This window comes from Nocardioides sp. Soil777 (assembly GCF_001428425.1).
In the GTDB taxonomy this organism is placed as follows: Bacteria; Actinomycetota; Actinomycetes; order Propionibacteriales; family Nocardioidaceae; genus Nocardioides; species Nocardioides terrigena.
Genome location: NZ_LMSN01000017.1, coordinates 279,515 through 379,864 on the forward strand (window position 1 = coordinate 279,515; position 100,350 = coordinate 379,864).

95 protein-coding genes and 1 tRNA gene (1 of these 96 running past the window's edge) are annotated in these 100,350 nt (G+C 72.2%); 37 read left to right on the forward strand and 59 right to left on the reverse strand.

Features of this window, described 5'->3' with window-relative positions; translation table 11 throughout:
* From ASG88_RS16590 to ASG88_RS16605, 4 genes are all read right to left on the reverse strand, one after another.
* A protein-coding gene (locus tag ASG88_RS16590; protein WP_056888538.1) for a hypothetical protein crosses the window boundary here: on the reverse strand, positions 1–446 show its 5' portion. It extends 205 nt beyond the left edge of the window; only the first 446 of its 651 coding nucleotides appear in the window; its start codon is at positions 444–446; its stop codon lies off the left edge, out of view.
* Between the two features lie 102 nt (positions 447–548).
* Positions 549–2,624, reverse strand: a complete 2,076-nt coding sequence (pta, locus tag ASG88_RS16595; RefSeq protein ID WP_056888539.1) for a phosphate acetyltransferase — start codon at positions 2,622–2,624, stop codon at positions 549–551.
* Positions 2,621–3,817 (reverse strand): acetate/propionate family kinase, encoded by a 1,197-nt coding sequence (locus ASG88_RS16600; RefSeq protein ID WP_056888540.1) that lies wholly within the window; start codon positions 3,815–3,817, stop codon positions 2,621–2,623. The genes pta and ASG88_RS16600 overlap by 4 nt, the downstream gene beginning before the upstream one ends.
* Positions 3,814–6,225 (reverse strand): phosphoketolase, encoded by a 2,412-nt coding sequence (locus tag ASG88_RS16605; protein ID WP_056888541.1) that lies wholly within the window; start codon positions 6,223–6,225, stop codon positions 3,814–3,816. Before ASG88_RS16605 ends, ASG88_RS16600 begins: the two co-directional genes overlap by 4 nt.
* Positions 6,226–6,397: 172 nt before the next feature.
* Here ASG88_RS16605 and ASG88_RS16610 point away from each other — a divergent pair, with 172 nt between their 5' ends.
* The 3 genes from ASG88_RS16610 to ASG88_RS16620 are packed head-to-tail and all read left to right on the forward strand — an operon-like array spanning position 6,398 to position 9,835.
* On the forward strand, positions 6,398–8,647 hold the full coding sequence (locus tag ASG88_RS16610) for a copper-transporting P-type ATPase (protein ID WP_157559791.1): 2,250 nt from the start codon (positions 6,398–6,400) through the stop codon (positions 8,645–8,647).
* 32 nt (positions 8,648–8,679) lie between these two features.
* Positions 8,680–9,135, forward strand: a complete 456-nt coding sequence (locus tag ASG88_RS16615) for a DUF6153 family protein (protein WP_157559792.1) — start codon at positions 8,680–8,682, stop codon at positions 9,133–9,135.
* Positions 9,136–9,187: 52 nt separating this feature from the next.
* Positions 9,188–9,835 (forward strand): DUF305 domain-containing protein, encoded by a 648-nt coding sequence (locus tag ASG88_RS16620; RefSeq protein WP_056888543.1) that lies wholly within the window; start codon positions 9,188–9,190, stop codon positions 9,833–9,835.
* 15 nt (positions 9,836–9,850) lie between these two features.
* Here ASG88_RS16620 and ASG88_RS16625 read toward each other — a convergent pair whose 3' ends face one another.
* Both ASG88_RS16625 and ASG88_RS16630 read right to left on the reverse strand, forming a co-directional pair.
* Positions 9,851–12,445 carry a cation-translocating P-type ATPase gene (locus tag ASG88_RS16625; RefSeq protein ID WP_056888544.1) on the reverse strand — a complete coding sequence of 865 codons (2,595 nt, stop codon included), beginning with the start codon at positions 12,443–12,445 and terminating at the stop codon, positions 9,851–9,853.
* A gap of 144 nt (positions 12,446–12,589) precedes the next feature.
* On the reverse strand, positions 12,590–13,189 hold the full coding sequence (locus tag ASG88_RS16630; protein WP_056888545.1) for a flavin reductase family protein: 600 nt from the start codon (positions 13,187–13,189) through the stop codon (positions 12,590–12,592).
* Between the two features lie 128 nt (positions 13,190–13,317).
* On the opposite strand from ASG88_RS16630, the gene ASG88_RS16635 reads away from it, so the two are divergent.
* Positions 13,318–14,880 (forward strand): DUF4389 domain-containing protein, encoded by a 1,563-nt coding sequence (locus tag ASG88_RS16635; RefSeq protein WP_056888546.1) that lies wholly within the window; start codon positions 13,318–13,320, stop codon positions 14,878–14,880.
* A gap of 74 nt (positions 14,881–14,954) precedes the next feature.
* On the opposite strand, the gene ASG88_RS16640 is transcribed toward ASG88_RS16635, so the two are convergent.
* Both ASG88_RS16640 and ASG88_RS16645 read right to left on the reverse strand, forming a co-directional pair.
* Positions 14,955–15,866: a YhjD/YihY/BrkB family envelope integrity protein gene (locus ASG88_RS16640; protein WP_056888547.1), complete on the reverse strand. Its 912-nt coding sequence runs from the start codon at positions 15,864–15,866 to the stop codon at positions 14,955–14,957.
* Between the two features lie 75 nt (positions 15,867–15,941).
* Complete coding sequence (locus ASG88_RS16645; protein WP_056888548.1) at positions 15,942–16,319, reverse strand: SHOCT domain-containing protein; 378 nt, start codon at positions 16,317–16,319, stop codon at positions 15,942–15,944.
* Between the two features lie 179 nt (positions 16,320–16,498).
* Here ASG88_RS16645 and ASG88_RS16650 point away from each other — a divergent pair, with 179 nt between their 5' ends.
* From ASG88_RS16650 to ASG88_RS16670, 5 genes are all read left to right on the forward strand, one after another.
* Positions 16,499–17,815, forward strand: coding sequence for a hypothetical protein (locus tag ASG88_RS16650; protein ID WP_056888549.1), 1,317 nt, complete (start codon positions 16,499–16,501; stop codon positions 17,813–17,815).
* Between the two features lie 131 nt (positions 17,816–17,946).
* Positions 17,947–18,375: a hypothetical protein gene (locus ASG88_RS16655; RefSeq protein ID WP_056888550.1), complete on the forward strand. Its 429-nt coding sequence runs from the start codon at positions 17,947–17,949 to the stop codon at positions 18,373–18,375.
* A 48-nt stretch (positions 18,376–18,423) separates the two neighbouring features.
* Positions 18,424–18,867, forward strand: coding sequence for a DUF6325 family protein (locus ASG88_RS16660; RefSeq protein ID WP_056888551.1), 444 nt, complete (start codon positions 18,424–18,426; stop codon positions 18,865–18,867).
* Positions 18,868–18,880: 13 nt separating this feature from the next.
* Positions 18,881–19,195, forward strand: a complete 315-nt coding sequence (locus ASG88_RS16665; protein ID WP_056888552.1) for an SHOCT domain-containing protein — start codon at positions 18,881–18,883, stop codon at positions 19,193–19,195.
* Positions 19,192–20,586, forward strand: a complete 1,395-nt coding sequence (locus ASG88_RS16670; RefSeq protein ID WP_056888553.1) for a DUF2252 domain-containing protein — start codon at positions 19,192–19,194, stop codon at positions 20,584–20,586. Before ASG88_RS16665 ends, ASG88_RS16670 begins: the two co-directional genes overlap by 4 nt.
* A gap of 14 nt (positions 20,587–20,600) precedes the next feature.
* Here ASG88_RS16670 and ASG88_RS16675 read toward each other — a convergent pair whose 3' ends face one another.
* Positions 20,601–21,113, reverse strand: coding sequence for a potassium channel family protein (locus ASG88_RS16675; protein WP_056888554.1), 513 nt, complete (start codon positions 21,111–21,113; stop codon positions 20,601–20,603).
* An 80-nt stretch (positions 21,114–21,193) separates the two neighbouring features.
* On the opposite strand from ASG88_RS16675, the gene ASG88_RS16680 reads away from it, so the two are divergent.
* Positions 21,194–22,339, forward strand: coding sequence for an AI-2E family transporter (locus tag ASG88_RS16680; protein ID WP_056888555.1), 1,146 nt, complete (start codon positions 21,194–21,196; stop codon positions 22,337–22,339).
* Here ASG88_RS16680 and ASG88_RS16685 read toward each other — a convergent pair.
* From ASG88_RS16685 to ASG88_RS16700, 4 genes are all read right to left on the reverse strand, one after another.
* A complete protein-coding gene (locus ASG88_RS16685) occupies positions 22,333–24,336 on the reverse strand; it encodes a phage holin family protein (RefSeq protein ID WP_056888556.1) in 2,004 nt (667 codons plus the stop codon). The genes ASG88_RS16680 and ASG88_RS16685 overlap by 7 nt on opposite strands.
* Positions 24,337–24,372: 36 nt before the next feature.
* Complete coding sequence (locus tag ASG88_RS16690) at positions 24,373–24,636, reverse strand: amphi-Trp domain-containing protein (RefSeq protein ID WP_056888557.1); 264 nt, start codon at positions 24,634–24,636, stop codon at positions 24,373–24,375.
* 168 nt (positions 24,637–24,804) lie between these two features.
* Positions 24,805–25,350 (reverse strand): hypothetical protein, encoded by a 546-nt coding sequence (locus ASG88_RS16695; protein WP_157559793.1) that lies wholly within the window; start codon positions 25,348–25,350, stop codon positions 24,805–24,807.
* A gap of 224 nt (positions 25,351–25,574) precedes the next feature.
* Positions 25,575–26,045, reverse strand: a complete 471-nt coding sequence (locus ASG88_RS16700; protein ID WP_056888559.1) for a DUF6325 family protein — start codon at positions 26,043–26,045, stop codon at positions 25,575–25,577.
* 145 nt (positions 26,046–26,190) lie between these two features.
* Between ASG88_RS16700 and ASG88_RS16705 the strand changes: the two genes are divergently transcribed.
* From ASG88_RS16705 to ASG88_RS16715, 3 genes are all read left to right on the forward strand, one after another.
* A complete protein-coding gene (locus tag ASG88_RS16705) occupies positions 26,191–28,461 on the forward strand; it encodes a helix-turn-helix transcriptional regulator (RefSeq protein WP_056888560.1) in 2,271 nt (756 codons plus the stop codon).
* Between the two features lie 113 nt (positions 28,462–28,574).
* Positions 28,575–29,540 (forward strand): pentapeptide repeat-containing protein, encoded by a 966-nt coding sequence (locus tag ASG88_RS16710; protein ID WP_056888561.1) that lies wholly within the window; start codon positions 28,575–28,577, stop codon positions 29,538–29,540.
* A 1-nt stretch (position 29,541) separates the two neighbouring features.
* The gene (locus ASG88_RS16715; protein ID WP_056888562.1) at positions 29,542–30,069 is read left to right on the forward strand and encodes an RDD family protein; all 528 of its coding nucleotides are present in this window, start codon (positions 29,542–29,544) and stop codon (positions 30,067–30,069) included.
* Positions 30,070–30,075: 6 nt separating this feature from the next.
* Here the strand turns inward: ASG88_RS16715 and ASG88_RS16720 are convergent, their stop codons facing one another.
* The 3 genes from ASG88_RS16720 to ASG88_RS16730 form a co-directional block, all read right to left on the reverse strand.
* Positions 30,076–30,696, reverse strand: coding sequence for an HdeD family acid-resistance protein (locus tag ASG88_RS16720; RefSeq protein ID WP_200956477.1), 621 nt, complete (start codon positions 30,694–30,696; stop codon positions 30,076–30,078).
* 69 nt (positions 30,697–30,765) lie between these two features.
* Positions 30,766–32,247 (reverse strand): cardiolipin synthase, encoded by a 1,482-nt coding sequence (gene cls / locus ASG88_RS16725; RefSeq protein WP_235534888.1) that lies wholly within the window; start codon positions 32,245–32,247, stop codon positions 30,766–30,768.
* 6 nt (positions 32,248–32,253) lie between these two features.
* Positions 32,254–32,454, reverse strand: coding sequence for a hypothetical protein (locus tag ASG88_RS16730; protein ID WP_056888563.1), 201 nt, complete (start codon positions 32,452–32,454; stop codon positions 32,254–32,256).
* 238 nt (positions 32,455–32,692) lie between these two features.
* Between ASG88_RS16730 and ASG88_RS16735 the strand changes: the two genes are divergently transcribed.
* Positions 32,693–35,419 carry a helix-turn-helix transcriptional regulator gene (locus ASG88_RS16735; protein WP_056888564.1) on the forward strand — a complete coding sequence of 909 codons (2,727 nt, stop codon included), beginning with the start codon at positions 32,693–32,695 and terminating at the stop codon, positions 35,417–35,419.
* A gap of 6 nt (positions 35,420–35,425) precedes the next feature.
* On the opposite strand, the gene ASG88_RS16740 is transcribed toward ASG88_RS16735, so the two are convergent.
* From ASG88_RS16740 to ASG88_RS16750, 3 genes are read right to left on the reverse strand one after another with little or no spacing between them, the layout of a single operon-like run.
* Positions 35,426–36,343, reverse strand: coding sequence for an HAD family hydrolase (locus ASG88_RS16740; RefSeq protein ID WP_235534889.1), 918 nt, complete (start codon positions 36,341–36,343; stop codon positions 35,426–35,428).
* Positions 36,340–37,311, reverse strand: a complete 972-nt coding sequence (locus ASG88_RS16745; RefSeq protein ID WP_082600581.1) for a formylglycine-generating enzyme family protein — start codon at positions 37,309–37,311, stop codon at positions 36,340–36,342. Before ASG88_RS16745 ends, ASG88_RS16740 begins: the two co-directional genes overlap by 4 nt.
* A gap of 6 nt (positions 37,312–37,317) precedes the next feature.
* Entirely contained in the window at positions 37,318–38,817 is a 1,500-nt protein-coding gene (locus ASG88_RS16750; protein ID WP_056888565.1) for an arylsulfatase, read from the reverse strand.
* Between the two features lie 169 nt (positions 38,818–38,986).
* On the opposite strand from ASG88_RS16750, the gene ASG88_RS16755 reads away from it, so the two are divergent.
* Positions 38,987–41,236 carry an aminotransferase class III-fold pyridoxal phosphate-dependent enzyme gene (locus ASG88_RS16755; RefSeq protein WP_056888566.1) on the forward strand — a complete coding sequence of 750 codons (2,250 nt, stop codon included), beginning with the start codon at positions 38,987–38,989 and terminating at the stop codon, positions 41,234–41,236.
* A 169-nt stretch (positions 41,237–41,405) separates the two neighbouring features.
* Positions 41,406–41,864, forward strand: a complete 459-nt coding sequence (locus ASG88_RS16760; protein WP_235534890.1) for an LURP-one-related/scramblase family protein — start codon at positions 41,406–41,408, stop codon at positions 41,862–41,864.
* 62 nt (positions 41,865–41,926) lie between these two features.
* Here ASG88_RS16760 and ASG88_RS16765 read toward each other — a convergent pair whose 3' ends face one another.
* Together ASG88_RS16765 and ASG88_RS16770 are read right to left on the reverse strand one after the other, a co-directional pair.
* Positions 41,927–42,334, reverse strand: a complete 408-nt coding sequence (locus ASG88_RS16765; protein WP_056888567.1) for a hypothetical protein — start codon at positions 42,332–42,334, stop codon at positions 41,927–41,929.
* A gap of 227 nt (positions 42,335–42,561) precedes the next feature.
* Positions 42,562–43,383: a DUF4239 domain-containing protein gene (locus tag ASG88_RS16770; protein WP_056888568.1), complete on the reverse strand. Its 822-nt coding sequence runs from the start codon at positions 43,381–43,383 to the stop codon at positions 42,562–42,564.
* Between the two features lie 463 nt (positions 43,384–43,846).
* Between ASG88_RS16770 and ASG88_RS23885 the strand changes: the two genes are divergently transcribed.
* Positions 43,847–43,996 carry a hypothetical protein gene (locus ASG88_RS23885; RefSeq protein WP_235534891.1) on the forward strand — a complete coding sequence of 50 codons (150 nt, stop codon included), beginning with the start codon at positions 43,847–43,849 and terminating at the stop codon, positions 43,994–43,996.
* Positions 43,997–44,025: 29 nt separating this feature from the next.
* On the opposite strand, the gene ASG88_RS16780 is transcribed toward ASG88_RS23885, so the two are convergent.
* Complete coding sequence (locus tag ASG88_RS16780; RefSeq protein WP_056888570.1) at positions 44,026–44,757, reverse strand: B3/4 domain-containing protein; 732 nt, start codon at positions 44,755–44,757, stop codon at positions 44,026–44,028.
* Between the two features lie 35 nt (positions 44,758–44,792).
* Positions 44,793–46,457 (reverse strand): MFS transporter, encoded by a 1,665-nt coding sequence (locus ASG88_RS16785; protein WP_056888571.1) that lies wholly within the window; start codon positions 46,455–46,457, stop codon positions 44,793–44,795.
* A gap of 187 nt (positions 46,458–46,644) precedes the next feature.
* Here ASG88_RS16785 and ASG88_RS16790 point away from each other — a divergent pair, with 187 nt between their 5' ends.
* Positions 46,645–48,135 (forward strand): DUF2252 domain-containing protein, encoded by a 1,491-nt coding sequence (locus ASG88_RS16790; RefSeq protein WP_235534892.1) that lies wholly within the window; start codon positions 46,645–46,647, stop codon positions 48,133–48,135.
* A 57-nt stretch (positions 48,136–48,192) separates the two neighbouring features.
* Here the strand turns inward: ASG88_RS16790 and ASG88_RS16795 are convergent.
* From ASG88_RS16795 to ASG88_RS16820, 6 genes are all read right to left on the reverse strand, one after another.
* Positions 48,193–48,266, reverse strand: a tRNA-Met gene (locus ASG88_RS16795).
* Between the two features lie 48 nt (positions 48,267–48,314).
* Positions 48,315–51,227, reverse strand: coding sequence for a UPF0182 family protein (locus ASG88_RS16800; RefSeq protein ID WP_056888573.1), 2,913 nt, complete (start codon positions 51,225–51,227; stop codon positions 48,315–48,317).
* Positions 51,228–51,232: 5 nt separating this feature from the next.
* Positions 51,233–51,781: a PPA1309 family protein gene (locus ASG88_RS16805; protein ID WP_056888574.1), complete on the reverse strand. Its 549-nt coding sequence runs from the start codon at positions 51,779–51,781 to the stop codon at positions 51,233–51,235.
* Positions 51,778–52,827 carry a PDZ domain-containing protein gene (locus tag ASG88_RS16810; protein WP_056888575.1) on the reverse strand — a complete coding sequence of 350 codons (1,050 nt, stop codon included), beginning with the start codon at positions 52,825–52,827 and terminating at the stop codon, positions 51,778–51,780. The genes ASG88_RS16805 and ASG88_RS16810 overlap by 4 nt, the downstream gene beginning before the upstream one ends.
* Before the next feature lie 59 nt (positions 52,828–52,886).
* Entirely contained in the window at positions 52,887–53,144 is a 258-nt protein-coding gene (locus tag ASG88_RS16815) for a hypothetical protein (RefSeq protein ID WP_056888576.1), read from the reverse strand.
* A gap of 4 nt (positions 53,145–53,148) precedes the next feature.
* Positions 53,149–53,613, reverse strand: coding sequence for a molybdenum cofactor biosynthesis protein MoaE (locus ASG88_RS16820; RefSeq protein ID WP_056888577.1), 465 nt, complete (start codon positions 53,611–53,613; stop codon positions 53,149–53,151).
* Positions 53,614–53,669: 56 nt separating this feature from the next.
* Here ASG88_RS16820 and ASG88_RS16825 point away from each other — a divergent pair, with 56 nt between their 5' ends.
* The gene (locus tag ASG88_RS16825; protein WP_056888578.1) at positions 53,670–54,998 is read left to right on the forward strand and encodes a zinc-dependent metalloprotease; all 1,329 of its coding nucleotides are present in this window, start codon (positions 53,670–53,672) and stop codon (positions 54,996–54,998) included.
* Complete coding sequence (locus ASG88_RS16830) at positions 54,995–55,540, forward strand: NUDIX hydrolase (protein ID WP_056888579.1); 546 nt, start codon at positions 54,995–54,997, stop codon at positions 55,538–55,540. The genes ASG88_RS16825 and ASG88_RS16830 overlap by 4 nt, the downstream gene beginning before the upstream one ends.
* A 14-nt stretch (positions 55,541–55,554) precedes the next feature.
* Here ASG88_RS16830 and ASG88_RS16835 read toward each other — a convergent pair whose 3' ends face one another.
* From ASG88_RS16835 to ASG88_RS16845, 3 genes are all read right to left on the reverse strand, one after another.
* A complete protein-coding gene (locus ASG88_RS16835; RefSeq protein ID WP_235534893.1) occupies positions 55,555–56,103 on the reverse strand; it encodes a M48 family metallopeptidase in 549 nt (182 codons plus the stop codon).
* A gap of 10 nt (positions 56,104–56,113) precedes the next feature.
* A complete protein-coding gene (locus ASG88_RS16840; protein ID WP_056888580.1) occupies positions 56,114–57,157 on the reverse strand; it encodes a PHP domain-containing protein in 1,044 nt (347 codons plus the stop codon).
* A gap of 349 nt (positions 57,158–57,506) precedes the next feature.
* Complete coding sequence (locus ASG88_RS16845) at positions 57,507–58,301, reverse strand: enoyl-CoA hydratase/isomerase family protein (RefSeq protein WP_056888581.1); 795 nt, start codon at positions 58,299–58,301, stop codon at positions 57,507–57,509.
* 189 nt (positions 58,302–58,490) lie between these two features.
* Here ASG88_RS16845 and ASG88_RS23580 point away from each other — a divergent pair, with 189 nt between their 5' ends.
* Both ASG88_RS23580 and ASG88_RS16850 read left to right on the forward strand, forming a co-directional pair.
* Complete coding sequence (locus tag ASG88_RS23580) at positions 58,491–58,649, forward strand: DUF5679 domain-containing protein (RefSeq protein WP_091115022.1); 159 nt, start codon at positions 58,491–58,493, stop codon at positions 58,647–58,649.
* A 162-nt stretch (positions 58,650–58,811) separates the two neighbouring features.
* Entirely contained in the window at positions 58,812–59,330 is a 519-nt protein-coding gene (locus ASG88_RS16850; RefSeq protein ID WP_056888582.1) for a hypothetical protein, read from the forward strand.
* Position 59,331: 1 nt separating this feature from the next.
* Here ASG88_RS16850 and ASG88_RS23585 read toward each other — a convergent pair whose 3' ends face one another.
* From ASG88_RS23585 to ASG88_RS16870, 5 genes are all read right to left on the reverse strand, one after another.
* Entirely contained in the window at positions 59,332–59,502 is a 171-nt protein-coding gene (locus ASG88_RS23585; protein WP_199907442.1) for a hypothetical protein, read from the reverse strand.
* 104 nt (positions 59,503–59,606) lie between these two features.
* Positions 59,607–59,771 carry a hypothetical protein gene (locus ASG88_RS16855; protein WP_199907441.1) on the reverse strand — a complete coding sequence of 55 codons (165 nt, stop codon included), beginning with the start codon at positions 59,769–59,771 and terminating at the stop codon, positions 59,607–59,609.
* 74 nt (positions 59,772–59,845) lie between these two features.
* Complete coding sequence (locus ASG88_RS16860) at positions 59,846–60,178, reverse strand: WhiB family transcriptional regulator (protein ID WP_056888584.1); 333 nt, start codon at positions 60,176–60,178, stop codon at positions 59,846–59,848.
* Positions 60,179–60,333: 155 nt separating this feature from the next.
* Positions 60,334–60,582 carry a hypothetical protein gene (locus tag ASG88_RS16865; RefSeq protein WP_056888585.1) on the reverse strand — a complete coding sequence of 83 codons (249 nt, stop codon included), beginning with the start codon at positions 60,580–60,582 and terminating at the stop codon, positions 60,334–60,336.
* 124 nt (positions 60,583–60,706) lie between these two features.
* Positions 60,707–62,755, reverse strand: a complete 2,049-nt coding sequence (locus tag ASG88_RS16870; protein WP_056888586.1) for an ATP-dependent DNA helicase UvrD2 — start codon at positions 62,753–62,755, stop codon at positions 60,707–60,709.
* A gap of 78 nt (positions 62,756–62,833) precedes the next feature.
* On the opposite strand from ASG88_RS16870, the gene ASG88_RS16875 reads away from it, so the two are divergent.
* On the forward strand, positions 62,834–63,076 hold the full coding sequence (locus tag ASG88_RS16875; RefSeq protein WP_056888587.1) for a mycoredoxin: 243 nt from the start codon (positions 62,834–62,836) through the stop codon (positions 63,074–63,076).
* Positions 63,077–63,094: 18 nt separating this feature from the next.
* Here ASG88_RS16875 and nudC read toward each other — a convergent pair whose 3' ends face one another.
* A complete protein-coding gene (nudC, locus tag ASG88_RS16880; RefSeq protein WP_056888646.1) occupies positions 63,095–64,024 on the reverse strand; it encodes an NAD(+) diphosphatase in 930 nt (309 codons plus the stop codon).
* A 57-nt stretch (positions 64,025–64,081) separates the two neighbouring features.
* On the opposite strand from nudC, the gene deoD reads away from it, so the two are divergent.
* Positions 64,082–64,792: a purine-nucleoside phosphorylase gene (gene deoD, locus ASG88_RS16885; RefSeq protein ID WP_056888588.1), complete on the forward strand. Its 711-nt coding sequence runs from the start codon at positions 64,082–64,084 to the stop codon at positions 64,790–64,792.
* A 245-nt stretch (positions 64,793–65,037) separates the two neighbouring features.
* On the opposite strand, the gene ASG88_RS16890 is transcribed toward deoD, so the two are convergent.
* The 11 genes from ASG88_RS16890 to moeZ form a co-directional block, all read right to left on the reverse strand.
* Complete coding sequence (locus ASG88_RS16890; RefSeq protein ID WP_056888589.1) at positions 65,038–65,922, reverse strand: sigma-70 family RNA polymerase sigma factor; 885 nt, start codon at positions 65,920–65,922, stop codon at positions 65,038–65,040.
* A gap of 86 nt (positions 65,923–66,008) precedes the next feature.
* Positions 66,009–69,245, reverse strand: coding sequence for an ATP-dependent helicase (locus ASG88_RS16895; RefSeq protein WP_235534894.1), 3,237 nt, complete (start codon positions 69,243–69,245; stop codon positions 66,009–66,011).
* Positions 69,242–72,499 carry an ATP-dependent helicase gene (locus tag ASG88_RS16900; RefSeq protein ID WP_235534895.1) on the reverse strand — a complete coding sequence of 1,086 codons (3,258 nt, stop codon included), beginning with the start codon at positions 72,497–72,499 and terminating at the stop codon, positions 69,242–69,244. Before ASG88_RS16900 ends, ASG88_RS16895 begins: the two co-directional genes overlap by 4 nt.
* Before the next feature lie 46 nt (positions 72,500–72,545).
* Positions 72,546–73,214 (reverse strand): lysophospholipid acyltransferase family protein, encoded by a 669-nt coding sequence (locus ASG88_RS16905; protein WP_056888649.1) that lies wholly within the window; start codon positions 73,212–73,214, stop codon positions 72,546–72,548.
* Positions 73,215–73,306: 92 nt separating this feature from the next.
* Positions 73,307–73,822, reverse strand: a complete 516-nt coding sequence (locus tag ASG88_RS16910) for a hypothetical protein (RefSeq protein ID WP_056888590.1) — start codon at positions 73,820–73,822, stop codon at positions 73,307–73,309.
* Positions 73,819–75,102 (reverse strand): DUF58 domain-containing protein, encoded by a 1,284-nt coding sequence (locus ASG88_RS16915; protein ID WP_056888591.1) that lies wholly within the window; start codon positions 75,100–75,102, stop codon positions 73,819–73,821. The genes ASG88_RS16910 and ASG88_RS16915 overlap by 4 nt, the downstream gene beginning before the upstream one ends.
* Positions 75,099–76,091 (reverse strand): AAA family ATPase, encoded by a 993-nt coding sequence (locus ASG88_RS16920; RefSeq protein WP_056888592.1) that lies wholly within the window; start codon positions 76,089–76,091, stop codon positions 75,099–75,101. The genes ASG88_RS16915 and ASG88_RS16920 overlap by 4 nt, the downstream gene beginning before the upstream one ends.
* A gap of 19 nt (positions 76,092–76,110) precedes the next feature.
* Complete coding sequence (locus tag ASG88_RS16925) at positions 76,111–76,557, reverse strand: hypothetical protein (RefSeq protein ID WP_056888593.1); 447 nt, start codon at positions 76,555–76,557, stop codon at positions 76,111–76,113.
* Positions 76,554–77,267, reverse strand: a complete 714-nt coding sequence (locus tag ASG88_RS16930; protein ID WP_056888594.1) for a DUF4129 domain-containing protein — start codon at positions 77,265–77,267, stop codon at positions 76,554–76,556. Before ASG88_RS16930 ends, ASG88_RS16925 begins: the two co-directional genes overlap by 4 nt.
* 107 nt (positions 77,268–77,374) lie before the next feature.
* Positions 77,375–78,262 carry a hypothetical protein gene (locus ASG88_RS16935; RefSeq protein WP_056888595.1) on the reverse strand — a complete coding sequence of 296 codons (888 nt, stop codon included), beginning with the start codon at positions 78,260–78,262 and terminating at the stop codon, positions 77,375–77,377.
* 70 nt (positions 78,263–78,332) lie between these two features.
* Positions 78,333–79,532 carry an adenylyltransferase/sulfurtransferase MoeZ gene (gene moeZ, locus ASG88_RS16940; protein WP_056888596.1) on the reverse strand — a complete coding sequence of 400 codons (1,200 nt, stop codon included), beginning with the start codon at positions 79,530–79,532 and terminating at the stop codon, positions 78,333–78,335.
* A gap of 292 nt (positions 79,533–79,824) precedes the next feature.
* Between moeZ and ASG88_RS16945 the strand changes: the two genes are divergently transcribed.
* From ASG88_RS16945 to ASG88_RS16960, 4 genes are all read left to right on the forward strand, one after another.
* Entirely contained in the window at positions 79,825–82,134 is a 2,310-nt protein-coding gene (locus ASG88_RS16945) for an immune inhibitor A domain-containing protein (protein ID WP_235534896.1), read from the forward strand.
* A 177-nt stretch (positions 82,135–82,311) separates the two neighbouring features.
* The gene (locus ASG88_RS16950) at positions 82,312–82,893 is read left to right on the forward strand and encodes a TetR/AcrR family transcriptional regulator (RefSeq protein WP_056888597.1); all 582 of its coding nucleotides are present in this window, start codon (positions 82,312–82,314) and stop codon (positions 82,891–82,893) included.
* An 80-nt stretch (positions 82,894–82,973) separates the two neighbouring features.
* Positions 82,974–83,192 (forward strand): DUF3107 domain-containing protein, encoded by a 219-nt coding sequence (locus ASG88_RS16955; RefSeq protein WP_056888598.1) that lies wholly within the window; start codon positions 82,974–82,976, stop codon positions 83,190–83,192.
* Positions 83,193–83,365: 173 nt separating this feature from the next.
* Positions 83,366–83,644, forward strand: coding sequence for a GlsB/YeaQ/YmgE family stress response membrane protein (locus ASG88_RS16960; protein ID WP_056888599.1), 279 nt, complete (start codon positions 83,366–83,368; stop codon positions 83,642–83,644).
* Between the two features lie 91 nt (positions 83,645–83,735).
* Here the strand turns inward: ASG88_RS16960 and ASG88_RS16965 are convergent, their stop codons facing one another.
* Positions 83,736–84,461, reverse strand: coding sequence for a ferritin-like fold-containing protein (locus ASG88_RS16965; RefSeq protein WP_056888600.1), 726 nt, complete (start codon positions 84,459–84,461; stop codon positions 83,736–83,738).
* 201 nt (positions 84,462–84,662) lie between these two features.
* Here ASG88_RS16965 and ASG88_RS16970 point away from each other — a divergent pair, with 201 nt between their 5' ends.
* Complete coding sequence (locus ASG88_RS16970) at positions 84,663–86,141, forward strand: DEAD/DEAH box helicase (protein WP_056888601.1); 1,479 nt, start codon at positions 84,663–84,665, stop codon at positions 86,139–86,141.
* A gap of 84 nt (positions 86,142–86,225) precedes the next feature.
* On the opposite strand, the gene ASG88_RS16975 is transcribed toward ASG88_RS16970, so the two are convergent.
* The 3 genes from ASG88_RS16975 to ASG88_RS16985 all read right to left on the reverse strand — a co-directional run bounded on the left by ASG88_RS16975 (position 86,226) and on the right by ASG88_RS16985 (position 88,664).
* A complete protein-coding gene (locus ASG88_RS16975) occupies positions 86,226–87,086 on the reverse strand; it encodes a hypothetical protein (RefSeq protein ID WP_056888602.1) in 861 nt (286 codons plus the stop codon).
* A gap of 62 nt (positions 87,087–87,148) precedes the next feature.
* On the reverse strand, positions 87,149–87,817 hold the full coding sequence (locus ASG88_RS16980) for a L,D-transpeptidase (protein ID WP_056888603.1): 669 nt from the start codon (positions 87,815–87,817) through the stop codon (positions 87,149–87,151).
* Between the two features lie 4 nt (positions 87,818–87,821).
* Entirely contained in the window at positions 87,822–88,664 is an 843-nt protein-coding gene (locus ASG88_RS16985; protein WP_056888604.1) for a ParA family protein, read from the reverse strand.
* Between the two features lie 60 nt (positions 88,665–88,724).
* Here ASG88_RS16985 and ASG88_RS16990 point away from each other — a divergent pair, with 60 nt between their 5' ends.
* Positions 88,725–89,534: an SDR family NAD(P)-dependent oxidoreductase gene (locus ASG88_RS16990; protein WP_082600590.1), complete on the forward strand. Its 810-nt coding sequence runs from the start codon at positions 88,725–88,727 to the stop codon at positions 89,532–89,534.
* A gap of 38 nt (positions 89,535–89,572) precedes the next feature.
* On the opposite strand, the gene ASG88_RS16995 is transcribed toward ASG88_RS16990, so the two are convergent.
* Genes ASG88_RS16995 through ASG88_RS17005 form a run of 3 tightly spaced genes read right to left on the reverse strand, consistent with a single transcriptional unit; the run spans position 89,573 to position 91,745 of the window.
* Positions 89,573–90,445, reverse strand: a complete 873-nt coding sequence (locus tag ASG88_RS16995) for a PHP domain-containing protein (protein ID WP_056888605.1) — start codon at positions 90,443–90,445, stop codon at positions 89,573–89,575.
* Between the two features lie 45 nt (positions 90,446–90,490).
* A complete protein-coding gene (locus tag ASG88_RS17000; protein ID WP_235534897.1) occupies positions 90,491–91,135 on the reverse strand; it encodes a DUF6758 family protein in 645 nt (214 codons plus the stop codon).
* Positions 91,136–91,166: 31 nt separating this feature from the next.
* On the reverse strand, positions 91,167–91,745 hold the full coding sequence (locus ASG88_RS17005; protein WP_056888606.1) for a histidine phosphatase family protein: 579 nt from the start codon (positions 91,743–91,745) through the stop codon (positions 91,167–91,169).
* Between the two features lie 46 nt (positions 91,746–91,791).
* Between ASG88_RS17005 and ASG88_RS17010 the strand changes: the two genes are divergently transcribed.
* Entirely contained in the window at positions 91,792–93,024 is a 1,233-nt protein-coding gene (locus ASG88_RS17010; RefSeq protein ID WP_082600592.1) for an MFS transporter, read from the forward strand.
* Here ASG88_RS17010 and ASG88_RS17015 read toward each other — a convergent pair.
* Both ASG88_RS17015 and ASG88_RS23355 read right to left on the reverse strand, forming a co-directional pair.
* The gene (locus tag ASG88_RS17015) at positions 93,000–94,067 is read right to left on the reverse strand and encodes a MaoC family dehydratase (RefSeq protein WP_056888607.1); all 1,068 of its coding nucleotides are present in this window, start codon (positions 94,065–94,067) and stop codon (positions 93,000–93,002) included. The genes ASG88_RS17010 and ASG88_RS17015 overlap by 25 nt on opposite strands.
* Before the next feature lie 85 nt (positions 94,068–94,152).
* The gene (locus ASG88_RS23355) at positions 94,153–94,326 is read right to left on the reverse strand and encodes a DUF5302 domain-containing protein (RefSeq protein ID WP_159083583.1); all 174 of its coding nucleotides are present in this window, start codon (positions 94,324–94,326) and stop codon (positions 94,153–94,155) included.
* Between the two features lie 131 nt (positions 94,327–94,457).
* Between ASG88_RS23355 and ASG88_RS17020 the strand changes: the two genes are divergently transcribed.
* The 4 genes from ASG88_RS17020 to ASG88_RS24235 all read left to right on the forward strand — a co-directional run bounded on the left by ASG88_RS17020 (position 94,458) and on the right by ASG88_RS24235 (position 97,347).
* Positions 94,458–95,021: a GNAT family N-acetyltransferase gene (locus ASG88_RS17020; protein ID WP_056888608.1), complete on the forward strand. Its 564-nt coding sequence runs from the start codon at positions 94,458–94,460 to the stop codon at positions 95,019–95,021.
* A 112-nt stretch (positions 95,022–95,133) separates the two neighbouring features.
* On the forward strand, positions 95,134–95,640 hold the full coding sequence (locus ASG88_RS17025) for a SigE family RNA polymerase sigma factor (RefSeq protein ID WP_056888609.1): 507 nt from the start codon (positions 95,134–95,136) through the stop codon (positions 95,638–95,640).
* A gap of 4 nt (positions 95,641–95,644) precedes the next feature.
* Complete coding sequence (locus ASG88_RS17030) at positions 95,645–96,355, forward strand: hypothetical protein (RefSeq protein WP_056888610.1); 711 nt, start codon at positions 95,645–95,647, stop codon at positions 96,353–96,355.
* 482 nt (positions 96,356–96,837) lie between these two features.
* Positions 96,838–97,347: a recombinase family protein gene (locus ASG88_RS24235; RefSeq protein WP_082600595.1), complete on the forward strand. Its 510-nt coding sequence runs from the start codon at positions 96,838–96,840 to the stop codon at positions 97,345–97,347.
* Here the strand turns inward: ASG88_RS24235 and ASG88_RS17035 are convergent.
* Positions 97,318–97,914: a hypothetical protein gene (locus ASG88_RS17035; protein ID WP_157559795.1), complete on the reverse strand. Its 597-nt coding sequence runs from the start codon at positions 97,912–97,914 to the stop codon at positions 97,318–97,320. The two genes, ASG88_RS24235 and ASG88_RS17035, sit on opposite strands and share 30 nt — an antisense overlap.
* Before the next feature lie 292 nt (positions 97,915–98,206).
* On the opposite strand from ASG88_RS17035, the gene istA reads away from it, so the two are divergent.
* Together istA and istB are read left to right on the forward strand one after the other, a co-directional pair.
* Positions 98,207–99,490 carry an IS21 family transposase gene (istA, locus tag ASG88_RS17040; RefSeq protein WP_200956480.1) on the forward strand — a complete coding sequence of 428 codons (1,284 nt, stop codon included), beginning with the start codon at positions 98,207–98,209 and terminating at the stop codon, positions 99,488–99,490.
* Complete coding sequence (istB, locus tag ASG88_RS17045; protein WP_056888612.1) at positions 99,490–100,287, forward strand: IS21-like element helper ATPase IstB; 798 nt, start codon at positions 99,490–99,492, stop codon at positions 100,285–100,287. The genes istA and istB overlap by 1 nt, the downstream gene beginning before the upstream one ends.
* Positions 100,288–100,350: the final 63 nt, after the last annotated feature.

Consider the following 100,350-nt stretch of genomic DNA (forward strand, 5'->3'; position numbering starts at 1 on the left):
GCGATCGCGGCCGTGGCGCCGAAGGCCAGGGACCGCTCGACCACGCGTCCCAGGCTGCTGTCACGCGGCAGGGTGAGCAGGATGAACGCGGCGGCCAGCAGGCCGGTGTTCATGAAGTGCATCCAGTCGTCGAACCACACGACCGTGTCGTAGAGGTCCATCCGGTTGCCGAGCACGTCGGTGAAGCAGGTGATCGTGACCAGCAGGTCGGGGATCCACGGGAACGCCATCCGCTCGCGCCACCACGTCCACCAGATGAAGGGCACGGCGAATGACGCCAGCGGGTAGCCCACCGCACGGACGCCGGCACCCTTGTCGCGCAGGTGACCGAGGTCGGGGTAGAGCAGGGCCAGCACGAGCAGCAGGACGAGTCCGGCCTTGGCCGTCACGTTGACCGTCTTGGCCACGCCGGGGGTGGCCGGCGGGGCGAGCACCACCTCGGTCACGTTCGCTCCCCACCCACTCGACGGCGCGCCGTCGGGGCGCAGGAGCCGCCATCGTCCCACCCCATCGCCCGCAGGGGTGAATCAGGAACGGCGCGGCGTCCGTCACTCCCCCGGCATCGTCTGGATCGCCGTGATGGCGATCGTGTAGACGATGTCCTCCACCAGCGCCCCCCGGGAGAGGTCGTTGACCGGCTTGGCCAGGCCCTGGAGCATCGGCCCGATCGAGATCACGTCGGCGCTGCGCTGGACGGCCTTGTACGTCGTGTTGCCGGTGTTGAGGTCCGGGAAGACGAAGACGTTGGCCCGCCCCGCGACGGGGCTGCCCGGGGCCTTGGTGCGGGCGACCGAGGCGATCGCGGCGGCGTCGTACTGGAGCGGACCGTCGACGAGCAGGTCGGGCTCGCGCTCGCGCACCAGCCGGGTCGCCTCGGTCACCTTGACGACGTCGGCCCCGGCCCCCGAGGTGCCGGTGCTGAAGCTGATCATCGCGACCCGGGGGTCGATGCCGAAGCGGCGGGCCGAGGCGGCGCTCTGGATGGCGATGTCGGCGAGCTGCTCGGCGTCGGGGTCGGGGTTGACCGCGCAGTCGCCGTAGATCACCACCTCGTCGGGCAGGCACATGAAGAAGACCGAGGACACGAGCGCGGCACCGGGGGCGGGACCGAGGAGCTGGAGCGCCGGTCGGAGGGTGGCCGCGGTGGTGTGCACGGCTCCGGCGACCATGCCGTCCACCTCGTCGAGGCGCAGCATCATCGTGCCGAGCGTGATGGTGTCGTCGAGCTGGTTGCGGGCGATGTCGGGCGTCATGCCCCTGTGGCGGCGGGCCTCGACGAGCGCGTCGACGTAGCGGTCCGCGACCGCGACCGGGTCGACCACCTCGAGCCCCGGTGGCAGCGTCAGTCCCTGCACCTCGGCCTGCGCGGCCACCTCGTCCGGCGCTCCGAGCAGCACGCACCGGGCGATGCCCATCTCGTGCGACGCCACCGCGGCCCGGATCGTGCGCGGCTCGGTGCCCTCGGGAAGCACGATCCGGCGGTCGGCCTCGCGGGCCCGGGTCGCCAGCCGACGGCGGAAGGCCGGCGGGCTCAGCCGGGGCACGTGGTCCGGTGTCGGCAGGGTGGCCAGCCAGCCCGGCTCCAGGGCGTCGGCCACGGCGGTCATCACCAGGCCCGCCCGCTCGGAGTCGTCGACGGGGACCTCGGGGTCCATGTCGTGCACGGCGGTCGCGGTCTCGTAGCTGTTGCGCTCGGTGAGCAGCACGGGCAGCCCCGTGGACGCGGCACCGCGGCACAGCTCCCAGACCCGTGGGTCCGGCTCGACCCCGAGGGTGAGCAGGAGCCCGGCGAAGCGGGTGCCGTTCATCGCGGCGAGGCAGACGCTGAGGATGATCTCGTCGCGGTCCCCCGGGACGATGAGCAGCAGTCCCTCCCGCAGCAGCGGCAGGATGCCCGGCACCGCCTGTGCGCCGACGATGACCGACTTGACCCGCCGGTCCTGGTCGCCGGCGTTGAGCACCCGGACGTCGAGGCCGCGGACGGCGTCGGAGACCCGCGGCCAGCCGAGCTCGGGGCGGTAGGGCACGGCGCCGACCAGCGCGAGGTCGCGCCGGGCCAGCAGCCCCCGGATCTCCTCGGTCCGCTCCGCCGTCAGGTCGGGGACCCGGTTGACGACCGCGCCGACGACGCGGGCGCGCTCGCCGCCCTGGTAGGTGCGGGCGGTGATCTCCATGGTCTCGGCGAGGTGCGCCAGGTCCTGGCCGTCGGGCGCACCCACGAGCAGGACGTCGGCGTCCAGCGCCTTGGCGAGCGCGACGTTGGTGCGACCGGCGTAGACGAGCCCGGACCCGGGCACCAGCCCCTCGACGACCACGACGTCGTGCTCGGCGACGAGCGGCTCGGCGGCGGCGACGACGTCCTCCAGCAGCGAGTCCAGCTCGTTGCGCGACAGGGCCTGCTCCACCCGGGTGGCGGTGATGGGCTCGGGCGGACGCAGCGTCGAGGTGAGCCGGACGAGCGCGGTGGAGCGGTCCTGGTCCGCGCCTCGGGCCCGGGGCTGGGCGAGCGGCTTGTAGAAGCCGACCGAGACGCCCTGCCGCTCGAGGGCGTGCACCAGCCCCAGGCAGGTGGCGGTCAGACCGACCCCGTGGCCGGTGGGGGCGACGAGCAGGGTGCGGGTCATCGGGCCACCTCCCCGGCCAGCTGCACGGTGTCCCGGGCGATGAGGAGCTCCTCGTCCGTGGGTACGACGATCGCCACGCGGTCGCCGGGTCGGCTCACCCGCCCGCCGGTGTGCCGTCCGTGGTCGGCGTTGGCGTCGGCGTCCTCGCCGATCCCGAGCACGCCGAGGTGCGACATGATCCCGCGCCGCACCTCGGTGGAGTGCTCGCCGATGCCTCCGGTCAGCACGACCGCGTCGAGCCCGCCGAGCGCGACGGCCAGCGACCCGACCGCCTTGGCGGCGCGGTAGCAGAAGACGTCGACGGCAAGCCGTGCCGGCGCGGAGCCGGCCACGGCGGCGTCGCACACGGTGCGCATGTCGTTGCTGAGCCCGGACAGGCCGAGCAGCCCGCTGCGGGTGTTGAGGGCGTCGACGACACCCGCGACGTCGAGGTCGAGGCGCTCGGCGACGTAGCCGAGCAGCCCCGGGTCGACGTCGCCGCTGCGAGTGCCCATGACCAGCCCCTCGAGCGGGGTGAGCCCCATGGTGGTGTCCACCGACTCGCCGCCTCGCACGGCCGCCGCGCTGCACCCGTTGCCCAGGTGCAGCACCACGAGGCGCAGCTCGGCGGCCGGACGGCCCAGCACCTCGGCCGCGCGGGCACTGACGAAGCGGTGGCTGGTGCCGTGGAAGCCGTAGCGCCGCACGTGGTGCTCGTCGTACCACTCCTGCGGGACGGCGTAGCGGTAGGCCACCGGCGGCATCGTCTGGTGGAACGCGGTGTCGAAGACCGCGACCTGAGCCAGCTCCGGCAGGGCGACGCGGGCGGTCTCGATGCCCAGCAGGTTGGCCGGCATGTGCAGCGGAGCCAGGTCGACGAGGGCGTAGAGGTCGTCCAGGGTCGCGTCGTCGACGACGACCGACGCGCTGAAGCGGTTGCCGCCGTGCACGACGCGGTGGCCGACCCCGACCAGCGTGTCGCGCTCCTCGTCGGTCAGCGATCCCATGAGGTGCGCCAGCGCGCCGCGGGCGGTCGTGTCGCCGGGCGTGGACGTCTCCTCGCGGTCGCCGCGGCGAACGTGCGCGACGGCGTCGCGGCTGCCGACGCGCTCGGCCAGCCCGGTCAGCCGCCGCTCCCCGGTCGCGGGGTCGACGAGGGCGAGCTTGACCGACGAGCTCCCGCAGTTGAGGACCAGCACGCACCCCTCGCTCACGCGGGACTCCCCTCGGCCGGGAGGACCCAGTCGCGCACCTCGGGCATGTCCTGGAGGTGCTCGACGACGTACTCCTCGTGGGCCGCCAGCCGCTCCTGGCACCAGGTCATCAGATCGCTGGCGCCGGGCGGCGTGCGCCGGGCGTTGTTGAGCGCGTCCATGACGAGGTGGTAGCGCGACACCCGGTTGCGCACGACCATGTCGAACGGCGTGGTCGTCGTCCCTTCCTCCACGAAGCCGCGCACCCGGAACCGGTCCGCGTCCGGCCGGCCGTGCACGAGCTGGTGGATGGCGCCCGGGTAGCCGTGGAACGCGAAGACGACGTCGACGTGGTCGGTGAACAGCTCGCGGAAGAGGGTCTCGTCCATCCCGTGCGGGTGGTCGCGCACCCGCAGCAGCGACATCAGGTCCACGACGTTGACCACCCGCGTCCGGAAGTGCGGCAGTCGCTCGCGCAGGATCCGGGCGGCCGCCACCGTCTCCATGGTGACGACGTCACCGGCGCAGGCCAGCACGATGTCGGGGTCGGCGGTGCCGTCGTCGGTGCCAGCCCACTCCCACACGCCGGACCCGCGGGCGCAGTGCGCGTCGGCCTCCTCGGCGGTGAGGTACTGCAGCTGGGGCTGCTTGTCGATGACGATGAGGTTGACGTACGACGTGGAGCGCAGGCAGTGGTCGGCCACGGACAGCAGGCAGTTGGCGTCCGGCGGGAGGTAGACGCGACCCACGGTCCCGCGGATGGTGATGACGTTCTGGATGAGGCCGGGACCCTGGTGGCTGAAGCCGTTGTGGTCGTTGCGCCAGGCCGTCGAGGTCAGCAGCACGTTGAGGCTCGGGACCCGCGCCCGCCACGGCAGGTCCTCGGCCTCCTGCAGCCACTTGGCGTGCTGGATCGTCTGCGACGCGCTCACCATCGCGAACGCCTCGTACGTCGCGAACATGCCGTGCCGTCCGGTGAGCGTGTAGCCCTCCAGCCAGCCGTGGCAGTTGTGCTCGGAGAGCACCTCCATCACCCGGCCGTCGCGCGAGATCCTCTCGTCGTCGTCGGTGACCCGCTCCGCGGACGCGCGGTCGGAGACCTCGAAGACGGCCCCGAGCCGGTTGCTGGTGGTCTCGTCGGGACAGAACAGCCGGAAGCGGTCGGGGTTGGCGGCGTACACGTCGCGGAGCAGCTCGCCGAGACGGCGGGTGGACTCGAGTCGCACGCTCGCGGGGGACGGTACGTCGACCGCGTAGGCGTGGTGGTCGGGCAGGTCCAGGGCGCGCATGAGCAGGCCGCCGTTGGCGTGCGGGGTCGCGCTCATCCGCAGGTCGCCCTCGGGGTTGGCACGGCGCACGAGCTCGGTCGGGGCGCCATCGGCGTCGAAGAGCTCCTCGGGGCGGTAGGACCGCAACCACTCCTCGAGGAGCCGGAGGTGGTCCGGGTTCTCCCGGACCCCTGCCAGCGGCACCTGGTGGGAGCGGAACGTGCCGAGCATCTGCACGCCGTCGACCACGTCGGGTCCCGTCCAGCCCTTGGGGCTGCGGAGCACGATCATCGGCCACCGCGGTCGGGTGCCGTCCCAGTCGCCGCCTCGGGCGGACTCCTGGATGGCCCGGATCCGCGACCACGCCTGCGCCAGCACTGCGGCGAAGCGGTGGTGCATCCCGGGAAGGTCGGCGCCCTCGACCTCGAGGACGTCGTACCCGTGGCCCTCGAGCAGCGAGCGGAACTCGGCCGGGTGCTTGCGGCCCAGCACGGTCGGTCCGGCGATCTTGGCGCCGTTGAGGTGCAGGACCGGCAGCACCGCACCGTCGCGCGCGGGGTTGAGGAAGGAGACGCCCTTCCACGAGCCCTCCAGGGGTCCGGTCTCGGCCTCGCCGTCGCCCACGACCGCCAGCGCGATCAGGTCGGGGTTGTCCATCACGGCCCCGAAGGCGTGCACCAGCACGTAGCCGAGCTCCCCGCCCTCGTGGATCGAGCCGGGCGTCGTCACGGACACGTGGCTGGGGATCCCACCGGGTGCGGAGAACTGGCGGAAGAGCCGCCTCATCCCCTCGGTGTCGCGGGTGACGTCCGGGTAGGTCTCGGTGCAGGTCCCCTCGAGGTAGCCGGCGGCGACGAGCGCGGGACCCCCGTGGCCGGGACCGGCGAGGTAGAGCACCTCCTGCCCGGTCTCGCGGACCAGCCGCGAGGCGTGCGCATAGATGAACGACAACCCCGGGCTGGTCCCCCAGTGGCCGAGCAGCCGCGGCTTGATGTGCTCGGCGGTCAGCGGCTCCCGCAGCAGCGGGTTGGCCATCAGGTAGATCTGCCCGACGGTCAGGTAGTTGTCGGCCCGCCACCAGGCGTCGAGGGCAGCCACCTCGGCATCGTCGAGCACGGCGAGCCGTGCGGTCGTCTCGTCCAGCAGAGCACGGTCCGGCATCTGGTGCGTCCTCGTCTCGGTGGCCCTCGGGGTCGTGCGAAGGGCACGGCCAACGTACCGATCCCCCGCCCCGAAAGCGACGGGTCATGGGTCCCGCGGCGGGCGGACCCTCGGCCCCCTCGCACGGTAAGGACCCCTTCCCTTCTATACCCCCCGGGGGTATGGTGGCGACATGAGCACTCACCACACCCACCACCCCGCGGGCACGTCCGGCGCCGAAGGCACGGCACCGGACGGGGACGAGGTGGAGTACACGTGCCCCATGCACCCCGAGATCCGCCAGCTGGGACCGGGTTCGTGCCCGATCTGCGGCATGGCACTCGAGCCGGTCGTCGTCACCGCCGACACGGGCCCCTCGGCGGAGCTGCGCGACATGACCCGCCGCTTCTGGATCAGCGCGGTCCTCACCGTCCCCGTCGTCCTGCTGGAGATGGGTCGACACCTCGTCGAGCCGTTGTACGACGCCATTCCCTCCGACGTCGCGACCTGGGCGCAGCTCCTCCTCGCCACGCCGGTGGTGCTGTGGGGCGGTTGGCCGTTCTTCGTCCGCGGCTGGCAGTCCGTGCGCACCCGCAACCTCAACATGTTCACGCTCATCGCGATGGGCACCGGCGTCGCCTGGACCTACTCGGTCGTGGCGACCCTGGCACCCGGCATCTTCCCGGCGGCGTTCCGCACCGACGACCCCAGCGGGATGGGTGACGGCATGGTCTCCGCGGCGGGCGCAGGCTCGGTGGACGTCTACTTCGAGGCCGCGGCCGTCATCACGGTGCTCGTCCTGCTGGGCCAGGTCCTCGAGCTGCGCGCCCGCGAGCAGACGTCCGGCGCCATCAGGGCCCTGCTCGACCTCACCCCCCGGACCGCGCGGCGCATCGCCGAGGACGGCACCGACGAGGAGGTCGCCCTCGAGGACGTCCGGCTCGGCGACCGGCTCCGGGTCCGACCCGGGGAGAAGGTGCCCGTGGACGGCACCGTCTCGGACGGCCGGTCCTCGGTCGACGAGTCGCTGGTCACCGGAGAGTCGATGCCGGTCACCCGGACCACCGGCGACAGCGTCATCGGCGGCACCCTCAACCAGTCGGGCTCCCTGGTCGTGACGGCCGAGAAGGTCGGCCGCGACACCGTGCTGGCGCGGATCGTGGCCATGGTCGCGGAGGCCCAGCGCTCCCGCGCCCCGATCCAGCGGACGGCGGACCGGGTCGCCGGGTTGTTCGTCCCGGTGGTCATCGGCATCGCCGTGGTCGCGTTCGTCGTCTGGGCCCTCGTGGGCCCCGACCCGCGGCTGGCCCACGCCCTGGTCGTCGCCGTCGCGGTGCTGATCATCGCGTGCCCCTGTGCCCTCGGCCTGGCCACTCCGATCTCGATCATGGTCGGTGTGGGGCGCGGCGCGAGCCAGGGCGTGCTCATCAAGAACGCCGAGGCCCTCGAGCGGATGGAGAAGGTCGACACCCTGGTCGTCGACAAGACCGGGACACTCACCGAGGGGCGACCGTCGGTGACCGGGATCGTCACCGCCCCCCTCCCCGCCGGCGGGAGCGGCGGGGTCACGGAGGCCGAGCTGCTGCGCCTCGCGGCGGGCGTCGAGCGCGCCTCCGAGCACCCGCTGGCGCAGGCGGTCGTCGCGGCCGCGCACGAGCGCGGGATCACCGTCCCCGAGGTCAGCGACTTCGACTCCCCCGTGGGGCGCGGCGTCCACGGCGTCGTCGAGGGACGCACGATCGCCCTGGGGTCGGCGGACCTCATGACCGGCCGTGGCCTCGACCCAGGCGCCCTGGTCGCCGAGGCCGAGCGGCTGCGGTCCACCGGAGCCACCGCGATCTTCGTCGGGGTCGACGACCGGGTCGAGGGCGTCCTCGCCATCGCCGACCCCGTCAAGGCCACCACCCCCGAGGCGCTGGCCGCCCTGCGCGCCGAGGGCGTCGAGGTCGTCATGCTCACCGGCGACAACCGGACCACCGCGGAGGCCGTCGCGCGTCGGCTGGGCATCGACCGGGTCGAGGCCGAGGTCCTGCCCGACCACAAGGCCGCCGTCGTGGCCCGGCTCAAGGCCGAGGGGCGGGTCGTCGCCATGGCCGGCGACGGGGTCAACGACGCCCCGGCCCTCGCCGTCGCGGACGTCGGGCTGGCCATGTCGTCGGGCACGGACGTCGCCCTGGAGTCCGCCGGCGTCACCCTGCTCCACGGCGACCTCACCGGGATCGTCAGGGCCCGGCGCCTGTCGGCCGCCACGATGCGCAACATCCGGCAGAACCTCCTGTTCGCGTTCGTCTACAACGCCGCCGGCATCCCCATCGCCGCGGGCGTCCTGTACCCCGTGACGGGCATGCTGCTCTCACCGATCATCGCGGCCGCCGCGATGGCGCTGTCCTCGGTGAGCGTCATCACCAACGCCCTGCGGCTGCGGACCCAGCACCTCGGCTGAGGGGCTCACCGGTGCTGCGTACGATCGGGTGCATGACTGCATCGGGAGCCAGGAGCCGGTCCCGACCGCCCCTGCTCGCCCTCGCGGTCCTCGCGGTGGCACTGGGGATCCTGGGGATGCACGGCCTCGGCGCCCACGGCGTCTCGCCGGGCGCCGGGGCCCCTGCCGCGATCACCGTCCCCGTGGCGGACCACGGGGTCGAGGACGCGTCCGTGACGTCCGGCGGGCACGCCGCGCACCGGCCCTCGCCGGCCGAGCACTCCCCGGCCGACCACGGGGACGACACGCACGGGACGTTGCTGTGGTGCGTCGCCATGCTCGCCGCCGCAGCCGTGGCCCTCCTCGCCGCCCTGGTCGCCCGGACCCGGCGCACCCGCCCGTGGGCCGTGCTGGCCCCGGCGCCCCTGCACTGGCTCCCCCGACCCTTCGTCCTGCGGGTCGGGACCGGGCCGCCCAGCGTGTGGAGCTTCTCGGTCATCAGGTGCTGACGGGTCGACGACCCGCCCACTGACGGACCCTTCACACCAGGAGAACCCACCCATGCACACCCACCGCACGAGCACGCCCGCACGCCGGACCAGCCGCCTCGTCGGGGCACTCGGCCTCGGACTCGCCCTCACCCTCTCCGCCTGCGGCAACGACGACAGCGCCGCGGACGCACCCGCGGCACTGTCCGACACCGAGCACAACGACGCCGACGTCGCCTTCGCGACCGACATGATCCAGCACCACGCCCAGGCCCTGTCGATGGTCGACCTGACCGTCACCCGGAGCCTGGACCCCGAGGTACAGCAGCTGGCCGAGGACATCCGGGCGGCCCAGGGTCCCGAGATCGAGACCATGAGCGACTGGCTCCAGGACTGGGACGAGGAGGTCCCCGCGACCATGCGCGACCACTCCAACGCCGGTCACGACATGGAGGGGATGGGCGACTCCATGGAGGGGATGGACTCCGACATGCCCGGCATGATGTCGGGCGAGGACTTCGACGAGCTGGAGAACGCATCCGACGCCGACTTCCAGGCCCTGTGGCTCGTGATGATGGTCGAGCACCACGAGGGTGCGGTGGAGATGGCCGAGGACCAGCAGGACGACGGGCGGTTCCGCCCCGCCGTCGAGCTCGCCGGGACCGTCGTCGAGACGCAGACCGCGGAGATCGAGACGATGCAGGAGCTGCTCGGTCAGTGACGGGCCGTGGTCCGGTCAGCCCACCCGGCGCCGCAGCGCCTTGTGGGCCGCGTCGACGAGCGGCAGCGCGATCACCGCGGCCAGGCACCACGCCCACCCCGCCGTGGAGGGCCAGGTGCCACCCAGCTGACGGGTGAGCCACGGCACGGTCAGGAACGCGACGAGGAGCACCGCCTCCACGGCCACGGCCGCCACCACGAACGGGTTGCGTCGCGGATCGACCAGCCAGGCGGGCCGGGTCTCGCTGCGGCACACGAAGGCGTTGGCGACCTGGCCCACGGCGATCGCGGCGAAGGCTGATCCGGACGCCGTGGCCAGGAGGGCGGCCGGGGGCTGCGCCCCCCAGCTCCAGCCACCCAGGACCAGGACGGTCAGGAAGGCGCCCATGGAGAGCAGCGCCTCGGTGGGGCCGAGGACCAGCAGCGCGCGACGCAGCAGGCGGCCGTCGACGACCTGCGTCGTCCGACGGGGGCCGGACATGGTCCGCTCGTTGGCCGGCTCGGCCCCCAGCGCCAGGGCCGGCAGCATGTCGGTGCCGATGTCGAGCGCGAGCACCTGCAGCACCCCGATGGCGAGCGGGATGTCGCTGCCCGTCATTGCCCACAGCACGAACGGGACGAGCTCGGCGACGTTGTCGGTCAGGTGGAACGTCAGGAAGCGCCGGATGTTGGCGAAGGTCCCCCGACCGAGCTGGATCGCCTGGGGGATGGTCGCGAAGCTGTCGTCGAGCAGCACCAGGTCGGCCGCCGCGCGCGCCACGTCGCTGCCGGACCGGCCCATCGCCACCCCGACGTCGGCCTCGCGCAGTGCCGCGGCGTCGTTGACCCCGTCCCCCGTCATGGCGACCACGTGCCCGTGGGTGCGCAGGGCCCGGGCGATGCGCAGCTTGTCGGCCGGGGTCACGCGCGCCACGACGGCGCCCTCGGGGCGGTCGAGCAGGTCGGCCACCTCCCGGTCGCTGTCGGGCAGGTCGGCGCCCAGGACCACGGTCCCGCCGGGGGCCAGCAGACCCACCTCGGTGGCGATCGCCGCGGCGGTGGCGGCGCTGTCCCCGGTGACCATCGCGACGCGGATGCCGGCCGTGCGGCACAGGGCCACCGCGTCGGCGACGTCCGGCCGGGGCGGGTCCTCGATACCGATGAGGGCGAGCAGCGTGAGCTCACCGGCGGTCGCCGCGGCCAGCGACGCCTCGGTCGTCCCGGCGGGTCCCGTCGCGCGGGCCATGGCGATCACCCGACGTCCCCGCCTCGACAGGTCGGCCAGCTCGGCCCACTCGGCCCCCTCGGGGCTGGTGTCGACGCAGCGCGCGAGCAGCAGCTCCGGGGCACCCATGACGTACGCCGTGCCGGCGACGAGCGCCGCGCTCGACATCGCGGCCGACGTGAAGGGGAGCCGTGCGGTGGGGACGACGCGATCCTCCGGAGCGCTGCCGAGGCTGCGGCCGAAGGCATCGAGGGCGGCGTCCATCGGGTCGCCGTCCGCGACCCAGCGGTCGTCACGACGGACCGCGCGACCCTTGATGCAGGCGCCGGAGCCCACCGCGGCCTCCCGGAGCAGCGCCAGGGCGGCGGGTGGCGCGTCCACCACCCGGTCCGGCGCGTAGCCGGCCCCGGCCACCGTGAAGGAGCCGGCCCTCGTCCAGCCCTCGACCACCGCCATCTCGTTGCGGGTGAGGGTGCCCGTCTTGTCGGTGCAGATGAACGTCGTCGCACCCAACGTCTCCACGGCGTCCAGGCGCCGTACGAGGGCGTTCTCGCCCGCCATCCGCTGGGCGCCGCGCGCCAGCGACAGCGTCACGGTCGGCAGCAGCCCCTCGGGCACCAGTGCGACCATGACGCCCACCCCCAGCAGCAGGGCGGCCGCGATCTCGGTCCCCAGCGAGATCGACACCCCGGCGAGCAGCACCCCCACCGCGACGGCGATGCCGGCGACGACGAGGACGAGGCGGTGCAGCTGGACGGCGAGCGGGCTCGACGGGCGCTCGGCCCGCTCGGTGAGCGCGGCGATCCCGGCGAGGCGGGTGGCGGTGCCGATGGCGGTCACGGTGCCGGTCGCGTCGCCCTGGACGGCGAACGTCCCGGCGAAGACGTCCGCGCCGACGGCCCGCGCCAGCGGCACGCTCTCCCCCGTCAGCATCGACTCGTCGATCGTGAGCTCGTGGGAGTCCTCGAGTCGCAGGTCGGCCGCGATCCGGTCACCTGCCTCCAGGAGCACGACGTCCCCGACGACGAGGTCGGCCACGTCGACGGTGCACCCCTCGCCGTCCCGGAGCACTCGCGCGCGCGCCGGCATCAGCGTGGTGAGCTCGGCCGCGGCCCGGTCGGCCTTGTGCTCCTGCAGGAAGGCGAACACCCCGTTGAGGACGACGATCACCGCGATGGCCACGGCGAGCGACCCGGCGCCGGAGATGAGCGCGAGGCCCGCGGCGATCCAGAGCATGCCGGCGAAGAAGTGGGTCAGCTGCGCCAGCAGCAGGCGCCAGGCCGGCGTACGACGCGGCGGCGGCACCGTGTTGGGACCGTCGCGGTCGTGGCGTCGCGCGGCCTCCTCCGACGAGAGGCCCGGCGCGAGGCGTCCGGTGGCGCTGCCGGGCGCTGTTCCCGGTCCCATGTCACCTCCCCGGCCGGAGGGTCGCCCCCTCGTGTTCCGGCACACCCCCACGCAACCAGCGGCCCGCCTCCCCGGTCAGGGGCGGGTGGCCCCGCCGGGAGTGACCATGGGCCCGACGGGTGCGACCCACCTCGGCAGGGCTCCTCAGGACGGGCGGCGTACCGACACGACCTCCGGCGGCAGCCCCCACTCGTCGCGCCCGAGCCGCGAGACGGGCTGCAGGTGCTCCATCGCCGGGTGTCCCCCGACCAGCACCTCCCTGCGGACGGTGGTCGCGACGACGTCGCCGAGCACGATCGTCGAGTCGCCGAGCTCGACCGTCGAGTGGAGCGTGCACTCGATCGAGGCGGGCGAGGCGACGACCCGGCGCGGGCGGACCAGCTCGCTGGGCTCGGTCTCGATGCCCAGCGCCTCGGCCTCGTCCACACCCGGGTCGAAGCTCGCCGACGAGTCGTTGACCAGGTCCATCAGCGGTCGGGACGCCACGTTGACCACGAACTCCCCGGTCGCCAGGACGTTGGCCAGCGTGTCCTTGTCACCGACCGAGGTGAACTGCACGATCGGGGGCCGCGCGCACGACACGGTGAAGAACGAGTGGGGCGCCAGGTTGCCGACCCCCGCCGCCGAGAGGGACGAGACCCACGCGATCGGGCGGGGCACGACCAGCGCGGTCATCAGCCGGTAGACGTTGACCTCCGGGTCGTCGGAGCGGAAGACGGTGCGGGCCTGGTCGGTTCGGTCCATGTCCCCATCCTCGCCTCCCCCGGGTCGTAGGTCCCACGAGGTGCGGCCGAGCAGCCCTGCCGCCCGCGCCCGCAGCAGCGGAGCGTGGAGGGCGACGGAGCACCGTCACCCCGTCCCGGAGGCACGCCATGAGCACGTCCGCCCATCCCGTCCCCGCACCCAGCGTCCCGGTCCATCCCGTCCGCGTCGACGCCCGGCTCGACGACCCGCTGAGCCGGTGGCTGTGGCTGGTCAAGTGGCTGCTCGCCATCCCGCACTACCTGGTGCTGGCCGCCCTCTGGGCCGCCTTCGTGGTGCTCTCGCTGGTCGCGCTCGTCGCCGTCGTGGTCACCGGCCGCTACCCGCGCGGGATCTTCGACTTCAACGTCGGCGTGCTGCGGTGGACGTGGCGCGTCTCCTACTACGGGTACGCCGCGCTGGGCACCGACCGCTACCCGCCCTTCAGCCTGGAGGAGCGGCCCGACTATCCCGCCCACCTCGAGGTCGCCTACCCCGAGCACCTGTCCCGCGGGCTGGTGCTCGTGAAGTGGTGGCTGCTCGCGATCCCCCACTACGTGGTCCTCACCCTGCTCCTCGGCGGGGGTGCCTACGCCGCGTCGGACGACGTCGCGACCGGGTGGAACGGCGGCCTCATCGGGATCCTCGTGCTCGTGGCGGGGGTGCTGGTGCTCGTCACCGGGCGCTACCCACGCAGCATCTTCGACCTGGTCCTCGGGCTCGACCGCTGGGTGCTGCGGGTTGCGGCGTACGTCGCCCTGATGACCGATGTCTATCCCCCGTTCCGCCTCGACATGGGCGGTGCCGAGCCGGACGCCGGCGTCCTCTCCCTGGATGCCGCGTCCACCGCAGCCCCGGCCGGGACGGACTCCCCGTCCCCCACGACCGTCCCGGTCGGGCCCGCGGCACCACCGCCCGCGGCACCAACCTCCACGACACCGCCGTCCACGACACCGCCGCCCGTCCCGCCGTCGTCCCCACGGTGGGGTGGTGGCCGGATCCTCGCGGTGGTCGTCGGGTCACTGATGGCGATGACGTCGCTGGGCCTGCTGACCGGCGGGGCGGCCCTGGCGGTCGGCGACAACCTCCTGCGAGACGACGACGGCTACCTGATGAGCCCGGCGACCACCTTCGAGTCGCCGGGACTGGCCGTCACGTCGCAGGCCGTCGAGCTCGAGACCGCCTCCGCGGGCGTCGACGTGGCCAGCCGGTGGCTGGGCACCGTGCGGGTCGTGGTCCGGAGCCGGTCGCCGGAGGACGTCTTCGTCGGCGTCGCCCCGTCGGCCGACGTGGACGCCTGGCTCGCCGGGGTCGCACACTCGACCGTCGTCGAACCTTCCGACGGGGACCGCGGCCCGGTGACGACGTACGTCGACGGTGACACCCCCGTCCGCGTCCCCGGCGACGAGGACTTCTGGGTGGCGTCGGCGACGGGAGCCGGCACCCAGGAGCTCACCTGGGAGCCGGAGGACGGCCACTGGACGCTCGTGGTGATGAACGCCGAGGGCAGCACGCCCGTGGCCGCGCGGGTCGCGGTCGGCGCCGAGGTCCCCGTGCTCGACGCCGTGGCCACCACCCTGCTGGTCCTGGGCGCCGTGCTGCTACCCCTGTCCGCGCTCGTCCTGTGGCTCGCCGTACGCCGACGGCCGGCGCCCGTGGACGCCCCGCCCCGGGGCGTCAGCTCGTCGGGGTGAGGTCCGCGGCCCGGGCTGGCGACGAGGGACGCCCGGGTGGAAGGGGTTCGGCGGGGTGGGTGCCTGTTGCACCATCAGTCCTCCTCACCCGGTCGACCGGGCCGTGCGGGGGTGGTCGAGGGGACCATCGGGGCTCCCCCGTCGGCCGTGGTCTCGTCGTCGATGCCCAGGCGCTGTCGCACCGCCCGCGCCCACGGCTGGGGGGAGCGGTCGAACTCCGCAGCCACGACGGTGGACGCCACCACGATGAAGGAGATGCACAGCAACCAGCCCACGAGGGCGACGGTGACGCCGAAGAGCCCGTAGCGGTCGCTGTAGGTCTCCATGAGGCGCGGCATGTAGATGCTCGTCGCGACCCCGTAGAGGCTCGAGCAGGTGCCGGTCAGCAGGCCCGCCGGCAGCAGCCGCTGCCAGGCCACCCGCCGGTCGAGAAGCAGCCACGGGATGGAGGTCCACAGCAGGAGGCTCGCGGCGACGGAGACGGGCACGGCGAGCACCCAGTCGAAGGGCAGCATCCGGACGAGCGACCGGACGAGGTAGAGCAACGACACCTCGATCAGGAGGGCCGCCAGCCCCAGGGCAGCGTTGAGGGGCCCCCGGACCCCCGGGAGCGCCGGCAGCTGCCACGCGGTCAGGTACATCCGCTGGAGACGGCGGGTGAGCGAGACCCCCGAGTAGAACAGGAGCAGCAGGCTCAGCACCCCGATGCTGCCCGTGTCCGAGTGCGCGAAGACGACCTGCACCGACGCCGCCGCGTCCCCCGTCAGGCCGAACCTGCGGATGATGGAGTCGGAGACCAGGGTCGAGCTGGCGGCCGGCAGGACCGCCGACACCAGGATCAGCAGCGGGATCAGCGCTGTGAAGGCCTGCGAGGCGATGACCATGCTGCGGTCGAGGGCCTGCATCTCCACGAAGGAGGCCACGCAGCGGCCGAGGAAGGTGGCCTCGAGGCGACTCCGGAGGGCCTGCAGGTCGACGGGTGCCACGCGGTGCCCTCCTCTCGCTCCGAACCGCCGCACCCAGGGGCGACGGGCCCGGCTGTTCGGCAGCCGGTCGACCCGTCAGGTCAGGGCCTTGGCCTTGAGCCGCTCGTACTCCTCCGGAGTGATGGCCTGGGCGTCGAGCAGCGCCTTGGCCTGGGCGATCTGGTCGGCCGGGGACGACGGGCTCGCGACCTGACGGATGTAGCTGTCCTGCTGCTCGCGCATCGCCTCCGCGGCGCGCATCTGCCGCTCCCCCATGCCCTTGCCCCGGACGATGAGGTAGACGATCGCCGTCACGAACGGGGCGACGATGAGGGCGATGATCCAGACGGCCTTGACGATGCCGGAGGCGTCGGGGTCCCTGAACAGGTCCGTGATCATGGCGAACATCACCATCAGGTACGCGATGAAGGCGAAGCTGATGACGATGAACCACACAATGTCCCAGAACGACATCCCGGGCTCCTTCCGCTCGTGGGAGCACGCGACACCTCCTGCGCCGCGCGCCCGGGGCCCATCGTCGAGGCCGCTGCACCGGGTCGCCTCACCCCGAACGGGTGATGCCGCGCAGCGAGAGGTCGCGGGAACGTGGGCAGACGCATCGAGACCCCGCGCCCGGAGGACGGAGCCCCACCATGAGCGACGCCGAGGAGATCGACCGGCTCCGAGCACGGGTGGCCGAGCTGGAGGCGGAGCGGGCCGCCGAGCCCGGACCCGGGGCGCAGCCGGCCGACCGACGGTCCGTGTGGCGGTCCACCGCCGCCGGGGTGCTCATCACGCTCGCCTGCGTGCTGGCACCGCTGTCCGTGGCGTCCGTCTGGGCCAGCACGGTCCTCTCCGACACCGATCGGTACGTCGAGACGGTGGCCCCCATCGCCGACGACCCGGGCGTCCAGGCGGCCATCGCCGACGAGGTGACCGTCGCGATCATGGAGAACCTCGACATCGACGCGCTGACCCTCGAGGCGCTGGGCGTGCTGGCGGAGCAGGACAACATGCCGCCCCGCGTCGCCGACGCCCTCCCGGCGCTGGCGGTGCCGCTGAGCCAGGGGATCGAGAGCTTCACGCACTCCCAGGCCGAACGCCTGCTGGCCAGCCCCGCGTTCGAGACTGTGTGGGACGAGGTCAACCGGGTCGCGCACACGCAGGTCGTCACGTTGCTGGAGGGCAACGAGGGGGGCGCCGTGAGCGCCCAGGACGACACCATCACCCTCAACCTCGCTCCCATCATCGAGCAGGTCAAGCAGCGCCTCGTCGACCAGGGCTTCGAGCTCGCCGCCCGGATCCCCGAGATCGACCGGACCTTCGTCCTCGTCGAGTCCGAGGCCATCACCCGGGCGCAGCGCGGGTACGTCGTGCTCAACGCCCTCGGCGCCTGGCTCCCCTTCGTCGCGGTCGGCCTCTTCGCCGGAGGGGTCTACGCCGCCCGGAACCGGCGCCGGGCACTCCTGAGGGGCTCGATCGGCGTCGTGGCGGGGATGGTGGTGCTCGGTGCGGGGCTGGCCCTGGCCCGCACCTTCTACGTCGAGACCACCCCCGCAGGCATCCTGACCGCGGAGAGCGCGGCCAACGTCTTCGAGACCCTGGTGCGCTTCCTCCGCAGCAGCCTGCGCGCCGTGGCTGTGCTCTTCCTCCTGCTGGCGGTCGCAGCCTTCGTGTCCGGTCCGTCCACGGGGGCGGTCCGGGCGCGGGGGTCCGTCCAGCGAGGGCTCGGCTCGCTGCGGGGCAGCGCGGAGGCCGCCGGGTGGCAGACGGGCCCGGTCGGGGTCTGGATCTACGCCCACCGAGGTGCGCTGCGAATCACGACGTTCCTCGCGGGAGGACTCGCACTCATGTTCTGGAGCGAACCGACCGTCTGGGTGGTGGTCGGCGTCGCGGCGGTCGTCGTGCTCGTGCTGCTGGTGATCGAGCTCCTGGGTCGTCCACCGGTGACGGCGCAGCCCGCCGGCTGACCGGTCGGGCCACCGGGCTCGGGTCATCCATTAAGGGTGAGGCGGTGGGCCGGTCCGTCCCTCTATACACGTAGTCAAGACAACCAGCCGTGCCGTCGGCCCGACCCACGGCCGGACGGAAGGAGCGCACGATGTCATCCACCAACAGCCGTTCCGGGGCCCTGCCGAGCGACCCGGGCTACAGCCCCGGCGCCGTCGGCATCACCGTGTTCGCGGGGGTGCTCATGGTCCTGAGCGGCAGCCTCCAGGCCCTGCAGGGCATCGTCGCCCTGTTCAACGACACGTTCTACGTCGTCGGCGAGGAGTACACGTTCCAGTTCGACGTGACCTCCTGGGGATGGATCCACCTGATCATGGGTGTGATCGTCGCGCTCGCCGGCGTCGGGCTCTTCCAGGGCGCCGTCTGGGCGCGGACCGTCGCCGTCATCGTCGCGTCCGTCAGCATCATCGCCAACTTCATGTGGATGCCCTACTACCCGTTCTGGAGCATGACGGTGATCGTCTTCGACGTCTTCGTCATCTGGGCGGCGACGATGCACGGCCGCGACATCACCGAGTAGGCCCGAGCAGGCACCCACACCACCCACCCCACCCGAGGAGCAACCACAGTGACGTCCACCACCACCGAGGTCCACGGTCCCGTCGACTTCGTGCTCATCGAGTTCCCGGCCGACCGGCTCACCGGCGAGGCCGGGCCCGCCCTGGTCGACCTGGTCGAGCGCGGGCTGATCCGCCTGTTCGACCTCACGGTCATCAGCAAGGCGGAGGACGGGTCCGTCGTCGTGCTCGAGCTGACCGACCCCCTGGTCGGGGGCGGCGGGTTCGAGTACTTCGTCGGCGCCCAGACCGGCCTGATCGCCGACGACGACGTCCGCGAGTCCGCGGAGGCCATGACCCCCGGGACCGTGGCCGCCCTGATCGTCTACGAGAACACCTGGGCGGTGCCGTTCGTCGGCGCGGTCCGCAACAGCGGTGGCGAGCTCATCGCCAGCGCGCGCATCCCGGCGCCGGACGTGATGGCGGCCCTGGACGCGCTCGAGTCGGACGACTGAGGAGAGGAAGACCATGCCCGGACTACTACGAGGAGTGGCGCGCACGGCGGTCGTCGCCGGCACTGCCACCGCCGTCAGCGGCCGCGTCCAGCGTCGGCAGGCCGAGAAGTACGCCGGCCGCGACGCCCAGATCGCGCACGATCGGCAGGCGGCGTACGACGAGCAGACGTACGACCAACAGGCGCCACCGCCCGCCGCACCCCCGCCCGCCGCCGCGCCGCAGGTGGACATCGTCTCCCAGCTCAAGTCCCTGGCCGAGCTCCGTGACCAGGGCATCCTCACCGAGGACGAGTTCACGGCCCAGAAGGCGAAGATCCTCGGCACATGACCACCGCGGACCCCGTGGACCGGGCGCTGGTCGGCACACGGGCCCGCGCGCGGGTGCCACCCGAGGCTCACGCCGAGCTGGACACCACTGACCGGCCGGGCGCCGTCCGGGTGCTGGCCGGCCAGATCCCCACCCGGGTCCCGGAGCTGGTGCCGATCAGGCACGAGCGCATGATGACGTCACCCTTCGCGTTCTTCCGGGGCAGCGCGGCGGTGATGGCCCACGACCTGGCCGGCTCCCCTGTGTCGGGGCTGGACGTCCAGCTCTGCGGCGATGCCCACCTGGACAACTTCGGCCTGTTCGCGTCCCCGGAGCGATCGCTGCTCTTCGACATCAACGACTTCGACGAGACCTGCCCGGGCCCCTGGGAGTGGGACCTCAAGAGGCTGGCCGCGAGCCTGGTCGTCGCCGGACGGGAGAACGACTTCACCGACCGGGACAACCGCGACGTCGTGGTGGCCGGCGTCCGTCGCTACGCCAACGCCATGGCGACCTTCGCCGGGATGGGCAACCTTGCCCTGTGGTACTCGCGGATCGACGCCGACGAGGCGAAGGAGCTCCTCGGTGAGCGGCTCGACAAGCGTGGCCGCAAGCGGCTCGACAAGTCGCTGGCCAAGGCCCGTTCCCGCAACCACCTGCGATCGCTGGACAAGATGACCCGGGTGGTCGACGGGGAGCGCCGCATCGTGGCGGACCCGCCCGTGGTGGTCCCCGTGGCCGATCTCGCACCCGGCCTGGGCCGCGACGAGATCGAGCACACCGTCCAGGCCGTCCTGGCCGACTACGCCTCCTCGCTCGAGCCCGGGCTGCGCGAGCTCGTCCGCTCCTACTCGTTCGTCGACATGGCCCGGATCGCGAGTGGCGTCGGCAGTGTCGGGACGCGGTGCTGGGTCACCCTGATGCGAGGTCGTGACGAGGACGACCCCCTCTTCCTGCAGGTGAAGCAGGCCCAGCAGTCGGTGCTCGCCGGGCCGCTCGGTCGCGACGACACCGGCCACCAGGGCCGGCGGGTCGTCACCGGCCAGCGCATCATGCAGGCCGCCGGAGACGCCTTCCTCGGATGGCAGCGGACGACGGGGATCGACGGCGTCGAGCGGGACTTCTACGTCCGCCAGCTCCACGACTGGAAGGGGTCGGCCAAGGTCGAGACGATGGACCCCGCGATGCTCGCCATGTACGCCGAGCTGTGCGGGTGGACGCTCGCGCGCGCCCACGCCCGGTCGGGCGACCGCATCGCGATCGCGGCGTACCTCGGCGACGACGACGCCCTCCCCGATGCGCTGGCGGAGTACGCGGCGGCGTACGCCGACCTCAACGAGCGCGACTACGCGACCTTCGGCGAGTCCCTGGCCGCCGGTGAGCTGGACATGCAGCCGGCTGGTTCCCCGTGAGGAGCGCGGACCGCTCAGCCATCGCCGTTCGAGCGCTCGGCCCGGTCGTGGTGCAGCGCCGCTCGCCGCTCGGTCATCCGCTCCTTCGCCAGGTTGACCACCGCCGCGATGAACACGATGTTGAAGACCATGTGCGCCGTGACCACACCGCGGGCGAACTGCCCCTCTGCGTGCACGTCGCCGAACCCCACCGTGGCGGTGGTGGTCGTGGCGAAGTACAAAGCGTCGAGCCGGGTGACGAGGCCCACGAACTGGTCCGGGTCCTTGTCGGCGACCAGGTAGTAGACGAACGAGAAGACGACCAGCACGACCTCGAGCACCAGCACGAGGTGCCAGCCGGACATCCCGCTCCGCGCGCCGCGGGCCTCGCCGGCCACGATCGCCACGACGGTGACGAGCGCCGCGACGCTGAGCAGGATGCCCGCGAGCACCCCGACCGGGGCGCGATCCGCGTCGACCGGGAACACGAAGTAGAGGACGAGCACGGCGACGGGCATCAGGACGACCTTCAACCACGGGTGCTTCACGGTCGCAGCCTAGGGCAGGCACACCTCGGCGCGCAGCGACGATCGACACTCGCCCCGCGTCCCACGAACCGGGAGATCACATGAACCAGCAACTGCCCCGTGTCGCCCTGGTGCTGCTGGTGGCGGCGAGCCTCACCATCACGCTCGCCGGCGCCCGGGCCATCTCCGACATCATCGGTCCCACCGTGCTGGCACTCGTGCTCACCATCACGGTGCACCCGGTGCGACGCCGGCTCGTCCGGCGAGGGTTGCCGGAGTGGCTGGTCTCGCTGGTCACGGTCATCTCGGTCTACCTGCTGCTCCTCGGCGTGACCCTCGCGGTCCTGTACTCGATCGGCCGCCTCGCAGCCCTCATCCCGCAGTACACGGAGGACCTCAACCAGTACGTCGCCGACCTGGGCGCGTGGCTGGAGGACCTCGGCCTGGGGTCCGACCAGATCCAGGCGATGGCCGACGCCCTCGACGCCGGCAGCCTCGTGGGGGTGGCCACGGAGATCTTCGGGGCGGCGCTGGGGCTCGTCTCCAACCTCTTCTTCATCGTGACCGTCGCCCTCTTCATGGCCTTCGACACCGGGTCGCTCGGGCGCGGCCTCGAGCGGCTCCGGGCGCAGAAGCCGGACCTGGTCTCCGCGCTCGACAGCTTCGCGAGGGGCACCCGGACCTACATGGGCGTCTCCGCCGGCTTCGGGTTCATCGTGGCGGTCATCGACGGGGTGGTGCTCTACCTCATGGGGGTGCCCGGAGCGTTCGTCTGGGCGGTGCTGGCCTTCGTCACCAACTTCATCCCCAACATCGGCTTCGTCATCGGCGTGATCCCCCCCGCAGCCATCGCGTTGCTCGAGGGCGGACCGAGCCTGATGCTGGCCGTGATCGCGGTCTACTGCGTGATCAACTTCGTCATCCAGTCCATCATCCAGCCCCGGTACGTCGGCGACGCCGTGGGCCTCACCCCGACGATCACCATGCTCTCCCTGGTCTTCTGGGCCTGGCTCCTCGGAGCGCTGGGAGCCCTCCTGGCGGTGCCGCTCAGCCTGCTCGTGCGTGCCCTGCTGATCGAGGCGGACCCCGACGCGCGGTGGGCACTGCCCCTCGTCTCCGGCCGACCGCCCGTCGACGACCCACCGACTCCCGAGGACACGGGAGGGGACACGGGTGCCATCGACGACTCGGGTGCCGCCGGGGACACCGTGGCCACGCCCGGCGACCCCGCGCCGCAGGGTCACTGAGCGGTCTCGGCCGTTCGCTGGCCGGAGGCCTCGAGCATGCCCACCAGCACCCGGTGGAGCTGGTCCGCGCCCTCGATGGACACCGGCAGCCCGGCCATCAGGTCCGCCGGTGCGAGCAGCACGCCCTGGTCCTGCCAGCCCCCGAGCCCGCCGTGCGATCCCACCAGCCCCTCGAACGCGGCGACGTCGTGGGTGACCGGGTCCAGGGTGCTGTTGACGTAGAGGTCGGGCGCCTCCGCGAGCAGCACCGCGCGGGCCAGCACCCGGGGGGCATGGTCGCCGTAGGGGGCCAGCGGGTCGACCCCGAACACCTCCCCGGTCGCCAGGTTGTGCCTGCCCTCGTCGCCGACCGCCCACGGCGTGCCCGTGACGTCCAGTCCGGCGACGAACCCGACGCCCGGGTGCCGGGCCAGACCCGGGACGAGCGCCGGCCAGGCGAGGTCCAGCTCCTCCAGCGTCCGGCGGCGGGGCTCGCGCAGGTAGACGAGCCCGAGGTTGCCGGAGCCCAGCACGACCACGGGTTCCTCCCCCGTCTCCCCCGCCGTCGGCGTCCGCTGTGCCTTGCCCAGCTCGGCGCCGGCCCGGGTGGCGATCGTGCCGGACAGCCCGGCGGTACCGATGTCCCCCACCATCGAGTCCACCCGTCCGAGTCCCTCGACGGCCTCGTCCACGGACTGCACGTGCTCGTCCATCAGCCCTGCACACACGTCCGCCAGGGTCTCGCCGTAGCGGTCCGCGAACACCGCCCCTTGGGACTGGCCGTGGTCGGAGAGCACGACGATGCGGTAGCGGCGCGGGGCCACGGCGGCCAGACGGGCGAGGTCGCGCAGGGTCCTGTCGAGCCCGTCCAGGGCCGCCAGGGACTCGGGTCGGAACAGCCCGGCGTGGTGGGCGATCTCGTCGTAGTCGACGTAGTCGACGTAGATGCTGCGGGTGCCCCGACGCATCTCCTCGGCGACCAGGGCGGTGTTGAGGTCACGCAGCAGGGCGTTGGTGAGGGCCCGGAGCACGGCGAAGTCCCAGCCCCGGTGCACGCGCGGGTCGAGGTCGCGCTTGACCTGGCGCCGGGACTGCCAGCGCTCCTTGACGACCTCGGCGAGGGTGCGGGGAAAGCTGCGCACGAAGCCGCTCGGCGAGGTGAGGAACCACCCGAAGGCCCGTCGTGTCTGCGTGGTGCCGCGCTTGAGCTCCACGCGGCTCATCGTCATCAGGGAGCGGGGGGCGTCGCCGCTGAAGAGGTTGGAGATCGACACCCCGCCGTCGTACAGCAGGCCCCGTCCGGTGCTGGCCCGCTCCTCGATGACCCGGGCGTCCGCCGGCTTGTTGGCGACCAGCACCCGGCCGAGCTCGCGGTCGTACCAGCGGAAGGCCGGGATGCGGTCGATGGTGCCGTGCAGGATGCCGAGCTGGCTGGCCGGGGTGGTGCAGGGCAGCTGGGCGGTCCAGGGCCGGGCCTCGTACTCCCCCGACGCCAGCAACCGTCGGATGTGCGGGACGGCCCCGGACTGCACCGCCCACTGGAGGACCGGGAACGGCACCCCGTCGAGCTGGACGAAGAGGACCCCGTCCACGTCGGGGTCGAGCACCTCCTCCGACCGGCGGGAGGCCCGCCGTGTCAACGAGGTCACGAGGCCGTCGTCGGTCCCTGCCGTGGTCGCCCAGGAGATGAGCGTCCCGACGAAGGCGCTGACCCACGTGGCGACCAGCGCCGTCCACGGTGAGGACTCGATGCCGGGGACCGTCCGGATCGCGACATACATGATGAGCGCCTGCCCGGCCAGGACCATCACGAGCACCGCGAGCCACCCCACCCGGGCCGAGACCTCCACCAGGACCGGACGCAGGCCGAGGCCCACCACGCCGGCCACGGCCGCGACGGCGGCGTAGGCCCACCAGCTCGTGGCCGACAACCCCGGGACGAGGGCGCCCGTCACGATCAGCGCCACGGTGGACGAGGCCCAGGCGACGAGCAGCCGCGCCACGTCGCCGGACCGCACCCCGCGACCGCGGGCACTCCTCGCCGGCACCGGGACTCAGCCGCCCGCGGGCAGGATGCCCGGGCCCGGCCTGGTGAGCGACCAGGTGAAGTCCAGCTCCACCTGGACGCGGCCGTTCTCGACCTCGACCTCGAACTCCGCCGTGACCTCGTCGGGGATCCGCAGGGTGACCGCGCCACCGCCCCCGACGGGGAGGGTCACCTCGCCCCCGTGCGTGAACCCCTTCGAGAGGGCCAGCAGCCACACGGCCGCCTCACCCCTCGAGAGCGACTTGGTCCGCTCAAAGCTCACATCGGCCATCGCGTGGGTCCTCTCCTCCGACCGCCGACCGGCTCGAGGCGGCGGCCCCGGACGGCCACCACCGCCCTGCCGTCCAGTCTGCAGCGGCACGCACCGCGAGCGCCTCACCTGTACCGGATGATGTGCCGGGCCCCCGGGTCGTCCTCGTCCCGACACCGGTCACGCAGGTCAGTGGAGCAGTGACTTGGCCACCATGATGACCACCCCGAGGAACCCCGCGCCCATCCCCTCGATCAGGGCGGGTCGTCGCGGGGTGTCGGCCTGGCGGGCACCGACATAGCCCACGACCGTCAGCAGCACGACCGAGAACGAGAGGGCGACGTACGCCGCGGTGGTGGACTCGAGTCCCACCGCGTGGGCGAGCACGTAGACCACGATGGCCGGGAGCCCACCCTTGATGACGCTGGCCTTGTGCAGGGCAGCGGACCCCAGCCGGTGGAGCAGGCCGCGCGTGTCGCCGTCGAAGCGGACGGACAGGGCATGGACGTAGAGGTCCGCCATCCAGTAGATGACCACGACGCCCATCGCGATGACCGCCACCCGGGTGGGGCCGTCGTCGTGGAGGCTGGCCGAGGCCAGGGCGGTGGCGGAGATGATCGCGCCGTACATCAGGCCCGCGGGGTCGGCCGCGGCCAGCCACTGCACCAACGGGCCTGCACGGGAGGGCCTCGTGACCGGTCCGGACCCGGCCGGTCCTGCCTCGCGGTCGGTCACGGACCCGTCGACCCTTCGCGCTCCGACCTCTGCGGGCGATCGAGGTCACGGTGGGGCATGCCGGTCGGACCCGACGCCGCGGGTCTTGGTCTGCTCGCCCGCCGGCGGTCGAGCGAGTCGACGACCACGGCGGCCGCACCCACCTCGACCGCCGTGCGCGAAACGGGCGTCCCCAGGACGCCCCGCCCCCCTGCCCGGCCTGCACGCAATGCCATCGGCGCCCCTCACGTCTCCGTCGGCGACAGCTCGGCGGTCAGCTCGGCCTCGATGGAGGCGAGCAGTGCCGACAGGGGGATGTTACCGCCGGCGACCATCTGTCCCCCGGCCCGCCGCGCGGCCGTCAGGAGCGGGAGCGCCCATGTGTTCTCCCAGACGATGACGCCGGCCACAGAGCCCGGTCTCATCGCGGCGGCGAGCAGGTCCACGTCGGCCCCCGAGAAGATCTCGGACGTGCGGTCCTGGAGGTGCCTCATCTGTGAGGTGGCGATGACGTCGCCCGCCTCGTGGCCCTCGACGCCACCCTGCTCGTCCTTGACCAGGACCAGCAGGTCGAGGACGCGGATGAGCCCGACGTCGTGCAACCGCGTCAGCTCCGCGACCATCTCGTCGTCGAACGCCTGGCCGTCGGAGGGGAACTCCACGACCAGGAAGTCCACCGGCCCCAGCTCGTCGACGAAGGGCGACTCATCGGTCACGCGCGACCTCCGTCCTGATGACTCGAATCTTCGATCGCCGCAGGTCAGGAGGCCATCCCCCGGATCGGGTGAGAGCCGCGATCGAGCATTCTCGGCGGCGTTCGCCTGTGCCACACTCCGAAATCGGAGAGGGACGGGGGCGCGCATGGGTGCGAGCCAGGGCGACGGGGGCGCGCTCCCGCGCGCCCTCTCCGCGCTCCACGGGGGTGCCCCCACCGCCGGCAACCGGTTCGTCGTGCGGGACCGGCTGGTGTCCGTCCTCCTCGCCCCCCACTACGAGACCACCGTCCTGGTCAGCGGCCCGGCCGGGGCCGGCAAGACGACCCTGGTGGCGCAGTGGCTCGAGCGCGACACCCGGGCGGCTGCCCGGATCCAGGTCTCGTCCGCGCTGTCGGCGCCCGCACGCCTCGCGGCCGCCCTCATCGAGTCGCTGGGGCGCCTGGGACCGGCGACCGTGAGCACGCGGTCGGCCGTGAGATCCGTCGAGCCCGCCTTCTCCTCCATGCTGCTGCCGCTGCTCACCGAGCTGGCCGTGACCCGCCCGCAGCCCTACATCCTCGTCGTCGACGACATCCACCTGCTGTCCGACCCCACCTGTCACCTGGTGCTCGAGGCGGTCGCCGACGGCGTACCGGACGGTTCGGCCCTCGTGCTGCTCTCCCAGGACCGCTTCCCTGCCTGGCTCACCGCCACGCGCACCCAGGGACGGCTCCTCTCGATCGACTCCGACGCCCTGGCGTTCGACGAGGACGAGGCCACCGCCCTGTACGCCGGGATGGGCTGTCGGCTGACCGACACGGAGGTCGCGAGGTCCGTCGAGCACACCCGGGGGTGGGCGGTGGCGTTGTACCTCGGCGCGTTGGAGCTCCGCCGCCGCACCCCGTCGCGCGGCGGAGGCGTCGTGTCGCTGTCCCGCGGCCCGCACCACGACGCCGACGCCTACGTCCGGTCCCAGGTCCTCGACGGGCTCGACGACGACGTCCAGGAGTTCCTGGTGCGCACCTCGATCCTCGACGAGCTCGACCCCGGCCTGTGCGACGCGGTCCTGGGACGCACCGACTCGGCGGTGGTCCTGGGCTGGCTGCACGAGCGGCTCCAGCTGGACGTGGAGGTGGACCACGCGCGCCGCGCACTGCGCCTCCACGAGCTGCTCAGGAGTGTGCTGGCCGAGGAGCTCGAGCTGTACGAGCCGTTCTTCGTGGAGACGCTGCACCTCCGGGCCGCCAAGTGGCTCGTCCGCCACGACCAGCTCGATGCGGGGATCCGGCACGCACAGGCCTCCGGCTACCTTCCCTACGTCGGGTCGCTGATCTGGCCCGAGGTGCCCGCGTGCGTCGGCACCGGACGCCCGGACCGGCTGCGGAGCTGGCTGGCCGCCATGTCCGACGACGACATCTCGCAGGACCGCTGGCTCACTCTGGCTGCGGCGTGGTCCTGCCTGCAGTCCGGCGACGACCTCCGGATGGAGAAGTGGTTGCTCACCGCCGCGGACCACGCGGGTCGCGGTTGGCGGGACGGCTCCGTGCCGGACGAGTACGCCGCCTCGCTGGCGGTGATCGAGGCGGTCGTCGGTCGTCACGGCCTCGACGACGTCCTCGCCCTCTGCGACATCGCTGCGGTCGGGCTCCCTGCGTCGTCCCCGTTCCAGGCCGCCGTCTGCTTCATGCGGGGTATCGCGGTGACCCTCCAGGGGAACCCGGAGCAGGGGGTCGCGTGCGTCTACGAGGGGGTGCGCCTCGGCCATGCGCTGGACGTGCCCGCCGTGGTGGCCGACGGGTCGGCCTGGCTCGGCCTGATGAGCCTCCTGCAGGGTGACCACACCAAGGGTCTGGCGCTCATCCACCAGGCGGCCGATGCGATGACGGAGCACGACCTCGAGGGTCTGGCCACGTCCGCCCACACGCTGACGGCGCTGGCCCTGGCCCAGGCTGTCAGGCGCGACTCGGCGGGCGCTGCCCAGACGCTCGCGAGGGCACGTCTGATGACACCGTTGGTCACCGGCGTCGCCCCGTGGTTCGACGTGCTGGGACGACTCGTCCTGGCACGCACCGCAGTGATGCTCGGCCAGGGATCCGTCGCCCGGCAGCTGCTCCGGGAGGCCCGCGAGCACACCACCGCCGACCTCGAGGACCGGCCACTGCTGGCCGACCTCCGCGACCAGGTCGAGGTCCAGCTGAGGATGCTGTCCGTCGACGGCGTCTCCGCCGCCGCGCTCACCTCGGCGGAGCTGAGGGTCCTCCAGTTCCTGCCCAGCCACCTGAGCTTTCCCCAGATCAGCGAGCGCATGTTCCTGTCGTCCAACACCGTGAAGACCCACGCCCTGGCGATCTACCGCAAGCTGGGCGTCTCGACCCGTGGTGACGCGGTGGCCCGCGCCCGGTCCCTCGGGCTGCTCGACCAGCTCCCCCTGGACTGACGATCCAGATGAACGTCCGGGCCTCGGGGCGGTTGCGGCGGTCACCCGTTGAGGGTGATCCAGCGCAGTGGCGGACCGGTGTGCAATGCAGGGAGAGGAGGTGTGCGCCGCCGATGACCACATCGATCCAGCAGGGCCTGCTCGTCCCCGTCGATCTCGCCCTGGGCATCGCCGCGCCGGTCTGGCGTCTGGCTTCCGGCACGACGCGGGTCGCGGCCCGCGCGGCTGCACCCTGGCTCCGGCTCTCCCTGCGCCCTCCCGGCGTCCCGGCGCACCTGCAGCCGGGCCACTGGCTGGCCGAGCTCGCGCTGGCCGGCGCGGACCGGCGCGAGGAGCTGGGGAGCCGGGCCGTCCATCGCCTCGACGTCGTCGTCCCGGTCACCGCCGGCGTCGTGCTCGACCGGATCGACCTCACCGAGATCGTCCTCGAGCGCGTCGACCTCGAGACCGTCGTCACCACCGTCCTGGACCGCCTCGACCTCACCGCCGTCGTCCTCGAACGCGTCGACCTCCAGGCCGTCGTCACCACCGTCCTCGACCGCCTCGACCTCACCGAGATTGTCCTCGAACGCGTCGACCTCCAGGCCGTCGTCACCACCGTCCTGGACCGCCTCGACCTCACCGAGATCGTCCTCGAACGCGTCGACCTCCAGGCCGTCGTCACCACCGTCCTGGACCGCCTCGACCTCACCGCCGTCGTCCTCGAACGCGTCGACCTCCAGGCCGTCGTCACCACCGTCCTGGACCGCCTCGACCTCACCGAGATCGTCCTGCAGCGCGTCGACCTCCAGGCCGTCGTGGCGACGGTGCTCGCCCAGACCGACCTCGTCGCCATCGCGGAGGAGGTGATCGACGCCGTCGACCTCCCGGAGATCATCCGCGAGTCCACCGGCTCGATGGCCTCCGACACCGTCCGGGGCGCTCGGATGCAGGGCATCTCGGCCGACGAGGCCGTGGGACGGGCCGTGGACCGGTTGCTGCTGCGCCACCACCGCCGTGGTGAGCCGCTGCCGGACCTCCCGCCCGTCACGGTGTCCGAGGACGCGCCCCGGAGCCACGCGCCCGAGCGGACTCCCTGAGGTGGAGACGCCCGACAGCGGCGTCTCGCCACTTCCCCGGGAGGCGCGTCCCTACCAGGGCAGGCGAGCCGGTGTCATCACCCGGGTGGTCGCCGCGGGCATCGACGGCGTCGTCGTCTGCATCGTGCTGGCGGCGGGATACCTCGGCTTCGCCGGGCTGACGTTCCTCTTCGACCCGCGGGGCTTCACCTTCCCGGACGCCGGGCTGATCTTCAGCATCGTCGCCGGGTTCGCGGTCCTCGTGGTCTACCTGACCGTGGCTTGGTGGCTCAGCGGCCGCAGCTACGGCTGCCTCGTCATGGGGTTGCGGGTCGTCAACCACCGGGGCGGGCCGCTGCACCTCGCGGGGGCGTTCGTCCGGGCCCTCTTCTGCGCCGCCCTGCCGATCGGCCTGCTCTGGGTCGCGGTCAGCCGTGAGAACCGGTCCGTCCAGGACACGGTGCTCCGCACGTCCGTCATCTACGACTGGCAGCCGCGAGGCCACGGGAACGGGAACGGCAACGGCAACGGGTCGGCACTCCCGGGATGAGCGACCTCAGGCGGTGGCGTGGGTGGCGGGATCGTCCGCCGGTCCCCCGAGGCGACCGGTCCGCCTCGCCTCGCGCCCGAAGACCATGATCGCGATCCCCTCGGTGACCACCTGCACGCCGAGGAGGATCCCGAGAAGCGTGTAGGTCGCCTCCACGAAGTTGAAGAGCACGATGAGTCCCAGGGCGAGCGACACGACGCCGCCGAGGAGGAGCGGCAGCCGCTGCTCGGGATAGCTGACCGCGGCGGCGAGCCGCGCGATGCCGATCGCGGTGAAGAGCGCGCCGGCCACCAGGGTGACGGTCACCGCGGCCGCAGTGGTGTGTCGCAGGAAGACGATGCCGAGCACCGTCATCAGGCCACCTCCGAGGAAGCCGCTCCAGAAGCCGTCCTTGCCGATCTGGAAGAGGGACAGCGCCAGTACGAAGACCCCGGTCGCGAACAGCAACCAGCCCACGAAGAGCAGCGACAGGGTCGTCGCGGTGGCCGTGTGTCCCAGGATCACGAGCCCGACGAGCACCTGCAGACCGCCCAGGACCAGGTCGAGCCCGGTCCTTCCCTTGACCATCTCCGTCATCACGCCCTCCTCCATCGTGTCGCGACGGAGCACGCCGTCGCGCAGGACCACTCACCCCAGCGTCGTGGCACGCCCGGGAGGCGGCCTCGCCTGATGCGGGTGAATCGACGCGACCAGCGGTCACTGCAGGGCCGAGGTCAGCCGCATCACGTTGTCGACATACCTGGAGCCGCGAGACCTGTCGGTCCACTCGGCCCCGGTGAGCTCCCGCGACAGCGAGCGGTAGGTGTCCTCGACCGCGCGCATCCCCTCGACGATCCCGGGGCCGGTGAGCATCAGCGAGACCTCGTAGTTGAGCGCGAAGGACCGCAGGTCCATGTTGCTCGACCCGATCACCGCCACGTCGTCGTCGACGGAGAAGTGCTTGGCGTGCAGGACGTACGGCGCGGGGTACAGCCAGATGCGCACCCCCGCCTCGAGCAGCGCCTGGTAGTAGGAGCGCTGGGCGTGGTGGACCATGAACTGGTCCGCCTGCTCGTTGACGAACAGCTCGACGTCGACGCCGCGCTGGGCCGCGGTGGTGATCGCGTAGAGCAGCGACTCGTCGGGGATGAAGTAAGGACTCGTGATCGACAGGCGGCGCTGGGCCCCGTAGATCAGCGTGGTGAACATCCGCAGGTTGTTCTCCGTGGCGAAGCCCGGACCACTGGGCACCACCTGCGCCACGAGAGCGCCGGTCCCCGGCAGGGCCATGGCGCCCGGCGTCGAGTCCATGGTGTCCTCGAGCACGTCGCCGGTCTCGCTGTACCAGTCGGTGAGGAAGACGGCGTTGAGCTCGGCGACCACGGGGCCCTCGACCCTCACGACCAGCTCGACCCACTGGCGACCCGCCTTGCGGAGCGCCGGCTTGTTGTAGGAGGGCTCGATGAGGTTCTGGGAGCCCGCAAAGCCGACGACCCCGTCCACGACGAGGATCTTGCGGTGGTTGCGCAGGTCGGGGCGGCGCACCCTGCCGCGCAGCGGGTCCAGCGGCATCATCCGGTGCCACTCGATGCCCGTCCCCTCGAGCCGCGTGAGCATCTCCTTGTAGACCGGGATCCCCCGCGACCCGAGGTGGTCGAAGAGGAAGCGCACGCTCACGCCGCGGTCTGCGGCGCGGACGAGGGCCTCGAAGAACGGGGCAGTGACCTCGTCCCACGCGCTGATGTAGAACTGCACGTGGACGAAGCGCTCCGCGGTGTCGACCAGCTCGGCCATCGCGGCGATGCTCCCGACGTAGTCGGGGAAGAGCTGGGCACTGTTGCCGGGGACGGCGGGCAGCGCGCCCAGCCGTCGGTTGAGCACGGCGACCGAGGCGACGTACGCCGGCTCCGGACGGTGCTCGCCCAGCTCGGCGATCGCGCTGGTCCGCTCGTGGATGATCGCGTTGACCCGTTGCTGCTTCTCCCGGCGGGTCCGCTCGACCCGGTTGCTGCCGAACAGCAGGAACGCCAGCAGTCCGAACAACGGCACGGCGATCACCAGGATCAGCCACGCCATCCCGGTGGAGGGACGGCGGTTGCCCGGGATGATGCCCAGCGCCGCGACGATGACGCCGATCTCCAGCGCGAGCAGGCCGATTCCGAGCAGGGTCGCCAGGGACGGGAGCCAGGCAGGCAGCACGGGCGCCTACTCCGGGATCGTCAGGACGTCGACGATGGTGATGCCCATCGAGGCGAGGAAGTTGATGACGCCCTGGAGCTCCTCCTGGTCGACCACCGTCCCGGTGAGCGTCGTCTGGGCGCGAGTCACCGTGGGCACCAGCTGCGGGAAGGCGCTGAGGAGCTCGTCGCTCACGACGTCCTGGACGCGGATCATCACCTTGGTCACCGACCACTCCTGCCTCGCACCCCGGGACGGTTGTCTGTCCCCTGACAGTAGGTCGCGGCGGCCCGGATCCCTTCACCGGAATCGGGGGAGCCCGCAGCTGTGCGGGCGCGCCACTGCGGACGGGGGAGCCACAGGACCCCTGCAACCCCTACATTGGGGTGAACAGGGCCCGTGGCCCGTCGACTCGGGGAGGGTGGCGGACACACCATCGCGGGCCTGTCGGCGTGAGGGAGAGCACGTGGCGACATCCAAGGCACGAGACGTCAAGACCGCCGCTGCGCCCCGAAAGGCACCGGAGCGAGGGGCCCCGACCCGCGGTGGATCGACCCGCGGTGCTCCGACCCGGCGGGAGCCCCCGGTCCCCGGTGCTCCGTGGCTGCCCCGCCCCTACGCCCCCCGCCACGAGCTGTGGGCCCACCTCGACGCCGCCACCGAGGGCGCCGTGACCGTGCTGGTCGCACCCGCCGGCGCGGGGAAGACCCTGGGCGTCGCCGGGTGGCTCGCCACGACCACCCCCCTCGCCGACCCGATCTGGTACACCGCCTCGGCCGCCAGCACGGTCACCGAGGTCGAGGACCTGCTATCGAGGGCGTCCGGTGACTCGGCCGCTCCCCCGCGGCTGCTGGTCGTCGATGACGCGCACCTCCTCTCGGCCGCGTGCGTGCGCCTGGTCGCGGCCCGGCTCGACTCCGACCCCGAGCGGCTCCGCATCCTGCTCATGACCCGGTGGGACCTGGCGATCCCCCGGCTCGTCCCCGAGCTCCTGGGCCACCTGACCGTGCTGCGCGGCGACGTGCTGCGGCTCAGCCGGGAGGAGTCCGCCTGGTTGGCCCTCCAGCACGCCGGGGCGACGCGCGGCGACGTGCTCGAGGCGATCGTCGAGCGGGCTGGCGGCTGGTGCGCCGCACTGGTCCTGGCCGCCCGCGCCAGCGCCGCGATGCAGCCCGGGGACGACGTGGCCGCGATGTTCCGCACGTCGGGCGGGACGGTCGCCGACCTGGTGGCCGGAGAGGTCTTCGTGGGACTCCGTCCCCAGGAGCGGCACCTGCTGCTGTGCGTCTCCGGCGAGGCCGACCTCACCGAGGAGACCGCCCGGCACCTGACCCGCGACCCCCGGGCGGGCGAGGCACTGTCGTCGCTCGAGTCCACCGGGTTGCTCGTGAGCAAGGTGTCCGCCGTGTCCGGCGCACCGGGTGGCGAGGAGCGCTACCGCATCCACCCGCTGCTGAGCGAGGTCGTGCGCCGGCGCCTGGTCGCCGGGGGCGTCGACGTGCAGCGGGCCACGGGGACGGTCCTCCGGGCCACCTGGTCGGACCTGGCCGGCGGCCACACCGCCGACGCGATGCGCCGCCTCCTCGTGCTGGGCCGCTACGACGACGCGGGAGCGGTGCTGGCCGAGCACGGCGCCCGGCTGGTGATGGCCGGCGAGGACCAGTGCGTCGACGCCTTCCTCCGGGCGGCCGGCCCGGCGATCGACGAGCACCCCGCCTCGTGGGGTCTCATCGCCCGGTCGCGGTGGGCGGCAGGCGACGCGGACGCCGGGCGGCACTGGGCCGACCGGCTGCTCCGCCACGAGAAGTCCTACCCGGGGACGGTCTCGGCGCTCGAGTACCACAGCATCCTGCTGCACCGCTCGCGCAGCAGTGGTGCGCACCAGAAGCGACTCGTGGACGCCGCCCTGGTCGACGTGGAGCGGGCGGCGGACGCGGCGGTCCCCGACCCCCACCTCCCCCTCGTGCTGCTCGAGGTCGGCGTCACCGAGAACTGGCTGGGCCTGCTGCCCGCCGCGGAGGAGCACCTCACCCGGGCCGTGTTGCTGTGCCGTGCCGAGGGCTTCGGCGTCGCCACGGCCGAGGCCCTGTCCCACCTCGCGATCACCCAGTTCATGCTGGGTCGCGAGCAGGCCTGCCACGCCCTCGCCGAGGAGGCGCTCGCGCTCGCCGGGGAGCACCAGCGCACCCCGGCGAGCGCGCGGGCGCGGGCCGAGCTCGCCCGGATGCTGGTCTGGTTCGAGACGTTCCCACTCCCGCCGACGGCGGACCCGGCCCCGGCCCCGGCCTTGCCCGGCGACCCGGCCGGCGCCGCCCCCTGGCAGCTCCCGCAGCTGCCGCAGCAGCTCGACGACCTGACCGCAGAGTTCTGGCGGCAGGTGATGCAGGCCCGACTCGCGCTGCTCGGCGGATCGGTCCCCGACTCCCTACGAGCCCTCGAGTCCCTGTCCCCGCTGCAGCGGCTGCCCCAGCACCTCAAAGTCTGCGCCCTGGTGGAGCAGGCCGGTCTCGCCATCATCACCGGCAACCGCACCGCCCTCCGCAACCTGGCCGACGCCCTCGGCGAGTGCGGTGCCGACGGCGAACGCCTCTGGGTCCTCGGCGCCGCCGAGGACGTCGACGGCGACCTCCGCAAGGCCGCGACCCTCTACCAGCGCGCCGCCGCAGGATCCCGCAGGGCCCAACCCCCCACCCGCGCCGTGGCCCTCACCTGCGCCGCCCAGCTCTGCGACTACCTCGGCGAGACCGACACCGCCCACGACCTGGTCGTCCAGGCGATCGACGCCACCGCGAGCCGACGACTCGGCAGCCCCTTCCTCGGATGGAGCCGTCACGGCACACGCATCGGGCAGGTCCTCGCCGGCGCCAAGGCCCTCGACGACTCCGGCTGGGGCGTCGAGCTCCGCCAGGCCTGCGTCGAGCTCCCCGGCCTGTCCGCCATGTTCGCCCCCGTCGTCGCCACCGAGCACGAGCTCGCCACCGTCTCCGAAATGCACCACGCACCCAGCCTCAGCCCCCGCGAGCTCGAGGTCCTCCGCGAGCTCGCCCGAGGATCGACCTACAGCGACGCAGCCGCCAACCTCTTCGTCAGCGAGAACACCGTCAAGACCCACGTCTCCAGCCTCTACACCAAGCTCTCGGTCGGCCGCCGCAGCGAGGCACTCGCGGTCGCCCGCAAGCTGCACCTCATCTGACACGGCTCAGCCCCACGGCCCGAACACGACCTCCCAGTCGCGGGCCATGCTGGTGACCGTCCAGCCGGCGCGCGCGGCGACGTCGGTGATCGGCTCGGGCTCGGTGAAGGTCTCCGCCGAGCTGACGTAGGCGAACTCCCGATCGGCGTCGTCATGGTCGACGAGGAGGGCGAGCGTGGGGCCCTCGCCGGCTGCCGCCCACTCGAGCATCTCCCGGTCACCGCCCGAGTTGCCGGCGGCCATCACGGGTCGCCGGCCGAGGTGCGACTGGATGTGGGACACCTTGGCCGCTCCCTCGTTGGCCGCGCCGTCGAGGGCGGTCGTACGCCGGAGCACCGGATCGCCGTCCTCGACCCCGTAGGCGTAGGACACCAGCGAGCCGACGACGGCCTCCGGCGGCACGCCGTACAGGTCCTCGCTGACGGCACGGACGAACTCGGTGCCCCCGCCCGTGACGATGCAGACGGTGAAGTCGAGGTCGCGCAACGCGTCGACGAGCTCGAGCATCGGCTGGTAGGTCGTGGTGCGGACCGGCCTGCCCAGGGTCGGGTGCTCCGCACGCGCCAGGTAGTCCCGTGCCTGCGCCGTGAACTCCTCGGGCGTGGCCCCGTCGAAGAGGCCCAGCAGGGCGAAGGCGATCCGTTCGAGGCCCAGCTCTCCCATCGCCGCTCGGTCGCCCGCCAGCACGGCGGCGAGCTCGGGCACGGCTGCCAGGGCGGGGTCGTCGGCGCGGCTGCGGAGGGCGTCGACGAAGAAGTCGAGCTGGACGTATCCGGGGCGCTCGCACCACAGCGTGCCGTCGTTGTCGAAGCAGGCCACCCGGTCTCGCGGGGGGATCTGCGGTGCCGCGCGGAGGAACCCGATCACGGCGTCCCGGGTGGGCCCGGGTCGCCACGAGGGCAGCATGAAGGCGTCGTCGATCACCGGGTCTCCTCGCCCGCCGTCCCCGGTGACCTCGTGACGCACCGGAAGCCCACGTGGCTCATGCCGGTGTCGACCATCTGCGGGCGTCGGGCCGCGGGCCGGTAGCGCAGGCAGTAGGTGTCGGCACACAGGTGCGACCCGCCCTTGATGACCTTGCGGCCGACCCTGAACTGGGGCTGCCGGGGGTCGTAGCTGGTCTCCTGCTCCCCTCCGCGGGGGTCGGCGGGCGCGCAGCACGCGCTGCCCGCGTCGTCCGGGTGACGGGTGGTCCACCAGTCGTCGGTCCACTCCCAGACGTTGCCGGCCATGTCGAAGAGGCCGAACCCGTTGGCGGGGAACGACCCGACGGGTGACGTCCGGGTCCACCCGCTCTCCTTCGTGCTGCGCCACGGGAAGTCCGCTCCGTCCCAGGTGTTGGCCATGATCCGGCCCTCGGGCCGTGGCTCGGCACCCCAGGTGAAGTCGGCACCCTCCAGGCCACCCCGGGCGGCGTACTCCCACTCGGCCTCGGTCGGCAGGCTCGCGCCTGCCCAGGCGGCGTACGCCGCGGCGTCGTCGTGCGCCACGTGCACGACGGGGTGGTCCGGCCGCCGCTTGACCGAGCTCCCGGGCCCCTCGGGCGCGCTCCAGCAGCCGCCCGGCGTCCAGGTCCACCACTGGGAGAGGTGGCGCAGGTCGACCGGCCCGCTGGTCGGGGTGAAGACCATCGACCCGGGCTGCAGGTTCTCCGGCGGGGCCCCGGGGAAGTCCGCGGGGTCGAGCGGGCGCTCGGCGACCGTCACGTGGCCGGTCGCGCGGACGAACCGGGCGAACTGCTCGTTGGTCACCGGGCACGGGTCGATGGCGAAGCCGCTGACCCGCACCCGGTGCACCGGAGCTTCTTCCGGGTAGTAGGCAGCCGAGCCCATCGCGAACGTGCCGCCCGGCAGCTCGACACGTTCGCGTCCGAGGCTGGTCGTCGCCCTCACGGGTTCTCAGCTGCTCCCGGCGCCGGCCTTGAGCTTGGCCATGACCTGCTCGATGTTGAAGCTGGCCGGTTCCTGGCGGACCGGGAACTCCCCCAGGGTCTGCAGCATCCTGGCGACGTAGGCCTGCGCCGGGACGAACAGGAAGATGTGGTCGAGCACCCAGTCGAAGTACGTGTTCGAGGTGATGTCTGCTCGCTCGTACGGATCGGTCCTCAGGTTGAAGAGCTTGGGGAACCGGAGCTCGGTGAAGGGCTCCTGCCAGATCTGCAGGGTGCCCGTGGCGCGCTGCTCGAGGAAGACGAACTTCCAGTTGTCGTAGCGCAATGCCGTCAGGTCGCCGTCGTCGGACACGTAGAAGAAGTGCTTGCGCGGGCTCTCGTCGGCGGCGCCGGTGAGGTAGCCGAGCTGGTTGTGCCCGTCGAGGTGCACCTTGAACGACGTACCCCCCAGGTCGGTGCCCGCCCGGAGCCTGTCCGCGACGTCGGTGTCGCCGGCGGCCGCCAGCAGGGTCACGAACCAGTCGTTGTGGCTGACGATCCCGTTGAGCACCTGGCCCTCGGGGATCCGCCCGGGCCAGCGGATCATCGCCGGCACCCGGTAGGCGCCCTCCCAGTTGGAGTTCTTCTCGCTGCGGAACGGCGTCATCCCGGCGTCCGGCCAGGAGTTCATGTGCGGTCCGTTGTCGGTGGAGTAGATGACGATCGTGTCCTCGGCCAGACCCTGCTCGTCGAGCCAGTCCAGCACCGAGCCGACCAGGTCGTCGTGGTCGCACATCGTGTCGTGGTACTCCGACTGCCAGCGGCCGGCACGGCCCTTGCTGCCGTCCTTGACGTGGGTCCGGAAGTGCATGTGGGTCGTGTTGAGCCACACGAAGAACGGCTCGTCCGCGTCCTTGGCATCGCCCATGAACCTCAGGGCCTCGGGAACGACCTCGTCGTCGATGGTCTTCATCCGCTCCTTGGTGAGCGGCCCGGTGTCCTCGATGCGCTGCGTGCCGTCCTCGTTGGCCCACGAGTGGATGACGCCCCGCGGACCGAAGTTCTTGCGGAAGTCCGGATAGTCCTCCTCGGTCGGATAGTCGTCGAGCTCCGGCTCCTCCTCGGCGTTGAGGTGGTAGAGGTTGCCGAAGAACTCGTCGAAGCCGTGGGCGGTGGGCAGGAACTCGTCCAGGTCCCCGAAGTGGTTCTTGCCGAACTGTCCGGTGCGGTAGCCCCGCGCCTTGAGCGCCGTCGCGATGGTGGGGTCCTCGGCCCGCAGTCCGACGTCGGCGCCGGGCATGCCGACCTTGGTCAGCCCGGTGCGGTAGGGGTTCTGACCGGTGATGAAGGCCGCCCGGCCGGCGGTGCAGCTCTGCTCGCCGTAGTAGTCGGTGAACCGGGCCCCCTCCGCGGCGATGCGGTCGATGTTCGGCGTGCGGTAGCCCATGAGGCCGTCGCTGTAGCAGCTGAGGTTGCTGATGCCGATGTCATCGCCCCAGATGACGAGGATGTGGGGGGCCTTGGCCATGAGAAGCCTCCTGGGCACTCGCTGATCGACCGACGTACGCCGGACGCTCGCCACGCTAGGTCGGTCCCGGAGGGACGACCCTCACCTGAAGAGGGTGGTCCAAGCCGGACGAACCCCTCCCCCGGGTCAGCGCCAGCGCACAGGTCGACCGAGGAGCACAATGTCTCGCGTGAGCGCGACGCCCGACGACCCGCTGTCCGTGCCGGCCCCCGACCTCGACCCCGACGAGCTTCTCGCGTCGGTCGAGTCGCTCTGGGGCCTGCCCGGTGACCTGACGCCCCTGCACGGGGAGCGGGACAGCAACTTCCGCCTCGGGTCCGGTGCCCTGCGCCACCTGCTCAAGGTGCACAACCCGGCCGATCCCGAGGAGGTCCTCGACCTGCAGTGCTCGGCGCTCCACCACCTGCGATCGGTGGCGCCGGAGCTGCCCGTGCCCGCTCCTGTCCCGACCCGCGACGGACGGCAGTGGGTGCGGCTGACCGGGCGCGACGGTCGTCCCTCGTTCGCCTGGGTGCTGACCTGGCTGGAGGGCCGACACCCCGAGGGCGACGAGCTCGACGCGGCCCACCTCCGCGAGTGGGGCCGCACGAGCGCCCGCCTCGGGCGGGCGCTGCGCGGCTTCGCCCACCCCGCCGCGGCCCGTCCCCAGACCTGGGACATCAAGCGCCTGCCACAGCTGCGGCCGTGGCTCCCCGCGGTCGCCGCCGACCGACGCGCGGCGATCGAGGCGGTGCTCGACCGCTTCGACGAGCACGTCGCGCCGGTGCTGCCGCGGCTGCGCGCCCAGGTCGTGCACAACGACCTGGCGCCGACCAACGTGCTGCTCGACGACCGGCTCGACCTCACGGGCATCACCGACTTCGGCGACATGACCCACACCGCGCTCGTCTGCGACCTGGCGGTCGCGGCGGCCGACGTGCTCAGTGGGCGGGACGGTGCCCTCGAGCTGGCGCACGAGGTGGTCGCGGGCTACCACTCGGTCACCCCGCTCGAGCCGGCGGAGCTCGCCCTCGTCCCCGACCTGATGGCGGGCAGGTACGCCGCCGCCGTCCTCATCACCGCCTGGCGCACCCGCGAGCAGGGGTGGGCGCCCGCCGTCGACGTCACCGCCCAGGTCCAGCTCGAGGCGATGCTGTCCGCCGGGCTGGACCGCCTGTCGAGCCGTTTCGCCACGCCCGCCCCCCACGGCCGGTCGACCGCCTCGCTGGCCACCGCCCGCGCCCGTGCGTTCGGGGGCCAGCAGCTCTCCTACGAGAGTCCGCTGCACCTCGTCAGCGGCGCCGGCGTGGTCCTCGAGGCCGCCGACGGTCGGACGTACGTCGACGCCTACAACAACGTCCCCGTGCTCGGGCACTCACACCCAGCCGTGACGCGGGCCGTGAGCGCCCAGCTGGCGACCCTCAACACCAACAGCCGCTACCTCCAGGACGCTCCGGTGGAGCTCGCGGAGGAGCTGCTGGCGACGCTGCCGGACCGCTTCGACCGGGTGCTGCTGGTCAACTCCGGGAGCGAGGCCAACGACCTGGCCTGGCGGATCGCCCGCCACGCGACCGGCGCCACCGGCGGCATCGCCACCGAGTGGGCCTACCACGGCGTCACCGAGGCCACCTTCGCCTTCTCCCCCGAGAGCTGGCGCGGTGCCGACCCGCATGCGCACATGCGGCTGGTGCCACCGCCGCCGGCGGACCCCTCGGCGGTGCTCGACGCCGCGCGCAGCCTGGAGGCGTCCGGCCACGGTCTCGCCGCGATGCTCGTCGACGGCGTCTTCACCAGCGACGGGGTCCTCGGACCTGCCCACGGGTGGACGCGCGCGGCCGCCGACGCCGTCCACTCGGCGGGCGGGCTGTACGTCGCCGACGAGGTGCAGGCGGGCCACGGCCGCACCGGACGGATGTGGAGCTTCGTCGCCGGTGACGTCCCGGCCGACCTCGTCACGGTGGGCAAGCCGATGGGCAACGGCTACCCCGTGGCTGCCGTCATCGGCCCGGCGCACCTCGTGGACCCCTTCGTGCGCGACACCGACTACTTCAGCACCTTCGGCGGCAGCACGGCTGCCTGCGCCGCGGCCCTGGCCGTGCTGCGCACCCTCGACGAGGAAGGCCTCGTCGAGGGCGCAGCGACCGTGGGCGCGCACCTGCTCGACACCCTGGGAGAGCTCGCGTCGGGTCGGTCCGAGCTGGCCGCCGTACGCGGTTGGGGCCTGGCCCTCGCCGTCGACGTCGTCGACCCGACGACCGGGCGCCCGGACGCAGACCGTGCCGCCCGGATCGTCGAGCGGATGCGGGAGCGGGGCGTGCTCGTCGGACGCACCGGCCGCGACCGCGCCAGCCTCAAGATCCGCCCGCCGCTGGTCTTCACCCAGGAGCACGCCGACCTGCTCGTCGCCGCTCTCTCCGTCAGCTGCGACGAGCTCGCCTGACGGGATCGATCCGTGCAGCAGGATCCCCTCCGAGGACCGTTGTCGGGGGTGATCCGGTCGAGTTACGCTCCCCGAGCGGATCCCGCTGGATCGCCAGCCGGCCGCCGGGCACTGAAATGGGGCCATGATGGGGTTGCGCCGACACGGTCTTGACGGCCCCACTCTCCAGATGCGCGAGAAGCTCCTCGCCATCGGGGACGACTTCTGGATCGAGGACGACGACGGCAACAGGGTCTTCAAGGTCAACGGCAAGGCCGCGCGGATGCGCGACACGTTCATCCTCGAGGACGCGAGCGGCAACGAGCTGTCGAAGATCCAGGAGAAGAAGCTCAGCGTCCGAGACAAGATGACGATCGAGCGCGGCGACACCAAGGCCACGGTCCACAAGCGTCTCCTGGGCATCCGTGACCACTACGTCATCGAGGTGGACGGTGGTGAGGACCTCAAGGCCCACGGCAACATCGTCGACCACGAGTACGAGATCGAGCGGGACGGCGACACCGTGGCGGAAGTGTCGAAGAAGTGGTTCCGGGTCCGCGACTCCTACGGCGTCCAGATGGCCGAGGGCCAGGACGTCGCGCTCATCCTGGCGATCACGGTGTGCGTCGATGCGATGGCGCGGGGCTGAGCAGGCACCGGTCGTGAGCCTCGGGTTCCCGCAACACCCGGGATCCTCCCTGTGGTGCGGGGTCAGACTGCGACGCTCACCGGGAACGTCGCCAGCCAGGTCAACGCACCGAGCAGCACGGCCGTGCCGGCCATCGTCGTGACCCAGCGCAGTCGGCGGTTGCTGAGCCGCGTGCTCATCCCCGCAAAGAAGAGCACGATGGCGTACAACACCACTGTCAGGACGTAGTTGCTCGAGCGCTGGATGTCGATCCGCACCTCCGCGGCCGACGCCTCGGCCGCCGCGTCGAGCTCTGTGGCCTGGTTCCTCGCTGCGACCTCGTACTCCTCCATCGCGAAAGGGCTGGACGGAGCGTCGGCGTTCGTCAGCGGTCGCTGAGCGATCCAGGCTTCGTACGCCGGGCGGAACTCGTCGCGGAAGCGGTCGACGTAGAAGTCCGCGACCCTCGTCTCCCCCCCGGAGGTCCGCATCGGCCCACGCGATGAAGGTGGCCACGTCGACCTGCGTCTGCGTCCTGGCCGTCCCGTCGGCTCGCGCCGCGTCGATCCTGATCGCGTTCGTCCGGCCGGCCGCCACCGCCTGTTCCCCGTTCCACCGGGTGGCCTGATAGCTGCTCCACGAGGTTGCCAGCGCCGCGACGACCAGCAGCACCGTGACCAGCAGCTCCTGCCAGTCGCGCTCGCGATCCGGTGGCGGGTCAGCGGGCATTGCCATGGTCGTCACACGGAGCGGTCACGTCGAGGCCGACGGCCTCGGCCTGGATGTCGATCACGCGCAGGGACCGCTCCATCGCGATCGGGTGCAGCCTGCCCACGCCGTCACCGTGGGGGTGGTTGAAGAACATCAGCAGCTGCAGCAGGAGCGTGATCACCACCGTCGCGCTGCCCATCAGCATGCCTTGGGGCACCCGTCCCTCTCCCGGGTCTGCGAAGAACAGCAGGTAGGCGAAGATGACCGCGGAGATGGCGAAGAGCGCCAGCCACAACGGGACAGGGATGATGCCCTCCGCACCGTGGACCCGGGCGATGCGCGCCTGTTCGCGGTCGGAGGTCTGGTCCATCCACCGGTCGTAGGCGGACTGCTCGACGGCCGACTTCGGGTCGACGGTGGAGATCGTCAGGAACATCTCGGCACCCCAGGGGTTGATCTGGTCCCCGAGCTCGCCAGACGCGAGCGCGTCCCACTCCGGTCCGGCCACGTAGCGCGCGTAGCAGATGAGCTCGCCGGTGAGCTCCGCACCTGCGTCGGGCAGGAACTGGGCCGTCTGGACCTGTTGCGCCACGACCGTGGCTTCGGTCTCGGCGCCCGAGCGTGACTCGTCGTACGACGTGAACCCCAGGAAGATGATGAAGCCGAGCAGGATCGAGAAGCCGGTGGCCAGGACACCGAAGACACCCGAGGCTCGGTCACCGTCGGTGAAGTAGCTGCCCTCCGGTGCCCGTCGACGCACCACCAGCATGGCCGCCACCGTGATGGTGGTGGCGACGACGGCGACGACGAGCCCGAAGAGGATGTTCACGCTGCGGCACCTGCCTGGCTCCTCGATACTCGGGCGGCGAGTCCGAACCTGCCTCGATCGACCGTAGGCAGCAAGGTCAGGGTGCCGCATCACCCGCTTGGGATGAGACCTGCTCAGCCGGGTCGGTCCGCCGCGAAGGGCTCGAAGTGTGCGCGAGCAGCGTCTCGAGCTGCGCGGGGCTCAGCCGGGCGCTGCTCGGGGGCACGGCCGTCATCGCCGTGGGCGTGCTCTTCGCCGTGGTCGTTCCCGGCACCTACGACCTGGTTTCCAGGAGCAGGCGTGGACCGAGATGGCCCGCGTGCTGGAGATCGATCCCGCGTTCCTCGACGACCCCTCGTCGTACTTCGCCGGTCGGGGCGCGTCTCACCCCCTGCGAGCTCGAGACACTGCTCGCGCACCTCACTCCGTTCCGGGCGCGACCCGCACCCAGCCGACCCTTATCGCCAACGGTGACCACGACCGCATGGTGTCCTCCGTCCTCTCCGAGGAACTGCACCGACGCATCCAGGGCAGCGAGCTGATCATCTACCCGGGCTCCGGTCAGGGTGGGATCTTCCAGTTCCACGACAGGTTCGCCCCAATGGTCGTCGACTTCCTCGGCGCCTCGGCATGAGGTCGACGCGCAGGGACGAGGTGTCGCGGTCAGGTCGGGGGTCTGACGAGCCGAGTGGCCACACGGACCTCGGTGCCGAGCCAGCGGAGGTGGTCGACGAGCTCCTCGCCTGCTGCAGTGAGCTCGTCGTCGCTCATCGGCTCGAGTGCATCGAGGATGAAGAGTGCGCTGGTGGTGTCCACGGTGAGCTGGGTGCGCCGGCCCTGGCGCCAGTTCCAGCGGCGGCAGGTGGCTCCGGTGTCGTCACGCCACACGACCTCACCCGGGTCGGGGTGCTCGACGACGGGCTGGCCGTCGGCGACCGTGTCGAAGTGCTCGGCGCCGGTGGCTCGGACGAGCCGGGGCGCGCCGACGTAGGCGGTCATGTCCTCCCCGCCGATCGGGACCTGGTGGATGACGCTGATGGCGTTGTAGACGTCCGTCAGCGGGTTGACCCGCGGAAGACCGGAGGCTGCGCGGCGTACGAGTGCCTCCAGGCTGTTGCGGGTGCGTTGCGGCTTGGCGCCGAACGCCCGGTAGGCGTCGCGCCAGGCAGCCACGTGCGGCAGCTCCTCGGCGGAGGTGTCGGCCAGCAGCTGCTGCGCAGTCGCCTCGGCGCTCGTGAGCAGCGCCTCCCCCGCCCCGTCGGGCGCGCCGGTCGTGCTGTCGGTCGAGGGCGTGAGTCCGTCGACGGCGACGAGGAGGACCCGGTAGTCGGGTCGGAGCGCTGCGACGGCCTCGTCGATGCTGGCGCCGGCGAGGAAGGACTCGAGGTCAGTCATGGCTCGCCCCCGGAGGTCGCACGGGCGAGGCAGAGTCAGGCACGACGCCTCCCCGCAGCCCTGTCGGGCTCCGGTTCCTTCGTCGGCACCACGTGCGGCAGATCCTTGGTGAAGGCCAGGGAGAGCAGGGCCAGGAGGGCCGCAGCGAGCAGCCCGGTCTTGAGCGCCTGCAGCTGTGCGGACTCGTAGTCGTCGACGAGCGCCGTCGTGGTCGCCTCGTCCAGCCCCGCCTCCTGGGCAGCCGCAGTGACCTGGTCGGCGGACACGAAGTCGATTCCGGACCCCGCAGCCACACCCACCTGATCGGAGACGGCGCTGCTGATCCGCTCATCGGAGGAGATGTTGTCCACGAACTCCGAGGTGAGGCCCGACAGCACGACCGCCCCGAGCAGGGCCACGCCCAGGGACGACCCCAGCTGCTGGCCCGTGAACTGCAGGCCACCTGCCTCGCCGCGGCCCGATGCGTCGACCGAGGACTGCACGACGTTGCCCAGCTGGGAGGCGATCAACCCCATCCCCACGCCGAGCAGCGCCATCGACCAGGCGAAGCTCGAGCTGTCCAGCTCCGGCTCGATCGTGGCCATGAGCAGGACGGCGGCGGCCATGCTCGTGGCCAGGCCGGCCCGCACGATGGACCGGATCGGGAAGCGACCGGACAGCCGCGACCCTGCTGCCGAGGCCAGGAACATCGCGATGGAGACGGGGAGCATCTTGAGACCGGTCTCCAGGGCATCGAGCCCGATCACCAGCTGGAGGTAGAGCGGAATCGTGAAGAAGACGCCCATCAGGATCAGGTTCTGGCTGAACAGACCGATCAGGCCGGAGCGCAGCGGGGCGATCTTCAGCAGCGCCAGGTGCAGCAGCGGGTCGCGACCGCTGCTCTCGCGGCGACCCTGCCACGCCGTGAACGCCCACAGCAGGACCGCCCCGAACCCGATGACGAAGATCGTCAGCGAGAAGCCGAAAGGGGTCACCGGCGACTCTTCCTTGGGCTTGACCCAGCCCCAGGTGCTCGACTGGAGCACTCCGAGGACGACCAGGCCCAGGCCGGCTGCGGACAGGACGGTGCCCACGATGTCCAGCCTCGGAGCCGCGCCGGTCCGCACTGCGTCCGCGACCTTCGGCGTCATGACGAGGATCAGGGCCACCAGGAGCACCTCGCCGGCGAAGATGACTCGCCACGAGTACTCGGTGGTCGCCCAGCCGCCCAGGATCGGCCCCACGGCGATCCCTGCCCCGGCGACCCCGCCGATCACGGCGTACGCCACCTTGCGCGACGCACCCTCGAAGTTGCCCGCGATCAGCGCCACCATCGCCGGCAGCACCAGGGCGGCACCGAGCCCTTCCAGGACCGACCAGCCCAGCGTCAGGACGACCACCGACGGCGCCACCGCCGTGAGCGCAGAACCGCAGGCGTAGATGACCAGGCCGATGACGAACGCCTTCCGGCGGCCGATGATGTCGCCGATCTTGCCGCCGGTGAGCATGAACATCGCCATCACCAGGCAGTAGAGCGTGATCACCGCCTGGATCGTGGTCACGGTGGTGTCGAAGTCGGCCACCAGTGCGCTGATGGAGACATTCATCGCCGACTGGTCCAGCACCATGACGAACTGTGCGATGGCCAACGCCACGAGCGGCAACCAGTTCGTCTTCGGCGTCTCGCCTGTCTCGGTCACCTGGGATGCACCAGCAGTCATGGCTGCTCCTCCTCGGCATAGGGGTTTGCCCGAGCGCCGCCGCGTCGTCACGTCGGCGACCCAGTGCACCGTTGCACGGTCGGGCTCACCGCCGCTTCACCCGCACCGGGTGGTCAGGCGAACTACCCGCTCCGGGTGAGGCGTCGGACACCGGGGGCTACCAGTGTCGGCACCAAGGCTCGGGGCAGTGACACCGTCCGTGACCGTGGTGAACCGGTACGCCGCGCTCGCCGCCCTCGCCGTCCGACAAGAGGAGGAGAGCCGTATGCCGACCGCGAAGAAGGTCACGCACCTGAGCCCGGAGGAGCGGGTCGCACGGGGGAAGGCCGCGCGCAACGAGGCCCCACGGAGCAGCCACGCCGGCTGGGTGCCCACGGAGGACCGTCCCGACCCGATATCGCTGCTGGAGGAGCAGGGGGCCAGCCGTGTCCCCGAGCTCGTGCCGCTGCGTTACGGCCGGATGATGGTCTCGCCCTTCACCTTCTACCGAGGTGCAGCGCTCATCATGGCGGCGGACCTGGCCACGACCCCGCACTCCGGACTGCGAGCCCAGATCTGCGGTGACGCCCATCTGTCGAACTTCGGTGTGTTCGCGTCGCCGGAGCGGAAGGCCATGTTCGACATCAACGACTTCGACGAGACCCTCCCGGGGCCGTGGGAGTGGGACGTCAAGAGGCTCGCGGCGAGCTTCGAGATCGCTGGCCGCGATCGTGGCTTCACCCCCTCGGAACGGCGCGCGGCCGTCGCAGCCGGCGTCGCGGAGTACCGGCTCCAGATGACTCGGGCGGCCGGGATGCGGCACCTGGACGTCTGGTACACCCACATCGAGGCCGAGCAGCTGCTCGGCCTGCTGAAGTCGAGCGGGACGAAGAAGCAGCTGACCAAGGCGAAGGCGAACCTGGCCAAGGCGCGAACACGGGACAGCATGCAGGCCTTCGCGAAGCTCACCCATGAGGTGGACGGACAACGCCGGATCGTCGCCGACCCGCCACTGATCGTCCCGATCGAGGACGTGGCGGCATCCTCCGCCGAGCCGGCGGCCTTCGAGGACGAGCTCCGCGGCCTGATCCGGTCCTACCGGCGGACGCTCGCGACCGACCGTCGCGTGCTGCTCGAAGGCTTCGAATATGTCCACGCCGCACGGAAGGTCGTCGGCGTCGGAAGCGTCGGCACCCGCGCCTGGATCCTCCTGCTGCAGGGCCGCGACAGCCAGGACCCGTTGTTCCTCCAGGCGAAGGAGGCACAGGAGTCGGTCCTCGAACGCTTCGTCGGCACCAGCAAGTACGCCAACCACGGGCAGCGGGTCGTGGCCGGTCAGCGCCTGATGCAGGCCGCCAGCGACATCTTTCTTGGTTGGCAACGCGTCACCGGGTTGGACGGGCTGGTCCGCGACTTCTACCTGCGTCAGCTGCGTGACTGGAAGGGCTCGGCCGACATCGACACCATGCCCGCCTCCGTGATGCTCTTCTACGCCCGGATCTGCGGAGCGACCCTCGCCCGGGCCCACGCCCGCTCCGGCGACCGGATCGCCATCGCGTCCTACCTCGGCAAGAGCGACGTGTTCGACTCGGCGATAGCCGACTTCGCCAGCGCGTACGCCGACCAGAACGAGCGCGACTACCAGGCCATGGTCGACGCCGTGAGCTCCGGCAGGCTCGAAGCACAGGCCGGCTTGTAGGGCGACCGGACATGCGAAAGGCCCTCACAGTCAGACTGTGAGGGCCTTTCGGATTTGTAGCGGGGGCAGGATTTGAACCTGCGACCTCTGGGTTATGAGCCCAGCGAGCTACCGAGCTGCTCCACCCCGCGTCGGTGAACAGAACCTTACGCGATGAGTGGGACCAACCCAAAATCGGGTCAGCTGTCCCTCGCATCCGCCAGCGCGAAGGCCTCGGTGATCAGGTCACGACCCTGCTCCATGAGCCGCGCCCAACCCACTGAGTTGCCGTTGGCCTGGGCCCGGTCGGCGGCGGCGAACTTGGCCTCCGCCTCCGCGAGCAGCGCACGGATCTGGTCGTTGACCGAGCCGGACGGCTCCGGTTCCGTCGGGGTCTCGCCGCCACCGCCGTCGGGATTCTCGGTGACGGGCGGGGTCCCGGTCGTCGGGTCGGACGCCGAGACGCCCAGGACGTCCGCGATGGCCTCGCGCAGCGTCGTACCGATGCCGATCTCGTCGCCGTAGGACACCGTCACGAACCGCAGGATCGGGAACGAGGACTCGGTGTCCGAGCGCTTCGCGTAGAGCGGCTGGACGTACATCAGCCCGTCGCCGACCGGCAGCGTGAGCAGGTTGCCCGGCACCGGGTCGACGCCGCCCTGGGTGAAGCTGAGCAGCTCCTCGCGCACGTCCTCGTCCGAGCTGAGCTCGTTGGCCACCTGGCCGGGGCCGTCAGTGCGCTCGTTCTGCAGCTCGAGCACCGAGATCTTGCCGTAGTTCTCGGTGTCGGTCGCGTCGCTGTTGACCGACACGTAGGACACCAGGTTGGCCCGCCCGCGCGGCACGTAGACGCTGGTCAGCGCCCAGGTGTCGTCGAGGAAGAGCCGGTACGGCGGCTGGAGGAACGCCTCCGCCTCGGGGTCGGTCGGGACCTCCCACCGGGTCGAGGCGTCGTACCACTCCTTGGCGTCGGTCTCGTGGTACTTGGCGAACTGGTAGCGCTGCACCTTGAACAGGTCGTCGGGGTAGCGCAGGTGCTCGAGGAGCTCGTCGGGAATGTCCTCGCGCGGCTGGAGGATGTCGGGGAAGACCTCGCCCCACGCCTCGGAGATCGGGTCGGTCTCCCACTCGTAGAGCGTCACCTCGCCGTCGTAGGCGTCGACGGTCGCCTTGACGGAGTTGCGCATGTAGTTGATCTCGTCGGTCGGCAGCGTCTGGAACCCGAGGTCGTCGGCCAGCGAGTCGTCCGTCATGGTCTCCAGCGACTCGCGCTGCGACAGCGGGAACTTGTCGGTGACCGTGTAGCCGTCGAGCACCCACTTGATGCGCCCGTCCACGACCACCGGGTAGGGGTCGGAGTCGACGGTCAGCCACGGGGCGACCTTCTCCACCATGGTGCGCGGGTGACGGTCGTAGAGGATCTTGCTGTTCTCGTGGACGCTGCCGGACAGCACCAGGTTGGGCTCCCCGAACTTCACGGCGTAGAGCACCTTCTCGAAGATGTTGCCGATCGGCACTCCCCCGTCGCCGTCGTACGTCGTGGTCTGGTTCTCGTCGCCGCGCTCACCCTTGGGCAGGTCGAGCTCGACGTCCGTGCCGTCGGTGGTCTCCTTGCCCACGATGGAGTACGTCGGGGACTTCTCGCCGTAGTAGACCCGCGACTCGTAGCCGTCCGGGGTCAGCTCGGTCAGCGAGCTCTCGTCGGTCTCCTGGCCCTCGGCCCACTGGACGTTGCTGGACTGGCGCTCGTCGTCCTCGGGACGCTGGTTGCCGAAGGCGGCGATGACGCCGTTGCCGTGGGTGTAGACGCGGTGCAGGTTGGACCAGGTCCGGTCGCCCTCGGCGAGTCCGGACTGGTCGAGCTCGCGGACCCCGACCACGACGGCCCGGTCCTTGCCGTCGATCTCGTAGCGGTCCACGTCGAGCACGTCGGGGACCGAGTAGTAGGCGCGGACCTGCTGCTGCTGCTCGAAGGTCTGGCTCACCACCTTGGGGTCGACCAGCGGCACCGACGAGGTGGCCGCGTCGAGCGTCTCGAGCTCGCCGTCGGTGTTGGGCTCGCTCGAGTAGGACTCGATCTCGATGTCGTCGAGGTCGTACGCCGCCCGCGTCGCCTCGATGTTCGCGGCGATGTACGGCCCCTCCTTGTCGGGCACGTTCGGGCTGACCTGGAACTGCTGGACCACGCCGGGGACGATCAGGCCCAGCAGGATCGCCGAGAGCGCGAAGAGCGCGATCCCCAGCGAGGGCAGCATCCACGTGCGGCGCCAGATGTTGAGGAAGAACAGCACGGCGCAGATCAGGGCGATGCCGGTGAGGATCTCCTTGGCCGGCAGCACGGCGTTGTCGTCGGTGTAGCCCATGCCGGTGAACAACGACCCGGTGCCGGTCACCAGGTCGAAGCGGTCGAGCCAGTAGTCGGCAGCCTTGGCGAGCACGAAGACACCGAGCAGCACCGAGATGTGGACCTGGGCGGCCCCCGAGACCCGGTCGCTGCTCGCGGACAGCCGGATGCCGCCGTAGAGGTAGTGGGTGACCGCGGCGGCCATCAGCCCGATGATCGCCAGGGCCATCACGAAGTCGGTGACGTAGTGCCACCAGGGCAGGTCGAAGACGTAGAAGCCGGCGTCGCGACCGAAGTAGGGGTCCTCGGTGCCGAACGGCTGCGAGTGCCGCCACAGCGAGTAGGCCCGCCACTGACCCGACGCCGAGGCACCCGCGAAGGCGCCCATCAGCAACGAGATGCCGGCGAGCAGCCAGCCCATGATCGGGGTGATCGCGTCGCGGTAGCGCTCGAGGTTGAGGTCCGCCGCTGCGGCGTTGAGGAAGAACGGCCGGAAGCGGTAGGCCAGCGCGATGTTGAGCGCCACGACCGCGGCCATCAGCCCGCCGAAGACCAGGAAGAGGCCGACCCGGGTCCACAGCAGGGTGCTGAACACCTCGGAGTAGCCGACCGAGCTGAACCACAGCCGCTCGGTCCAGAACGTCGAGAAGCCGGTGAGGGCGATGAAGAGCGCGACGATCACGCCGGCGGTGATGATCAGGGCCCGCGAGCGACCGCTGCGCTGCGGCGGCTCCTGCTGCTTCGCGGGCTGGTCCGGCTGGTCGAACATGCCACTCACTGGGTGTCTCCCTCGAGGGTGCTGCGGAGGAGGTCGAGGAGGCCCGGGACGAGCTCGGTCCCGTCGACCACCGACTGGTCGTCGTCGTGGGCGCGCAGGCGCAGTGCGCAGTAGGTCGCGCCGGCGCGGGTGGCGCCGGCCACGATCCGCACCTCCTGGCGCAGGGGGTGCTCGCGGGCGAACCGCTCGGCGTCGGCGGGGTCCTCGGGGATCTCCGGGTCGACCTCGGGCGGGAGCACGAGCCGCTCGACCACTGCTGCGCAGCCGGCGACGTCGTCGGGCCACACGATCGACTGGAGGGTGACCTCGAGCGACTGCTCGGGCGGCAGGGCGTCCTGCTCCACCGGGGTGAACGAGCCGTCCTCCGAGGCGGAGTCCAGTCCCATCTGCGCGGCCAGGTCGGGCTCCTGCGCCACGATGCGCGCGGTGTCGACCAGCGCGTAGAGACGGGCCGGCTGGTCCCAGCCGGCCTCGGCGATGTGGTTCTCGATCTCGAGCACGGCGGCGGCCAGTGCAGGATCCTGCGGGATCGTGATCTCGGTCATGACTGCTCCTCGCAGGTCGGGAGTGGGGCGTCGGGGTCGTCGACCCAGGTCTGGATCGCCTCCACCGCGTCGTGCATCGTGTCGGCCCGCACCAGGCGCATGTCGCCGGTGTCGAGCCCCGTCGTGTCGGGGCAGTTGTCGGGGGCCACCATGAAGAGGCGGGCCCCGGACTCCTCCGCCCCGGCGATCTTCTGCTGGATGCCCCCGATGGGTCCCGTGCGACCGTCGGCGTCGATGGTGCCGCTGCCGGCGACCACCTCACCGCCGGTGAGCGAGCCCGGGGTGAGGGTGTCGTAGATGGCCAGCGAGAACATCAGGCCGGCGCTGGGTCCGCCGATGCCGTCGCCGATGTCGACGCTGACCTCGAAGGGGAACGTGAAGCCCGGACCGGGGGTGATCCCGATCCGCTTGTCGCCGTCGAACTCCTCCGGGGTCACCTGGAGGTCCACCTGCTTGCCCTCGCGGAGCACCGTGAAGTCGAGCGGCTTGCCGACCGGGGCGGCGTCGACGGCGTCGACGACGTCCTGAGGGGTCTCGATCTCGGTGCCGCCGATGCGCTGGAGGACGTCGCGCACCCGGAGCTTCCCGGCCGCCGGGTAGTCGTCCTGGACGTTGAGGACCTCGACGACCGGCTGCACGTCGTACCCGAGCTCGGTCAGGGCGGTCGCCACCGCGGCGTCCTGCGACGACACCATCTGCACGGCCGACTCGGTGTCGTTGGTCTCGTCGGTCTCGTCGGGGGCGTAGACGGCCGAGCGCGGGTAGACCGCCTCGGTGGGGTCGAGCCAGGCGGCGACGAGGCGGTCGAGGGTCACGCGCTCCTGCGGCTGGTCGACGTAGATCGTGGTCAGGCGGAGCTCCCCGTCGTCGTAGTAGGCCTCGTGCCCGGAGACCTGCACCGTCTCCTCCCCGTCGCGCGTGGAGAGGATGTCGACGGTCGGCCCGGGGCTGTAGGTGACGTAGGGCAACGGCTGGATCGCCACCATCACCAGGAGGACGAGGAGCAACGGCAGGGCGAGAAGTGCCGCCATCCTCCGCTGACTCATGGCGTCAGCCTCTCAAACGATGACAAGCCGACTCATGGGGAGTCCGCGGGGAGTGCGCGTCACGAGGCCCGGCGACGGTCCGGGGCGGCGTCCCCGGCCCTGGTCGGGCGTACGGCGATGCCGGTGCTGCGGTCGTGGGTGCGGACGGGACGGGGCTGGCGCGAGGTCGGCATCTCCTTGGCCATGGCCCGGGTCAGGCGCTCGATCTGCTGGTCGCGGTCGACCTCGCCGCGGCCCTCGCGGCCCAGCCAGGCCACCCAGACCATCGCGCCGGTCGTCACCACGACCGGGGGTACGAGCCACCACAGGATCTCCACCTGCTCAGGGTAGGCCGACCCACTCCTCGTCACCGTCCGCGAAACGCTGGTGCTTCCAGATAGGTACCTCGGCCTTGAGCGTGTCGATGAGCGCCTTGGACGCGGTGAACGCCTCGCCGCGGTGGCTGGCCGTGGTCGCGACCACGACGGCGACGTCCCCGAGCTCGAGGTGGCCGACCCGGTGGACGGCGGCGACACCGTGGACGTCGTGCTCCTCTGCGATCCGCTCGCACACCTCGCGCAGGCGGGCCAGGGCCGTCGGGTGGGCGCTGTAGTCGAGGCTGATGACCGGCTTGTCGGGAGCCGGCCCCTCCCCCGCCGCCGTCGCCGGACCGTCGTGGTCGCGCACCATGCCGACGAACAGCGTCAGCCCCCCGGCGGCGAGGTCGTCGAGCGCGGCCACCACCTCGGCGACGTCGAGGGGCACCTCCCGGATGTCGACGAGGCGGACGACGTTGCTGGTGCTCATGCCCGGAGTCTAGGGACGCCCGCCGGGATCTGGCGTCGGTGAGTACCGTGGAGGACATGAGCAGCAACCCCGGCGACGGACCCGACGAGCAGAACCCGTTCAAGGGCACGCCCTTCGAGGCTCTCTTCGGGGGCCTGCAGGGAGGCGCGGGGATGGGCGGCATGCCCGACCTCTCCGCACTGATGGCCCAGATGCAGTCCCTGATGCAGCCCCACGACGGCCCGATCAACTGGGCCGTGGTCTCCGACATCGCGCGCAAGGTCGCGGCGCAGCAGCCGGACCCGACGCCCAGCCAGGCCCAGAAGGACGCGATCGCCGACGCCGTGCGCCTCGCCGACCACTGGCTCGACGAGACCACCGACTTCTCCTCCGGCGTCACCTCGACGGCCGCCTGGAGCCGGGCCGAGTGGATCGTGGAGACCCTCGACGTCTGGAAGCGCCTCGTCGAGCCGGTGGCCGGCTCCACGGTCAACGCCCTCGGCGACGCCCTCCCCGAGGAGGCCCGCGCCATGGCCGGCCCCCTGCTCGGCATGCTCGGCAAGGCGACCGGTGCGATGGTCGCCAGCCAGGTCGGCCAGGGCATCGGCGGTCTCGCCGGCGACGTCGTCGGCGCCTCCGACATCGGCCTGCCCCTCGGACCGGCCGGCAAGGCGGCCCTGCTGCCGCTCAACGTCGCCGCCTTCGCCGAGGAGCTCGACGTCAGCGCCGACGACGTGCTGCTCTACCTCGCCCTGCGCGAGGCCGCCCACCAGCGGCTCTTCGCCCACGTGCCGTGGCTGCGCGAGCACCTCATCGGCGCCGTCGCGGCGTACGGCAGCGGCATCGAGATCAACACGGCCGGCATGGAGGAGAAGCTGCGCGGCATCGACCCGATGAACCCCGCCTCCATGCAGGAGGCGATGGACGGCGGGCTCTTCGACCTGTCCAAGTCGCCCGCCCAGCAGGCGGCCCTGGAGCGCCTCGAGGTCACCCTCGCACTCGTCGAGGGCTGGGTCGACGAGGTCGTCGGCCAGGCCACGGAGGAACGGATGCCCTCCGCGGCCAAGATGCAGGAGGCCGTACGCCGCCGTCGCGCCGCGGGCGGCCCGGCCGAGCAGACCTTCGCCACCCTCGTGGGCCTCGAGCTGCGCCCGCGGCGGCTCCGCGACGCCTCCGTCCTGTGGGGCTCGCTGCGCGCCCGCCAGGGCACCGAGGGCCGCGACGGCGTGTGGATGCACCCCGACCTGCTGCCCACGGGCGCCGACCTCGACGACCCGCTCGGCTTCCGCGAGACCGCGGTGGCGCCCGAGTCGCTGTCCGACGAGGACTTCGAGGCCGGGTTGCGCGACCTGCTCGACGGCCCGTCCGCCGACGGTGACACCGGTCCCGAGCGCCCGACCGAGTGACCCTCCACTCCGACGCCCGGGCCGTGCTGGCCGGGTGGACTCCCCCGACCCCGCGTGACGCCGAGCTGCGGGACCGCTTCGTCGCGCACCTCGACGCCCAGCCGGCGGGCATGACCCGCGAGTGCCTGCCCGACCACCTCACCGCGGGCACCATCGTGCTGACCCCCGAGGCCGACGCGGTGCTGCTCAACCACCACCGCAAGGCCGGGGGCTGGTTCGCCTTCGGCGGTCACTGCGAGCCCGGTGACACCACCCTGGCCGGGGTCGCGCTCCGCGAGGCCCACGAGGAGTCCGGGCTCACCGACCTCGACTTCGACCCCGAGCCGCTCGACCTCGACGAGCATGCGGTGGAGTTCTGCGCGCCCGGCACGACCGTGCACCACCTCGACGTGCGCTTCCTGGCCACGGCCCCCCGGGACGGGGAGCACCGCGTGAGCGAGGAGTCGCTCGACGTGCGCTGGTGGCCGGTGGACGGCCTGCCCGACGTGTACGACGACATGCGCCGGCTCATCTCGGACGCGGTGGCCCGCCTCACCCGCTGACGCGCCGGCTCCGGTCAGTCGACGTCCGCGTCGTCCTCGTCCTCGGTCTCGCTCGACGGCGGATCCACCTTGGCGGCGGCCGACCAGCCCAGCAGGTAGCCCCGGGCCCGCTCCGATCGCGGGTAGCGGTCCACCCAGGCCCAGAACTTCTCGTCGTGACCGTGCTCGAGCAGGTGGGCCAGCTCGTGCACCAGCACGTAGTCGATGACCCACGACGGCATCCCCTGGAGCCGCTCGGAGAGCCGGATCGACCGGTCGCCGGGGCTGCACGATCCCCACCGCTGCTGCTGGTTGGTCACCCAGCGGACGCTGGACGGCGCCGCCAGCCCGCCGAAGTAGGTGTCGTTGAGGGTCACGGCCCGGGCCAGCAGCTGGTCGTCGGAGGGCCGGGTGCGCCGCTCCTTGCGCTCGAGACGCGCCACCATGTCGGCCACCCACTGGGCCTCGTCCCGCTTGCTCATCGCAGCCGGGATGAGCACGACGATGCGATCGCCCTCGCGGTAGGCCGACACCGTACGACGGCGCCGGGCGGACCGGCGTACCTCGATCTCGGGCGTGCTCACGCGCTCCACGCTAGCGTCCGGAGGGATCTGCCCAGGCCAGGAGCCGGTCGCGTCCCCAGGTGTTGACGATCCGGTCCGGGTCGATCCCGGCCTCCTGCGCTCGCTCGCAGCCGTAGTCGAGCATGTCGAGCTGGCCCGGGGCGTGGGCGTCGGAGTCGATGGAGAACAGGCAGCCGGTGTCGCGGGCGAGCTCGAGGAGCCGGGTGGGCGGGTCGCGCCGCTCGGGGCGACTGTTGATCTCCACGGCCACGTCGTGCTCGACGCACGCCTCGAAGACCGCCCGGGCGTCGAACTCGCTCTGCGGACGGGTCCCCCGGTTGCCCTCGACGCGGCGGCCGGTGCAGTGCCCCAGCACGTTGGTGAACGGGTTGGCGACCGCACCGAGCATCCGTCGGGTCATGGGCGCGGCGTCCATCCGCAGCTTGGAGTGCACGCTGGCGACCCGCACGTCGAGGCGCGCGAGCATCTCGTCGGTCTGGTCGAGCGCGCCGTCGTCGAGGATGTCGACCTCGATGCCCTTGAGCAGGGTGAAGGCGCCGCCGAGATGGTCGTTGACCGCCTCCACCACGCCCAGCTGGCGCTCCAGGCGCTCGACGCTGAGCCCGTTGGCCACCCGCAGCCGGGGCGAGTGGTCGGTGAGCACGAGGTAGTCGTGCCCCAGCTCCATCGCGGTCATCGCCATCTCCTCGATCGGCGAGCCTCCGTCGGACCAGTCGGAGTGGGAGTGGCAGTCCCCGCGCAGCGCGGCGCGGACCTCGCGCCCACCGGGGGCGAGCGGGCCGGCGTACTGCTTCTCGAGGCGGGCCAGGCGCTCGGGCTCCTCGCCGCGCACGGCCTCGGTGATGACGGCGCCGGTGCTCGGCCCGATGCCGGCCAGGTCGGTGAGCGTGCCTGCCGCGGCCTTGGCGGCGACGTCGTCGGGGTCGAGGGGCAGGATCACCGCGGCCGCCTTGCGGAACGCCTCCACCCGCCGTGTCTCCTCGCGGCCCCGCTCCATGAGGAAGGCGATCCGGCGCAGCGCCGCGACCGGTCCTGCCGTGTAGTCCTGCGCCACACCCGCACCTTTCTTCCGTCCACAGCCGCTGTTCCCCCATTGTGGCTGGTCAGCCGTGCGGCGCGCGCCCGGCCCGGGCGTGTCCCACACAGGCTCGTCCCGAGGCGCGCGGGGCTCGTCCCCAGCCCGGTGGCGTGTCGTGCACACCTTGTCCACAGCTTTGTCCACAGGGGTGGACAGCACGGCGTTGACCGCGTCGTCCCGACCTCCTAGCGTGACGCCCAGACGAGGTCGCACAGCCGGCCCGTGAGACGTCCGCTGGGGAAGGCAGGCGTGGAGCGGACGGCCGTGCGGCCTCTTCTTCGTCCCGTACGACGCCGGGTCGCGCGCGGCCGCCGATGAGTTGTGGTCAGCGCCCCTCGAAGACCGGCGGGCGCTTCTCGCGGCTGGCGCGGATGCCCTCCTGGAGGTCCTCGGTCGCCAGCGTCACCGGCTGGGCCAGCGCCTCCCACTGCAGGGCGCTCTCGAAGTCGGCGTGCCCTCCGTCGGCCAGCGCGATCTTGGTGAGGCGGGTGGCGATCGGCGCCGTCGCGGCGATCCCCTCGGCGGTCCGGAGCACCTCGGCGTCGAAGGACTCCGCATCGATGACCCGCGACACCAGGCCGATGCGCAGCGCCTCGTCGGCCTCGACCACGCGGCCGGTGAGCAGGAGGTCCCGGGCGTGGGCCGGGCCCACCACCTCGGGCAGCAGGTAGGTCCCGGCCATCCCGGCGTGCATCCCGAGCTTGACGAAGGGGACGCCGAGCTTGGCGCCCGGGGCGGCGTACCGGATGTCGCAGGCGAGGGCGAGACACAGGCCGGCGCCGATCGCGTGGCCGTTGACCGCGGCGATCGTCGGCACCTCGAGGCGCCGGATGGAGAGCCAGGCGCGGTAGAACGGCAGCATCCTCCGGCGCAGGTGGTCGACGGTGGCATCGGGCTCGCTGGAGATCCACGACGTGTTGCCGCCGGAGCAGAAGGCCGACCCCTCCCCGGTGACCACGACCACCCGCAGCGAGCGGTCCGCGGCCAGCTCGTCGATGGCGCGGACCCAGGACAAGGTCATCTCGTCGCTCATCGCGTTGCGCATGTCGGGGTTGTCGAGGGTCAGCACGGCGACGCCCTCGGAGGGGCGGTCGAGGCGCAGGTGCGTGTAGTCGGCCATGGCCGGAAGGGTACTGACCGCCGAGCGCCGCGCTCCCCCGGTCACCCGCCACAAGTGTGTCGCGGGCCGCCGGGGCGCGGTTTGGGTAGTGTCACAGGCGGACCGGGTGTCCCCACGCTCCCGGACCCGCACGGGCTTCCCCACCCGACCCGCGCGACAACAGCGTGATCAACAGTCAAGGAGGCCGTCATGGCAGAGACCTGGAGCGGCGAGTTCTACTGCGTGAAGTGCAAGGAGAAGCGCGAGGCGGAGGGCGAGGTCAAGGTCAACGACAAGGGCACCCGGATGGCCAAGGCCGTCTGCCCGGTCTGCAGCACCAACCTCAACCGCATCCTCGGCAAGGCGTGACCCGGACCGGTCACTGACCCCACCAGCAGCTGCACGACGGCGTCGCCCCACGGGGCGACGCCGTCGTCGTCTCGGGTCGTCTCCGGTCGTCTCCGGTCGCCTGCGACGGCCCTGTGGAGGAGCAGGTGCGCGAACGACCCGCGTCGGGGCAGGGTGGCCGGCATGCGCCTGTCGTCCCCGCTGCCCGTGCGGCTCGAGACCATCGACCCGTGGCACGCGTACGTCGCCCCGCTCGCCGCCGCCGCCGGCCTGCGGCACGACCCGCGTGCCGAGGTGGTCCTGCACGTCACCGACCTGCCCGACGACTGCCGGCGCGCCGATCCGTGGGTCGTGGACTCCCGACCGCACCTGACGGTCGCGGCGGTGCCCGACGCCGTACGGGTCGGACCGTTCGTCGTCCCCGGCCTGACCGCCTGCCTGCGCTGCGTGCGCGCCTGGCGCGACGGGCCCACCCCGTCCGACCGTCCGGTCGCGGCGCCGCTCGCCCCCGGGCCGGGCGTGGACGCGGGACTGCTGGCGCTGGCACTGGGCTGGGCAGCCCGCGACGTCGCCACGTGGGTCGGTGGCGGCACCCCGTCGACGTGGTCGTCCACCGTCACCGTGGGGACCGACCTCCGTCCCGACGCCCGGTCGTGGCAGCGTCACCCGCACTGCGGGTGCTCGTGGGGCGAGGCCGTCTGACCTACCACCACTCGCTGTCGAGCTTGCCCTCGATCGCTCGCAGGTGGGTGCGGGAGCACTCCTCGCAGTAGGTGCGCTGGCGACCGTTCTCCACCGACGTCGTCCAGGTGAGGGTCTCGGCCCCGGTCCCCTGCCGGCCGCAGAAGTCGCACGTCGTCGGCTGCTCGCTCACGCCCTCGAGGTTACTGGAGAAGAAATGCCGACAGCCGGCACGATCCCCGGAGGGTTCGTGCCGGCTGTCGCTCTGCATCACCCGCGATCAGGGCGAGGCTGGTCCTAGATCGCACGGGCGAGGGCGAGACGCGCCTGCTGTGCAGCCTGCTCGGCCTTGCGGCTCATCCGGCGGGCCAGGGCCAGCTGGTGGCCACGCCGGTTCTGCTGCGCCTCTCCCAGGCGCGCGGTCATCTGTGCGCGCGCCAGGTCTTCCTGCATGGTGTTCATGTCGTATCCGTCTCTGTGGAGAAGTGTCATGTGAATGTCCGAAGGTCCTGCCTGAGAAGTGGTGAGGACCGCCGTCAGGCGGCGACCTCGTCCTGGTTCTTGCGGGGTCGGCCGCGGGGGCGCTTGCGCGGGATCACCACGCCTTGGAGGAAGAGCTCGCCGCCCCAGACGCCCCACGGCTCGCGCCGTTCGAGAGCGCCGTCGAGGCACATCGCCTGGACCGGGCATCCCTGGCACAGGCTCTTGGCGTGCTCGACATCCGTGGGGGACTCGGCGAACCACAGCTCTGCGTTGTTGGTGCGGCAGGGCAGCAGCTCGTCGTCCACCTGCGCAGCTGCGTCGTGCAGGTCACCCAGGTCGTGGGCGGCGTCGGCAGCTCGGTTGCGGTCGAGAACACTGATGGTCATGTGTGTCACCTCCTTCTCGTGGACCTGATCGCTGGTGCAGAAGAAACTCGTGTCTGCGGGATCCGGCCCAGCTGTCTCCCGTTACGGAGAAACAGAAAGGCCGCGGATCCCGGTGTGGGTTCCGCGGCCTGGAGGCTGCCGATGTGCGTCTGGTGTCAGACGATCGGTGGTCTCCAGGCGGTCGGACCCGGGAATGCTCCCTTGACGCGGATGGCGTCGAGCTCGATGCCGCGAACGGCGTCGACGGCGTCCATGACGGCGATGCCGGCCACGTGGGCCAACGGCGTCGCGACGGACTTCACCTGCTGAAGGCAGGGAGCGGCCGCGCGCGGGGACGTGGCAACAGCGACGGGCATGCCGAAGGACGGCGTCGAGGCCGTCATGGTGTTGGTGTAGATCTCCATCTGGTGCCACCTCCTTCGGGGCGTCGGGCGCCGACCAGTGCCAGTGGTCGTAAGCGCGTGGGCTGTTGGAGAAGAAACTAACGCCTGCCCCGTGTAATGGGCAAACGATTTAATGGGTATTTCTTCAGATTTCCTTCGAGACGAGCGCGAGGACGTCGTCGCCGTACTTGCTGAGCTTGGAGGGACCGACCCCGCTGATGCGCCGCAACGCCCCCTCGTCGGCGGGCCGGTGCTCGGCGATCAATTGGAGGGTCGCGTCGGTGAACACGACGAACGCCGGCACCTTGTCGTCCGCGGCACGCTCGAGGCGCCACTCGCGCAGTCGCTCGAAGAGGGCCTCGTCGTACGACGCCGGGCAGTCCGCGCAGCGGCCGAGCTTCTTCTCCGCGGGGGTGCTGAGGGCGGTGCCGCACTCGCGGCAGTGCATGGCCTTGCGGTTGCGCCGGCTGGGCGCCTTGGACGCGGCGGCCCGCTCGACCTCGGCCACCTCGTCGAGGAACCGTGAGGGCTTGCGGGTGGCCCTGCCCCCGGGGTTGCGCGCGAGCGCCCAGGAGATCGACAGCTCGCGGCGGGCCCGGGTCATGCCGACGTAGAGCAGCCGACGCTCCTCCTCGACGGCCGCCGGGGTGTCGGCGTAGGTGATCGGCAGGGTGCCGTCCTGGAGGCCGCACAGGAAGACGGCGTCCCACTCCAGGCCCTTGGCCGCGTGCAGCGTGGCCAGGGTGACCCCGTCGGCGAGCGGCGCGTGCTGCTCGGCGGCGCGACGGTCGAGGTCGTCGACGAAGTCGCCGAGGGTGGCCCCCGGCTGCTCGACCACGAACTCGGTCGACTGGTCGACCAGCGCCTGCAGCGACTCCCACCGGTTGCGGGTCTCGCCGCGGGTGCCGGGGGCCTCGGCCGACCAGCCCATCCCCGAGAGGGTGGCGCGCACCAGGTCGGGGACGGTGCCGTCCTCCTGCCCACCGCGGGCGGTGCCCCGCAGGAGGGTCACGGCCTGTCGCACCTCACCCCGGTCGAAGAAGCGGGCCGCACCGCGGACGACGTACGGGACGCCCCGCGAGGTGAGCGCGTCCTCGAACGTCTCGGACTGGGCGTTGATCCGGAACAGGACGGCCATCTCACCGGCCGGGGTGCCGGCGGCGCGCAGCGCGGCGATCCGGTCGGCGGCCGCCGCGGCCTCGGCGACCTCGTCGGCGTGGGCCGTGTAGCGCACCGGGCTGCCGGACGGCCGCTGCGCGACCAGGTCGACGCCCTTGCTCGGGGTGCCGGCGAGCAGGTGGTTGGCGGCGGTGACGACCTCGGGGGTGGAGCGGTAGTTGCGGACCAGCTCGATCGAGGTGGCGTCGGGGAACTTGGTGGTGAACTCACGCAGGTAGGCGGCGTTGGCCCCGGCGAAGGAGTAGATCGTCTGCGCGGGGTCGCCGACGACGCACAGCTCGTCGCGCCCGCCCAGCCAGAGGTCGAGCAGGGCCGACTGGAGCGGGGACACGTCCTGGAACTCGTCGACGACGAGCCACTTGTACTGCCGGCGCACCTGCGCCGCCACCGCCTCCTCCTCGGCGAGCAGCCCGGCCGCGAAGAGCAGGACGTCCTCCATGTCCATCCGGCCCTGGCCGCGCTTGACCTCCTCGTAGCCCTCGAAGATCCGGCCGACGGTGTCGGGGTCGAGGGTGGAGACGGAGCGGTTGCGGGCGGGGGCGACCCGGGCGTAGTCGTCGGGCCCGACGTTGCTGACCTTGGCCCACTCGATCTCGCTGGCCAGGTCTCGCAAGAGCGCCTGGTCGGCGTTGATCCGTTGGCGACGGGCGGCCTGCGCGAGCAGGCCGATCTTGGACTCGATGAGGTTGGGCAGGTCGTGCCCGTGGACGCGGGGCCAGAAGTAGCGCAGCTGGCGCAGGGCGGCGGAGTGGAACGTGCGGGCCTGGACTCCCCCGGCGCCGAGCCCGCGCAACCGGCCTCGCATCTCGCCCGCCGCCCGTGTCGTGAAGGTGACCGCCAGGACCTCGGTGGGGACGTAGAGCCCGGTGGCCACGCCGTAGGCGATGCGGTGGGTGATCGCCCGCGTCTTGCCCGTGCCCGCGCCGGCCAGCACCCGCACGGGGCCACGCAGCGCCTCGGCGACCCGACGCTGCTCGGGGTCGAGCGCGTCGAGCAGGTCGGTGGGGGGGGGCATGGGCGTGGAACAACTCCTGCGCGTGGTTGGTTGGACTCGGCGGAACACGAGAAACCCTAGACGTCAGGACCGACACCCATGACCTTCACGATGTACAGCACCCCCTGGTGCGGCTACTGCCACCGGCTCCGCGGTCAGCTCGACCGGGAGGGCATCGCCTACGAGGTGGTCGACATCGAGCAGCAGCCCGACGCGGCGCTGATCGTCGAGCAGGCGAACAACGGCAACCAGACGGTCCCGACCCTGGTCTTCGCCGACGGCTCCGCGCAGACCAACCCGAGCCTGGCCCAGGTCAAGGAGAAGCTCGCCGCGCTGGCCTGACGCGCGACGGTCCGGGCGTCACCAGCCGCCCGGCAGCGGGGCGCCGTACCAGTCCTCGATGAGCGAGGACGAGATCGAGATGCCGGCCGGGATGAGGACCTCCCCGGACTCGCAGCCCTCGCGCAGCTCGTCGCGGGTGAACCAGCGGGCGTCCGCGATCTCCGCCCCGTCGACGTCGATGTCGGTGGTGACCGCGACCCCGCGGAAGCCGATCATCAGGCTGGCCGGCAGCGGCCACGGCTGGTTGCCGAAGTAGGCCACGTCGCCCACGGTGACGCCGACCTCCTCCAGCACCTCGCGGCGTACGGCGTCCTCGAAGGTCTCCCCCGGCTCGACGAAGCCGGCCAGGGTCGAGTAGCGCCCCTGCGGCCACACGGCCTGGTGGCCGAGCAGCAGCCGCTCGTCGACCGACCCGGGCTCACCGTGGGTGATCGCCATGATCACCGCCGGATCGGTGCGCGGGAACTGCTGGCGTCCGCACCCGGTGCAGGCGAGCTCGTGGCCGGCGTGCCGGGACTCCAGCGCCGAGCCGCAGCGCGGGCAGTGCCGGGTGACCCAGTGCCACTCCGCGAGGCCGATCGCGTGGAAAAGCCACGGAGCGGCACCGGGGTCGGCGACCAGCGCGGGCAGCAGCCCCCGCAACGGCACCCACTCCTCCCGCTCGCCGGGCACGTCGTCGGGGTCGGCGAGCACCGCGAACCGGGTCTCCCCGTCGCGCTCACCGAGCAGCACCCGGGTGCCCGCCGGCGCGTGCGCCGGAGCCACCCAGCCGAGGTCGCCGTCCACCGGTCGCAGCCGGTTGCCGGCGACGACGAGCACCTTCGTGCCCGGGTCGGCCCACCGCTCGTCGAGCCACGCCTCGTCGGTGCGACGCTCCCCCACCCTGTTGTGCGCGTGGGCGGAGAGGGCCAGGTGCGGGAGGCTGCGCTGGGGGCTGCTGTCGTTCACGTCCGCCACGCTACTGGCCCGTGGGTCGTGCCCGTCGCCCTGCCATATCGTCGGCCCATGAGCACCCACATCGGCGCCCGTCCCGGCGAGATCGCCCCCGTCGTCCTCATGCCCGGGGACCCCCTGCGAGCAAGGTGGATCGCGGAGAACTTCCTCGACGACGCGCAGTGCTACACCGAGGTCCGCGGCATGTACGGCTACACCGGCACGTGGCGCGGCCACCGGGTCTCCGTCCAGGGCTCGGGCATGGGGCAGCCCTCGCTGGCGATCTACGCCACCGAGCTCTTCCGCGAGTACGACGTGCAGTCGATCGTCCGCGTCGGCTCCTGCGGGGCGCTCACCGAGGCGGTGGCCGTGCGCGACGTGATCATCGCCAGCGGCGCGTGCACCGACTCCTCGATGAACACCCACCGCTTCCACGGCTACGACTACGCCCCCGTCGCGGACTTCCACCTGCTCCGCCGGGCGTACGACGCCGCCGCGGCCCTGCCGGGCACCACCACGCACGTGGGGCTGATCTTCTCCAGCGACTCGTTCTACTCCCCGCGCGTCGAGCTGATGGCGCCGATGATCGACCACGGGGTCCTGGCCGTCGAGATGGAGGCCAGCGCGCTCTACACGCTCGCCGCCGCCCACGGGCGCGCCGCGCTGGCGATCTGCACCGTCTCCGACCACATCGTCACCGGCGAGGAGACCACCTCGCAGGAGCGCGAGCAGACCTTCGGCGCGATGATCGAGATCGCGCTGACCGCCGCGCTGCCCGACTGACCGCCCGGCGGCGCCCTCTGCCCCGGCGACGCCCCGGCGACTCCCGGCGACTCGTGCTCACTGGCGGCGGCCGACAACCGGGTCGTCGTACCGACTGTCGCGGGCCGCCAGTCCGCGTGGGCACCTGGCCCTGAGCCCCAGGACCACGTGCTGACTGGCGGCGGACGACAACCGGGTCGTCGTACCGACTGTCGCGGGCCGCCAGTCCGTGTGGGCGCCGGGTGCAGGCCGGCGACCACCCTGGGTCAGAGCAGCTCGACCTCGAGGCGGGCGAGCGTGGCGGGGTCGCCCAGCATCTCGACCCGGGTGATGACCCCGTTGGCGATGGTCAGCACCCACGCCGACCGCGTCGTCCCTCCCGGAGCCCAGACGGCGGCGGGCAGGCCGTCGACGTACGCCGCTTGGGCGGCGGCCGCCCGGCCGTGGAAAACCTCGGCGACCGTCTCGCGGCCTCGCATGACGGGGTCGAGCGCGGGTGCCCCGAGGTGACGTCGGGTCGCGGCGGCGCTCACCGAGAACGCGTCCGCGCGCAGTTCGATGTCGGGGTCGAGCATCGTGAGCAGGCGCTCGAAGCGGCCCTCCCGGGCGGCCTCGAGGAAGGCATCGACGACCTCGCGCTGGCGCCGGCGGTCGGGCTCCGACTCGCCACCGCGGACCTTGCGCCGGGCGCGGGAGGCGAGCTGGCGCGCGTTGGCCGGGCTCGTGTCGACGATCGGCGCCACCTCGTCGAAGGGCACCCCGAAGAGGTCGTGCAGCACGAAGGCCAGCCGCTCGTTGGGGCCGAGCTGGTCGAGCACCACCAGCAGGGCGGCGCCCACCGCGTCGGCCGTGACCACCTGGTCGGCCGGGCCCGGATCGTGTGCGTCGACGGTCTCCGGCAACTCGCCGACGGGCTGCTCCCGTCGGGTCGCACCGGACTTGAGGGTGTCGAGGCAGATCCGCGACACCACCGTGGTCAGCCAGCCGTCGAGGTTGTCGATGCCGTCGGGCTCGCTGCGGTGCAGGCGCAGCCACGCCTCCTGCACCACGTCGTCGGCGGCGGCGTGGTTGCCGAGCATCCGCACCGCGACCGCGTGCAGCCGCGGGCGCGCGCGCTCGAACCGGCCGGCCAGCACCTCGTCCTCGGTCATGTCCCCATCCTCCCGCGTCCGACCGGACCCCAACCGGGTCCGTCGACGACATGACGAGCGGCGGGCGACGGGTGTGACACCGGCGCTCAGCCGCTGACGATGCGCTCCAGCTCCTCGCGGCCGGGGAGGTCGTCGGGCTCCACGGTCTGTCCCGAGCGGACGTAGTGGAACACCGCGCGCACCCGCTCGAGCGGGGTGCCGGTCAGCTCGGCCCACGCGAGGCGGTAGATCGCGAGCTGGAGCGGGTCGGCCGTCGCCGTCCTGTTGGTCTTCCAGTCGACGACGACGAAGCCGCGCTCACCGTCGACGTCCTCGGCGTAGACCGCGTCGATCCGGCCGCGGACCACCTGACCGGCCAGCACCAGCGCGAACGGCGCCTCGACGGCGTGCGGCACGCGGTCGGCGTACGGGCCGGACTCGAAGCGGGCGACCAGCTCGGCGAGCTCCGACTCGTCGTCGATGCCCGCGTCGGCGCGCCCCTCCAGCTCGTCGTAGGGGATGAGCTCGGGCTGCCCGAAGCGGGACTCGACCCAGGCGTGGAACCGGGTGCCGAACCGTGCCGCCGACGACGGCTTGCGCGGCATCGGCCGGGCCAGCTCGCGGGCGAACAGCTGGGGGTCGTCGCGCAGCCGACTCATCGCGGTCGCGGACAGGCTGGAGGGCAGCTCGACGCGGATCTGCCCGCCCCGATCGGCCCGGGCCTCGGCCAGCAACCGCTCGATGGCGGCGTCCCAGTCGGCGACCTGGCCTGCCGTGACGACGTCGAGCCCCTCGTCGGGCGCGTCCGGATCGACCGCTCGGACGGCCTCGGCCGCCGCGAGGCGCAGCCTGGCCTCGCGGCCGATGCCGGTCAGCGGCCACGGCCGGGACGGGTCCTCGCCGGCGTAGGGGTGCACGGCGTCCCTCGCCGGCTTGTCGAGCCAGCCGGCGACCTCCTCGCCCCACCCCTCGATGACGTCACGCATCGTCTCCTGGAAGGGCGAGGGCCCGAACGGGGTCTTGCGGGCGTTCCACAGGAACGAGGTCACCCACATCTCGTGCTCGGCCCGGGTGAAGGCGACGTAGCCCAGCCGGAGCTCCTCGGTGGCCTCGTGCTGCTTGGAGGCCGCCCGATAGGCGTCGAGGGCGGCCTTGTCGTAGCCCTGGAGCTGCGGGAGGTCGCGGGCGTCGCCACGCAGCGGCGCCGGCATCACCGACGGAGAGGAGGTCCACAGGGTGCGGCCACGGTTGGACGGGAAGCGGGTCTCCCCCACGCCGACGAGGAACACCGAGTGCCACTCGAGGCCCTTGGAGCGGTGCACCGTGAGCAGCTTGACGGAGTCGGCCTCGGACGGCGTCGCGGCGTCGAGGCCGTTGCCCTGGTCGTCCTCGGCGGTGAGGTAGGCCAGCAGCGCGGGCAGGCTGACGTCACCGTCGACCGCCTGGAACTCGGCGACCGCCTTGACGAACAGGTCGAGGTTGTCCCGCCGGGCCAGGGCTGCTGGACCGACAGCGGAGGAGAGCTCGATGTCGACGCCGGAGGTGTCGATGACCCGGCGGACGACGTCGAGCAGCGGCTCGGAGACGTGGGCGCGCAGCATGCGCAGCTCACCGGCCAGCAGGGCGAAGCGCTCGCGGGCCTCGGTCGAGTAGGGCAGGTCGGTGCCGGGGTCCTCCAGGGCGTCACCGAGCGCCGGCACCTCGGCCGGGTCGACGCCGTCGGCGATCTCGAGGAGCTGCTCGCCGATGTCGGCGGCCTCGGGGGCGCGACCGCGACCGCCCGACAGCTCACCGGCGCGCTGGGCGAGCAGGTGCAGGTCGCGCGGCCCCACCGCCCAGCGCGGTCCGGTGAGGAGGGTCAGCAGCGAGGCGTTGGCCGTGACGTCGTGCATCAGGTGCAGGGTCGCCACGATCTCGGCCACCTCGGGCAGCCGCAGCAGCCCGGAGAGCCCGACGATCTCGACCGGGACGTCGGCGCCGGTGAGGGCGTCGAAGACCTCCTCGGCGTGGGCGTTGTCGCGGGTGAGCACCCCCAGCCGCGACCAGTCACCGGTGCGACCGTGGGCCTCCCGGACCCGCTCGACCAGGGCGGCGAGCTCCTCGCGGTGGGTCTCGTAGACCTGGGTCTGCACGATGCCCGGCGCGGCGCCTTCCTTGGCGACCAGCGGGGAGACCTGCGGGAAGGCGTCGTAGAGCGGCCGGGCCAGGACGTTGGCGAGGTCGAGGATGCGTGCGTCGGAGCGTCGGTTGACGGTGAGCGGGAGGACCGGCACCCCACCGCGGGCAGCCGGGAACGTCTCGGCGAAGTTGAGGATGTTGGACACCGAGGCCCCCCGCCAGCCGTAGATCGCCTGGTTGGGGTCGCCCACCGCGGTGACGGCGTGGCCGAGCCCGGACGCCTCGTCGGGCCCGGAGAACAGCCGGGAGAGCATGAGGGCCTGGGCGACCGAGGTGTCCTGGTATTCGTCCAGCAGGACCACCCGGAACTTGTCGCGCTCGGCGGCGCCGACGTCGGGTTGCTCGTCGGCGAGCCGGGCGCCGAGGGCGATCTGGTCGGAGAAGTCCATGAGGCCGAGGTCGGCCTTGAGCCGGCGGTAGCTCTCGACGAGCCCGAGCAGCTCGGCCCGACGGTCGATGGCGGAGAGCGCCTTGTCGATCTGCTCGAGGTAGGTCGCGCGGTGCTTGCCCTGCGCCTCCTCCAGGCGGGCGGCCAGGAAGCCCGGCCGCTCCGCGGCGTCGAAGGCGCGCACCTCGGCGGGCGAGCGCAGGTGCTCGCTCATCGTCGAGTCGAGGGCGAGGAGGTTCTGGATCGCGGTCTCGGCGTGGTCGGTGAGGTGCTCGACGACACCGGTGTAGCGATCCACCACCCGGGCGCCGAGCTGGTAGCGCGCGGCGTCGGTGACCACCCGGGTGTCGGGCTCGTGGCCGATGCGCAGGCCGTGCTCGGTGAGCAGGTTGGCGGCATAGGCGTTGTAGGTCGCCACCGTCGGCTCGAGGACGTCCTCCTCGTCGTCGCGGGGCGCGGCGTCCAGGACCCCGGCCGTGACGAGGGCGGCACGGATGCGGGTGCGCAGCTCGCCGGCGGCCTTGGTGGTGAAGGTGAGGCCGAGGATCTGGTCGGGGCGCACCTGGCCCGTGACCACGAGGTAGACCACGCGGGCGGCCATCAGCGTGGTCTTGCCCGAGCCCGCACCGGCGATGACGACCGCGGGTGACAGCGGTGCGGTGATGGCGGCCCACTGCTGGGGGCTCGGCGCGAAGGACGCCTGCATGACCGCCTGGAGCTGCTCGGGGGTGTCGATCTGCAGTGCGGGACGGACGCCCGCGACGGTCGTGGCGGTCACTGGGTCACCACCGATCCGGCGCCCTTGGCGGGGCACAGCGAGACATAGGGACAGTCCTTGCAGTGGTCTCCGGGAATGGCGGGGAACTCCTCACGGCGCAGGTAGCCGGCGGCGACGGACAGCGCGGCGTGCAGCTCGTCGCGCTCGGGCGAGTCGTCGGGCTGCGGGTCCTGGCGCTGCTCGACGGCCGACGGGTTGTCGTCGAGGGACCCCAGCTGCACGAGGAACGCGCCGCCCGATGCCGCGCCGGGCACGACCTCGTCGACGGCGCCGCGGTCGACCGCGAGCTGGTAGAGGGCGAGCTGGGAGTCGCGCTGCACGGCCTTGCCGGACGGCTTGGTGCGCCCGGTCTTGAGGTCCACGACGACCACGCGGCCGTCGTGGTCGACCTCGAGGCGGTCGACGTAGCCACCGAGTCGGACCTGCTCGCCGTCGGCGAGCTCGACGACGGTGGTGAACCTCGCCTCCGTGCCCACGAGGGTGCGGGGGTTGGAGTGGTGCCAGGCGAGGAACCGGGCCAGGGCCGACCGCACCCGGGCGTGCTCGCGGGCGGCGGCCCACGGCGTGCGGAACTCCAGGCGCTGCCACACGGCGTCGACGTGCTCCATGAGCAGGTCGGCGTCGTCGGGGCCGGCCACCAGGTCGCCGGTGCCGACCCGCTCGGCGAGGGCGTGCACGATCTGGCCCAGGTTGGCCGACTGGTGGGAGCGCGACACCCCGCCGGCCTCGCGGGACAGGAAGTGCTGGGTCGGGCAGGTCATCAGCCCCGACAGCGTGCTGGCCGAGAGCGGCACCGGCTGGTCGGCCGGGCGCACGGGGTGGGCGGACAGGCTGGCGGACCGGGTGCCCCACCACGTGGCGGGGTCGGCCTGCGGCACCAGGGACCGTCCGCCGACCGACTCCCGCGCCAGGGCCTTGAGGCGGCGCGCGGCGGCCTCGGCCAGGGCGGGCGGGGTGTCGGGGTCGGCGAGGTGCTGGCGCAGGTCGCTGACCAGGCCCGCCATCGAGAGCGGACGGCGGGGGCGTCCGCTGTGGTGGACGGCCGGGATCTGCAGCTCGCCCAGGAACCGGGACGGCTGCTCGCCCTCGTCGTCGGCCGACGCGACCGCGGTGACCACCAGCCGCTGGCGGGCGCGGGTGCAGGCGACGTAGAAGAGGCGGCGCTCCTCGGTGAGGAGCTCGCGCGTGCTGACCGGCGGCACCAGGCCGTCGGCGCGGATCCGGTCGGCCTGGAGCAGGGTGCTGCGCCGACGCAGGTCGGGCCAGACGTCCTGCTGGACATGGGCGACCACCACCAGGCGCCACTCCAGGCCCTTGGCGCGGTGGGCGGTGAGCAGCCGCACCGACGCGCCACGGACCCCGCGCTCGGCCAGGGTGTCGCCCGGGATCTGCTGGGCGACCAGGGTGGCGAGGAAGTTGGCGATGCCGAGGTGGTCCTTGCGCTCCTCGGCCCGCGCCGCGGCCTCGAAGAGGGCCACCACGGCGTCGAGGTCGCGGTGGGCGCGCCGGGCGGCCGCACCGCCGAGCTCGACCCCACGCCGCAGGCGCTCGGGCCACGAGGTGCCCGACCACAGCAGCCACAGCACCTCCTCGGCGGTGTCACCGTCGGCCTGGGCGGCCCGCGCGCTCCAGAGCAGGGTCACGAAGGCGCGGGCCCGGTCGACCTCGGGGCCCTCCAGCCCGGTGAGGAAGTCGGGGTCGACGAGCACCTGGCGGACCAGTTCGCGGGAACGGCGCGGAGCCCGCTCCTCCGCCTTGGCCGCGACCTTCTCCCGGGCCCTCAGGAGCCGGCCGAGCCGGCGCAGCTGACCGGCATCGAGGCCGGCGAGCGGGCCGAGCAACATCGCCTCCGCCCGGGAGGGGTCGATGAAGTCGACGTGGTCGCCGTCCTCGTTGTCGAGGTTGAGGATGGCCCGCAGGGCGTCGAGCAACGGCAGGGCGGCGGGGTCACGCACGAGCGGGACGTCGTCGCCCGCCACCTCGACGGGCACCCCGGCGCCGCCGAGCGAGCGACGCAGCCCGGGGATGGACGTCCGGCCCGAGCGCACCAGGACCGCCATGTCGTCCCACGCGATGCCGTCCTCGAGGTGGGCGCGACGCAGCAGGTCGGCCAGGTGCTCGGCCTCGGCACGCTCGGTGTCGAAGGTCAGCACCTCGACCCGCCCGTCCCCGTGAGCACCGGACTCCGCCACCGGGGCGGCGAAGTCGGCGCGCGCCGCCTCCGGGATGGTGCCGGGCAGGGCGATCCCACCGGCGATGCGCTGGGCGGCCAGCAGCAGCCTCGGCCCGAACCGGCGGGTCGTGCGCAGCGCCACCACCTGGGCGGGCGACCCGTCGGCGGCGGGGAACGTCGTGGGGAACTCGAGGATCCCGCGCACCTCCGCCCCCCGGAAGCCGTAGATCGACTGGTGCGGGTCGCCGACGACGGTGAGGTTGCGCCCGTCGCCCGCCAGCTCCCGGAGCAGGGCGACCTGCCCGGGGTCGGTGTCCTGGTACTCGTCGACGAAGACGTGGGTGAAGCGGGCCCGGAGCTCGGCGCGGTGCTCACCGGCCAGGGCGGTCGCGCGCCGGATGAGGTCGGAGTAGTCGATCGCGCTCTGGGCGTCGAGGTTGTCGAGGTATTGCTGCATGAACAGGCCGGCCGCGACCAGCTCGGGTGCGCCCTCCTCGCGCCCCATCGCCACCAGCCCGCGGTCGTCGAGACCGTTGTCGCGGGCCCGCCCGAGCACCGCCTGCACCTCGCGGGCGAAGCCCCGCGTGCCGACCGCGCGCGCCAGCGACTCCGGCCAGGCGACCGACTCGGGGTGGTCGGTGAGGAGCTCGCGCATGACCACGTCGGCCTCGGGCGCGGACAGCAGCCGCAGCGGGCCGTCGTAGACGCCGGCAGGCGTGTAGGTCCGCACCAGGCCGTAGGCGAACGAGTGGAACGTCGAGCTCAGCGTGGTCGTGCTGGTGCGCCCGAGGCGGGCGGTGACCCGGTCGCGCAGCTGCTCGGCCGCCTTGCGGGAGAAGGTCAGGGCCAGCACCTCGTCCGGGGCGGCGCCGCGCTGCTCGATGCGGTCGACGATCGCCTCGACCAGGGTGGTGGTCTTGCCGGTGCCGGGCCCGGCCAGCACCAGCATCGGGCCACCGGGGTGGTCGACCACGCGCTGCTGGTGGGCGTCGAGGACCGGTCCGGCCACCTGTCCGGGCTGGCTGCGCTCGAGCCGGTAGGTCGGCCTCGCGAGGTGCTGCCCGGGGTGCTGGATGGTCACGGGACGACCCAACCAGACGACACCGACACCGGGGCGCGGGCGGGGGTCACACGTCCGTGGGGCGCTCGTTGTAGACCCCGGCCTCCTCCTGGCCGGACAGTCCCCCGATCGCGGCCATGACCCGGTCGGTGAGGTCGCGCCGCGCGCGACCGGAGGGCACGCCGTCGTACTCCCCCGCGACGTCGATCGGAGGGCCGAAGCGCACGGTGACCGACGCCAGCCGCGGCAGGGTCGAGCCCACCGGCTGGATGTCCTGGGTGCCGGTCAGGCCGACGGGCACGACCGGGCAGCCCGCGGTGAGGGCGAGGTGGGCGACGCCGGTCCGGCCGCGGTAGAGCCGGCCGTCGCGCGAGCGGGTGCCCTCGGGGTAGATCCCGAACGCCTCCCCGCGGCCGAGCACCTCGAGCGCCGTGTCGAGGCTGGCGATCGCGGCCTTGGTGTCGTCGCGGTCGACCGGCAGCATGCCGAGCCCCTCGAACCACGCCCGCTGCATCGCGCCCCGGACGCCGGTGCCGGTGAAGTAGTCCGACTTGGCGAGGAACACCACCTTGCGCGGAGCGACGACCGGGATCACCACGCTGTCCACGAAGGAGAGGTGGTTGCTGGCCAGGATCACCGCCCCGCTGCGGGGCACGTGCTCGAGACCGGTGACGGTCGGTCGCCAGACGGCCTTGGCCACCGGCGGCACGACCGTGTGCAGCACGCGATACATCATGGCGCCCATTGTGGCCCCGACCCGGCTCCCGACCGTGCAGGGCTCCGCGCCCCGGACGGAACGGCCGTCACCGCACCGGTCGTGCCTCGACCTCACGCCCGGTCGGACGACGCCTCGCGCAGGGCGAGCCCGGCGGTCACGAGGACGCCGGCGACGGTCAGCAGCGCGACGGTCCACAGCGCGGGCTGCTCCGGGGCGGAGCCCAGCCCGCGTGCGGCGACCCACGCGACGGGGAGGACGAGCAGCGACAGCAGCGCGCGGCGTACCCAGAGCAGCGCGAGCCGCCGGTCGACGGCAAGCCGTGCGGGACCGTACGACGCCAGCAGCGCGGCCACGTGGGCCCCCAGCAGGGCCGCGCCGGCGAGCAGCACGGTCGGTTGCAGCGGGTCGGCGACGCGCACGCCCCACCAGCCGACGACCAGGACGAGCACGACCTGCCCGACCGGCGACTCCGGGGCGACGCCCCACCCCAGCGCCAGCAACGCGAGCACCAGCAGGAACGGAGTGGCCGGACGCTGGCCCGCGGCGGCGATCGCGAGGAGCGGCAGCAGCACCACCAGGACCCTCGCGGCGACCGCCGACGGCTGCCACTGCCGGACCCGGTTCACCGGGCACGCACCCGGGGTTGCTGGGCCCGCCGGGCCAGGCGGTGCAGGACGTCGTCGACGGTGCCGGGACCACGCCAGGGCACGACCGGGCAGCCGAGGCCCGCCAGCCGGTCGAGGAGGTTGTCCCGCTCGACCCGCCGCATCCGCCACGCGAGCCCCGCCCGCGACCGGGGGCCGCCGAGCTCGTCGAGGTCGCGCTCCCCGAGCGTGTCGATGACGATGACCGGCACGCCCCGACGGACCAGCATCGCCGTCGCGGTGACGACGGGCGCGTCCAGCATCGGCGAGAGGACGTAGACGACGCAGTCGCCCTGGACCCCGAGCTCGAGGGCCGCGTCCTCGTCCACCTGACGGTTCGCCGGGACGATCCTGGCGAGGGTGCCGGCCAGGCGGTGGAGGTGCCGGGTGCCGGTGCCGAGCGGGACCCGGGCGTCGCCCGGTCCGAGGACCCGCAGCCCCACCCGGTCGCCGACCCGGACGTGGTGCTCGGCGAGCGCCGACGCGGCCCGCACCGTGAGGTCCAGGCTGCTGGCCGGCCCGTCCACGCCCCCGCTGTGCCCGAGCTCGCGGAAGGCGTCCACGACGACGAGCACCCCCGAGTCCTGCTCGGCCCGGGTGGTCACGACCTGCAGCGAGCCGGTGCGCAGCGAGACCGGCCAGTGGATCCGGCGCAGCCGGTCTCCCGCCGCGAAGCCCCGGATCCCGCTGAACTCGGTCCCGCTGCCGACGCGGCGCGAGCGGTGCGCGCCGACGAGGCCGTCCGGCTGCGGGGCCTCGGCCCGGGAGTCGAAGGCGGCCGGCTGGGGCAGCACCGGCACGGTGACCGCCGGGACCGCCCGCGGCCCCCAGCGGAACCCGGCCCAGGCACCGGTGAGCGCGACCTGCTCGGCGCCGACGGGCCGGCGCCCCCAGCGGGTGACGCCGATGCCCGCCTCGGGCATGCCGTCGCGGAGGAGGCCGCCGACGACCCCCGACGGTGGGGAGAGGACGACGTACGGCGGGCGCTCCAGCACGCGGGTCACGTGCTCGACCCCGTCGGCGGGCTCCACCACCAGGCCGCTGGCCAGGCCCTGCCCCTCGTGCAACCGCTGCACCCCGAGGTCGGGGACCAGGCGGGGCGTCGTGCGTGGCCGGTGCACCAGGCCGAGCACCGCCGGCACGAGGAAGGGCGCGGTCAGGACCACCAGCACCGGCGACCCGAGCGCGACCGCCCCGACCAGGCCCGCCGCCGCGACGGCACAGGCCCGGGCCAGGGCGGGGGTGGCGACCCAGCGGGTCACCGTCGCCCCGCGGCCTGCTCCAGGGTGTGCGGGGTGGGGACGCTGGCCAGGACGGAGTCCACGATCCGGGGCCCCGACGCGGCGCTCATCCACAGCTCGGGGCGCACCGTGACGCGGTGGCCGAGCACGGCCCGGGCCACCGCCTTGACGTCCTCCGGGACGACGTAGTCGCGACCCCGGATGACCGCCCAGCCGCGGGCCGCGAGCACCAGCCCGAGGCTCCCGCGGGGGGACGCCCCGGTGAGGGCCTCGGCGTGGCCGCGGGTGGCGGCGGCCAGGGCGACGCAGTAGCGGCCGACCGACTCGTCGACCTGCACCCGCTCGACCGCGGCCTGCAGGGCGGCCAGGCCCCGGGCGTCCGTCACCGGCTCGACCACGACCTCCTCGCGCTGGCGGGCCACCCGGCGCGCGACGACGTCGTACTCCTCGTCGGCGGTCGGGTAACCGAAGTCGACGCGCATCAGGAACCGGTCCAGCTGCGCCTCGGGCAGCGGGTAGGTGCCCTCGTACTCCACCGGGTTGGCGGTCGCGAGCACGTGGAAGGGCCGCGGCAGCAGGTGCGTCTCCCCCTCCACGGTGACCTGTCCCTCCTGCATGGCCTCGAGCAGCGCGGACTGCGTCTTGGGCGGGGTCCGGTTGATCTCGTCGGCCAGCAGCAACCCGGTGAACAACGGGCCCGCGCGGAAGGAGAAGTCGCCGCTGCGCTGGTCGTAGACATACGACCCGGTGAGGTCGGCCGGCAGCAGGTCGGGCGTGAACTGGGCGCGGGCGAAGTCCAGGCCGAGGGCCTGGGCGAAGGAGCGCGCGGCCAGGGTCTTGCCGAGCCCCGGGAAGTCCTCGATGAGGACGTGGCCCTTGGCCAGGACCGCGGCCAGCACCAGGCTGAGCGCCTGCCGCTTGCCCACCACGGCCTGACCCACCCGGTCCAGCACGTCGGCTGCGACACGGGTCGCCTCCTGGGTGGTCAGCGGGACGGCGTCATCTGTCACGGCGTCACCTTGCACGGCGTCATCTCCCACGGAGTGCCTCGATCCTGGTCAGGTAGCGGTCGATGTCGGCGGGGGTCAGCCGGCGCGCGGGTTGCTGGGCGAGGTCGCGCAGCACCGGGTCGGCGAGGTCGGGGTCACGGGAGCGGGCCAGCGCCACCAACCGGTCGCGCAGTGCCGGCCCGGGGTCGCGGGAGTCGAGGTGGCTGTCGAGGACCCGGCTGTACGTCGTGGCCTCCCCGGGGTCCGGCCGCACGAACGGCGGCAGGCCGGAGTCCCAGCCCGCAGGGTGGGTCCCGGCCGCGTCGAGGAGCAGCCACAGCAGGGCCGCCACCGTGGTCGCGAGCAGCGCCCAGCCCAGCAGCCGCGGCCCGAAGTCCAGGAGGGTGAGCACGACCTGGCCGACGACCACCACCAGCGCGAGGATGACGGCGCGGGCCCACCAGGCCCGGAGGAGCGGGCTGCTCACCGGACCGCCCCGACGCTCGCGCGGATCCGGGCCAGCGCGTCGACGGCCGCCCGGCGCTCCGCCTCGCCCACCTCGTGGCCGCTGAAGCGGGCCTCGCGGTAGAGCTCCAGCAGGCGGGTCACCGCCTCCCGGTCGACGTCGGCGGCGTCCAGCATCCGCAGCGCCAGCTCCGAGGAGGTCTCCCACTCCCGGCGCGCCATCCCCGCGCGCTCGGCCTGCAGCTCGAAGCGGTGCCAGCACTCCACGATCGCGTTGCGCGGCTCCCCCTCCTCGAGGACCCGCGCCTGCTCGTCGGCGTCGCGGGCCATGGCGGCGGCGATCCGCTGCCGGTCGTCGAGGGTCTCGAACTCACCGGTGGCCGCCTCCTCGCGGGTCCCGCGCCGGACGAAGGCGGTGTGCAGGCGGCGTACGAGGAGGAACGCGACCAGCACCATCCCGGCGAGGGCGGCGAGCTGCACGGCGCCGCCGACCACGTTGAGGAGCACCCGCACCCAGGTCGGCGGGTCGGCCTGCTCGACGTCGTCGCGGGTCGTGCCCGCGGTGTCGATGGGCGCTTCCTCCGTCGCGGTGGTCGTCGTCTCCCGGCTGATCTGCGGGCCGTCGCCGGTGAAGACCTCCTGGGGTCCCACGAGGGCGGCCCAGGCGACCAGCACCACGAGGACGCAGGCACCGGCCACGGCCAGGGTGGCGACGACGGCGGGCCTCCTCATGGCGGCGACCCTAGCCCGCGACAGGGCCGGGAGGGGTGAGACATGACCGGCAGCTCCGCCCCCCACGAGACGGAGCCGCCGGCGACTGTGGCGAGCGGGTCAGCGGGTCAGAGGACCGGGCTGAACGGCTCGGTGCCGGGCACGAGCCGCAGGCCCGCGAGGGGCCCGTGCTGCTGCGCGTAGGACAGCTCGTGGGACAGGTCGCCCACCCCGTTGGACCCGGCGAGCGGGGCCAGGGCGAGCGTGGAGAGGGTGCCCAGGGCGTTGCCCTCGGCATCCAGGAACGCGCTGCCCGAGTCACCGGGGACGCCCGGCGTCACGGTGTAGACCGGGTGCGACCAGCCGTCGCCCTCGGTGCCGAGGCTGGTGCCCTGCTTGGGCGCAAGCGCCTCGACCCCGGCACGCAGGCTCGAGCTGCCGTACGAGTACACCGTGTCACCGGCAGCGGTGCCCGTCGTGTTGACGGCCACCGGCCCACCCCAGAACGGGACCGACGGGTTGACCTTGGCGACGTCGCCCGCGTCGACCTTCACCAGCGCCAGGTCGTTGTAGGCGCAGGCGTTCTCGCCGGTCTCACCGCGCTGCTGCATGGTGAGCCAGGATGAGTAGGCCAGCGTGCCCTGGCCCACGGTCGTCCCCTCGGTGGCCGGCGAGCCGCCCTCGACGAAGCTCACCCGGGTGCCGAGCGGCAGGGAGGCGGCGTCGCAGCCGTTGGTGTCGGTGGCCTCCCCCGTGCCGGCGCAGTGCGCCGCGTAGCCGACGTACGTCGCGCCGGAGCCGTCGGTGTAGACGAAGTTGGCGGTGCACTGGGCGCCCTCGGTGTACATCTGCACGCCCGGGTGGATCTGTGCGGTGTCCGCCGGGGCGTACGCCGAGACGTCCGCCGGGGCGGCGGCGGCCGTCGCCGGGACGGCCAGCACGGCCGCGGCGGCCAGCGCTGCCGCCGAGGACAGGGTCAGGATCGATCGGTCACGGTGCCATCGGTTCGGGTCCATGGAGACGCCAACGAGGCGCAACCCGGAGGGGTTACGCCTCGTGTGGTGATCGCGTCGACCGGGTGCTGCGTCAGTACGCCGGCTGGCTGGGGTCGATCTGCGACACCCACGCCACCACGCCGCCACCGACGTGCACGGCGTCGGCGTAGCCCGCGCCCTTGACGATGGCGAGGGTCTCCGCCGAGCGGACGCCCGACTTGCAGTGCATGACGACCTGCTTGTCCGACGGGAGCTGTCCGAGGGCGTTGCCGTTGAGGAACTCGCCCTTGGGGATCAGCACCGAGCCGGGGATCTTGTTGATCTCGTACTCGTTGGGCTCGCGCACGTCGACCAGCACGAAGTCGCGCTCACCGGCCTCGCGCTCCTTGAGCATCTGCTCCAGCGTGGAGACCGAGATGGTCGAGCCGGCAGCGGCCTCGGCCGCCTCGTCGGACACCGCGCCGCAGAACGCGTCGTAGTCGATGAGGTCGGTGACGGTGGGGTTCTCGCCGCAGAGCGCGCAGCTGGGGTCCTTGCGGACCTTGAGCTTGCGGTACTCCATCTCCAGCGCGTCGTAGATCATCAGCTTGCCGGCGATCGGGTCCCCGATGCCGGTGAGCAGCTTGATGGCCTCGTTGACCTGGATCGCGCCGATGCTGGCGCACAGCACGCCGAGCACGCCGCCCTCGGCGCAGCTGGGGACCATGCCCGGCGGCGGGGGCTCGGGGTAGAGGCAGCGGTAGCAGGGCAGGTCCTCGCCGAGCATCGGCGCGAAGACCGACGCCTGGCCGTCGAAGCGGTAGATCGACCCCCACACGTAGGGGATCCCGAGGAAGTACGCCGCGTCGTTGACCATGTAGCGGGTCGCGAAGTTGTCGGTGCCGTCGACGATCAGGTCGTAGCCCTCGAAGACGCGCTTGACGTTGTCGTTGTCGAGGCGCTCGTTGTGCACGACGACGTTGACGAGCGGGTTGGTCTCCTGGATCGAGTCGCGGGCCGACTCGGCCTTGGGCCGGCCGACGTCGGACTGGCCGTGGATGATCTGGCGCTGCAGGTTGGACTCGTCGACCTCGTCGAACTCGGCGATGCCGAGGGTGCCGACTCCGGCCGCGGCGAGGTAGAGCAGCGCGGGCGAGCCGAGGCCGCCGGCGCCGATCACGAGCACCTTGGCGTTCTTGAGGCGCTTCTGGCCGCTCATGCCCACGTCCGGGATGATCAGGTGCCGGCTGTAGCGGCGCACCTCGTCGGTGGTGAGCTCGGCGGCAGGCTCGACGAGCGGGGCGAACGACACGGGGCACTCCTAGGCTTCTCGGCACTGTTCTCGGTGGCTCTTCGGTGACGTGGGGGCAACGCCGCCGACGCCGTCCATGTTCCCCGCGCCCCGGTCGCGAACCGGTCACGTCCCGGCATCCGGACGATGACGGACGGCAAACTTCGACCCCAGGGGTCTTGTCAGGACGTCCTGCGTGGGTGAGGGTCACTCCGGTTGAAGATTTCCTGCTCGGGCGGGATGCGTCGGACCATCCGTCGAGCGTGTCTGCACCCGGGTTCCCCCCACACCCACTCCGGGAAGGCACGACACCTTGCACCCCACCACCCGACGCTTCCTCACCGGGAGCACCGCCGTCGCGGTCACCGCGACCATGGCGGCCACCCTCGCCGCCACGACGGCCAGTACGGCGGGCGCCTCGCCCGACCGCGCGGACAGCAACGGTCAGACCGGTGCACACCGGCCCGACAACCGGCCCGGCCCGCTCACCAAGCGCCAGGACGCGCTCCGCGAGAAGGCCCTCGCGATGCTCGCCAACGGCACCGCCGACCTCCAGCGCCGCCAGGGCGGCGGCGCCACCGTGAGCCTCGGCCCGAAGAAGCCCGGCAGCGACACGCCCACGGCGTACGAGTTCCCGGTGAACCGCACCGACCGGATCTTCACCGTGCTCTCGGAGTTCTCCGACGTCTCGCACAACTCGATCCCGCAGCCCGACCGCGCCCTCGACAACTCCACGGTGTGGCGCGAGGACTTCGACGCGGCCTACTACGACAACCTGTTCAACGGGCCGACCGAGTCGATGACCGACTACTACCGCAAGGTCTCGTCGGGCAAGTACTCCGTCTCCTCGACGGTCGAGGACTGGGTCACCGTCCCCGGCGGTCTGGCCTCCTACGGCGCCAACGACGTCGAGGACAACGGCGGCTCCTGGCAGTTCATCGCCGACACCGTCGACGCCTGGTACGCCGACCAGCTCGCCAGCGGCAAGACCGCGGACGAGGTCGACGACTACCTCGCCACGCTCGACGTCTGGGACCGCTACGACGCCGACACCGACGGCGTCTTCAACGAGCCCGACGGCTACATCGACCACTTCCAGGCCGTGCACGCCGGTGAGGGCGAGGAGGGCGGCGCGTCGCCCGACGCCATCTGGTCGCACCGCTGGTACGTCAACGGCACCGACTACGGCCAGACCGGCCCCGGCGCCAACAAGCTCGGCGGCACCCAGATCGGCGAGTCCGGCTTCTGGATCGGCGACTACACCGTCGAGCCCGAGAACGGCGGCCTCGGCGTCTTCGCCCATGAGTACGCCCACGACCTCGGCCTCCCGGACTACTACGACACCGCCGGTGGCGAGAACGGCACCAGCTTCTGGACCCTCATGTCCTCCGGTTCCTGGCTCGGCGACGGCGAGGCCGCCGGCGAGGGCATCGGCACCACGCCCGGCCTGATGGGTCCGGAGGAGAAGCTCGAGCTCGGCTGGCTCGACTACTCCGAGGTCGACCCCGGCCAGGCGTCCACGGTCAACCTCGGCCCGTCGCAGAACACCTACGACAACCCCGGCACCACGGCCAACGAGGCCGACCAGGCCGTCAAGGTCAACCTGCCCGAGCTCACCACCACCACGTCGTACACGACTCCCCCGCAGGGCTCCAACGCCTGGTGGTCGGGCCGTGGCGACGGGATCAACCACACCCTGTCCCGTGACGTCACCGGCTCCGGCTCGGTCACCGTGACCGCGTCCGCGTGGTACGAGATCGAGGCCGGCTACGACTACCTGTACGCCGAGACCTCCACCGACGGCGGCAAGAGCTGGACCCAGGTCGGCTCTCCCGTCGACGGTTCGTCGGGCAACCGCTGGAAGACCCTGCGCTACAGCTACACGTCGTCGGGTCCGCACCAGTTCCGCTTCCGCTACCAGACCGACGGCGGCGTCAACGAGGCCGGCGCGTTCCTCGACAACGTGACGATCAAGTCCTCGACCGGCACCGTCACCGACGGCGCCGAGTCGGGCGACAACGGCTGGACCCCCACCGGCTGGACGATCTCGACCGGGTCCGAGACGGTCACCACGCCGCGCTACTACCTCATCGAGAACCGCCAGCACGTCGGCTACGACTCCACGCTCGGCACCGGCCCGTACAACTTCTCGAAGGGGCTCACCAAGCCCAACTGGGTGGAGTTCTTCCAGTTCCGCCCGGGCATGGTCGTCTGGTACGTCAACGACGCGTACGCCGACAACAACGTCGCCACCCACCCGGGTGGCGGATCGGCCCTGCCGGTCGACGCCCGACCGGCGCCGTTCACGTACTCGGACGGCACCCGGCCGAGCAACCGGCGCCAGCCGTTCGACGCGGCCTTCGGCCTCCAGGCGGTGCCGGAGACCTGCCTCCACAAGGAGGTCCTGACCGGCAAGGGCAAGAACCAGACGGTCCAGGAGCTGGCCGCGTGCGCGCCGGCCGACGCGGGCATCGCGACCTTCGACGACAGCGACCCGCTGCGGTACTGGTCCTCGGCCAACCCGCAGAACTCGGTCAAGGTCGCAGGGGCCGGCGTCAAGGCCACCGTCACCGGTGACACCGGCGGGTTCCTCACCGTCTCCGTCACCAACCCGGCCTCCTGAGCCGGAGCACGACACCCAGCACGACAGGAGCAGGGGCCCCGCGTCACGCGGGGCCCCTGCTTCGTCCCCGGGCCCTCTACCTGCGAGTAGGCTGCGGGCTCATCGATCCTGCGGGAGGAAACACACGTGAGCGTTGATCGCTTCGACTCGGGCGAGCCCCGGCCGCGGGGCGGCCGGATGCCGCGACGCGAGCGCCGCGCCCAGCTGCTCGAGTCGGCCCTCGAGGTCTTCGTGGCGCAGGGCTACCACGCGGCCGCGATGGACGACATCGCCGACCGCGCCGGGGTGTCCAAGCCGGTGCTCTACCAGCACTTCCCCGGCAAGCTCGAGCTCTACCTCGCCCTGCTCGACACCTCCTGCGACACGATCATCGACAACTGCCGCCAGGCGCTGGCCGCCACCCAGGACAACAAGCTCCGCGTCGAGGCCACGATGGACGTGTTCTTCACCTACGTCGCCGCCGACACCGGTGCCTTCCGCCTGGTCTTCGAGTCCGACCTGACCAGCGAGCCCGCCGTGCGCGAGCACGTCGACCGGGTCACCACCGAGTGCGCCTCGATGATCGCCGAGGTCATCCACGAGGACACCGGCCTGCCCGACGACGCCTCGCGCCTCCTCGCCGTCTCCCTGGTGGGAATGGCGCAGGTGAGTGCCCGGTTCTGGCTGTCGGAGACGGCCGGCATCAGCCAGGCCGACGCGGCGGCCCTCGTCGCCGGGCTGGCCTGGCGCGGGATCCGCGGCTACCCCCTGGAGCACTGACCGGGACCAGCCGGCGCCGCTCAGGCCCTGCTGGATACCGTCACCACACACCCCCGTCGTACATCTGAAGGAGTCACCCCGTGGAGGTCAAGATCGGCGTCCAGCACGCCCCCCGTGAGCTGGTGGTGGAGACCGACGCCAGCCCCGAGGACATCGAGGCTCAGCTGACCGAGGCCGTCACGTCCTCGAGCCTGTTCCGCTTCACCGACACCCGGGGCCGCACCATCGCGGTCCCCGGCGACAAGATCGCGTACGTCGAGATCGGCGGCGGCGTCGCCGGCACCGTCGGCTTCCGCTGAGCACCTGATCCACCGGGCTCCTACGGGCGCTCCGGGGGTCCCGCGACTCGCGGCCACCCTTCGGGGGGTCGGTAATTGATCCCGACCCCCGTGGGGACGATGATGCTGGTGTGTCGACCTCCGGGTCGGCAGCGACCGCACCATCAGGGTGTGGCATCCGAAAGGCAGAACTCGTGGACATCCTGTGGCTCATCATCGGAGGCGTCGTGATCGGCCTCCTCGGCAAGCTCGTCGCCCCCGGCGACAAGGACAACATCCCGCTGTGGCTCACCGTCCTGTGCGGCATCGGCGGCATCATCCTCGGCTACTACATCTACGCGGCCTTCGGCGGCGACGGCTCGGGCGGTGTCGACTGGGTCCGCTGGATCGTCGCCATCATCACCTCGGCCGTGCTCGTCGTGATCGCCTCGACCGTCACCGGTCGCAACCACGGCTCGCGCACGCACGTCTGACGCTCACCGCGTCTCGCGCAGCACGTCGAAGGGCCCCGCACCGACTGGTGCGGGGCCCTTCGTCACGTGTCAGGGGTCGGGCGCCGGGGCCTCAGGAGTCGAGGCCGAGGTCGGCCATCCGCTGCGCGTGCCGCTCGGTGAGCCGGGCGAACATCCGGCCCAGCGCCGCGAGGTCGAGCCCGGGACGGTCCACTCCCCCCGCCAGCAGGGCGCTCAGCGCGTCCCGCTCGGCGGCCACCCGCTGAGCCTGGGTGAGCGCCTCGCCCATCAGCCGACGGCCCCACAGGGCCAGCCGACCACCGAGGCGGGGGTCCTGCTCGATGCCCCGGCGGACCCGCTCGACGACGAACGCCGAGTGGCCGGCGTCGTCGAGCGCGCTGATGATGAGGTCGCGGGTGTCCTCGTCGAGGTACGCCGCGATCTCGCGGTAGAAGTCGGCCGCCAGGCCGTCGCCGACGTAGGCCTTGATGAGCCCCTCGTACCAGTCGGAGGGCGCGGTGTGCCGGTGGAAGGAGTCGAAGCCCGGCTGGAAGGTCTCCATCGCCGCGAACGGGTCCGCGCCCAGCGCCTCGAGCCGCTCCCGGAGCCGGGTCAGGTGGCCGAACTCCGCCGCCGCCATCTGCCCGATCGCGACCTTGTCGGCCAGCGTCGGGGCCAGCTTGGCGTCCTCGGCGAGCCGCTCGAACGCCGACAGCTCGCCGTACGCGATCGCGCCGAGGAGCTCGATGACCGCCTGGTGGTAGGCCGGGTCGTGGACTGCTTCGACGGGAGGCCCACCGGCATCCGGGCCGGCTGCCGCGGCGGAGGATTCAGTCATGTCCGCACCCTAGGGGATACAGTGGCCGCATCGAGCGCCACGCCGGAGCCCGAGCGCAGCAGCCACGCGCCACGCCGAGTTGCCGCCTCACGCCCCCCGGTGGACCTCTCCGGTCAGACCCGGCGCCGACGCATGTGCGCGGCAGGCTTGCCTCTTCGGTCCGCCGCTCCCACGGACTCGAATCGACGAAAGCGAACCCGCATGACGACGACCTTCCGCGACCTCGGGGTGCTCCCCGGGATCTGTGACGCGCTCGAGCGCGCCGGCATCACCACCCCCTTCGCCATCCAGGAGATGACCCTCTCGGTCGCCCTGATGGGCACCGACCTCATCGGCCAGGCCCGCACGGGCACCGGCAAGACCCTCGCCTTCGGCATCCCCGTGATGCAGCGCAGCATCACGATGAGCGACCCGGCGTACGCCGACCTGCCGCAGGGCAAGCCGCAGGCCCTGATCGTGGCCCCGACCCGCGAGCTCGCGCTCCAGGTCTCCAACGACCTCCACCTCGCCAGCGCCGACCTCGGCCTGCGCGTGCTCACCGTCTACGGCGGTGTCGGCTACGACACCCAGCTCGACACCCTCGCCTCCGGCGTCGACATCGTGGTGGGCACCCCGGGCCGGCTCATCGACCTGGCCAACCGCCGCGCCCTCGACCTGTCCCACGTGCACGCGCTGGTGCTCGACGAGGCCGACGAGATGCTCGACCTCGGCTTCCTCCCCGACGTGGAGCGGCTGCTGAGCATGACGCCGGAGACCCGGCAGACGATGCTCTTCTCCGCCACCATGCCCGCCGCGATCGTGGCGCTGGCCCGCCGGCACATGCGGCACCCGATGAACATCCGTGCCGAGTCGTCGTACGAGAACGCGACCGTGCCGGCCACGGCCCAGTTCATCTACCTGGCGCACGACCTCGACAAGCCGGAGATCATCGGTCGCGTCCTGCAGGCCGACGACGCCGAGAAGATGATCGTCTTCACCCGCACCAAGCGCCAGGCGCAGCGGATCGCCGACGACCTGGCCGAGCGCGGCTTCGCGGCCGCCCCGCTGCACGGCGACATGGCGCAGATCGCCCGCGAGAAGGCCCTGGCCAAGTTCCGCGAGGACAAGCTCAAGGTGCTGGTGTGCACCGACGTCGCGGCCCGCGGCATCGACGTCCGCGGCGTCTCGCACGTCGTCAACTACACCTGCCCCGAGGACGACAAGACCTACATCCACCGCATCGGCCGCACCGGTCGCGCCGGGGCCACCGGCACCGCGATCACGCTGGTGGACTGGCCGGACATCGCTCGCTGGAAGATGATCAACAAGGTCCTCGACCTGCCGTTCCCGGAGCCGACCGAGACCTACTCGACCTCCGAGCACCTCTTCCAGGACCAGGGCATCCCGGCCGGCACCAAGGGCCGCATCGTCGACGCGGCCCCGGTGGAGCGCAAGCCGCGCGAGGACCGCGCCCCGTCGGGCGACCGCGACCGCGCCCCGCGCAACCGCGACCGGAGCCGCAGCCGCAGCCGCACCCGCAACGGCGCCCCCGTCGAGGGTGGCGCAACCGCCGCCTCCACGACGGCGACGTCCACCGAGGCCGCGGACAAGCCCGCTGGCGAGGGCCGCAACCGCAACCGCCGTCGTCGTACCCGCTCGGGCGGCTCGGCCAACTCCGCGGCGGCCCCCGCCTCCGAGTGACCCGCACCTGATCCACACGCACGAAGACCCGGCGCCGATGGCGCCGGGTCTTCTGCGTGTGTGCTGCTTTGTCTGCTGAGGGCGTCAGTTCTTGGAGGGGACCCATGCCTTGGCGGTCAGCGCCGGGTGGTCGCTGATGCCGTTGTAGACCTTGGCGAAGCCGGAGAACTCCGCACCCGAGCCGAGCATCCAGTCCGGGCCACCGAAGCGGGGCACCGGGCAGGGCTTCTTCTTGGTGCCGCCGTTCATCGAGACGAGCGGGGTGGCGCGGGCGACGTGGGAGCAGAACTCCGAGCGCTCGTTGACGTCGCCGATCACGAAGACAGGGCGGTCCTTGCCCAGCATCTGCTTGATCTTCGCGATCTCCTTGCGGGTGGAGACGTCGCGCTCGGTCTCGTGGCCGCCGGGGGCGTTGTGGATCGCCATCACCCAGAAGCCGCGGCCGGTGTCGCGGTCACGGAAGCGCATGTAGGGGATCGGGCGCTGCCAGCCGAGGAACGGCCGCATGACGTGGCCGGTCTCCATGACCTTGACCTCGGAGGTCTTGAAGGCGATCTGGATGGCCGAGCCCCGGGTGCCGAGCGTGCGGCGCGGGAAGAAGTTGTAGCCGGGCATGGACTTCTGCATCTGCCGCAGCTGGTCCTTGGCGACCTCCTGGAAGGCGGCGACGGTGGCGCCCTCCCCCTGCACCCAGCGCGCCGCGCGGGTGGCGCGGTCGATGCCACCACGGGCCATCGCGGAGCTGAGGATGTTGAACGTCGTCAGCCGGACGCCGTACCCGTTGCGCGGGCGGCTCTCGGTCGTGGTCGACGTGCTGGTCGAGGTGCTGGTCGTCGAGGTCGTCGAGGTGTCGGCGTGGGCCGGGCCGGTGGCGATGGCCGGCGTGGTGATCAGGCCGAGGGCCAGGACGCCGGCGGCAACAAAGGACTTGGTCGTCGGAGGCATCCGGGCACCCTAGGCAATGCCCTCGGCGTGGCGCCAAATCGGCGCCGAGGCCTGAGACCGGGTCAGACGACGACCACGGTGGTGCCGGCGGACGCGAAGCGCCACATCGCCACGGCGTCCGGCATGGCCTGCCGGATGCACCCGTGGGACTGGGGGGTCCCGAGCTGCGCACGGGTCTGGAGGGGCTGGTCGTCCTTGGTGGGGATGGAGTGGAAGCCGATGGCGGCCCGTTGCCCGTGGGCGAAACGGACGAAGTACTCCATGACGCCGGAGTCGTCGATGCCGACGGCCCACCGGGAGCGTGACCAGACCTCGTAGCTGCCGGGCTGGAGGTTGTCGGTGAGGCTGCCGCTCACGAGGTACGTCCGCCGCACGCCGTCGTCGGCGCCCACCAGCCAGACGCGCTGGGCGCCCTCGCTGAAGACGACGCGGCGACCGATGCCGGAGTCGGCCGGCACCACGGCCGGGTCGACGGCGGGTGCCACCACGGTCGGTGTCGGGGCGGGGGTCGTCGGGGTGGGCGCGGCGGGTGTCGTCGTGGACCCGCTCAGCACGGCGGTCCCGCCGTCCGGTGCCGTGGCCCCGGCCGCGCGATCGGCGGCCGCGGCGGGCTCCCGCTCCACCGGCAGCACGCCCACTCCCCCGAGCACCGAGACCGCGGTGACGACGCAGGAGGCCAGGGCCAGCACGATCCGGCCGTAGCGCGGGTGTGCGGACCGGTGGCGGGTCACCGGCTCAGGCCTTGGCCCGGGCGGTGCTCGTGGGGGCTGCCTTGCGGGCGATCTTCTTCGCCTTCTTGGCCTTGGGCCGCTGGGAGCGGGTGACCAGGTTGGCGGCCACCTCGCGGTAGGCCTGCGCACCCTTGTTGCTGCGGCTGGTGGCGAGGATCGAGCGGCCGGCGGCGGGCGCCTCGGCGAACTTGATCGTCTTGGGGATCGGCGGCTCGACGACCTCGAGGTCGTAGGTCTCGCTGATCGTCTCCAGGACGGTGCGCGCGTGGTTGGTGCGTCCGTCGTACAACGTCGGCAGGACGCCCCACACCTCGAGCCCGCGGTTGGTGAAGCGGCGTACGTCGTGGACCGTGTCCAGCAGCTGCCCGACGCCGCGGTGGGACAGCGTCTCGCACTGCAGCGGGATGAGCACGCCGTCCGCGGCGGTCAGGGCGGCGACGGTCAGCACCCCCAGCGAGGGCGGGCAGTCGAGCAGGATCCAGTCGTAGCCCGCGTCGTCCTCGGCCAGCTGCTCGACGACGCCCTTGATGACGTGCTCGCGACCGGTGCGGGTGAGGAGGTCGGCCTCGGCGCGGGCGAGCTCGATGGTGGCCGGGAGGAGGTCGACGCCGTCCTCGGTCTCGAGGATGACCTCCGAGGGGTCGACCCCCTTGGTCAGGACGTGGTGGACCGAGATCTCGAGGTCCTCGGGGTCGATGCCCAGCGAGAAGGTCAGGCACGCCTGCGGGTCGAGGTCGACGAGGAGCACCGAGTGGCCCAGCTCGGCGAGCGCCGCGCCGATGGAGGCGACGGAGGTGGTCTTGGCGACGCCGCCCTTCTGGTTGGCGATCGCGAGTGTGGTGGTCATCGCTGCACATCATGCCCGACCCGGTTGCCCCGGTTGCGGCGACACCTGAATGCTGGGCGCATGTCTTCCCCCACTGCGCCCACCCCGTCCGGCCCCACCGGCCCGTCCCCGTCCCCGCGTCCCACGGCGCTCGTCACCGGGGCGACCGCCGGGATCGGGCTGGAGTTCGCCCGCCAGCTCGCCCGCTCGGGCCACGACCTCGTGCTGGTGGCCCGCGACGAGCCGCGCCTGCAGTCCGTGGCCGCCGAGCTCCGGGCCGCCTCCGGCGTCGAGGTCGAGGTGCTGCGGGCCGACCTGGTCGTCGCCGACGACCTGGCCCGGGTCGAGGAGCGGGTGGCGGACCGCGAGCGGCCGGTGGACCTGCTGGTCAACAACGCGGGCTTCGGGCTCAAGAAGCGCTTCCTCGACAACCCCGTCGAGGACGAGGTCGCGATGCTGCAGGTGCTCGTGACCGCGGTGCTCCGGTTGTCGCACGCAGCGCTCGGGGCGATGACCGAGCGCGGCCACGGCGGCATCATCAACGTCTCGTCGGTGGCGGCGTTCCTGCCGCGTGGCAGCTATTCCGCGGCCAAGGCGTGGGTCAACAGCTTCAGCGAGTGGGCGGCCCACGAGTACCGCGCCGCCGGGGTGACGGTCACCGCGCTGTGCCCGGGCTTCACCAAGACCGAGTTCCACGAGCGGATGCAGGTGAAGCGGGGCGACAACTTCATGTGGCTCGACGTGGAGTTCCTGGTGGAGAAGGCCCTGGCCGACCACGCGAAGGGGCGGGTGTTCTCCGTCCCCGGCGCGCAGTACAAGACCGTCGTGGCGCTGACGCGGGCCATCCCGTCCGGGGTGCTCCAGCGCTTCCAGTCGATCGGGCGGAGGTAGGGCCGGCCAGTCGGCTGGTCGAGGGGCCGGCGGGGCCGTCAGGGGACGAGCAGGGCCGGGGTCGCCCGGCGGCTCGCCGCCGCGGCGTCACCCGCCCGCTGCAGCAGCCGCTCGAGCTGCTCCGGCGGCGTGGTGTTGCACCCCAGGTCGTGGTCGACCTTGCCCAGGCCGTGGTGGTCGCTGGAGCCGGTCGGGACCAGGTCGAGGTCCTCGGCCAGGCCGCGGAGCTCGGCGCGGACCGCCCCGGAGTGGTCCTGGTGGTCGACCTCGATCCCGGCGAGACCGAGCCCGGCCAGCCTCTCGAGGTGGTCGGGCGTGAGCACCCGCGAGCGACCCCACGGGTGGGCGACCACGCTCACGCCCCCGGCACCGGCGACGAGGCCGATGGCCTCCTCGAGCGGGACGGCGTACCGGTCGATGTAGGCGGGCCGGCCGGGGTTGAGCCAGGTGGCGAAGGCCTCCTCGCGGGTGGCCACGACCCCCGCGGCGATCATCGCGTCGGCCACGTGCGGGCGACCCGTCGCCGCGGCGTCCCCCGCGCGGCGGCGTACGTCGTGCTCGGTGACCTGGACCCCGCGCGCCTGCAGCTTGGCGCAGATCGCCGGCACCCGGTCGTTGCGGCCGTCGAGGATGTCGGCGAGGGCGCGGGCCAGGGGCGGGTACGTCGGGTCGGGGAGGTAGGCGAGCAGGTGCACGCTCGCGTGCCCCAGTCGGGTGCTGATCTCCATCCCGCGGACCAGCGTGATGCCGACCTCGGCGGCGGCCCGCTCGGCCTCTGCCCAGCTCTCGGCCGTGTCGTGGTCGGTGATCGCCACGACGTCGAGACCCGCCTCGTGCGCGCGGTGCACCAGGGCCGCGGGACGGTCCGTGCCGTCGCTGACCGAGGAATGCGTGTGGAGGTCGATGCGCACCCGGTCAGTCTGGCACCGCCCGGGCGCCGGGCACGGATCGTCGCCTCACCAGCCCGGGTCGGGACCGCCGAAGGCGACCTCCACCAACGGAGGCCCCAGCCCGGAGGCGTCGCGGAGGATCCACTCGTCGCGGAGCAGCAGCATCGCGGAGGCCGGCCGGATGACCAGCCACAGCCAGCGGCCGCGCTCCTCACCCACCAGCACGAAGCGGTCGAGCTCGACGTCGTGGGCGCTGGCCGGCGCGCTGCTCGTGGAGACCGGCCACATGGGCACCGAGACCTGCTCGACGCGCACCCGGGCCAGCGGCGGGTCGGCGCCGAGCTCGCCGGGGGTGTCCCCGGGCAGCCGGGCGACGCGGTTGCCGACCCCGGTGCCGGGCTCCTCGCTCACGATCAGCACGTCCACCGGCCCGTCCAGCGCGCTGGTGCCGGAGCAGACGGTCACCGTGGCGTGGGTGCCGCCGTCCTGCTCGCCGACCACGCCGAAGCTGCTCACGTGCCAGCCCGGCCCGAGCGGCCAGGGCAGCAGGGTCGGGAAGCCGCGGGAGCGCTCGAGGTGGGCGACGAACGCGTCGTACGACGCCTCGGCCGGGCGCCACAGCGGCGGCACCGGTCCGTGGTCCCGGCACGCCCACACGGCCTCGTCGCGGGCGACGGGCCGCGGGCACCGGGGACATCGGGGGTCGAGCATGCTCAACGGTGGCGGTGGGTCGCGGGGGGCGTCAAGAGTTCCAGCGCAGCATCACCGGCGACTCGCGCTCCCAGCCGAGCACCGACAGGGTCGAGGTGTCCAGGCGGAAGTGCCGGCCGGCCTCCACGGGCAGCCCGAGCCAGCGCGCGGTGAGGGCCCGGAGGGCGTGGCCGTGCCCGAAGACGAGGGTGCGACCCCGGTGCTCGCGGGCCTTCGCGACCACCCGGTCGAGGCGGGTCGACACCTCGTCGGCGGTCTCACCTCCCGGGACCGGACCGGTCCAGACGCTCCAGCCGGGGACGGTCTCGCGGATGGTGGCCGTGGTGACGCCCTCGTAGTCGCCATACGCCCACTCGACGAGGTCGTCGTCGACCTGCGCCTCGGTGCGTCCGACCAGCTCGGCCGTCGTGCGGGCGCGCTGGCGGGGGCTGGTGAGCACGAGGTCGAAGTCGACGTCGGCCAGCCGTGGCGCCAGCTCCCGGGCGACCTCGACGCCGTGCTCGGTGAGGGGCAGGTCGGTGGTGGACGTGTGGCGTCCCGACCTGCTCCACTCGGTCTCGCCGTGGCGGATGACCCACAGCTCCTGCGTCGAGGCGGTGTGAGCGTTCATCCGCCGAGTGTGGCACCAACCGGGCCCGGGCGTGCCACCATGCGCCATGGACTCCGGCGCCGCGACCTCTGGCGTCGTGCCGCGCGGCCGGGTGGCGGCGATGGTGGCCTTCGGGTGCCAGGGCTTCGTCTTCATCAGCACCACCACGCGCCTGCCGCTCTTCTCCGAGCGTTGGGGGCTGGGCGAGCTGAGCCTGTCCGGGCTGCTGCTGATGGTGGTGCTGCTGGCCGGCCTCGGGTCGGTGGTGGCCGAGCGGTTCGCAGTGCGCCGCGACAGCGCGACGCTGCTGCGGTCCGGCTTCGCCCTGATGGCGGTGGCCCTGGTGCTCACGGTCGTCGAGGTCTGGCCGGTGTTCCTGCTCGGGCTCGCGTTGTACGGCGTCGCGCTCGGCCTGGTCGACGCGAGCACCAACATGCAGGCGGTGGCCGTCGAGCACGCGCTCGCGCGTCCCGTCCTGCCGTCGATGCACGCGGGGTGGACGTTCGGCGGCATCCTCGGCGCGGGTCTGACGCTGGCCACCCCGGGGGTCCCGGTGACCGCCCTGGGCGTGGTCGCGGTGGTGCCGCTCGCGGCCGTGGCGGCGCCGTACCTGCGCCGGGTCGGCTCCCCCACGGTCAGCCACGACGTTGCCGTGCCGTGGCGGCCGATCGTGATGGTCGGCCTGGCGATGGTGCTCTTCTACATGGTCGACACGGCCGCGGCGACCTGGGGACCGACCTACCTCGACCGCACCTTCCCCACCCCGACGTCGCTGCTGGCCCTGGCGACGTTCCCCTACCTGATCGCGTCCCTGGTGGCCCGCATGGCCGGGGACGGGCTCGTACGCCGCCACGGCGCGGTCCGCGTGCTGCGGGCCGGCGCGGTCGTGTCGGCCGTCGCCCTCCTGCTCGTCGTCGCGGCGCCCACGTGGCCCGTCGCCGTGGTGGGCTTCACCCTGCTCGGGCTCGGGGCCGCGGTCATCGCACCGCTGTCGTTCTCGGCCGCCGCCCGGATCGCGGGCGACGGGGTCGACGACCCGCTGCTGCGCCAGGCACGCGTCGACGTGGTGATCGGACGCTTCAACCAGTTCAACTACGTCGGCGGTCTGCTCGGTGCGGTGCTGACCGGGGTCGTGGGAGCCGACAACCTGCGGTACGGGTTCGCCGTGCCGCTCGTCCTGATCCTGCTCGTGTGGCCGCTGGCGACGTACTTCGCGCCGGTGCCGACGGACGCCGCCACGCAGCCGGGGACCCGACCCGGGGCCCCGCCGGGAGCTCAGACGGGGACGAGCGTCCAGTAGTCGAGGTCGAGCAGCACGCCCTCGGCGTACTTCCCGTCGTCGCCGCGCAGCGTCATCGACGCGTCCCGCCCGCGGGTGGCCACGAGGCGCAGGCGCAGCGCACCGACGCCGGGCGCGGACGTCTCGGCGCGGTCGAGCACCTCCGACCAGGCGTGGACCGTGTCGCCCGCGAAGGCCGGGGCGACGTGCGAGCCGGCGTTGATAGCGGCGATGAGCTGGGCGTTGGCCAGTCCGTTGAAGGACAGGGCGCGGGCCATCGAGATGACGTGGCCGCCGTAGATCAACCGGCGGCCGTCGGGGCGGGCGTCGGTGTTGAAGTGCACCTTGGCGGTGTTCTGCCAGAGCCGCGTGGCCATCATGTGCTCGGGGTCGGTGAGGGTGACGCCGTCGAGGTGGTCGATCTTCTCGCCGATCGCGTAGTCGCCGAGGCGGTGCGGCTCCCCCGCCGCCATGAAGTCGTACGACGTGAGGTCGAGGCCGGCGGGGATGACCAGGTCGTCGACGGCCACTGCCGCGGCGAGCTCGGGGACCACGGTCTCCGGGGCCGGGGCGTCCACGTCGCGCTTGTGGACCATCACCCAGCGGCACCAGTCGAGGGCGGTCTCCCCGCGCTGGTTGGTCGCCGTGGAGCGGACGTGGACGACGCCCGTGCGGCCGTTGGAGTTCTGCTTGAGGCCGATGACCTCCGAGCGGGTGCGCAGGGTGTCGCCCGGCACCACCGGCTGGTGGAAGCGGCACTCGGCGTAGCCGAGGTTGGCCACCGCGTTGAGCGAGATGTCGGGGACGGTCTTGCCGAAGGCGACGTGGAAGGCGATGAGCTCCTCGACCGGGGCGGGCGAGAGGCCGCACGCGGCGGCGAACTCGGCGCTCGACGCGATCGCGAACCGGCTCGGGTAGAGCGCGCCGTACAGCGCCCGGTCGCCCTCGGTGATCGTCCGCGGTGTCGCGTGCTCGATCACCTGGCCGACGGTGAAGTCCTCGAAGAAGTTGCCGGCGTCGGTCTTGCTGGTGGCCGTGCCGTCGGTGGCCTCGCTCGCGCTCATGGCCCGTATCGTGCCGCACCCGCGCCCTGACGGACGCGGGTGCACACGTGGTGCTGGTCACGTGCTGCTGGTCGGGGCGGGTGACTCAGGTCCCGCCGCCACCGGCCTTGCGGCGGTGCACCTTGGGTGCGGCGCCGCCTTCGACCTCGGCCCCGTGGGCCTTCTCCTGGACCGGGCCGTCCTGGTGGACGCCCTTCTCCTTGGTGTTCTTCTTGTCGAGCGCCTCGCGCATCTTGGCCTTGAGGTCTTCGTTCGCCATCCGTCCTCCTTGGTCAGGCCCCCACCCTGCCAGTCGACTCCGCACGGGTCGAGGTATTTCGTGGGCGTCGGCGTCGTGAGTGGTCGAAACCCGGTTGCCGCGGGCGGTGCAGGACTGTGACGCTCGCACCCATGTCTCGAAGCCCCTGGCCCCTGCAGCAGGACGGGCTGCTCTTCCGCGACCCCGTCGAGTCCGACATCGCCGCGTTGCAGTCCTTCCGCAACGACGCGAGCGTCAACCACTTCATGGTGCACACCCACGTCGACCCCGATGAGCTGCGCCGCGACTGGCTCTCGATGACCGACAACCCGACGGAGTACTCCTGTGTGGTCGACCGCGACGGTGACGTCGTGGCGATGGGCTTCCTGGACGTCGTGGACGGCTCCGGCCAGCCCGGTCACCCCACCGGGACGGACGGGCTGATCGGCTACATCGTCGACCCGCGCGTCGCCGGTCAGGGCATCGGTACGGCGACCGCTCGTGCCCTCCTCCGCGCGGCCTTCGACGGGCTCGGCCTGCGTCGGGTCACGGCGGGGGCGAACGCCGACAACATCGCGTCGGTCACCGTGCTCGAGCGGGCGGGGATGCGCAAGGAGCGCCATGCGGTCCGGGCGCTGTGGCACCGGGAGCTCGGGTGGCTGGACGAGGTGGAGTACGCGCTGCTCGACGAGGAGTGGCGCGCGCGGACCTCCTAGCCCCTCCCTGCTCGGTACCGGGCCGACCCGGGACTGCCCTCAACCTTTTCGGGGCACCCCTCGTCAAGAGGGCGTAGGTGGACGGGTGGCGACCAGGAACGGAGCAGACGGGGTGGACGACTCCACGAGAGCCGACTTCGCAGAGTTCGTCGCGGTGCAGGTCCGACCGCTGCTGGGTTTCGCCCACGCGCTGACGGCCGATCCGCACGACGCGTGGGACCTCACCCAGGAGACGTTGGCGCGGATGGGCGAGCGGTGGGAACGGACGTCGTACGACACGCCGGCGGCCTATGCCCGGACGGTGATGGTCCGGCTCAACATCGACCGGATCCGGCGGCTGCGCCGGGAGCTGCCCCGCTCCACCGCCGGACCCGAGGTGGCCGTGCCCGTCGTAGACCTCGACGGGATGGAGCCGTGGCTCGTCGACGCGCTGGCCACGCTCTCCCCACGGCAGCGCACGGCGCTGGCCCTGCGGTACGTCGAGGACCTCGACGTCCGGGGGATCGCCGAGCGGATGGGCTGCTCGGAGGGAACCGTCAAGAGCCAGCTGTCCCGGGGCACCGAGCGCCTGCGCGAGCACGCACGCGGCCGCGGCCTGATGACCACACGAGAGGGATGACCCGATGACCGAGGAACAGATCAGGGACGGCTACGAGCGGCTCGACTCCTCGTTGCGTGCGCCTCAGGACGCGTTCGACAGGGTCGAGAAGCGGATGGGTGCACGTCGCCGACGCCGGCGGATCGGCGTCGCTGCCGGCACCGCGGTCGTCGTGGCCGCCGTCGGGGGCTACACCGCGGTGTCGATGGGCGGCTCCGACGACGGGCGCAACAGCGTCGTGGCGGTCGATCCGCCGCCGGCACCCTTGGTGATGACGCGACCCGACGGGTCCACGTACGAGTTCACGGACCTGACGATCAGCTGCGACCCGCCCGGGACGGCAGGTTCCGGTTCCGGCTCCGGTGACCTGAGCAGGGTCTACCTCTCCAGCCCGATGCTCATCGACGGGGAGCGGGTGACCCAGCCGTTCGTGCTGATCGAGGCGGCCGTCGAGAAGCTGCAGCGACCGCGCACGTTCACGCTGCCGATCGAGAGCGCCGACGGCTCCTCCGAGGAGCTGCCCCTGACCGTCTTCATCGCGGACACGGAGGGCGGCCCCGACGGCAACGAGGTCGCCAGCTCCTCGCCCAGCACCGGCACGCTGCGGGTCACCCGGGCCTCGTGCGACCCGACCCCGGTCCTGCAGCTCGAGCTGGACGTCACCCTGGCCAGCGAGGAGCAGACGGACGACGGGCAGAGCAAGCAGTCGTTGGAGCTGGTGGGCCTCGTGCGCTGACCTGGGGCTTCCGCCCACCAGCACTCAGGGACGTGCTGTGCGCTGACCCTGAGGGGCCACGTGCGCTGAGCTGGGCTCGGCCCACCAGCGCTCAGGGGGCGAGGTGAGCTGTCCCAGGCATGCCTGTGGCCCCGCTGGTGTCACTGTGGCGGGGTCCGGGGCGTGGTGGTCAGAGGTCCGGCGGGTGCGACTAGGGGTGGTCGGTCATGTCGTCGGCCCCGGAATCGGGCCAGGCACGGCCGATCGGTCGGCTGCCGGCGTGGTCACGGAGGGAGGTGTTGCCGAGTGGGCTGGTCCAGATGAAGACGCCAGGTTCGGTCATCGCGTATCGCCACCACCGCCCACGGGACCTTCAACCGGTGGTGCCTTCGACACAACGGCGCCAGGTTGTCGGCCCGTCGTCAATATGGTCTCGAGACCACAACTCCCATGCGAGTCGCCACCTACGGCCGGATCTCCAATAGCCGCCGCTGTAGGCGAAGATGTCGCGGTCGACATACTCGCTCGCGGCCTTTTATCCCAGGTCGGCGGGGAGGGCGTGGCAGTCGGAAACTGGTGCTCGACTCCGGCTCGGGTGCCATCGGAGCGACGCCCGAGTACGGGCGACTGTTAGCCGACCTGGCCGAGGTCAGATCCACGCCATCGTGGTCTACAACATCGACCGACTCACCCGCCGCCCTGCGGAGTTGGAGCACATCTACAGATCCGTCAGCGCCGCAAACGTGACCCAGGTGCGGTTCGCCATCGGGGACAACGACATCTCTACCGTCGACGAACTGATGATGGCCCGCATAATCGGTGCATTCACTACGAACGAGTCCGCCAAGATCGGGCGCCGGAAGTCACGCAAGATTGCCGGGCATCGGCCCGCCGGATGGGGGTGTGTCGCACTCCCATCAGGCGGTCCGAACCCCTCTCAGACCCTTCCGAGTCTTGTTGCTACCTCAAGTCAAGGGCCCGTCCTACGGGCGACCCACAGTTTCGGCCCTTAGCCCAGGTCCGGCGAGCAGATCGCCCACGAAGTCTTGGAGGGGACCGATGAGTGCTTCAACCTCGACGACGTTCACGCCTGCGCCACTTGGGTGCACCAGCCGACCTCTTAGTCCGTATACGACCGTGAAAAATTCCCGAGCGGACATGTCCGCGTACGTGCGGTCATCCAACGTCGCAGCAAGGCGCCTGCCAGCCTGGCTGAGTGACTCGCGCTTCAACAGCTGCAGGGCTGCAACAAGTGCCTGCTGCTCTTCGACGGAGAGGTCATCTACCGTCTGAATCTCGTGTACGAAGCCGTCCACACGCGCGCGCGCCTCCGGCGTCCTCCGCTCCTGTTTCATTAGTGATTCGAACGCCATCATCAGCATTATGAACCGCGCTTCCGCCGACACCTCGACGAAGAACGCTGAGCCGTAAAGGGTGTACGCCAGGTGTTCGCTGCGTCGCATAGGTACTAGCGCCGCCTCACTTCTCAGGGCAGCCAGGAGGCGTTCGCGCACCGGTGGCGCGTACCCGTGGGCGCTGAAGGCAGCGAACTGCGGGGCAGGGTAGGTCTCGAAGGTCATCAGGCCATGCCGGTGCGCCAGCACAGTCGTACCCGCCGCCTCATTGAGGGCGCGCTGTGTCGCACTCGAAAACCGCAGTCCACCCTCACGACGGTCGCCGAAGTCCGCCCCAGCTCGGGCGTGTCGACGACGCGTGAAAACTGACCCCTAATCGACGGTTGAAAACGGACCCCCTGCATGACCCTGTGGAGGGTGATGACAGTGGAGGACTGGGCTGAGAGTGTCGACGACGCGTGAAAACTGACCCCTAATCGACGGTTGAAAACGGACCCCCTGCATGACCCTGTGGAGGGTGATGACAGTGGAGGACTGGGCTGAGATCCGTCGGCTGCATACGGCGGAGGGGATGGCCATCAAGGCGATCGTGCGGGCGACGGGTGTGTCTCGTAACGCGGTGCGTCGCGCGTTGGCCAGCGACTCGCCGCCGACATACGAGCGGGCGCCGAAGGGGTCGGTGGTCGACGAGGTCGAGGAACAGGTCCGGGAGCTGCTGCGGGTGACGCCGACGATGCCGGCGACGGTGATCGCGGAGCGGATCGGCTGGCAGCACGGGCTGACGGTGCTGAAGGACCGTGTGCGTGAGCTGCGGCCCTACTACGTGCCGCCGGATCCGGCTTCGCGCACCGAGTACGACCCGGGGCATCGGGTGCAGTGCGACCTGTGGTTCCCACCCGCGTCGGTTCCGTTGGGTGCCGGCCAGGAGGGCTCACCGCCCGTGCTGGTGATGACCTCGGGCTACTCCCGGATGCGGTGGGCGACGATGATCGCCTCGCGCACGGCTCCGGACCTGATCGTCGGGCACTGGCAGCTCCTCGACGCGATGGGCGCGGTCCCACGGCAGCTGGTGTGGGACAACGAGGGCGCGGTCGGGTGCTGGCGTCGCGGGAAGCCGACGCTGACTGAGGAGTTCGAGGCCTTCCGCGGCAGCCTCGGTATCGGGGTGCATCTGTGCCGGCCCAGGGACCCGGAAGCCAAGGGGCTGACCGAGCGCAACAACGGCTACTTCGAGACCTCCTTCTTGCCCGGCAGGTCGTTCACCGGCCCGGGCGACTTCAACGCCCAGATGGGCGGCTTCCTCGAACGGGCCAACGCCCGGCACTCGCGTCGGATCGGGTGTGCCCCGACCATGCGGTGGGCAACCGATCGTGACGCGATGCTCGGGTTGCCGCCGGCCCCACCAGCGATCGGGTGGCGGACCCGGGTGCGGCTGCCCCGCGACCACTACGTCCGGTTGGCGTCGAACGACTACTCCGTCGACCCGGGCGTGGTCGGCAGGTTCGTCGACGTCGTTGCTGACCTCACGACGGTCACGATCACCTGCGCTGGCGCTGTTGTCGGCACGCATCCTCGCTGTTGGGCCCGGCACCAGACCATCACCGATCCCGCCCACCGACAGAAGGCACTCGAGCTTGCGCACCGCGCCAGAGCGGTAAAGGACCGACCTGCGGCACCCGAGGGTGTCGTCGTCGAGGCCCGCGACTTAAGCGTCTACGACACCGTCTTCGGCACCACCGCACTCACCGCACCCCTCACCGGAGCGCTCGCCGCAGCGATGACTGATGAGGAGGTCGCCTGATGGCCGCGACGAAGAACAGCACCGGTCGTGACACCGACAGTGAGTTGGCGTTCCTGACGAGGGCGTTGAAGGCACCGACGCTGCGCGAAGCGGTTCCGCGGTTGGCCGAGCGCGCCAGGGCTGAGTCGTGGACCCATGAGGAGTTCCTCGCCGCGTGCCTGCAACGAGAGGTGTCGGCACGCGAGTCCCACGGTGGCGAGGGCCGGATCCGGGCCGCGCGGTTCCCTGGAAGGAAGTCGATCGAGGAGTTCGACTTCACTCACGCCCGCGGGCTGAAACGTGACCTGATCGCGCACCTGGGGACCTTGGACTTCATCGTCGGCAAACAGAACGTGGTCTTCCTCGGCCCGCCCGGGACCGGGAAGACCCACCTGGCGACCGGGATCGCGATCCGGGCCTGCCAGGCCGGGCACCGGGTTCTGTTCGCGACCGCCGCCGAGTGGGTCGACCGGCTCGCAGAGCACCACGCCGCTGGGCGGTTGCAGGACGAGCTGCGGCGCCTGGCCCGCTACCCGCTGCTTGTCGTCGACGAGGTCGGCTACATCCCCTTCGAACACGAAGCGGCGAACCTGTTCTTCCAGCTCGTCTCATCGCGCTACGAGAGAGCCAGCCTCATCGTCACGTCCAACAAGGAGTTCGGACGCTGGGGCGAGGTCTTCGGCGACGACACCGTCGCTGCCGCCATGATCGACCGACTCGTCCACCACGCCGACGTGATCGCGTTGAAGGGCGACTCCTACCGACTCAAGAACCACAACCTGGGCCGCATCCCGGCGGCCAAGATCGACACCAACTAACAACCGCAGAGGGGTCCGTTTTCAACCGACGCTAAGGGGTTCATTTTCAGCCGTCGTTGACAG

Bases quoted from the DNA above. Each gene is read 5' to 3' on its own strand.
- pta (WP_056888539.1), bottom strand. From the start codon at position 2,624: ATGACCCGCACCCTGCTCGTCGCCCCCACCGGCCACGGGGTCGGTCTG.
- ASG88_RS16605 (WP_056888541.1), bottom strand. From the start codon at position 6,225: ATGCCGGACCGTGCTCTGCTGGACGAGACGACCGCACGGCTCGCCGTG.
- ASG88_RS16610 (WP_157559791.1), top strand. From the start codon at position 6,398: ATGAGCACTCACCACACCCACCACCCCGCGGGCACGTCCGGCGCCGAA.
- ASG88_RS16615 (WP_157559792.1), top strand. From the start codon at position 8,680: ATGACTGCATCGGGAGCCAGGAGCCGGTCCCGACCGCCCCTGCTCGCC.
- ASG88_RS16620 (WP_056888543.1), top strand. From the start codon at position 9,188: ATGCACACCCACCGCACGAGCACGCCCGCACGCCGGACCAGCCGCCTC.
- ASG88_RS16625 (WP_056888544.1), bottom strand. From the start codon at position 12,445: ATGGGACCGGGAACAGCGCCCGGCAGCGCCACCGGACGCCTCGCGCCG.
- ASG88_RS16630 (WP_056888545.1), bottom strand. From the start codon at position 13,189: ATGGACCGAACCGACCAGGCCCGCACCGTCTTCCGCTCCGACGACCCG.
- ASG88_RS16635 (WP_056888546.1), top strand. From the start codon at position 13,318: ATGAGCACGTCCGCCCATCCCGTCCCCGCACCCAGCGTCCCGGTCCAT.
- ASG88_RS16645 (WP_056888548.1), bottom strand. From the start codon at position 16,319: ATGTCGTTCTGGGACATTGTGTGGTTCATCGTCATCAGCTTCGCCTTC.
- ASG88_RS16650 (WP_056888549.1), top strand. From the start codon at position 16,499: ATGAGCGACGCCGAGGAGATCGACCGGCTCCGAGCACGGGTGGCCGAG.
- ASG88_RS16655 (WP_056888550.1), top strand. From the start codon at position 17,947: ATGTCATCCACCAACAGCCGTTCCGGGGCCCTGCCGAGCGACCCGGGC.
- ASG88_RS16665 (WP_056888552.1), top strand. From the start codon at position 18,881: ATGCCCGGACTACTACGAGGAGTGGCGCGCACGGCGGTCGTCGCCGGC.
- ASG88_RS16670 (WP_056888553.1), top strand. From the start codon at position 19,192: ATGACCACCGCGGACCCCGTGGACCGGGCGCTGGTCGGCACACGGGCC.
- ASG88_RS16680 (WP_056888555.1), top strand. From the start codon at position 21,194: ATGAACCAGCAACTGCCCCGTGTCGCCCTGGTGCTGCTGGTGGCGGCG.
- ASG88_RS16690 (WP_056888557.1), bottom strand. From the start codon at position 24,636: ATGGCCGATGTGAGCTTTGAGCGGACCAAGTCGCTCTCGAGGGGTGAG.
- ASG88_RS16705 (WP_056888560.1), top strand. From the start codon at position 26,191: ATGGGTGCGAGCCAGGGCGACGGGGGCGCGCTCCCGCGCGCCCTCTCC.
- ASG88_RS16710 (WP_056888561.1), top strand. From the start codon at position 28,575: ATGACCACATCGATCCAGCAGGGCCTGCTCGTCCCCGTCGATCTCGCC.
- ASG88_RS16750 (WP_056888565.1), bottom strand. From the start codon at position 38,817: ATGGCCAAGGCCCCCCACATCCTCGTCATCTGGGGCGATGACATCGGC.
- ASG88_RS16760 (WP_235534890.1), top strand. From the start codon at position 41,406: ATGCGCGAGAAGCTCCTCGCCATCGGGGACGACTTCTGGATCGAGGAC.
- ASG88_RS16765 (WP_056888567.1), bottom strand. From the start codon at position 42,334: ATGCGGACCTCCGGGGGGGAGACGAGGGTCGCGGACTTCTACGTCGAC.
- ASG88_RS23885 (WP_235534891.1), top strand. From the start codon at position 43,847: ATGGTGTCCTCCGTCCTCTCCGAGGAACTGCACCGACGCATCCAGGGC.
- ASG88_RS16780 (WP_056888570.1), bottom strand. From the start codon at position 44,757: ATGACTGACCTCGAGTCCTTCCTCGCCGGCGCCAGCATCGACGAGGCC.
- ASG88_RS16785 (WP_056888571.1), bottom strand. From the start codon at position 46,457: ATGACTGCTGGTGCATCCCAGGTGACCGAGACAGGCGAGACGCCGAAG.
- ASG88_RS16800 (WP_056888573.1), bottom strand. From the start codon at position 51,227: ATGTTCGACCAGCCGGACCAGCCCGCGAAGCAGCAGGAGCCGCCGCAG.
- ASG88_RS16805 (WP_056888574.1), bottom strand. From the start codon at position 51,781: ATGACCGAGATCACGATCCCGCAGGATCCTGCACTGGCCGCCGCCGTG.
- ASG88_RS16810 (WP_056888575.1), bottom strand. From the start codon at position 52,827: ATGAGTCAGCGGAGGATGGCGGCACTTCTCGCCCTGCCGTTGCTCCTC.
- ASG88_RS16820 (WP_056888577.1), bottom strand. From the start codon at position 53,613: ATGAGCACCAGCAACGTCGTCCGCCTCGTCGACATCCGGGAGGTGCCC.
- ASG88_RS16825 (WP_056888578.1), top strand. From the start codon at position 53,670: ATGAGCAGCAACCCCGGCGACGGACCCGACGAGCAGAACCCGTTCAAG.
- ASG88_RS16845 (WP_056888581.1), bottom strand. From the start codon at position 58,301: ATGGCCGACTACACGCACCTGCGCCTCGACCGCCCCTCCGAGGGCGTC.
- ASG88_RS23580 (WP_091115022.1), top strand. From the start codon at position 58,491: ATGGCAGAGACCTGGAGCGGCGAGTTCTACTGCGTGAAGTGCAAGGAG.
- ASG88_RS16850 (WP_056888582.1), top strand. From the start codon at position 58,812: ATGCGCCTGTCGTCCCCGCTGCCCGTGCGGCTCGAGACCATCGACCCG.
- ASG88_RS16855 (WP_199907441.1), bottom strand. From the start codon at position 59,771: ATGAACACCATGCAGGAAGACCTGGCGCGCGCACAGATGACCGCGCGC.
- ASG88_RS16860 (WP_056888584.1), bottom strand. From the start codon at position 60,178: ATGACCATCAGTGTTCTCGACCGCAACCGAGCTGCCGACGCCGCCCAC.
- ASG88_RS16865 (WP_056888585.1), bottom strand. From the start codon at position 60,582: ATGGAGATCTACACCAACACCATGACGGCCTCGACGCCGTCCTTCGGC.
- ASG88_RS16870 (WP_056888586.1), bottom strand. From the start codon at position 62,755: ATGCCCCCCCCCACCGACCTGCTCGACGCGCTCGACCCCGAGCAGCGT.
- ASG88_RS16875 (WP_056888587.1), top strand. From the start codon at position 62,834: ATGACCTTCACGATGTACAGCACCCCCTGGTGCGGCTACTGCCACCGG.
- deoD (WP_056888588.1), top strand. From the start codon at position 64,082: ATGAGCACCCACATCGGCGCCCGTCCCGGCGAGATCGCCCCCGTCGTC.
- ASG88_RS16890 (WP_056888589.1), bottom strand. From the start codon at position 65,922: ATGACCGAGGACGAGGTGCTGGCCGGCCGGTTCGAGCGCGCGCGCCCG.
- ASG88_RS16905 (WP_056888649.1), bottom strand. From the start codon at position 73,214: ATGATGTATCGCGTGCTGCACACGGTCGTGCCGCCGGTGGCCAAGGCC.
- ASG88_RS16930 (WP_056888594.1), bottom strand. From the start codon at position 77,267: ATGAGGAGGCCCGCCGTCGTCGCCACCCTGGCCGTGGCCGGTGCCTGC.
- ASG88_RS16935 (WP_056888595.1), bottom strand. From the start codon at position 78,262: ATGGACCCGAACCGATGGCACCGTGACCGATCGATCCTGACCCTGTCC.
- ASG88_RS16950 (WP_056888597.1), top strand. From the start codon at position 82,312: ATGCCGCGACGCGAGCGCCGCGCCCAGCTGCTCGAGTCGGCCCTCGAG.
- ASG88_RS16965 (WP_056888600.1), bottom strand. From the start codon at position 84,461: ATGACTGAATCCTCCGCCGCGGCAGCCGGCCCGGATGCCGGTGGGCCT.
- ASG88_RS16970 (WP_056888601.1), top strand. From the start codon at position 84,663: ATGACGACGACCTTCCGCGACCTCGGGGTGCTCCCCGGGATCTGTGAC.
- ASG88_RS16975 (WP_056888602.1), bottom strand. From the start codon at position 87,086: ATGCCTCCGACGACCAAGTCCTTTGTTGCCGCCGGCGTCCTGGCCCTC.
- ASG88_RS16985 (WP_056888604.1), bottom strand. From the start codon at position 88,664: ATGACCACCACACTCGCGATCGCCAACCAGAAGGGCGGCGTCGCCAAG.
- ASG88_RS16990 (WP_082600590.1), top strand. From the start codon at position 88,725: ATGTCTTCCCCCACTGCGCCCACCCCGTCCGGCCCCACCGGCCCGTCC.
- ASG88_RS17000 (WP_235534897.1), bottom strand. From the start codon at position 91,135: ATGCTCGACCCCCGATGTCCCCGGTGCCCGCGGCCCGTCGCCCGCGAC.
- ASG88_RS17005 (WP_056888606.1), bottom strand. From the start codon at position 91,745: ATGAACGCTCACACCGCCTCGACGCAGGAGCTGTGGGTCATCCGCCAC.
- ASG88_RS17010 (WP_082600592.1), top strand. From the start codon at position 91,792: ATGGACTCCGGCGCCGCGACCTCTGGCGTCGTGCCGCGCGGCCGGGTG.
- ASG88_RS17015 (WP_056888607.1), bottom strand. From the start codon at position 94,067: ATGAGCGCGAGCGAGGCCACCGACGGCACGGCCACCAGCAAGACCGAC.
- ASG88_RS23355 (WP_159083583.1), bottom strand. From the start codon at position 94,326: ATGGCGAACGAAGACCTCAAGGCCAAGATGCGCGAGGCGCTCGACAAG.
- ASG88_RS17020 (WP_056888608.1), top strand. From the start codon at position 94,458: ATGTCTCGAAGCCCCTGGCCCCTGCAGCAGGACGGGCTGCTCTTCCGC.
- ASG88_RS17030 (WP_056888610.1), top strand. From the start codon at position 95,645: ATGACCGAGGAACAGATCAGGGACGGCTACGAGCGGCTCGACTCCTCG.
- ASG88_RS24235 (WP_082600595.1), top strand. From the start codon at position 96,838: ATGTCGCGGTCGACATACTCGCTCGCGGCCTTTTATCCCAGGTCGGCG.
- ASG88_RS17035 (WP_157559795.1), bottom strand. From the start codon at position 97,914: ATGACCTTCGAGACCTACCCTGCCCCGCAGTTCGCTGCCTTCAGCGCC.
- istB (WP_056888612.1), top strand. From the start codon at position 99,490: ATGGCCGCGACGAAGAACAGCACCGGTCGTGACACCGACAGTGAGTTG.